This window comes from Planotetraspora silvatica (genome assembly GCF_016863315.1).
Lineage (GTDB): Bacteria > Actinomycetota > Actinomycetes > Streptosporangiales > Streptosporangiaceae > Planotetraspora > Planotetraspora silvatica.
The window spans coordinates 1-94,840 of record NZ_BOOQ01000054.1; the positions used below are offsets into that span (position 1 = coordinate 1).

Genomic DNA, 94,840 nt, shown 5'->3' on the forward strand with positions numbered 1-94,840 from the left:
ACCCAGACCCCTGACGCGTGCGAGACACGCATGCGCCCGCCCGGTGCCTCACGAGCGGACGAGGAGGCCTGGTGGGGGACTCGTGCGGTGGTGCTCATCACCCCGAGCAGCGCCTCCACCCCGACGCCGGGGTGGCCGACGTCGGAACACTCGACGTGGACCCGGCCGTGTGCTTCGCCTTCGACGTAGGCGCGCAGCTCGGCCAGCTGCGCGCGCACCTCGCACGATGGGGCCGGTGATGCGGGGCCAGGCACTGACGTGCAGGGCGTAGCGGGAGTAGTCGTCCAGCCAGGTGAGGATTTCGGTGTCGGTGTCGGTGCCGTCGGCGAGCCGGTAGTGGGTGAAGTCGACTTTCCTGTGCCGCTCGAAATTAGGGTCGGGTCCTTGACCTGGGAGTTTGCCGGTTGACCTATGCGGCCTCGTACTCGTTGATGAGGCCGCCGAGTACAGGTCTTCGTTTGATCCGCCGGTCGGTCAGGTCGACGATGGGCGTGGGCTTCGTCGGGTCTGAGTCTGGATGCCGCTGGTTCAGGGCCTGGTGGGGGCGATGTGCGTTGTAATGGACGGCGTACTCGGCGAGAACTCGTCGGAGATGGCCTGTTCCCAGTATCAAGATTCGATCCAGGAGCTCGCGCCGTAGCGTTCCCACCAAGCGTTCGCAGATCGCGTTCGCCCTGGGCGCTCGCGGCGGGGCGAGGATGACCCGCACGTCCTCGGCGTGGAAGACGGCATCGAACGCCTGCGTGTACTTGGCATCCCTGTCACGGATCACGAACCGCAACGTGTCCATCCTGGCGCCCAGGTCAATGGCCAGGTTGCGTGCCTGCTGAGCCACCCACGGACCTGTCGGAGTCGCCGTTACTCCGGCGACGTGCAGCCTCCTGGTTCGGTGCTCCATGAAGACCAGGACATACAGGCGTTGCAGCAGCACCGTATCGACGTGCAGGAAATCGCAGGAGATGATCCGGTGGGCCTGGGCGGACAGAAACTCACCCCAGGTCGGGCCGTGCCGCCGGGGCGCGGAATCGATGCCGGCCTTCTTCAAGATCTCCCACACGGTCGAATGGGCGATCTTGTGGCCCAGCCGAGCGAGTTCGCCCTGGATCCGCCGGTGTCCCCACCCAGGATTCTCCTGGCCATCGCCACCACCAACCTCGTGATCGATGCCCTGGTCTGCGGCCGTCCCGCACGCGCACGGGACGGATAGGTCCACCTACGGGCGGCCAATCGGCGGTGCCATCGCAACAGGGTGTCCGGGGTGACACCGAACACCTGAGCCCAACGGCGCCTGGGGATCATCCGGGCCAGCGCGGCCAGCCACATCCGGTCAGCAGGTTCGTACCGCGCGCGTTTGATCTGGCGGCGCAGCACCGCGTTCTCATGGCGAAGAACAAGCAAATCGACGTCCTTGGACACATCACCGCGAACCACAACCACCACCGCAGCGAGCATGAACCTGACGATCATGTAAGCCACGTGAGAGGCATCCCGGGAGGATCCCAGCCACAGCAGCCGCCCGCAAGCGAACCTCCAGGTCAAAACCCTGGCCGAGTTTTCGAGCGTCACAGGGTGCCAAATACTGTGTCACCTCATGCGACCTGGGTGTATTCGTGGAGGAGTCCGCCGAGCCGGTCTAGTCGGATGACCTTGATCTCGGCATCAGCGGGATCGGGTAGCGCTCGGAGCGGGCTGGCCTGATTCAGGGCCCGGTGGGGACGATGCTCGTTGAAATAGGTCTCGTACTCGGCGAGGACGGTCCGCATATGGCGTTCGTTCATGATGAGAATCCGGTCGAGAAGTTCGCGGTGTACGCTGCCCACCCATCGTTCCATGATCGCGTTCATCCGTGGAGCCTGCGGTGCAGTGAGCACCACGCGGATGCCCTCGGCTGTGAACACCTCGTCGAACAGTGCAGTGAACTTGCTGTCTCGGTCTCTGATCAAGAATCGGAAGTCGCCGGTCCGATCGCCTAGGTCGAGCATGAGGTTGCGGGCTTGCTGGGTCACCCAGGCGGCGGTCGGGTTTGCCGTGACACCCAGCACATGGACCCGCCGGGCGGCATGCTCGACCACGGCGAAGCAGTACAGTCGCGCGAGCGTGATCGTCTCGACATGAAAGAAGTCGCAGGCCAAGAACCCGGATGCCTGGGCCTTGAGGAACTGGGCCCAGGTCGGGCCGCTGCGCCGGGGTGCTGGATCGAAGCCGGCCTTCTTCACGATCGTCCACACGGTGGCCGGGGAGACCTTCCGGCCCAGGCTGGCGATCTGTCCGGCGATGCGCTGGTATCCCCAGGTCGGGTTCTCGGCGGCCAACCGAAGCACCAAGGCCCGGATCGTGGGCCGCGTCGGTGGTCGTCCCGGCCCGCGCTTGGGGAATGTCCAGCGTCGCTTCACCAGCTCTGCGTGCCAGCGCAGGAGTGTCCGTGGTGTGACGAACAGGTGCCGGCGGCGGCTTTGGGGGAGTAGTCGCGTCAGCGCGGAAAGGATCGCCCGGTCCGCCCACGATGACCGAGGAGTGGCGACCTGGCGGCGGAGCACAGCGAGTTGATGCCGCAATGCCAGGATCTCCGCGTCTTTCGATGTCTGCGATCGGGCGAGCAGCGCGATCCAGCCGAACACCCGCAAGGCGATCAAGTACAGCAGCCGCAGAGCCATCCCGCGATCCTGCCGGAGCCGAGCTGCTGAGCACAGCAAAGCCCCAGATCAAACCCTGTGACACGATATTCGGCACCCACAGGCATTACGCCGTGCTCGCGACGTTGGAGGAGTCCGGCTCGGCAAGCCAGGCGGAGCTGAGCCGCCGTACCGGCATCTACCGCAGCGACGTGGTCGCCGTCATCAACGAGCTAGCCGATCGCGGCCTAGTGGAACACGCGCACGACCCCGCCGCCCGCCGCCGCAACGTCATCACGATGACCCAGCAGGGCCGCAGCCAACTGCAGAGGCTCGACAAGCTGCTCGCAGCCATCGAGGACGAGGTGCTCGCGCCTCTCGCCCGGCGGGAACACGACCAGTTCACCGAGCTGCTCACCCGCCTCGTGGACCATCACGCGAGGTCCCACAGCCGCGGCTCCTGAGCGGTCTTGTCCCGCCACACCACGGGGACGCAATCGATCGCATTCCGGCAAGATGCAGGCTGATGGCTGCTGAAGTGGGCACTCGATCTGGCGGATAGTCCCCAAGATCATCCCGTACATATTCCGTGAACGGTGATTCAGGGCTGCTCTCGGTGACCTGCGGCTGCGCGCGGGCGCAAGCCGCTCCGGGACCGGGGTGTCATGTCAACGTCTCGAAGGGACACCCGCTCATCGCAACGAGGCCGCGGCGGTCGCGTGGTGGTCGGCATCTGGTCGCGGAGTCTTCGCATCCGTTGATCGTTTGCGGTCGCCCTGATGCGATGTCGCTTGCTGAACGCAGGTTAACCCCGGAGGCAAGGATGCGCGTACCGCGCCTGCTTCGACGAATGTCGATCATATTTCTGTCCCTCAGCCTCGTCCTCGTCACCGGGGACCCGGCGTCCGCGCGAACGGGCCCGGGGCCACTACCCTCGCGGCCTTCCGCGTCCAACGGGGGCGCGGCGGCGCCGGGTGCGGATGCGGCCGAACCCCGGGACGAGCCGTCCGCCCTCGCCCGCGCCCGCGCCACGCATCGGCGCGTCGAGGTGGCTGGGGCCCGCTCGGCCACCGGTTCGGTGTACGCGAACCCGGATGGAACGCTGACCGCCGAGGAGTTCGGCCACCCGATCCGGGTGCGCCGGAGCGGTGGCTGGGTGCCCGTCGACCCGACGCTGCGGCGCGCCGCGGACGGCTCGGTGACGACCGTCGCCACTACATCCCAGGTGGCATTCTCCTCAGGCGGGTCGCAGCCGCTGGCCACGATGGGCGGCGACGGGTGGAAGCTCACCCTGACCTGGCCGGGGCCGTTGCCCGCGCCGATGCTCAACGGCGCCGTCGCGACCTACCGGCAGGTGCTGCCCGGCGTGGATCTGGTGATGGCGGCCGACGACACCGGGTTCGCCGAGCGGCTGGTCGTCCGCTCGCGCGCGGCGGCGGCCAACCCGGCGTTTCGCGAGATCCGGTTCGGGTTCCGGCTGACCGGCGCCTCCATGTCGGTGCAGCCAGACGGCGGCCTGGTCGCACGCGACGCCCGTGGCCGGACGGTGTTCGGCTCCCCGCCGGCACGCATGTGGGACGCGGGCACCGGTGCGGGCTCGTCGCCGGCGCAGGCCCCGGTCGGGGTCACCCTGCGGGACGGGGTGATGCTGCTGCGCCCCGACCAGGCCATGCTGGCGGATCCCGGCACGCGGTTCCCCGTCACGATCGATCCGTCCTACAACGCCGGCAGGCTCGCCTGGACCAGCACCTTGGAACAGAGCCCGTCCACCTCGTTCTGGAACGGCGCGAACCTCGCCGACGACCCCAACGGCAAGGTGATGGTCGGGCTGGACCCGTGGTACAAGACGAGGGCGCGGTCGTTCTTCCGCATGAACACCTCGGCGGTCAACGGCAAGCATATCTTGAAGGCGACGTTCCGGATCACCGAGAAATGGACGTACTCGTGCAGTGCGAGTGTCGTGCAGTTGTGGTGGGCGGGCGCCATCGGTTCGGGGACGACCTGGTACAACGAGCCGAGCTGGAACCGGAAGGTGGCCGAGGCGAACGTCGCCAAGGGCAACGAGGCCTACGGTTGCGGTGACGGCTCGGTGGAGTTCGACCTGACCGGCCTCGTGCACGACGCCGCGGCCGCCAAGTGGGCGGACATGACGCTGGGCCTGCGGGCGGCCGACGAGACCAACTACTCCGGGTGGAAGCGGTTCGACACCGACGCCTCGATCGCCATCGACTACAACTCGGTTCCCGCGGTGCCGAGCGGGCTGACCATCGATGGTAAGAGTTGCGGCACCGGCACCTGGGTCGGGTCGCTGACCCCGACCATGAGTGCCGCCGTGTCCGACCCCGACGCCGGCCAGATGCTCAGCGTCAGCATGTACTGGGCGGCGAGCGGCGCCGCCGTCTCCGAGACCAGCAAGGTCGTGCAGTCCAACGTCGCCTCGGGCAGCCGCGCCATCGCTCCGGTGCCGGCCGGGAAGCTCGCCAACGGCGGCTCCTACTACTGGCAAGCGAAGGCCGGTGACGGCACCGACACCTCGGGCCTGTCCGGCCAGTGTGCCTTCAACGTCGACACCGTCCCACCGTCCGCGCAGCCGACGGTCACCTCCACGGACTACCCGGACGACGGCAACTTCCACGGCGGCCAGGGGACGCCCGGAACGTTCAGTCTGGACGCGAGCGGCATCTCCGACGTGGTCGCCTACCGATACGGCTGGGCCGATCCGCCGACCACGGAAGTCGCCGCCTCCGCCATGGGCGGCGGCGCCACAATCACCGCCACGCCCGCCGCGAGGGGCATCAACTCGCTCTACGTACGGTCGGTGGACCGGGCCGGCAACCTGTCGCCGATGCACGTGTACGTCTTCTACGCCGCCGGCGGTAGTGCCCCCGAAGGGGTGTGGAAGACGAACGAGGGCAGCGGCTCGACTCTCGGCGACGCTTCCGGCCATGGCCACGCGGCGACCGTGACGGGTGGCGTTTCCTGGACCTCCGACAGGACGATGGCGCCGGGCTCGGCGATCTCCCTGAACGGGTCCACCGGGTACGCGGCGACCGGCGGGCCCGTGGTGGCCGACACCAGCGCCAGCTTCGCGGTCTCCGCGTGGGTGCGTCTCACCTCCACCGCGGGGTGGGCGACGGTGGTGTCCCAGGAGGGCACCACGGCGAGCGGGATGATTCTGCAGTTCGACCGGGGTTCGGGGCACTGGGCGATCGGCACGCAGAACAGCGACACCACCAACCCTCCGGCCACCCGTGCCACGGCGGCGGACGCGCCGCGCGTCGGGACCTGGACCCACCTCGCCGGCACCTACGACTCCGGCACCGGCACACTCACCCTCTACGTGAACGGCCAGAAGGCCGGCACCGCGAGCACCCACATCTCGTGGAACGCCGGCGGGCGTCTGCTCATCGGCGCCGAGAAGTTCGACGGGAACGTGATCAGCTACTTCCCCGGAGATATCGCCGACGTCCGGGTGTGGGACCGGCTGGTCTACCCCGACGAGATCCAGGCCATCGCCGGCACGCCGATGCTCGCGGCCGCCTGGGACCTGTCCGCCGACGGCAGTGACTCCTCCGGGCGGAACCACCCCGTCACGGCGAGCGGCGGCGTCACGTTCGACCCCGCCGGAGGCCACAACAGCACAGGTTCCGCGCACCTGGACGGCACCGGCGTCCTGACCGCCTCCGGGCCGGTGGTCCTCACCGACCAGAGCTTCACGGTGTCGGCCTGGGTGCGCCTGTCCGACACCAACGCCTACCACACCGCCGTCTGCCAGCAGGGCACCCGCACCTGCGCGTTCTTCCTGCAGTACGACAACACGGACAAGCGGTGGTCGTTCACGCTGCACGCCCAGGACATCGACGGCCCCACCATCACCTATGTCACCTCGTCGTCGCCACCCACCCTGAACACCTGGACCCACCTGGTCGGCGTGTACGACGCCGGCAAGAGTGAGGGGCGGCTGTACGTCAACGGCCAGCTCGTCGGCACCAAGACCGGGGTGGCCCCCTTCAACGCCACCGGCCCGGTGACCATCGGCCGCGCCCGCTACAACGGCGGCACCGTCGACCCCTGGACCGGGGACATCGACCACGTGCGCGTCTACCTCGGCGCGCTCCAGGACGGCCAGATCGTCGACCTCTTCAACCAGTAACCGGCTCCCCGCCGACGATATCCGTGCAGCCCTCCCGGGAGGTCCGTCCATGTACCTGCGGCGCGCGCCGATACGCCGGCGCCCGGCCCTGACCCGCCTGATGACCTTCGCCGGCGTGGCCGGCGTGCTGCTGGCCATGCTGGGGGAGCCCCCGGCGCTGGCCGAGCAGACCGATCCCTTCCACCGGTTGACCGTGCAGGACGAGCGCGTCGTCACCGGCGCCGCGGGCACGGTGCGGGCGTACGGGGCCGACCAGGCCGCCGCGAAGGCGCTGCGAGGGACGCCCGCCACGCCCACCTGGCCCGCGGCGGACATCGCCGTGGCCGACCTCGGACCGGCGAGCGGCGGCGTGTCCGCGTCCGGCGCGGCACAACCGCGCGTGGCCGCCCCGGACCGGGTCCGCGCGGGCACGCTGCCGGTGGTGGTGAGCCCGGCCACCACCGCCGTCCCAAATGTGATCACCACGGGCTCCGGCGCCACCCGCATCGGCCCGGCGGGCCCTCCGGCCGCGGCTTCCGCGCCGGGCAGCGCGCCGGGGAAGGTGTCGGTGCGGGTGCTCGACCACCGTCAGACCTCGGTCGCCCGTCCCGACGCCCTGCTGCTGCGGGTGGCCAGGGCCGACGGCGTGGCGGCACCCGGCCAGGTGTACGTCGAGGTCGACTACAGCGGGTTCCGCACCGCTTTCGGCGCCGACTGGGGGCAACGGTTGCACATCGAGACCCTCCCGGAGTGCGCGCTGACCGATCCGGCCGGTCACGGCTGCCAGGGCAGCCCGCTGGCGTCACGCAACAACGCGAGCACGGTCGGGGCGGTCGTGCCCGCGGCGGCCGGGGCGGGCACGTTGCTCGCGGTCACCGCCGGCGCCTCCGGCAGCACCGGTAGCTTCGCGGCCACCTCGCTGTCGCCGTCGGGCTCCTGGGAGGCGGGCGGCTCGTCCGGCGACTTCTCCTGGTCCTACCCGCTGCACGTGCCGCCGTCGCTCGGCGGCCCCTCGCCGAAGCTCGCGCTGACCTATTCGTCCCAGAGCGTGGATGGCCGGCACGCCGCCTCCAACAACCAGCCCTCGTGGATCGGCGAGGGATTCGAGATGGGGTCGGGGTACGTCGAGCGGCGCTACAAGAGCTGCGCCGACGACATGGACAGCGGCGCGAACAACACCACCAAGACCGGCGACCAGTGCTGGGGGACCGACAACGCCACGATGTCGCTGGGCGGCAAGACCACCGAACTGATCAAGGACGACGCGACCGGGGCATGGCATCCGAAGAACGATGACGGCTCGAAGGTCGAGCACCTGACCGGCGGCTCGAACGGCGACAACGACGGCGAGTACTGGAAGGTCACCACCGCCGACGGCACGCAGTACTTCTTCGGCCGCAACCGGCTGCCCGGCTGGTCCACCGGCAAGCCGGAGACCAACTCGACCTGGACGGTGCCCATCTTCGGCAACCACGCCGGCGAGCAGTGCCACCAGACGACCTTCGACGCCTCGTGGTGCACCCAGGCGTGGCGCTGGAACCTCGACCACGTCGTCGATCTCCACGGCAACTCGCTGTCCTACTGGTACTCCACGGAGACCAACAAGTACGCCCGCGACCTCGACTCCACCAAGGTGTCCGGCTACACCCGCGGCGGCTACCTCACCGAGATCGACTACGGCACGCGCGCCTCTGCGGAGTTCGGCACGGCGCCGGCGCGGGTGCTGTTCACCGTCGCCGATCGCTGCCTGCCGGGCACCACCTGCGATTCGGCGCACCCGGCGAGCTGGCCCGACGTGCCGTGGGACCAGAACTGCACGGGGACGACCTGCACCCAGTACGGGCCGACGTTCTGGACGACCAAGCGGCTGTCGTCGGTCAAGACGCAGGTGTGGGGCGGTACGGCGTACCGCGACGTGGAGTCGTGGACGCTGAAGCACAGCTTCCCCGATCCCGGTGACAGCACCCGGGCCGGGCTGTGGCTGACCGGGATCGGGCACTCCGGACTCGTCGGCGGCACCGCCTCGGTCCCCGACATCACCTTCACCGGCGTGCAGATGCCCAACCGGGTCGACACCATCGACCACTCCCCTGCGATGAACTGGTGGCGGATCGCGTCCATCCGCACCGAGACCGGCGGCGAGATCTCCGTCGGGTACTCCGGGCAGGACTGCGTGGCGGGCAGCAGGATGCCGTCGGCGCCGGAGTCCAACACCCTGCGGTGCTACCCGGTGGTCTGGACGCCGCAGGGGTACACCAGCCCGGTCACCGACTATTTCCACAAGTACGTCGTCACCGTCGTCAGCGAAACCGACCACACCGGCGGAGCACCCCGGGTGAGCACCACCTACGCCTACAAGGGCAGCCCCGCCTGGCACTACACCGACGACGACGGTCTCATCCCGGCCTCGCAGAAGACCTGGTCACAGTGGCGGGGGTACGAGACCGTCGCCGTCACCAAGGGCGACCCAGGCGAGCAGTCCTACGGCGAGACCCACTACTTCCGCGGCATGGACGGCGACCACCTGCCCAGCGGCACCCGGAAGGCGACCGTCACGGACTCCCGCGGCGGCACGGCCACCGACTCGGCGGCATTCTCCGGCCGGCCGCGCGAGCGGATCACCTTCAACGGGCCGGGCGGCGCGGAGGTCAGTTCGGTCCTCACCGACATGTGGCAGTCCGCGCCCACCGCCACCCACACCGCGAACGGCGTCACGACCACCGCCCGGTACGTCAACACCGCCGTCAGCTCGCAGCGGGTCGCTCTCGACGGCGGGCGCGGGTTCCGCGAGACCAGGACCGCCACGACGTACGACTCCTACGGACTGGCCACCCAGGTCGACGACCAGGGGGACGTGGCCGACCCCGGCGACGACCAGTGCACGACGACCACCTACGTGCGCAACACGGCCGCGTGGCTGATGACCGCGATCTCGCGGAAGCAGGTGTACGCCCTCGGCTGCGGCAAGACACCCACCTCCGCGGCCCAGGTCGTCGCCGACACCAGGATGTCCTTCGACGGGCAGGCGTTCGGCGCCGCCCCCACGAAGGGTGACGTGACCCTCAGCGAGGAGCTGAAGGACTGGTCGAACGGCACCACGGCGTACGTGACGACCCAGCGGTCGCAGTACGACGCGAACGGGCGGGTGACCGACGTGTGGGACACCGACGGTAACCACACCGCGACCGCGTACACCCCGGCGACGGGCGGGCCGGTCACCAGGCAGACGGTCACCAACCCGCTCGGCTTCGTGACCACGACCGATCTGGAACCGGCGTGGGGGGCCACCACAGGCGTCACCGATCCCAACGGCAGGCGTACCGACGTCGGCTACGATCCGCTCGGACGAACCACCAGCGTGTGGAAGCCCGGACGCGCCAAGGGCGTGCAGTCCGCCAACACCACCTTCGGCTACCTCGTGCGCACCGACGGCCCGGCCGCCGTCACCACCAACACGCTCGGCCCGAACGGGGCGTACATCACCACCTACACCCTCTACGACGGGCTGCTGCGGGCCCGCCAGACGCAGTCCGCCGCGGTGGGGCCGGCGGGCGGCAGCGTCATCACCGACACCTTTTACGACACCGCGGGGCGCACGGCCAAGACGAACGCCACGTACGTGACCGACACCGCGCCCGGCACCACCCTGTTCGTGGCGGCGGGGGACAACCAGATCGCCGCGCAGACCGTGACGCTGTTCGACGGCGCCGACCGGCCGACCGCGTCGGTGCTGCGCTCGTTCGGCGCCGAGAAGTGGCGCACCAGCACCTACTACGGCGGTGACCACACCGACATCACCCCACCGGCGGGTGGAGTGGCGACCGCCACCTACACCGACGGGCGTGGCCGTACCGTCGAGCAGCGCCGCTACCACGGCTCCGTCCCGGCCGGTGGCCACGACTCCATCGTCAGCACCTACACCCCGAAGAACGCGCCGGCGAGCGTCACCGACCAGGCAGGCAACGCCTGGACGTACGGCTACGACGTGCGCGGCCGGCAGACCAGGATGACCGACCCGGACCGGGGCACCCAGACGTCCGCCTACGACGACGCGGGACACCTGCTGAGCACGACCGACGGGCGCGGCCGCACCCTCGCGTACACCTACGACGCGCTGGGCCGCAAGACCGCCGAGTACGACGGCTCGACCAGCGGTACGAAGCTGGCCGAGTGGACCTACGACACCCTCGCCAAGGGGCAGGCCACCTCGTCGACCCGCTACGACGGCGGCAACGCCTACGTCTCCGCGGTCACCGGCTACGACGCCGGGTACCGGCCGACCGGCACGAAGATCACGATCCCGGGGAGCGAAGGGGCCCTGGCGGGCATCTACCAGTTCGCCACCACCTACAAGCCGGACGGCAGCGTCTCCACCACCACCCTGCCGGCGGCCGGTGGGCTGGCCCAGGAGGTCCTCGGCTACACCTACACCTACCAGGGGAAGCCCGCCACGCTCGGCGGCCTCGACACCTACGTGACCGCCGCCGAGTACACCCGGCTCGGCGAGACATCCGTGCTCACCATGTCCACCGGCGGCCCGATCGCCCAAAGCGGCCTGTACTACGACGAGGCGACCCGCAGGCTCACGCGCATCCTCGACGTGCGCGAGACGGCGCCGTCGACGATCGCCGACCTCCACCTGGCCTGGAACCCGGCCGGCGACGTCACCGCCATCGCCGACACGCCGACCGGCGGCACCGCGGACACCCAGTGCTTCGGCTACGAAGGGCTGCGCCGGCTGGCCGAGGCGTGGACGCCGGGAGACGGAAACTGCTCGGTCCCGCCGTCGACGGCCGGGCTGGGCGGCCCGGCGCCCTACTGGCAGTCCTACACCTACGACGCGGCCGGCAACCGCGGCAGCAGGGTCGAGCACACCGCCGCCGGGGACACGACCACCACCTACACCTACCCGGCGGCCGGGGCGGCCCGGCCGCACGCCGTGACCTCCTCCACCACGGCCGGCCAGGCCGGCAGCCGTACCTCGGCGTACACCTACGACACGGCCGGGAACACGCTGACGCGCCCCGGTGGGACCGCCGGCCAGACGCTGACCTGGGACGCCGAGAACCGTCTCGCCTCGGTGGCCGATGGCGGTGACAAGTCCGGCTACGTCTACGACACCACCGGCGCACGGCTCATCCGCCGCGACGCCACCGGATCCACCCTGTACCTGCCCGGCACGGAGGTACGGGCCACCAGCGCCGGGCAGACCTCGGCCACCCGCTACTACACCTTCGGCTCGGCCACCGTCGCCCAGCGCACCTCCGGCGGAGTGAGCTGGCTGATGTCCGACCACCAGGGCACCCCGCAGATCTCGGTGGCGGCCACCGCCACTCAGCCGGTCACCCGGCGCCGGCAGAAGCCGTTCGGCGAGAGCAGGGGCACGCCGGTGACCTGGCCGGGCGAGCGCGGCTTCGTCGGCGGTGTCAACGACCCGACGGGCCTGGTGCACCTCGGCGCGCGGGAGTACGACGCCGGCAGCGGACGGTTCATCTCGCCCGACCCGGTCTTCGACGGCACCGACCCCGGCCAGATGATCGGCTACGGCTACGCGGCCAACAGCCCGGTCACCGCCAGCGATCCGTCCGGCCTGCGCTACGTCATGGAGGACGGCGGCGGCGGCGGAGACTCCGGTACGAGCAGTCCCCCTCCCAGCTCGACGCCCGCACCCACGCAATCACAAACCCCGCCGCCGCCGTGCGACTGGCTGTGCTCGGGCTGGCAGTGGATCAGCAGTACGCCCGCGTCGCCGGGCCACAACCCCAAGCAGTGGTCTGAGCTCTTCGGTCAACTCCTGTTCGTCCCGCACGACACCGTTGATCACTTCACCGATGGCGACCCTTTCGCCGAGAGCCTGAAGAACAGCCCGAGAATGAAAGAAATCATCCAGAAGAAGATCAAGGACTGCGCCGCTTCCAGTGGAGCGAATTTCCAGAGTTGCGGCGGATCCGACAGCTTCGGGCTCGGCGGGAAGGAGGGTACGGGGATATACGTGAAGGACATCATCAATATGGGGATGGAGCTTATGCACCTGCTCGATCCCGTTGTTCTGGGGGCGGATCTCAACCCGACCTTCCTCGGCTCGTTCGACTACGAATATACGATCACCAGAAGTTCGCAGGACAACTTGACGGTGAGCATGCACGTCACGAACACCACGAGCTGGGAGTCGTTCCTACGGCCACCGGTTTGGGGTTATAAAACGGAGCCGACGAAGATCGACCTGCCGTTCATCGGGCCCGTCGTCATTCCCCCTTGGCATGAGTTGGCAAAATCCCTTCCGCAACAGCAGCAGCAACAGGACATCACTTTCACGACGACAAACTGAGATGCCAGGAGTGGATGGGCCGCCGAAGGGCGTTCACGCCCCGAGAAGGTCCCGGACCTGGGCGGCCTGGCGGTCGTCTCCGATCTCTTCGAACAGCGCCAGCGCGAGGCGGCGGCACTCGTCCGCCGCCTCGTGGCCGGCGATGTCCTCGTGGACGTCGCCGAGGCGGGTCAGCAGCACCGCCTCCTCGTAGCGGTCGCCGAGGGAACGGAACAGCGCCAGCGCCTCGCTTCCGTACCGCAGGGCGTCGTCGGACTCTCCGAGCCGGGACAGCGCGGCGCACAGGTTGCTCACCGCCCGGCCCTCCCCGTGCGGGTCGGGGATGGCGCGGGAGATGGCCAGCGCCTCACGGTGCTGCTCGGCGGCCTCGGCGAACCGCTGCTGCCGGAAGTGCATCTCGCCCATGTTCGTCACGGTCAGGGCCTCGCCGTACCGGTCACCGATGTCCCGGAAGATGGCGAGGGACAGCCGGTGGGCGTCGGCGGCCTCGTCCCAGCGGCCGAGCGGGTCGTACGTGCTGCCGAGGTTGCCCAGCACCTTCGCCTCCCCCTGCCGGTACCCGACCTCCCGGAAGATGGCGAGCGACTTGTGGTAGGCCGAGAGCGCGTCGTCGAGGCGGTGCATCGGCAGGTAGGCGTTGCCGATGTTGCACAGGATGCGGCCCTCGGCCTCCCGGTCGCCGACGTGGCGGGCGCAGCGCAGCGCCGTCTCGTGGGTGCCTACCCACTCGGCGTAGTACTTGCGCAGGTCGAAGAAGCCGTACAGGGCGGTCGGCAGCTGCCACGCGACGCGGTACAGGCCGGCCGACTCGGCCGCCGCGGTGGCCGCGACGAGGTTGGGCAGCTCGGCCTCGAACCAGGCGAGCGCCTCGGCGTGGCCGGCGAACGACATCGGGGTGACCGCGAGCTCGACCGGCTCCGGGCGCATGGGAGGCAGGCCAGGGCTCAGGGCGACGCGGGCGGCGCAGGCGCTGTGCAGGTACCAGCCGCTTAGCCGGCGCGTCGCGGCGCGGCGCAGGTCCTCGGTGTCCTCGGCGAGCGCCCGCTCGCGGGCGTAGAGGCGCAGCAGGTCGTGCGGCCGGTAGCGACGAGGAGCGCTTTCCTGGAGGAGGTGCGCCCCGGTGAGCAGGGCGAGGAGCTGCTCGGCGCGCCGGCCCGAGGTGCCGGCCAGCGCTGCCGCGGCTGGGCCGCTGATGTCCGGACCGTCGTGCAGGCCGATCCGCCGGAACAGCTCCCGCGCCGCGTCCGGCAGCGCGTCGTAGGACCAGCTGAAGACCGCGCGCACCGCGGAGGTCTCGTCTCCGTCGGGGATCAGGACGTCGAGCCGCCCCCGCCGGTCCTCCAGCTCGGACACCGTGTCGGCGAGGGGCCGGCCGTGGGCGCCCACCCGCTCGGCCGCGACCCGCAGGGCGAGCGGGTGGTAGGCGCAGCGCTGGGCGAGGGCGGCGGCGGCCCGGGGCTCGGCCTCGACGCGGGCCCTGCCGATGCTCCGGCCGAGCAGCTCCGCCGACTCCTCGGCGGTGAGCAGGTCGAGCACGATACGGTGCGCCCCCTCCCGCGCCGCCAGGCCGGCCAGCCGGCTGCGGCTGGTGACGAGCACGACGCAGCCGCCGGAGCCGGGCAGCAGCGGGCGCACCTGCTCGACGGTGCGGGCATTGTCGAGCAGCACCAGCATGGACCGGTCGGCCAGCAGGGTCCGGTAGAGGGCGGCCTGCTCCTCCATCGTCGCGGGCATCCGGTCGCGGGCCACGCCGAGCGCGCCGAGGAACATGCCGAGCACGTCGTCGGGGGCGAGCGGGCTGCCGGTCGGGTGGTAGCCGCGCAGGTCGGCGTACAGGTCGCCGTCGGGGAACCGGTCGCGGACGCGGTGCGCCCAGTGAACGGCGAGGCTGGTCTTGCCGATGCCGGCCATGCCGCCGATGGCGGAGATCACTGCGGCGGCGGGCGCCGAGGTCTCCTCCAGCATCGCGTCCAGCCGCGCGAGATCCCGGACACGGCCCGTGAACAGGGTCGTCCCGATCGGGAGCTGCCGGGGGACGGCGCCGCGCCGCGCGCCCCCGGGTGGGCGCGTCGCCTCGGAGGACCGGGGGACGGCCTCCGGCTCGGCACGGCCCCCGGCCCGAGCGGGCCGCCCCTCCGCGTCGGCGTCCGCCAGCGCGGCGCGGGCCTCGGCGTCCGCGCGCTCCGTCACCGCCCGCTCGCGCAGGCGCAGCAGTTCGCCCGGCTGCAGGGAGAAGTAGCGCTCGTAGGCGGTGACGATGTCCGCCGGCGGCATCCGCCGGCCCGACTCGTAGTCGGCGATCGCGCTGTGCGAGGCCAGGTGCAGCGGCCTGACCAGCTCACGTTGCGAGAGCCCGCGCTGGCGGCGCAGCCGGCGCAGAGCGACGCGCAACGCCAGATGGGCGGCCGTGCCACCGGTACCACCGCCGGCTTCCGCAGGTGGCATGGTCTCTCCCGAGAGGGTCGTTCACCTGAGCGACGCCGTCGATCTTCACCTACGCGGCGTGCGCGGTCAACACTGGGAGGGCCTGCCGGGCGGCAGAGCTCGATTCGGCAGCTCACTCGGGGCAGGCGGTCGTCCGGCCCTTAAACGAGGCTCGCGTAGGCGACAAGGCGACCGGCGCCGCCGGTGCGACCAGGTTGAAAACCCGCGTCGCGGCCTCGTACGCGGGCTCGCCGGGGAGGGCGATGCCCGTACAAGACATGGCTTGAGCCGCGGGATCCGGAGCTCCAGCGTTCAGAGCCGTCACGGCCCGGTGACTATCAAACGCTGGCTGAGGCGAGATTGCCCTCGCTGATGACCGACGCGGCATAGGCGAAGCGTTGGTGTCCCAAGGGCTCATCGCGGGCTGATGGCGTCGTGGCACGTCCCTGCAGCACCAGGTGGAACGCGGCATAAGAATCAGCGGAGTCGCGGATGAATCGTCCGACGCAGTACGTGCGATCGCCGCGTGACATCGAATGGAATGGGCGCACTCTGGCTCTCAATCGTTGGTCGGCCCTGCCCTTGCGGCTTACCGCCGAGAGCGTGATCGGGTTCGGGCCAGGGCGTCGAGGGCGGTGTCGTCGGCGTCGGGGAGGGTGTGGAGGTATTTCTCGGTGGTGGAGATGCTGCCGTGGCCGAGTCGTTCCTTGACGACCTGGAGATCTGCGCCGCCAGCGAGGAGCCAGGAGGCGTGGGCGTGGCGGAGGTCGTGCATCTTGACCTTGAACTCCAGGCCTGACGCGGCGAGGGCTGGCCGCCAAACCTGGTCGCGAAACCAACGGCGGGGGATGTGGCCGTCGGTGTCCCAGCGACGGGGCGGGCGAGGGTTGTCCTTGCCAGAGCTTCGGCGCTCGGCGCGGTAGGTGGCGTAGGCGTTTTTGCAGTGCTGGCAGCGGCACTTGCCCGCGGTGTAGGCGCTGAGCGTGCCGTGCCTGTAGCGGCGCCCGGCAGCGTTCGGTTCGGTCACGCCCAGGTGCTCGGTCGGCTGCGCTCGTCGTTGTGCTGCGGGCTCCTCGCGCCGGTAGACGAAGAGCAGGTCATCACGCTCGAGCTTGGTTTCCTCGATGTATGCCTTGAGCTTCGCGACGATCTGCGGACTCAGTCTGAACCGGCGGTACTCCTTGTCCTTCGGGTACTCCTTGATCAGGAACCGCTTGCCCTCTGGGTGGTGCGTGGTGTTGATCTCAACGACCGTCCGACTCACCGTGACAATCCGGCTGAGCAACTCGAGATCCTTGACACGGAGTTCGATGAGCTCGCCCCAGCGCATGCCGCTCTCGATGGCGGTTTCGGCCAGGAGTCGCGTCTGCTCAGTCGGCAGCGCGACGTAGAGCCGGTCGAATTCCTCCGGGGACACAATCCGCAGAGGTTTCTTGGGCATCGTAGGAGTCTTTACGCCCTTACACGGATGAAGCGCGGTGACCTGGTCGTTCAGGGCGGTCGTGAAGATTCCACTGAGAATTGCCTTGTTGAGCTTGATGGTGGCGGGGGAGAGTCTTCGATTCTGCTGCTCCTTCACCCAGGCGCGTACGTCGCTGGGCAGGATCTCCGCCATGCGCATCGGTCCGAACCGGTCCATGATGTGCGCGTAGATCGAGTAGGTATAGCCCTCGCGCGTCGTGGCCTCCATCACGTGATGCGGTAGCCACTCCTCCTCGACGTAGCGGCGGAAGGTCTGCTTGCCTCGAGCGGGATTTGCGGCCCGACCCTCGTCGAGCTTGGCCTCGGCCTTCTGCCAGGCCTTGTCCGCCTCACGCTTGCTTCCATAGGTGCCGGCTGAGCGCTGCTCACCGCGAAGATCGCGATAGAGGGCGATGTACCGCACCTTGCCCTTGCTGTCGGTCCTCTTGCGCGAGAAGCCCATCCCCGACCTCCTGGTCCCGTGTCATCCATGTGTCACCGGACCCGACGTCAGTAGGTGTCATCTTCTGGTACGGCGCGACACAGTGATCATGCCTCTGAGCTGCAGTCTAATGGACGGTGACGGTTCCTGCCTGAGTTGATTTGAACGGGAAAACGCGACTGGGGGTCAAGGGGTCGCAGGTTCAAATCCTGTCGTCCCGACCAGGTTTTGGCTGGTCGGATAGGGTGTCACGTGATCACGTGGCACCTTTTTCATGTGCTGAGTGTCTATCTGAGTGACAACGGATCCGATCTCGGTGTGGCTTCCGGAAGGACTCATGGGATGACCGCGACGCGAGCGGCCTCCATCGGGAGGTCCATTGGTGCGGCGGCGCTCTACGCGGTGGCTGCTTTCTGGGTGCTCTGCAGTTTTGTTGCGACGGTGGAGGCGGATAATCCGGAGGCCTTTCCCGGCATCCTGGACAAGGACGAGGCCTTCGGCGCGTTTTTCAGCGTGAGTCTGGCGGTGCTCTTCGCGGCGGCGGCCGTGGCCCTGTGCAGGCGGCCCCTTGTCTCCAAGGCTGCCTGTACCTTGATCGTCTTGGTGTGCGTCTATCGGGCGATCAGCGTCTACGGGCAGTTCTACGGGACCTGATTACGCGAAGATCTGGTCCATGGATTCGGTCCCGCCGAGCAGCACCTGGCGGATCTGTTTGCGGTAGACGGCTTCGGTGACGGCGGTGCCGCTGTGGCCGACGAGGCGGGCGATGTCTTCGAGGGGGACGCCGGAGTCGGAGAGCAGTAAAACGAAGCTATGCCGCATCTCTCGTGGCGTGCGCTCGTCAGCCGGTAGCGCAGAATCTCCTTCGCATTGCGCTGTACGGTCGGCGCATGCACATGACCGAGCAGCCCGATCTCGACGAGATCGAGGAGCGCTTCGTCGCGATTCTTGAGGGACGGCTGAGCCGTGACGAAGCGGACCGGTGGGCCATGCGCTGGGTTGCCGATGGTGATCTCGCCTGGGAAGCCCTGGAATGGTGGGCGCTGAACCTCTTGGCCGGCATCGATCTCCCGGCAGGGCCAGCCGGAGACTACCTGCACGATGACGAGCAGGTGCGCGCATGGCTTCAAGAGCTTCAGCAACGGAGGCCAGGGTGACGTTCACGGGGATCAAACTCGTGCCCCCCGACGTGCCAGTCAGTACGGAGTTCAGGGGAAGACACGGGGACTCAGGGGACAGGCACATGCCCCCTGTGGCTGACAGTCGCGGCAACACGGAGGTGCACCTTGATGCGGTATCGAGCCGAGGCGTATTACCGGAAGGAGCATGCCGAGAAGCGGCCGGTCCTCTCTACTCCTGAGGAAGTTGACACGCTGATCGACTCTCTCCTCGCGGGTCCGGCGTTTCACAACATGGCTGAACTGCATTCCTTGGACCGAGCGCTGTTGCCTTCCGGATTTCCTGACCACGAGCTCCTGGTGGGGGTCGACCGAAAGCTCCAGGTCGGCGTCCTAGAGTTCATGGACGATGGCAATGTGGTGACGCTCGGCTCTTCGGAAGGCCGGGGCGAGGTTTCCTATTTCATCGTTGGGAACCCGACCGAGTTTCCGGATCGCTCCGAAATTCCCATCGACCTTGTGCGTCGGGCCGTCAAAGAATTTCTGGTATCTGGAGGACAGCGTCCGACGTGTGTCCAATGGCAGGTGCCGGAGTTCTGGTGATTTCGTCCAGCGGCTCGACCGTTCATGATCGTAGGCTTCGGCCGCGGATGACTGGTTCGATTGCCGATGAGAGCTGGTCGCCTCGGGCTAGTCAGGGAGTGTGGCGACGTGTACGAGCGTGAGGTCGTTCTGAACGAGTTGGCGCAGGGCTTGCGGCCCATGTCATGGGGCGTCGAATGGTTCGAGGGACTGACCGCTGAGGAGCAATCCGTCGCTCTGTGGGATCTATCCGGGTACTGCATGCAGGCTGGCGCGACCGTTGAGGACGGGCCGGCGAGCGTGCGTCTGGCGGGCTTACGGCCCACCCATACACCTGCGGTGTTGATCACACGTGGCCGGCTGATGATGGAGCAGCTGGTGAAGATCATCAATTTGCCGCAGGACGAGCGGGTCAAGGCGTTTCGGCTGCTGGTCGCTCTACTGGCTATCGCGGACCAGCGCCGACGTGAGCGCCATTGCGCCGACGGTTGCAGTCACGCGTGGCATCAGCTGGGGACAGCGAAGTGACCGAACCTATGAATCTTGATGCAAGGGCGCTCTTGCTGCGGGAAGCCGGGCTGATCGTCATAGACGCGGCCTGGTCAGGACGGGCGCCGGCACCCATGGAGGCGTGGCGTTTGATCATCGGTGGGGAAGTGACTCCTACGGCGATGGTTCCGACCCTTGACGGTATTGATCAATGGGACGAGGTGGAGGCCGTGTGGGACTCGGTCGCCAGGGATTCGGGGATTTTCGGTGGCCGAAACGAGTTCCTCATCAGTGTGGCGGGACCCGGTGCTGCTGACGCCCCCTGGGCTCATGTCCGACGCGACTCGCGTCCGAAGTTGGCTCACCACTCCTTCTCACCAGTCGGAGAGCCAGAATTCGTGACCACGTCGCTCGACGGCCGTTGCGTGTGTGGGGTGACCACGGAGGAGTACGCCGTTTGGGTTGTGGCTCGATCCTTCGAATGATCGCTCCGTAGCTCCGGGCAGTTTCTAACGGACTGATCACGTGAAGATCCGGTCCATGGCTTCGGCTCCGCCGAGTAGGACCGGGCGGATCTGTTTGCGGTGGACGGCTTCGGTGACGGCGGTGCCGCTGGACCGTGGCTCACGTGCGGAGATTACCGCCCGTGGGTTGCTTCTAAGCAAACATAACGAGCGGCCACGACAATTCCGCGGGCGGTCAATCACATAAACGAGAGCTTCTGCGTCCGTCGCAGGCTCGTCGGCTTGAGGCCTGGTGGTCGGAACCGGGGGTCAGAACCCGGAGCAGGATATTCGTAATGTCCCATTACCTCTGAATCCGGCGGGATCCAGAGGGGGACATAGTTGATCAGAACCACCCACTTCCGCAGATAGCGCGGGGGTGGGTTCTGATCAACAAGGACCGGGCGCGGTCATCGGGGGAGCGGTCGAGGCATGTCCGATCAGGGAGTGGAAGCAGGGTCCAGGCAGGTACGGCAGCGGCGGCGGGAGCGGCAGGCCGTACCGAGGCCGTACGTGGTGAAGTTCGTGCTGACCGAGCAGGAGTACGCGGACTTCCGAGCGGCGGCGGAGCGGCTTGGGTTGGCGCAGGGAGCGTATGCGGCTGTGGCGTCTTTGGCGGCGGCGCGGATGGCGAACCCGCCTATGCCGGACCCGTTGCGGAAAGCGCTGATCGAGTTGATGCAGGCGTCGGGGCAGGTGCGTCGCATCGGGGTGAATCTGAATCAGGCGGTCGCTGCGCTGAACGCCACGGGGGCTGATCCTGGGAATCTTCTTCCGTACGCGTTTGCCGGCGCGGCCTCGCGCTCCCGCGCCGCCGCGCCCTACGCCCCTCGCCGTCCGGTCGGAGAAGCGGCCAAGTCTGGATCGCGCGACTCGCCATCCGCCGACATGATCGACTCGGTGGCGTCCTCAGGGGATACTGACATGCGGCTTGACCTGGACGGACGATTAATCGGCACTTGCGTCGCGAAGTCATGCGGTAGCCGCTGTCCACATGTCAATAACATATTGGACCGCCATGATCCCGACTTCCGTCAAGCCGTTGACCTCCCAGCCGTCCGTAACGCGATCACAGATCAGCGCGGCGTTGGCCAGGAGACTATCTCGCGCGCATAGAACGGGACCCGTCATCGTCGTCAGGACGTCCCAATGCTTACGCGTTGGATGAGAAACACCCAGGGAAAAGGACGTGAGCGTGGCTGGCGGCACGTCGCCCGGCACTTCGCGCTCGGGGCGCCATCGTGGCCGGATCGGCCATCCCGCTGGCCAAGCAAGAGGTCCGCGACTTCGCCTACGTGACCAACTTTGGCGGGACCGTGGTGTCGGTCGTCGACACACTCCAACAACCCGCATCTACCGCCGGAGCAGGAGCGAACACCGTCGACGTGGCCCCTGCCCTTGTCTACGGATTAAAAGCAATTCTGTCCGCCATTGTCCTCGCCAAACTGCCGGATGGTGACGCTGCGTGGCGTGCCGTACCGCATACACCCGAGCAATCGTGCGCCCTTTGTCGCCGAGCGCCATTCCCCCACAACCCCCGGCGGGCTGAATCCAAGATCACCTGGCTCCTCGGCGGCGGTCCGGTGCTGCGGCTTGGCGCAGTGGAAGGTAAGACAGCGAGGACACCAACAGTGCATGACCATATTTGCGACCGGCGTCAGCCGCGGTATCGGCCAGGCAGCGGCGCTCGAGCTTGCTCACGCGGGCGTGAGTGTCGGCCTCGTCGCCCGCTTTCACGATGTGTCGTGCAGTTCGGAAGGTGTCAGGCGTCCCGGGCCGTGCTGTAGTCCACGTATTCGCTGGTCAGGCCACCGACGAAGGATATCTGCAGTATCTGCGTGAACCACCGTCCGCGCAGGTCGGCCGAACTGAGCAGGTCCTCGAAAGCGGCGGCAAGCGCTCACACCGGCAGCGTCGCTACCTTGAGGATATCGATCACGAAGGAGATGATCTCTTCATGGATTACGTCGCCGCCCTGTTCGAGCAGAATGAATTGTTTGGTGAGCTCATCCGCAAGGCTGGTCCGTCGACGCCGGTTCCGACCTGTCCGGGATGGACGATCCAGCAACTGTTCCGGCACGTCGGCCGGGGTCACCGCTGGGCAGCCCAGATTGTGCGCGACCGGGTAACGGATTACCTCGATCCACGCGTGGTGCGCGACGGTAAGCCACCGAGCGATCTCGACGGAGCCATCGAGTGGCTGCACGGTGGCGCTCGCGCTCTCGTGGAGGCGATTGCGGATGTCGGCGAAGACACTCCGGTGTGGACGTTCCTCGGCCCGCGACCGGCGGCCTGGTGGGTGCGGCGAAGGTTGCATGAGGCGACGGTCCACCGGGCAGACGCCGCACTGGCTCTGGGAGTGCCGTACGACTTGGCCGCCCCGCTGGCGGCGGACGGCATCACCGAATGGCTCGACCGGCTCGCCGCAGCCCAGAGGAACGGGGATCCGGCCCCGCTCGACACCGATGCCGTCTTGCACCTGCACGCCACCGACGGCCTCGGCCCGGCCGGTGAATGGATGATTCGAGCTGACAAAGACGGCATGTCGTGGGAACACGAGCACGGAGAGGGCACGACCGCGGTCCGTGGCCGCGCAGCGGATCTGCTCTTGGCGCTGCTTCGCCGGCGCTCGGCCGCCGATGTCAGCGTGCAGATTCTCGGCGCTCAGGAGGTCTGGACAAACTGGCTGAACCGCACTCCGCTCTGAACGCCGCGCCCAAACCCGGCAAGCCCACCCCGAACGCCCACCAGGATCCAAGAGTTACAGACTGGCGCACATCACGACGCCGGGAAGACCGTCAAACGGACCTCGCCATGACTACGCGACGGCAAATCACAGGTTAAAAATCGAGCTAAGAGTTCCGTCGACCGAGGCGTGCAGTCGTGTAATGACGACGCCATAGGCTCAGACGTCGGATATGCACGCCGCGCCGGCGCCACTCACTGCGAACCGATGCATGATCTGTGTAGGCGCAAAGTGCCGCTTCTCGCGCACGGCCACGTACCTGACGGTGGCCGTGGCGGTCGCTTTCCCATCGCCTTGCCGATGAGGGTCCTAGCAGGTCATCGCCGACCTTGCTGAGGTGCGGTAAGCCGGCTTTCCTTTTGTCTGTCAACCTTTTGCCGCACCATGGGGAAATTGCCTTTCTGATGCCTTGAAGCGTGCCTGGCCGGCGATAGCCAAAGGCATCCGTCATGGGTTCGTAAGGGTTCGCGAAGTCCGGTCGCCGTACAGTTGCATCATGGCCATCGGTCGGCGCCTCGGACAATCCATCCGAATTTCTTCGTGACCATTACGTCATCGAATGAATATTGTTCGGCCCGGGGAATCGCACTGTTTCGCGAGGGCCAGAGATCGACACCACTCTCATGAGGGCTCCTGAGGGGGGAAGCGTGAGCAAGGAAAGCTTGGCCCCGCACGCAGGTGTCTTCGACGCCGTGCTCCGTATGCGGCCTGACGCGATGCCGGGCGACGGCCTCGGCACCGACCCGAACGTCGTGCCGCAACGCCTTCAGGGATTGCCTATACGGAGCGGCGCGATAGTCGCCGGACTGTCCATCCCCAGGTCGGGGAGCAAGGCGGGGGACTTACGTGTGCCTCTGGCCGAGCGGGCGGAAGACCGGTCGGTGCCGGCAATCGTCTCCGTCGATGGCAACGGCCTATTGGCCTGGGGCTACGGATCGCTCCCCTTCGGGCATCAGTTGGAGGCTGGGCGATGGTTCTCGAATCCGCGGTGACCGATGCCCAAGTGAGAGGGGCGCCTGGTGGGGCGGTCATCACGCTCGTGCAGGGTGTCTCCGGGCGCTTCACGAGCCGGCTGCACTCCGAGCGCGTCGCCGTTCAGCTCGGCGTCTGGCTCGGTGTCAGCTTCACCGTCGCGTTCGTGACGGGTCTGATCAGTCACTTCATGCAGCATCCGCCGGCTTGGATGTTGTGGCCCTCGCGACCGGTCAACCTGTATCGCGTCACGCAGGGAGTGCACGTCATCGGCGGGCCGGCCACGATCCCGCTGCTGTTCGGCAAGCTGTGGACCGTCTATCCCAAGCTGTGGCAATGGCCGCCGTTCCGCTGGACGTCGTACGTGCTCTACGGCGCCCTGGTCATCCACGTCACCAACGAGTGGGCCAAGGTCCGCAGGAACCTGTGGACCGCGGAGTGTGTCGAGACGCAGGAGGAGCCCCGATCTCGTCGGCGATTCCTCGGCACGGTCGCCGCCGCCTCCGGGCTGACGGTCCTGGTCACGGTGGGAGAGACGTTCGCGCCGCTGTCGAAGCTGGCGGTCTTGGCGCCGCGGGCTCCCGGCGTGGGGCCGCAAGGCGTCCCGGTGAACAGGACCGCGGTCGCGGCGGGCGTGAGCCAGATGATCCGCCGTCCGGACTTCCGGCTCGTCGTGACCGGTGCGGTGCGCTCGGAGTTGTCCTTGACGCTTACCGAGCTGTCGGGGATGCCGCAGCACACGGTCCGGCTGCCGATCTCGTGTGTGGAGGGGTGGAGCGCCGAGGCCGGGTGGACGGGGGTGCGGCTGCGCGACCTTGCCGAGCGTGCGGGCGTCGTCCCGGACGCCGTAATGGTGGTCGAGTCGCTGGAAAGGTCCAGCATCTACAGATCGAGCGAGGTGCGGGCTCCGCACTGGAACGACCCTCTCACCTTCCTGGCCCTCCGGATCAACGGGAGCGTGCTGGATCCCGACCATGGTTACCCCGTGCGGTTGATCGCTCCCGACCGCCCGGGAGTTCTGCAGACGAAGTGGGTCACCCGGGTGATGGTGTCATGAGTGCGAAGATCCGCCGCTGGGCCGGGTATGGTGCGGGCGGTGCGCTGATCATCACAGGGCTCGCGGGCTTGCTGGTGGATGCGGCTCGCACTCACCCATTTGGCTGGGCCCTGTGGTTCGGCGGTCTGATCGTGGCGCATGACGCGCTGGTCGTACCGGTCGTTCTGGCGGTCGGTGCGGCGTTCGCCGTGCTGCGCGAGCCCTTCCGGTCTCCCGCACGTGCGGGGCTGGTCGTCGCGGCCGTGGTGTGTCTCGTGGCCCTTCCCATGGTTCTCGGGATCGGCAGGAGGGCCGACAACCCCTCGCTGCTGCCCCTGGACTACGGCCGCAACCTGATCGCGGTCCTGACCGTGATCGCGCTCGCAGCCGCTTCAGCGATGGCCGTGTCTCACCTGCGGACCCGGCCGGAGGCCAGGACGCGGGTGCTGCTCGGCGCAGCCGCGGGGCTGACCGGCGGTCTGCTCGTCAGCTCCCTGATGGCCGTGCAGGGCATGCTGGACGCGACCGGCTGGGCGTTGTCTCTAGTGAACGCGGTGATTATGGGTGCCGTGCTGGGAGCGGTCGCCGGGCGGCGAGCACGCGATCTCGCCACCGCGTTCTCCTGCGGCGTGCTCGTCGGCCTACTCGACTGGGCCTCATGGCAGCTGACGCTGCGTCCTCTCCTCGACGGTGCGGTTCCCACCTGGTCGATCGGCTTCGCCGGCCGGTACTTCCGCGACCTGGTGGGGGACGTTCTCCTCGGCGGTATCGCCGGCGTGCTCCTGTACGCGGGATTGACCGCGCGCCAGGCCGCCGCGGCGCGATCCGCACCCGCCGTGTCCGCCGCGCCGGCCGCTCCGCCCCGGATCGTCATCATCGGCGGCGGCTTCGGTGGTGTGAGCACTGCCCGGCGGTTGGACCGCCACGCCGCCCGTGGCCTACGCGCCGAGGTCACCCTGATCAGCGACACCAACGCTCTGCTGTTCACCCCGATGCTCGCCGGTGTGGCTTCCAGCTCGCTGGAGCCGCGGCACGTGAGCGCGCCGGTGCGCGCCGCCCTGTCGCATACGGCGTTCCTGCACGGGCATGTGGACGCGATCGACACGGCACGCCGGGTGGTGCACGTGGCGACGGGGGAGCAGGGCATGGCTGCCGTGCCGTACGACCTTCTCGTCCTGGCCGTCGGCTCGGTTCCGCACTATTTCGACCTGCCCGGCCTGGCCGAGCACGCTTTCGCCTTGAAGACGATCGGAGACGCGACCCGTCTGCGCAACCACGTGCTGGGCATGCTGGAACGCGCCGACCTCGAGACCGGCAGCATCCGCGCGGAATTGCTGACTTTCGTCGTCGCCGGGGGAGGCTTCGCCGGGACGGAGTTGATCGCCGAGCTGTTCGACCTGGTGCACGGAGTGCTGCACCAGTACCCGAACGTGCGCGACGTCGAGCCCAGGTTCGTGCTCGTGCACGCCGGTGAGCGTATCTTGCCGGAGCTGTCCGCCGAGCTCGGCGAATACGCGCTGGAGCGGCTGCGCCGCCGGGGCATCGAGTTCCGTTTGAAGACCGTGGTCGCCGAGTCGCGCCCCGGCGCCGTACGGCTGGGCGACGGGGAGACGATCCCCACTCGCACGCTCGCGTGGACGGCGGGCAACCATCCGCACCCGCTCGCCGCGGCGCTGCCCGCTGAACACGGCCGGGGCGGATCCGTCGTCGTGGATTCGTTCCTGCGGGTCGCGGGAGTCGAGGGCGTCTGGGCGGTCGGCGACTGCGCGTTGATCCCCGGCGCTGATGGGCGGCCCTACCCTCCCACGGCGCAGCACGCGCTGCGCGAAGGACGGACGGTCGCCGACAACATCGCCGCCCTGCTCACGGGCCGTTCGCTCACCGAATTCCGCTTCCGGGGCATCGGCGTCCTGGTGGCGCTGGGCCACCGCACCGCCGTGGCCGAGATTCGCGGTCACCGGCTGTCCGGGCTGTTCGCCTGGCTGCTGTGGCGGGCGGTCTACCTGGCAAAGCTTCCTGGAGGGGAGAGGAAGGCGCGTGTCCTGGCTGATTGGTTGATCGAGTTGGCCTTCCCCCGGGACATCGCCCTCACGCCCTCCCCGTCACGACCGGCTCCAGAACCGAGGCCGTCCACCCCCGGCGCACCCATGAGCAACGGAACGACCGCCTCCTCCGCCCGTGGAGCGCGACATGAGTGAGCCGACGCGCGTCAGCAGAGGAGTCTTGGCCGGGGCCGTGTCCGGATTGGCCGGCGGGCTGGTGTTCGGCGTCATCATGGCGTTGATCGGCTTCCTCCCCACGGTCGCCGCCATCGTCAGGACCGACTCGATCCCGCTGGCCTTCGCCGTGCACATGCTGTTTGCGGCCATCATCGGAGCCGGCTTCGGGGTGCTCGTCGTCCGGCAGCGGGCACAGGCCAGGGAGTTGTTGTTCTGGGGACTCGTCTACGGCGCTCTGTGGTGGTTCCTCGGTCCGCTCACCCTGCTGCCGATCCTGCTCGGCAGGCCGGTCACCTGGGACGTCGCCAGTGGCCAGGCGCTGCTTCCGAGCCTCATCGGCCACCTTGTCTACGGCGCCGTCACCGCCGCCGCGTTCGCCTTCCTGAGACGCTCTCGAACGCCCGGGACGAGGCGGCTCCGGGTCGTGAGCGTGATGCGGGGCATGACCGCGGGGGTCCTCGCCGCGGTGGTGCTGGTCGCCGCACTGCGGGTCATGGCCGAGCAGGTGCCGTATGGCCTGCTCGTCACGGGCCTTCTCGCCGGCGCGGGATACGCGCTGCTTTTCGGCGACAGGCCGGAAGGGACCGGTCCCGCGCTGATCCGCGGCATGGCCTACGGCTTCGCGTGGTGGATCCTCGTGGCACTGACCGTTCCCTCCCTGGTCTCGGAAGGGACGCTGCGGTGGTCGGTCGCCGACGTGCGGGCCGCGGTGCCCCAGTTGCCCGCCCACCTGCTCCTGGGTTCGGGGATCGCCGCCACCTTCACCTGGCTCGGCGGCCTCGGACGTGCCCTGTTCGAAGACGACGTCCGGCGACTGCACCCCGGTGAGTCAGGGCCCGGCAGAGCGCGCGCCGCGGGATACGGCGCCGTGGCCGGCCTGGCCGGCGGCCTGGTGTTCGCCCTGGTGCTGTACCCGAGCGGCCTGCTGCCCACCGTGGCACGCCTGGCGCGCGCCACCACCGTCGGCCCCGGCCTGCTGGTCCATCTGGTGATCGCGCTGACCGTCGGCATCTCTTACGCGATCTTCTTCCGTGGTAGGAGCTTCGACCTGACGTCCGGGCTCGGCTGGGGTGTTTCCTACGGCTTCCTGTGGTGGATCCTCGGTGCCCTCACGCTGGCACCTGTCCTGCTCGGCGGGACTCCGAGATGGACCGCGGCCGACCTGGCGGCGGCCTTCCCCGCCCTGATCGGCCACCTGGCCTACGGCGCCACCCTCGGTGCGGTCTACCAGCGGCTCGAACAGCGGGCCAGTCCCTGGTGGCTCACCCGCGGTCAAGCCGAGGCCGAACGCAGAACCTCCATGCGCGAGCAGACACTCGGCTCAGCCCCCGCACTCTGGACCCTGGTCCTGCTCATGGCACTGACCATCCCCATCCTGATCACGAACTGACCGGCTCGAAGGACCACACGATTGCCGTACTCATTTCAGGACGCCACACCTCTACCGCCGGGAGCCGCACGGAGCGCCGCCCGTAAAAGACCCATTCAGCAGCTACTTGTAAGGTCGAGAGTGGTGAGCCGGGAAGTCTGGTCGGCAAATAGTCCGGCTGGACGATGACTGGAGCACCATGACCAAAGTGTCACGCGGGTGTGCCGTGCCAGAACTCGTGCGGGGTGGTTGACCTGGACGTCTACCCTCGGCGGTCGTGTCCTCCTGACTCCTGTATTTGATCTTCCTTCGTCTGATCGGCTGGTTCGTGTTGCTCGCTCGGAGCGAGGCGTCCAAGGATCTGGAAATCTTGGTGCTGCGTCATGAGGTCTCCCTGCTGCGGCGTCAGATCTGTCGGCCGCGACCGGACTGGGCTGACCGGGCGATCTTGTCCGCGCTCACGCGCGTCCTGCCGCCCCGGCTGCGGAGCCATCGGATCGTGACGCCGGGCACGTTGCTGGCCTGGCACCGCCGGCTGATCAAACGGCACTGGACCTACCCGACCACGAGCGGGCGCCCTCCGATCAGCGAGGAGATCCGCGATCTGGTCCTACGGCTGGCGCGGGAAAGCCTCGCTGGGGTCACCGGCGAATCCAAGGCGAACTCGCCGGACTCGGGCACCAGGTCGGTGAAGGCACCATCCGCCGGATCCTGGCTGCGGCCGGGTTGGGTCCTGCGCCCCGCCGGGCCTCGCCAACCTGGCGGCAGTTCCTGACCTCCCAGGCCACCGGGTTGCTGGCGTGCGATTTTCTGCACGTTGACACCGTGTTCCTCACGCGCCTGTACGTGTTCTTCGTCATGGAGATCGAGACACGGCGCATCCACGTCCTCGGCGTTACTGCCAACCCGACCGGGGCCTGGACCGCTCAGCAGGCGAGGAATCTTCTCCTGGACCTGGGTGAACGTGTCGATCAGTTCAGATTCCTCATCAAAGACCGTGACGGCAAGTTCTCAAAAGTGTTCGACGAGATGTTCACCAGCAGCGGCGTACGGATCATCAAGACCCCGCCGCGATCGCCCCGCGCGAACTGCTACGCCGAGAGATTCGTCGGCACATTGCGGCGCGAGTGCCTCGACCACCTGCTGATCTACGGGCGGCGGCACCTGCGGCGGGTGCTGGCCGAGTATGAACAGCACTACAACACCCATCGGGCTCACCAGTCCCGCGACCAAAGACCACCGCTGCACGATCCCGACCAGCCGATCGACCTCACGGCCGTGATCAAGCGCCGCACTACCGTCGCGGGCCTGATCCACGAGTATCGAAGAGCTGCCTAACGATCACGCGTAAGCCCAGGTGAGAGGGCGACGATGAGTTCTGGCACGGCACAGGCCTACGAGACTGCGAAGGGTCCCGGATGGCTTCCGGGACCCTGTAGATGTCGCTCTTGTCCAGGGCGTCATCAATCCTCCGGCTGGCGACCTCCTTGTTGACCGACCTTCCAGGCAACGCCCAGCGTCCAGCAAGTGCGGCGGTCAGGAGGCGGGGACGGAGAGGCCCGCGGCCAGGTGGTCGAACGCTTGGTCGATGAGCGCTTGCAGGCCCTTGATCCCCGTTTCCGGGGCCCAGGTGGTGAAGGCCGCGCGGAAAACCGAGATCGTGGTTCCTGCGAGCAGCCGCGGATAAAGGCTGCCCGCCGGGCACCCGATGCGATCGGTGAGGGTGTCGACGAGCCTGGTCTCGACGCGAAAGACTGCGTGCAAGATCTTCGTCCTCAGTTCGGGACATGCGCTGAATAGCTTCTTGCGTTCATCCCAGCCGGTCTGTGCGGCGAAGCTGGGCAGGGTGTCGTCCATCGCTCGGCGCAGGGCTATGAGCGGTGGTTCGCGCGACGGCCGCGCGGCGAGTTTGGACACGAGTTCGTCGGTGAGGCGCTGGTCCCAGGCAAAGAGTGCTGTCTCCTTGCTCTCGAAGTAGTTGAAGAAGGTCCGGCGGGAGACTCCGGCGGCTTCGCAGATGTCGTCCACGGTGACCGTCGAGGCGCCATGCTCAAGGAAGAGCTGGATCGCCGCAGCGCGCAGAGCCTCGCGAGTCTCGACCTTCTTGCGTTCACGCAGCCCTGGAACCGCACCCTGCATGTTGATCAAGTCCTCTCGCCACAGGAAAGGCCAGCGTACTCAGGTAGATGTGTGCACCCGTGCAGTATTGCACGCGTGCAAGTTCGCTATGCTGCGCCACATGGCATCTGCGCACGCAAAGACGACACGTCCTGGCGAGATCATGCGGACACTCGTGATGGGGCTCTGGCTCCCCGCGCTCTTCCTGGCCGGATTGCTCTACTCCTTCCTGCCGGCCTTCCATCATCCGACGCCGCGCGACATCGAGGTCGCAGTCGCCGCTCCGCCTGCCAAGACAGCGCAGCTGCAACAGCAACTCGACACCGCCTTCCCGGGCGGCTTCTCCCTGCAGCCGGTCGGCTCCGCAGCCGAGGCACGCTCTGCCGTCCTGGACAACGACGCAGTGGCGGCATTCGCGCCGGCTCCGCACCATCCGCAGCTCTACGGCGCCCAGGCGAACGGCGCTGCCATGGAGTCGATCATTCGCCAGGTCTTCACCAGTGCGGGCCAGAACGCCGGCACTACCCTCGACTTCCACGAACTGGTCCCGACCTGGCCCGGAGACACCCTGGGCACCAGCCCGTTCTACCTGCTGATGGCCTGTACTCTTCCCGCCTACTTCCTGGTGGTCGCCATGCAGCGCGCGGTCGGTTTCAGCCGTCGAGCACATGTGGCCACGATCGTCGGAGGCGGCGCCGTCACCGCCCTCGCCTCTTACCTCACAGCCGCCTACCTGATGGATGCGATCCCGCAGCATCCACTTGTCCTGCTGTACCTGTTCCTGCTGACGCAGTCCGTGTCACTGACCTCTTACGGACTTGTGTCCTTTCTCGGCCCGCTCTTCCCCGGGGCCGCCGTCACGCTGTTCATCATGCTCAGCGTGCCCTCCAGCGGCGTCACCGTTCCCATCGACCTGATCCCGACATTTTTCCGCTACCTCCACCCCGTCCTGCCGATGGGCAATGCCGCTGACGCCCTGCGCAACGTCGACTACTTCAACGCCCAGCAACTGGGGCGACCCACCGCGGTGCTCTGCGCCTGGGTCGCGCTCGGCGCCGCTCTCATCGTGCTCGGGTACCTCAAGCACCTACGACAACTCGTACGCGAGGGACTGGCTGGCATAACCGGATATGTCCCCGCGCCCCCCGCGGAAGATCCCACCGCAGAGCTCCCCGAGCCGGTCGCCCTCCACCCGCATCGGCACCATTTCGGCGAACAGCCGCCGATGCTGACCGGGAGAGTCAGCGGCCCTGCCGGACAACCACTGCCTGGCGTCACGATCACAGTCACGGACCCGCACGGCCGCCAACTTCTCCATACGCGCACAGACCACTACGGCGAGTACGCAGCCACGGGGTTCCATGAAGGTCTCGGCATCGTTGTCGCCAGTGCCCCCGGCCAGCAGCCGGTCGCCACACGCTTACCACTCAGCACGGCCACACCTCTGAACCAGGATTTCATCCTCGTGCCTCGCTAACAGGCCGTTCCAGCACATACGAGAGGCCACCGAGCTACCACGATCGCCCATGATCACGCAGCCGCTGATCCACACCGTGACTTCCCTGACCGATGGCACGGACGTGCCGCCAAACGAGGTCGGCCGCTCTCCTGCAGCGTCGACGCATACGAGGTCTTTTTGCCAGCCTGAAGCGATTCTCCGCGTCCCGATAACCTGGTCTATTGGTGGCCCCAGACCGCGAGGAAGGGGACTCGCACATGTCGAACATGACCAACGTGATGGACGACCTGGTCAATGGGCTGAACGCGCATGACCTGGAGGCCGCTCTGCTGTGTACACCGACGGAGCCGTCCACGTGTCGCCGGCCGGCGTGGGCGAGGGTCGCGGCGAGATCGCCTCGTTCCTGGGCGCGTTCCTCACGGGCTTCCCCGACATTCACTGGACGCCTTGGAGCAGGGCCGTCGTCTGCGGCAACCTCGTGGTCACGCAGTGGGCCGTCACCTGTACTCACGGCGGCCCGTTCCTGATGCCGAACGGCGAGATCATCGAGGCCACCGGCCGGTGCGTCAACGTACGCGGGTGCTCGTTGCGCACCATGGACGGCGATCGCATCGCCGCCCACTGCGTCTTCTACGACCAGCTCGAGCTGTACGCCCAGCTCGGCGCCGAACTCGTTGTCCAACGCCCCTGATCACCGCGCGTGCCGGGCCTTGCCTCGGGCCGAGGGTACATTCAGGGCCCTGACTCTGTGATCAGCCGCGAAATGCCGAGAACCATCGAGACGGCCCTTGCAGGTCATCCCGGTGGTTCAGGGTTTTGTCGCCCTGCGCTGCCTTGGCCGACCCCTGAGGCGACGGATCATCTGTCGCAGCGGTCGCGCCGCGGTGGGCACGGATGAGTGCGATCACAGTGTCGGCGGTGCGGTCGAGGTAGCTGCGGCCATCGGGCAGCTGCGCCTCCGGGCTGATGTAGCTGCGCCGCCCCATGTGGGTGGCCGGGTCAAGCCGGTGCACGGTGATCTTTCCCAGGCGGGCGGCCCGATTCCATCCACTACGGCGGAACAGCCGCCAACGCTGAGGGAACATCCAGGTGCCGACCCGCTCAATCCAGTCGCTAGCACTGGTGAGTCGATGCAGATGATGGGCGTGGGTGAGATCGTTGGCGCCGTTGTGGAACCCACCGAGAGTGATCAGCAGAAGCGGGGTGCGCAGTTGGGCGCGCAGTTCTTCAACCGCGCCGGTGGCGACCTGGGCGCCACCGCTGTAGCTGAGCAGCACCACGGGTATGCCACTGTCGGGCTGGTAACCGGCGAGCCGCAGGTGGTTGGCGACCTGAGTGCCTACGGCGCGGTTGTACAGGGGACGGTACCGGTGGTCGGCGGCGACAAAGATCTGCATGACGTTGTGCAGGAACAGCAAGAGCCCGATGTGGTGCCGGAGCCACTCCCACGCAGGCCGATTGACGAGCGGGTCGGCCAGCGGGGAGTAGGGCTGCACCTGACCCAGCACCCGTAGCTCAGGCGCTCCGGCGATCAGGGCCTTGACCAGCTGCCCCCCGTCTCGGGTGTCGCGGAAGCGGCGTTTCCCGATGCCGTCCAGATAGACCAGGTAGGCGTCCGGAGGCCGATCGGGGTCCGCACCCCGGGCGTAGGGCATGCCCTCTGGGAGCTCGGTGGTAGGAGTCCGCCAGCCGACGGTGTAGGTCATCACCTCGTGGCGGGCGAGCAGAGCTTCTGCGAGCAGGATCGGACCAAGCACCAGGACAAGGAGTGGGAAATCGATTATGTGATCAGCTCCTGTGCACCGGTGACGCCAACCTTCGCGACCAGGCGCCGAACAGCATCGATGGCGGCGGCCAGCCCGACTCCGGCGATGGCCACGCAGCCTGCGGCAGCCCACCAGCCCAGCCCCGTCGTCGCGGCGAGCGGGGCGACGAGACCGACCCCGACCCCTCCGAGGAGCAGCAGGTGCAGTAGGGGCCCGAGCAGCGGGAACGCGAGAACGGCGGCGAGAAGCAGCGGGGCAACCAGGCCGGGTGTCCAGGTTAACGCGACGCCTGAGGGTGGAGCGGACAGCATCAGCTGGGCAACGGTCCATGCGGTCAGTGGCCACAGCGCGAACACAGCGCCTTCGACCACGGCGCCGATCAGCAGGAATTCGGCGGCAACGGGCCGCGACACGCTGGGCCGGCGAGCCACCAGAGGCAGGAGCCGCCCGAGGGCCTCGGACAGTCCGGCGAACAGCAGCACGACGACGACCATGGGTGACATCGCTCAGCGCTCCCGCGGCGAATCCGCCGGGGCCGGCCGGCTGAACCGGCCAGCCCGGTGCAGGTAGCGCTCGAGTTCGTCGGCGGCCCGCAGATATCCGCCGGCCTCGCGCTGGGCGACCCGCAAGCCTTCCGCCGCGGCCCGGAAGCCTGGCTCGTCGAGCAGGCGCCGGGCGAGCGCGTTCACGCGTCCCGCGTCGGCGTCCTGGGTGCGGATCGACAGGCCGGCGCCGAGCTCGACGACTCGCCGGGCCACCAGCGGCTGATCCGCGCCCTGTGGCACAACCAGCATCGGAACCCCCGCGTGCAGGGCTTCGTTGGCGCTGTTCATCCCACCGTGAGTGACGAACAGCGCAGCACGGGCCAGCACCTCTGGTTGCGGCACGAACCGGCGGGCGAGCACGTTGACCGGCAGCGGGTCCAGCGCGGCCGGATCGGTGTGTCCGGTGGCGACGATCACGGTGCCGCCCAGTGGCGCGAGCGCGGTGGCGAAGGCGCACAGCAGTCGCGGGCCGGCGTCGAACACCGTGCCCAGCGAGGCGTACAGCACCGGGGCCTGCAGGCGGTCGGCCGGGAACGACGGGACGGGTGGACGGGCACCGATGCTGGGGCCGACGAACTGGTACGACTGGTCGAAGTCGTCGGCGCCGGGCTGGAACGCGCGTGAGGTGAAGACCAGGTTGAGCGGCTGACGCACGTTCAACAAGTCGAGCAGGGGCAACCCATGGGTGTCGTAGTGCCGGTACAACCCCCACCGAGAACGCAGGTAACCCTGAACATCGCGGGGCCGGGTCGCCGCCGCTGCCAGCAGTTCCCATGTGGCGCGGGTGGGGCTGGGCACATGCCGGTTGAACGCGAACATGGTGAATAACGACGCCGCTGGCACGTCGAGTTCGCGGGGGGCGACCGCGCCCCAGGGGCAGGCGGAGCCGTGGACGATCAGGTCAGGCCGGACCTCACGCAGATCAGAGAGCACAGCAGGCAGCAGACCGACGGCGGCCCGCGCGAGCCCTTCCAGCAACGTGACCGGCATCGGCGGATCGGGGAGCGGTGGGTCACCCCCCGGGTAGAGGTACACGGTCGCACCGGTGGCCTCGATCTCCTTCGAGAACGCGGGCGAGGTGTGGTAAGTGACGGTGTGGCCACGACGAACAAGCTCGGCTACGACCGGCAGCGTCGGATTGATGTGCCCGTGCATGGTGATGTTGAGGAACGCGATAGTGCTCACCGGCCGACCCCCGATACGGAGGCAGCCCGTGCCTTGCCCAGGTCGGCCGATGTCGCAGGAGGACCGTCGACCCGATACAGGCCGGGCCCACTGATGCGCAGCTCGTCGAGAAAGCGCCCCGCCGCGAGGGAGGCAGTATTGATCAGCCGCTGGGAGTGGCCGAAGTCCCACGGGGCGGGCCAGGTCTCGATGCCGGTCGGCAGCACGACGGTCGGAATCTGTTTGGATACCTCGTGCAGGTCGCGCTCGATCTGATGGTGCCACAGCAGCAGCCGTGCCCTGGCGGCGACCGCGCCGGCCCGCCGGGGCGGGATGGTCGGGCGAAGCGGCCAGCTCTCCGGCCCGGTCATCAGCACCACCACGCTGGCCGCCCCTGCCTGCTGGGCCGCCAGTACCGGGACATAGGCGATCACCCCGCCGTCTACGAGCGTCCGGCCTTCCCGATCCACCGGGGGTAGGACCCCCGGAATGGCGGCGCTGGCCAGCAGCGCGGACTCGAGATCTCCGTGGTCGAGCAGCACCTGAGCGCCGGTGGCCAGATCCATGGCGACCGCCGTGAAGGGGACCTCCAGCTGTTCGATCCGCGACGGCAGCACGGCCCGAGTGATCAGCATGCGCAGGCCGCGATCGGTGCAGATGCTGGCCCGCGAGGGCAGGTAGCCGAGTGGAAACACCTCACGGCGACGCAGGTGGGTCCACACGCGATCCAGCCATGGTGCGGCCTCACCGGGGTGGGCGGCCGCGACTGCTCCGTTGAGGGCGCCCACCGAGGTTCCGATGATCAGGTCCGGGACGAATTCTCGCTGTTCCAACGCGTGCCCGATTCCGACATGCGCAGCCCCGAGCACTCCTCCGCCCCCTACCACCACCGCCACGGGACGGGGAAGGGCACGCAGGCCCGCCGAATTCGAGCCGTTGTCCGCCCGGCTCGGTAACGAGGAACGCGTCCCCTCGTCGCCCCTCATTGGTTGACGCTTCTCATAGCCGTGACCACCCGGCCGGTCGCCCTCGCGCCACTGAGAGCCGAGGAGGCCGATCTCCAGCGATATGTAACCCTCATGATCCGCCCTCTCTCACCACGGCGGATGCTCGCGGCGGCTGCGGCAGGTTGGCGAGGTCCTCCTCGGTGAGGGTGATCGACCGGGCGGTCAGGTTCTCCTCCAGGTGGGCCACGGAACCAGTACCAGGGATGGCCAGGGCGACCGGGGACAGGGCCAGCAGCCAGGCCAGGGCGACCTGATGAACGGTGGCGCCGTGCCGTTCGGCGACCTTGGCCAGGCGGGGATCGTTGATATCGGCTCTGCCGCCGCCGAGGGGGAAGAAGGGGACGAAGGCGATGCCGGCTTGCGTGCAGGCGTCCAGGACGGCCATCTCGTCACGATCGGCGATGTGGAAGTTGTTCTGGACGGCCGCGACAGGAGCGATCGTGCGGGCCTCCGCGAGATGGCCGGCATCGACGTTGCTGATGCCCAGATGGCGGATCAGGCCCTCCTCGCGCAGTGCGGCGAGCACCTCGAAGCGTTCGGCGAGCGACTCTCCGTGCGGGGGTTCGGCCATGCCGATGCGCAGATAGACCAGGTCAAGGCGATCCATGCCCAGGCTTTCGAGGTTGGCTTCGACTTGTGGCCGAAGATCGGCGGCGGTGCCCTGGCCGGGACCATCGGGCCCGAAGACCGGGCCGACCTTGGTGGCGATGACCAGGGCGTCCTGGTACGGGGACAGGGCTTCGCGGATCAGAGCGTTGGCACGTACCGAGCCATCCTCGCTGCGATAGAAGTGGGCGGTGTCGATGTGGTTGACACCGAGCTCAACGGCGCGGCGCAGGACGGCGCGGGCGGACTCGGGGTCGCGGGCGGGTTTGCCCGGGGCGCCCTGGAGCAGGCGCATGGCGCCGAAGCCGAGCCGGTCGACCGTAAGGTCGCCGCCGAGGCGGAACTGATCGGTCATGTCTCTCCTTTTGATGTGTTGCTTGCGAGAAGACGGGTTCGGGAGGCGCCGAAGCAGGACTCTTCTGAACCAGAAATTCCACTTCTTCAGGCACTGGAGGAAGTCGACGTGCCGAGCGTCGTCATTCGGTGATCACGGCAGCACTGCGTTGGACGACTCGCGGCCGTGTGCCGCCTGGACATGAAGGCGGCGACGTCCGCTCGGCTGATCGTCGGGTTGCCTTTCATCGGCGGCCGCTCACCCGTGCTGTGTGTGCCCTTCGCGGGGCCATGGGTCAGCTTGGTCGGGTAAGACCACTGTCCAGTCCAGCCCGCTGGAGCGATGCGCTCCTGCGCGATCTCCTTGTCGCCTTGATCGACCGCAGCGGCGTGCGGTGGATCAGCTTCTGCGTGATGCTCGTCCAGTCGTAGGTGTGGCTGACATCGAAACGACGACAGCCACACCAGGCGGGAGACGGCCTCGTCACGCCGCGTGTGATCGCAGTGCTGCACCCTCGACGAACGTGACCGTCTCCTCGAGCGGGGCCCGGCCCGTACGGGCGTAACCCACCGTGACGTCCTCGAACCCGATCGACATGCCGCAGAAGAGGATCAGCCCGTCCGGGGGCGACAGGACCTCCGCTACGGTTCTGCGATACACCGACCACGCCATCTGCGGGCAACTGTGCAGCCCCTCGGCGCGGAGCAACAGCATGACGGTCTGCAGATACATGCCGACGTCGGCCCATTGGGGCCGGCCCAGGTCGCGGTCGATGTAGCAGAACAGGGCGGCGGGCGCGCCGAAACAGTCCCAGTTCGCGGCGGCGGCTCTCTGGCGCGCCGCCCAGTCCTCGCGCGAAATACCGAGTTCGCCGTAGCGTTCCTTGCCGAAGGCGAATCGGCGCTCGCGGTAGGGGGACTTCAGCGCGGGCGGGTACGTCTCGTACTCCCGCTCGTCCCCGGGGTCGCCTGCGGCCACGCGCTCGAGGGCGCGCTTCTTGAGCTCGGCCAGCGGCGCACCGGTCAGCACGTAGGCGTGCCACGGCTGGAGGTTCGATCCGGACGGCGACCAAGCTGCGGCGGACAGCACGCGCTCCAGCGCCTCCCGCGGGACATGCCGATCGGTGAATCCGCGCACCGCCCGTCGGCTTTTGACTGCCTCATAGACGTCCAAGATCACCTACCTCCTCATCCCCTCAACGTGTCCGACTCTGTTACGTTCGCGACGGTATCATCAATGATGGTATCATTCAATACCATTTGGTGGGTATATGAGCCTCGCAACATCGCGAGGAAGATGACTCGCACGGGAACCGACCGCGAACGTTGCCGTCGCCTACTACTCCGCTACAGGAACAATCTTCACGCTGGCCGACGAGGTACGCGCCGGAGCCGAGGCACGCCTCGGAACGTCCAGGAGATCGCGCCTGTACAAGCGGTCACCCGTGGCAACGCCTGGGCGGAGAAGTCTGACCGTGGCCTGAATCAGGGCGACGCGGCGACGCTGGTCGCAGCTCTCAAGGCCGGGTCCGTCGGGAAAGCCGCCTGAGACGGAGCGTGCCCAAGCGGCAGGCAACCGGGCTTACGCCTCATCGCCTGGGGGATAGGCGAACCGGGTCAACAGATCCCTCAGTTGCTCGGGCTCGCCGGGCCCCAGTTGGGCGACCAGACGCTCAGCCAGCGGCTCCGCCGCCACATGGGCTGCATCGAAAAGCTCGACGCCCTGAGGCGTGATCTCCACTGCCCGCACCCGCCGGTCCCCCGGAACGGTCTTGCGTACGGCCAGCCCCCTACGCTCCAGATCGTCTACAACCCGCATGATTCCCGCCTTGTCCGACCCCGTCGCCGCCGCCAGGTCCCGCTGCATCGTGGCTCCACGGTCGACTAGCACGATCAGCACGGCAAAATGCCGCAACTCGATGCCGAGCGGCCGAAGCGCCTCCGTCATCACCGCGGCCGCGCGCCAGTGCGCCTGGCGCAGCAGCAAGCCGAGAGCGAAAGGCGAGGCGTCCCCAGGGCGATCGGTCGCACGCAAAGGGGTGGTTCTGTGAGGAGTGTCACCGGTCATGAGGACATATTACCCGATACCCTTTCATTTGATATGGTATCATTTGATATTAAATGCCGTGCTGTTGATGACGGACGGGGAGAGCGTCCCGTCGATTCTCCCCGTGGAGCGCCGACGGACCGGGCCTCGGCGGGTTCGCTCGAGGTGGTGATCGGGGAAGTTCGCCGCCGACCTCGAGTGGCGGCAGAAGGTCGGTTCGAGCATCTCGTCGGCTCCGTCGCCGGCCCATGCGACCTGGGATCGGCGATGACGGCCTGAGGGGGCAGTGAAATGAATGTGTTCGCTGACACGGCAGACATAGGGCAGACGCTCGGGCCGATCCAGCTCCTGCGCGCGCAACTGGCCGCGATCAACGTCAGCGACCTGAGCACCCGCATCCCGCAACCGCCCGGCCGCGGCGAGATCGCCCAGCTGGTGCGCACCATCAACCACACGCTCGGACGTCTGGAGCAGGCCAAAGCCTCGACCGAACGAGCGCTGCAGCGGCAACGCCAGTTCGCCTCCGACGCCTCCCACGAGCTGCGCACCCCGCTGGCCGGCCTGCGCGTGCGACTGGAGGAGGCCCAGATGCATCCCTGCGTCACCGACCTGCCCGACCTGATCGGGCACGCGCTGGAGGACCTGGATCGGGTTCAGGACATCATGACCGACCTGCTCCTGCTCGCCCGGCTGGGCGCCACCGTCCCCCAGGCCACTCAGCACGTCGATCTGACCAACCTGATCCGCACCGAGATCAGCCGGCGTACCGATCTCCACCCGGCAGTCTTGAACCTGGCCGACAGGGTCGTCGTCGATGCCGTGCCGGGGCAGATCGCAAGGGTGCTGACCAACCTGCTGGACAACGCGCAGCGGCACGCCACCAGCCAGGTACGGGTACGGCTTCGCCACTCGGCAACGCACGCCGAGCTGGCGGTGAGCGACGACGGCGACGGCGTGCCCCCGGCCGACCGAGAACGGATCTTCCAGCGGTTCGTCCGCCTCGACGCCGCCCGCAGCCGTGACCGCGGAGGCACCGGCCTGGGCCTGGCCATCGCCCGGGACATCGCCACCGCCCACCACGGCACCCTGCACGTCCACCAAGCCGCGATCGGCGGGGCCAGCTTCATCCTGCGCCTGCCCCTGAGCGCCCCCGCCTAGTGATCCTCAACCCATGGTCCGGCCCGCTACAGGGAGCCGAGGAGTATCCGCGCGCTTCAAACGCTGACGCCCGGGCGTCAGCGTTGACGTGGTGGAGCGGGTGTAGCTCGGCCACCGGCCTCCTCGGCAGTACTGGCGTCGCAGCTGTCTCCACTTGACGCGGCGGTGTCTGCGCCGGATCCACCGCAGGGCCGTTGACGCTTGCCTCTTTCTCGATCTTCTGACGCTCCCGTGTGACAGGCGGAAGCCCGTCGTTGGCGCTGTGCCTCCTTCGGGTGTTTTAGAAGTCGGTGATCCAGGTCGCAAGGCCACCGACATTTTCTGGTGGCCCTGTCGGCCCACGCCCCGGGCAGCGGAATAGGACGCCTCCCCACGCCAGGGAAGCGGCACTGGGGACGCCGGTCAGGCGGCGCGCTGATACATGTTGATCTCGTCCACGGTGGTCAGCTTCTCGAAGGACTCGTCATCGGCCTTCTCGTTGCCGGCGCGTTGGTCCGGGGTGGCGGCCAGTTCGCTCAGCACGTCTGGCTTGTCGGTGATGATGCCGTCTACGCCGTAGGAGGTCATGCGGCTCATGTCGTCGGGATCGTTCACGGTCCAGGTGAAGATCTTCATGCCGTTGTCGTGTACGCACTTGACGTAGGAGGGGGTGACGTCGGCGTACGGCGGGTTGATCTCGTCGGCGAATTTGGCGAGGTCGTCGAGATCCGCGGTCCTCGGTGTCCCGAGCAGGCCGATGGGCACCTGGGGCAGCTCCTTGTTGAAGGTACGCAGGGAGTCCCTGTCGAACGACTGGATGACGAGCCGGTTCTCGCTGAGCCACGAGGAGTTGCGGCGCAGCGTGCCGGCGATGCGGCCCTCGATGCCCGGGTAGAGGTGCGGGGACTTGATCTCCAGCCGCAGGTCGAGCCCGCTTCCCCGCATCGCGCCCAGCGCCTCGCCGAGAGTGCCGGCTGATCGTGGCAGCCGTATGCGTGGCCATCGGATTGCCTCTCGGGCTGATCCTCGGATTCACGGCAATGGGCGGCTCGCCGGGCTGCGGCCGCGGCCGGCCGGAGGGCATCCCGCCTGACTACCTGCGCCTGTATCGGCAGGCAGCGGACGCATACGGCATCCCGTGGGCGGTACTGGCAGGGGTAGGGAAGGCCGAGAGCGACCACGGGCGTGGCGTCGCTACGGGAATCCGCGCGGGCGCCAACGCCGCTGGTGCGATGGGGCCGATGCAGTTCCTCGGCTCGACCTGGCAGGCCTACGGCGTGGACGGTAATGGCGACGGCCGAGCGAATGTCTACGACCCGGCTGACGCGATCCCCTCGGCGGCGCGATACCTGAAGGCGAGCGGCGCACCCGCCGACCTGTATCGCGCGATCTGGCGCTACAACCACGCGGACTGGTACGTGCGTCGTGTGCTTGAGTTCGCCCGCAAATACTCCTCCGAGCCTGTGGGGGAGGAGTTCTGCTCGTTGCCTGTCGCACCTAGTGCCGCCGCGGGGCGGGTCATCGCGTATGCGCGGATGCAGCTCGGCAAGCCGTACGCGTGGGGCGCTGAAGGGGCCAGGCTCATTCGATTGCTCGGGCCTGACGATGCGTGCCTATCAGTACGCCGGGATCGCGATTCCGCCCGTGGCCGCTGATCAGTGGCGGCGTGGTCCGGTGGTTGCTCGCGGCCAGGAGCAGGCAGGCGACCTTGTGTTCATGCATCCGCAGTCTGCTGGGCCGGGGCATGTCGGTGTGGTGGTCGGGCCAGGTCAGATGATTCACGCGCCGCGTACCGGCGATGTGGTGCGATACGCGTCCTATTCCGCTCGTTCTGACGTGGTCGGGTTCACCCGGCCGGCTAGCTACTTGGAGAAGAGATGAAGGTCCTAACGCTGGCGGAGCTGCAGCACCTACCGGCCACCATCGACCTGCTTACGGCCGCGCGGGCCCTTGGCATTGGCAGGACCAAGGCGTACGAGCTGGCCAAGAAGGGCGAATTCCCGTGCCGAATCATCCGCGTAGGCGTGGCCTACCTGGTCCCAACGGCAGAGTTGCTGAAGCTACTCGGGATTGACCTGCCGATGTCGACCTCGTTGTAGCGACCGGTCCGCCGCGCTCGGCCCTGGCCCGGGCGATGGCCACGACACACGGCCGCGTCCCGTCCCGGCCGCGACAGCGGGCGTCGTTCGCGCAGGATGGGGCGGCTCCAACCGCACCAGCTCCGCCGCCGGGCGGCTCGGTGACTCGGCTGGACAGGTCGTCGACGTCGATGGCGGCCAGTTCGGTGCGGATGGCCGCGATCCCCTTCGCCGCGGGATGTTCTGCCCAGAGGTTGCGTACGCGGCTGACGGATGGCCGACCGACGCCCGGCGCCATCCGCCGCCTCATCCGTCCGGCTGTGCGTTCTCAAGACACGGGTAAGAAGGAGAGCCCTTCCCGGTACCAACGTTTAGTTGAACGCGCAAGCGGGCTCTGACTGCACCAACTCGACGCCTGGCTACGGCCCGTCGCCTCCGCCGGTGGTCTCGACTTGGAGAGGCCATCGAGGGGTGCGGGGTGGGTGCTTCCTGGGGCTCGCTCGGCCAGTCACGAGGGCGAATGTGGCCAGCCAAAGGATCGATGAGGGGAAACGGAATGAAGGCAGTGGTTGGGGAGACCGTCGTGGCCGAGGCTGCGAACGAGGCGGTAGTCAGGATGGAGGGGAATGCCTACTTCCCGCCGGACTCAGTTGTGGCCGGCGTGCTCCTCGACAGCCCAACGCCCTACACCTGTCCCTGGAAGGGGAGGGCGCAGTATCACGACGTCCTGGTCGGCGAGACGGTGCTCAGGGACGGGGCTTGGTCCTATCCGGACATCAAGGAGTCGGCGGCGGTCCGTGTTGGCCGCGACTTCAGTGGCTATGTCGCTTTCGATGTGCGCCAGGTTCGGATCGAGAGCTGACCAATCAAGCCGATCATCCAACAACAGATGCGACGGACGAACCTCCAAGATCTCGCCCAGGAGATCCTCGCGCCGCCTGCGAAGGCCGCGATCTTCTTGACCGTGGTGGTCAGCCGTGGGCGCGAACCTGGTCCGCCGGCTCATGCGGGACGGCCATCGGTGTGTCGGGTACGCTCGCACTGAGAGCACCGTGCAGCAGCTTGCCGGTGAGGGTATGGTCGGCGCGGCCTCGCTGGCGGATCTGGTGGCGAAACTTGACAGGCCGCGCGTGGTCTGGTTGATGGTGCCAGCCGCGGCCGTGCAGCCCACGCTTGACCAGCTCGTTGGGCTGCTCGACCCGGACGATGTGGTGATCGACGGCGGAAACTCCTACTACCGGGACGACATCGCCCGCGCCGAGCAACTCGCCACGCACCAGATCCACAAGGTGAGCATGGTCGGGCGCACCGAGTCCCGGGCCCGCGCCGACGGTGTTACCGTCCGTATCGTGGAGTACGACATCGGCAAGGCCATGGTCCGCCGCGTCGGCTACACCGGCCGGGCGAACCTTGTCGTCGACGCCGGCCGCCGGGCACTCCTCGGGGCCACCTGCGTCGACTCAGACGTGGCTGACCTGCAGCACTCGGCCACCATCGCGGTGAACGCCGAGGTCCCCCTCGACCGGCTGTGGCACGCCGTTCCGCCGTTCCCGACCGTCAGTGAATTCTGGCTACGCCTGCTGGAGCAGTACGGCCTGTGAGGCTCGCGCGCCACCCACCGCAGCGCGTTGGCCGACCAGCCCGCCACCCGTCCCGATCCTCGTCCACGGTGGCTGGGGCGATCGGGTGAGGCGCTGGGTGGTCAGCCGGCCACCGTGCGGCGTTTGTCGTGCGCTCGGATGGGGAGGTGCGGACCGTGTCGATGGTGTTCGGATCCCTGCACGACCTGTGGTGGGTCGTGGCCAAGAGCCTGCTGCTATACGCCACTGCCGTGGTCTGCTTCCGCATCGGTGAACGTCGGACGCTGGCCGAGATGTCGGCGTTCGACTTCGTCGCGGCCGTTGCCGCCGGAGCTATCGTCGGTCGGGTGCCTAATGCGCATGATGCCGGTTACCTGGCCGGCGCGGCGACCCTGGTAACGATCCTCCTCGCCCACCGGCTCACCGCCCGGCTGCGCTTCCGGCCGTTGTTCGCCAAGCTGATCGACCACCCGCCGCGACTGCTGGTCGCCGACGGCAAGGTGCTGGACGCCGAGCTTCGCCGCAGCGGCCTGACCCGCCATGACCTGTACGGCCTGTTGCGCCAGCACGGCGTTGACGAGCTCGCCTCCGTGCGGTTCGTGGTATTCGAACAACGGGGCCAGGTGTCGGTCGTGCGGCGCGGCGCTGCCCCCACCGACACAGAACTCCTGCGCGACCTGTCATGAGTCGGCCAGGAACACCAGCTCCATGCGCTGCCACACACCCGGGCCAGCCCTGCCGGTCATAGTGATGGGCAACGCCAGCATGGAGGTACGGCGCGTCGCGCACCGGATCACCACCAGCAACGACGACGAGGGCTTCGCCAACGCGGTCCAGCGGTACGTGCTGCCCCGTGGTTGAGCTGGAAGACCGGCGGAGCACGCCCGGGCCGACGGCCCGGCTGGACAACCGGGCGCCGCACCGTCGAACGTGCGGGCCTCCTCGCTGCGGTAGAACGCGGCCCGTAAGCGCGGTGAGCGCTTCAACCCTCCGCGTCCGGGCTTGCGGATGGGCCCGCCCGGTGTGTCCGGGCCGCCTGAGCCACCACTGTGGCCCCGCTGGTCAGGGCGCGCCGCCATGGCGGTACCCCGTCGATCTCGATCTGGAGGGAGAAGCTGAGGAACGTCCTGATCAAGACGATCAACCCGAGGACCGTCACGCTCTGGAGCGTCGGCGAGATCGTCACGGTACGGATCAGGTCGGCCGCAACCAGGATTTCCACGCCCAGCAACAGCACGCCACCGAACGTCTCACGCAATGCCTGGTATCCACGGCGGCCGCCCGCGGCGCGCCAGATCCGTGCCGCAACGATGACCGACCACACCAGGCCCAGGATCAGGACACCGACGCCGAACGCCTCGAAGCTCTGCGCCACGTGTTTCATCACGTCCGTGAAAGCCATTGCTGAAGCCCCCGTGGTGCTTTCCTCAACCGTGTCGTTCCACGCGATCAGCGCGTACTCGGAACTCGGTCCGCCCGTCCCCGCTGGCGGGGCCGTCGGGCCGCCACGACGAGGACCTGACCGGCCGTCGCCATTGGCTGGCGTTGCAGTGCACCCAGACTAATACGTGAATGGACCCCAGCCCAGGTAGGCGGCAGCGGACCCAGGCCGTTGATCGTGGGCGAGGGTCACGTCAGGCGTGCAGGTCAGGCGGCCAGTTCCAGGTGACCGTATGGCCCAGGGCTTCGAGCTTGGCGCTCTCACCTGGCCGGATGACATTCTCGGCAAGCGCACGGCTCGCGCTACCGCCTGAACTGGATCACTTCGGAACGTGTGCGTGTCGATCTGAGCGCGCAGACTCTTCAGCCATTCCAGGTCGCGTATGAACGCCTCCGTATCCGGTCCGAGTGCCCGCCGTTCCCACCGGTCACAGCCGCTCTCCCAGCACTGACAGGAAGCGGCGGGACAGCGACCGGGAGTCCGCCTGGTCCAGCTTCGGCCGCGCTGTCAACTCGGTTCCGAAGGCGTAGTTCTCCAACATGCACGAGAAAGGAACGACGTCGACCCGCAACTTCCGCTTGCCGACCTGGCTGGTGAGCGCCTCGAGCACGTTGGCGAACTGGTCCGACAACTCGGCGACCTCCGGGTCGGGGCGTCTCGTCGCTTCCGTACCCCTGTACGCGACCTTCCCGGCATGGCAAGGCCGCAGCTGAGCCAGCGACTGATATACACGTGCCCGCGTACGGGAGGATGATGCGCCCGTTATGTGCTGCTTGAGGAACGTGTGATCTTCGCGCCGGGCGGGCGGAGCGCTCCATTTTCATGCCTTTGCCGTGATTTTCCCGGCTCGTGCGTAACATCGTCGCCTTCCCCGGGTATCGACAGCGCGGGAACACTGATGAGCACTACGCCCATCGCCGACCTAGCGTTGGTGTCCGATCGCCATTCCGCCGGCCTGATCGGCCGGGACGGATCGGCCGAGTGGTTGTGCTTTCCCCGGTTCGACGGGCCGTCCGTCTTCGCCCGCCTGCTGGACGACGAGGCCGGGCACTGGGCGATCCGCCCGGCCGTCCCGTACGAGACGACGCGCCGCTACCTACCGCAGACGATGGTGCTGGAGACAACCTTCCGCACCGGGAGCGGCACGGTCGTTCTCACCGACGCCCTGCTCACCGGCCCGGACGACGGCGGACACCGGCTCGGCGTCGGTGTGCCGCACCTGCTCGCCCGACGGGTGTCCGGCGTCGGCGGCGAGGTGCCGATGGAAATCGAGTACCGGCCCCGGCCTGAGTACGGCCTGATCTACCCGATCCTGTCCGTCGTCGACGGCGGCGTGACCGCCCGCGGCGGCGCCGAGTGGCTTGTGCTGACCACGCCGGTCGCCCTCGGCATCGGTGACTGCACCGGATACGGCGTGTTCACGGCGCGCGCGGGCGAGACATGGCTGTTCGGGATGCATCGCTCGACGTTGGAGGAGACTCCCGCGCGGGTGTGGGACCAGGAGGAACTGGCGGCCCGGCTGGATGGCACGATCGTCGCCTGGCAGTCGTGGTCCAACCTCCACCAGGCCTACGACGGCCCGTGGCGCGACCTGGTGCACCACAGCGGGCGGGTGCTGCAGGCGCTGTCCTTCCAGCCCAGCGGCGCGATCGTCGCGGCCGCCACGACATCGCTGCCCGAATGGACCGGCGGCGAGCGCAACTGGGACTACCGGTACACGTGGGTACGGGACGCGTCACTGACGATCGGCGCCCTGTGGGTCGCAGCCTGCCCCGACGAGGCGAGCGACTTCTTCGCCTTCCTCACCACCGCCGCCCCGTCGCTGGGCAAGGACCGCGCGCTGCAGATCATGTTCAGCGTCCGCGGCGAGCACGACCTTAGCGAGCGCACCCTGCCGCACCTGCGCGGCTGGCGCGCCAGCCGACCGGTACGCATCGGAAACGGCGCGTGGAACCAGCGGCAGATCGACGTGTACGGCGAGCTGCTCGATGCGGCCGTGCGCCTCGAACGGCAGATCGGCGACATCGACGACGACGTCCGGCGCTTCCTCGTCACCTGTGCCGACACCGCGGCCGAGCGCTGGATGGAAAAGGACCAGGGCATCTGGGAGATACGCGGGGAGCCGCAGCACTTCGTGTACTCCAAGCTCATGTGCTGGGTGGCGCTGGACCGCGGCATCGCCCTCGCCGGCCTCCTACGGGCGCAGAACCGTGTCGAGTCCTGGCGACGGACCCGTGCCGAGATCCGCGAAACCCTGCTGCGCGAGGGCTGGAACAACCGCGTTGGGGCGTTCACGCAGGCCTTCGGCTCCGACGAGCTGGACGCCAGCGCCCTCATGGTGCCGATCGTCGGCTTCCTACCCGCCAGCGACCCGCGGGTACTGTCCACAATCGACGCCGTCGCGGACCGGCTCACCAACGACCAGGGCCTGGTCTACCGCTACCGCACCGCGGACGGCATCGACGGCCTCGCCGGCGAGGAGGGCACCTTCCTGCTGTGCTCGTTCTGGCTGGCGCAGGCGCTCGCCATGTCCGGGCAGGCCAGCCGGGCCAGGCAGGCATTCGAGCGAGCCGCCGCGTACACCAACGACGTGGGCCTGCTGTCGGAGGAGATCGACCCGGACAACGGTGAGCTGCTCGGCAACTTCCCACAGGCGTTCAGCCACATCGGACTCATCAACGCCGCCTGGGCCATCGACGAAGCCGAACGAACCGCACGGGGCGGCGGGGCGGCCGGCGCGGGCCGCGGGAACGGCGAGGGCCGGATGGCGTGAGATCACCGCCGAGCTCGCCGGCAAGGCGCTCCTGCTGCTGATCGCCATCAGCGCGATCGTCGTGGACTTCGCGGCCGGCTCGCCGATCGTCCGGGCTCTGTCGAACGTGGACCTGCAGCGGCTTATGACGGGTGCACTGATCGCGACCGCGGCGGCGGGGATCGTCTACTCACCGCTGGGCCGCATCAGCGGCGGCCACCCGAACCCCGCGGTCCGATACCCGGCGCGCTCGCCGCCGCGCTGCTGCACCGACACCGCCGGGGAACCGTGGCCTGCGGGAAGCTCCTCCACGACGACGCCTACCGCTGGCGGTTTCTCAGCCGGCCACGACCAGTCGGCCGTCAAACCGCTCACGGAGGGAGCACCGAAAATGAAAGCAATCCCCGTATATCCGGGAAAGGTGGACAGCGCCCGCATCACGGACGTACCCAGGCCGACCGTCACCGACGTCCCGGACGGCCGCGGCGTCCTCGGCCGGGTTCTGCGCGTCGGCCTGGACGGCACCGACAAGGAAATCAACGCCCCACCGGACGGCTCGGCATGCTGCTGTCCAACAGAGCACGCCGCGAAGCTGTCCGGCCCCAGCGGCATCCACCGGGACGCGCTCGCGGGCCTGGACTGGGTCGGCTTCCCACGCTAGTCCAGCCCCGCCTGGTACGACGAACTCACCACCATCCTGCGCAGCCACGGCCTGGACCTCGGCCCCGCCGCGCCTGAAGGACAGGAACTGATCGCCGAGGTCAAACTCGCCGCCGTCGGCGCCGGCCACGCATTCGCCCTGGCCCCACCCCACTGGTCCCGCCGATGCCCGAGTCCATCACCTGGCGGCGACGCCGATGAGTCCTCGCCCTCTTCGCCGACGCCGGCGTCGATGTCGCCGCCCGGCGAACAAGCTGCAACGCGACGGCGCGAAGGCGTTCGTGACGTCCTGGAACGATCTCATGACCTGTGTTTCCGCCCAGAGCGCCTCGCTCGTCTGATCGACCGGGAGGAGACCGCGCCGATGCCCACCATCCCACTGCGTGACCGCCCGGCCTGGCAGGCACTCCGGCGGCATCACGGCCAGATCGAGGGGCGCCACTTGCGTGAGCTGTTCGCGGACGACCCCGGACGCGGCGAGCGCATGTGCGCGCAGGCCGCCGGCCTCTATCTGGACTATTCCAAGAACCGGATCACCGACGAGACGTTGCAGTACCCATCGGTGACATGGATACTGCTCGCCTCTACGCGGTCCTCCTGCCGCTGAAGGTCTGAGCGCAGAGGTGGCCGATCCTGGCGGGTGTTAGATAGTTCTGATGATGCGCCGGGAAGTCTGGTCGGCACTGGTTTCACGTCGGTCATCTGGAGGAGTACATGCCATCACCACGTCACGGTCCGTGCCCGCTGTGAGCGTCGACCAGTGGTCATTGGCCTCCTTCCGCTGGCTTCGAGTCGCGTTGTGCGGGAGCGTGATCGCCGCCTGGGCGGTGGGACAGGTGATCCACACGGCGGCTTCGGATCAGGCCGCGCTGGAGAAGGCGGGCAGAGCGGTCGTCCACGCCGAGTTGCTCGAACCGATTGCCGCCACGTCAACCAGTGGAGGGCCGTCCTTCTCTTCTTCCGCGCCCTTCCACGCGCGATGGATCACACCCGGCGGGATGGCGCGCACGGGCCGGGTCGACGCTCCTGTCGACGCCGAGGCCGGCACCACCGTCCGGATCTGGGTGGATCGGCGCAGCGGCGAGATCACCATGTCGCCTCTGTCGCGCGAGGAGGTGCTCACCCGGACAAGCCTCGTCGTCCTGCTGACCATACTCGGCTGTGCGTCGATCATCGCTGGGGTGAGATTTGTGACGTTGCGCCGGACCAGTCGCAGGCAGGCGCGCACACTCGAGGGAGAGTGGCGCCGCATCGCTGCCGAGTGGCGGCGCCGCCACCTGTGAGGACGATCTGACCTGGTCTGAGCGGGCAGCGGCCGGTGGTCTAGGGTCTTGGCACGTGTGTCGGATCCATGGGCGTCCTGAGTTGTCGCCGACGCCCGCGGAGGGCTGAGCGTGACCGCGATCGTGGCCGTAGTGATCTTCGTCGTCTCCTACGTCCTCATCGCCACCGAGAAGATCCACCGCACGGCCGCCGCCCTGGGCGGCGCAGGGCTGATCTTGATGATCCACGCCACCGACGGCAAGGCGGCCTTCTTCTCGGAGTCGACCGGCGTCGACTGGAACGTCATCTTCCTGTTGCTCGGCATGATGGTGATCGTCGGCGTGCTCAAGCAGACCGGGGTCTTCGAATACCTGGCGATCTGGGCGGCCAAACGAGCACGCGGCAAGCCGTTTCGGCTGATGGTGCTGCTGGTCGTCATCACTGCGGTCGCCTCGGCACTGCTGGACAATGTCACCACCGTGCTGCTCATCGCGCCGGTGACGTTCCTGGTATGCGAACGCCTGATGCTGCCCGTGGCGCCGTTCCTGATCGCTGAGGCGATGGCGTCGAACATCGCTGGCACCTCAACCCTCGTCGGCGACCCACCCAACATCATCATCGCCAGCCGCGGCGGGCTGAGCTTCAACGACTTCCTCATCCATCTGGCACCGCTGATCGCGATCTTGGTGGTTGTCTTCCTGGGGCTGTGCCGCTGGCTGTTCCGTGCTGCCTTCACCTACGATCCCGAACGCGCAGCTGACGTCATGGCGCTGGATGAGCGGGAGGCGATCTCCGACCGTCGGCTGCTGTGGCAGAGCCTGGCCGTCCTCGGGTTGGTGATAGCGGCCTTCATGCTGCATCCGGTGCTGCACTACGAGCCCTCGGTGGTGGCGCTGCTCGGCGCGGGTGTACTGGTGGCAACCACCCGGGTCACTACCGAGCAGGCGATCCGTGAGGTGGAGTGGCCGACCCTGGTGTTCTTCATGGGCCTGTTCGTCATGGTCGGTGCCTTGGTGGAGACCGGCGTCATCGGGAAGGTGTCCCACGCCGCGGCGTCGATGACCGAGGGCAGGCTCGGCCTGGCCACGATGGTGCTGCTGTGGGGGTCGGCCGCCTTGTCCGGGATCGTGGACAACATCCCCTATGTCGCCACCATGAGCCCGATCGTCGCCGATCTGGCCCACACCTTCGGCCCTGCAGGGAAGGTGTTGTGGTGGGCGCTCGCCCTCGGTGCTGACCTGGGCGGGAACGCCACGGCCGTGGGCGCCTCAGCCAACGTGGTCGTCCTTGGACTCGCGGCGCGCAATGGCACCCGCATCGGCTTCTGGCAGTTCACGAAGTACGGGCTGATCGTCACTTGCGTCATGGTGGCCGTGGCGACTCCTTACCTGTGGCTGCGCTACCTCATCTGAGCGCAGATCGGCGGAGTTAGAGTGAGCGTGACAGCCGGTGTCTGTTCGTCTCATCCTCCGGAGGCCGGCGTGCGCGCACGCGATCTGGTCAGCGATTTTCCTACCGTCACGCTGGATACCCCCGCGCTGGAGGCGGCCCGGTTGCTGGCCGACCGTGACCTGCCAGGGCTGATCGTTGTCGACGACCGTAACCGTCCCCTGACCATCCTGCCCGGCACCCAGGTGCTGCGGCTGGCGGTGCCCCGCTACTGCCAGGATGACCCCGCGTTGGCCCGCGTGGTCGACGAGGCGCATGCCGATGCGTTCATGCGCGCGTTGGGAAGCAAGACGGTTCGAGAGTGCATGCCAGAACAGCCCCGCGAGTTGGCCATCGCCGGCTCCCACGCGACCGTCCTGGAAATGGCGGCGCTGATGGCCCGGATCCACAGCCCCCTAGTGGCTGTGGTCGACAGCGGCAGGCTGGTCGGCGCCGTCACCTTACGTGCGTTGCTGGACCACGTGCTGGCGGCCTGAGCCGCCAGCACGTGGTCCCCGGCCACGTCGCGTATGCCTCGCACCTGCGCCGCATAGGCGCTCTCGGCAGCGGATCTGTCAAGGCGGATTGTGGCCGGTAACGGGCCTTGTCGGCTCGGGTATGACAGAAGGTACGACGGCGGTGACCGTCACGGCACCTGCGCCGGTCTGTTGCAGGCACTGGACTCCTCTTCCCGCCGGTTGAAGGCGCTCGTGGCCGACTTGCCAGAAGAGGAGATGTCACAGCGGTCATTGGCGAGCGGATGGACCGTGGCGCAGGTGCTGTCCCATCTCGGCAGCGCTGCGGAGATCTGCACGATGTTGGTGAAACGAGCCATCGCCGGGGATACCTCCGGCCCCGCCATGGAGGACATGCGTCCGGTGTGGCAGCGGTGGGACGCCCTGGCGGGTCCGGCACAGCGCGACGCCTGGCAGGCCGCGAATACCAAGCACTACGACTGCTTTCATCGCTCAGCTTTGCCGAGAGTTTGGCTCTAATGCCTCACTTCAGCGGATTGCTCGGCATCGCCGACTATGCCGGACACCGGTTGTCCGAGTAGTCCGTGCCCGGCGGGGACATCGCCGTCGCGCTCGACCCTGCCTCGCGGATCCCGGCCGCCGAGTCGGGCTTGCGGTGGGAATGGGAACGCGTCGACCTCGTGGTCAGCAGGTTTCATGACCAGGATCGGCCCTGGGCAGATCGCAGTGGAACTGAGCGATCTCGACCGCACCCTGCGTCTCAGCCTCAACATCGAACTCCACCTCTACTCCGAGCCCCATGCAACCGAGCGCGACGGTCTCCGGGCAGGCAGAGGCGGTGTTGCGCCTCGTGTACGCCCGCAACCGGCCAAGCGATGGTGTTGGGGTGGCTGGGCTGCGCATCCCTCGACGACCTTCGCACTCTGTTTCCCCGGTTACTGACGGCGGATTGCGGGATCTCGACCCAAACCGACCATCGGTGATGACCGTCTGACCGCGTGTATTTCGTCCATTAGGCGGTTCCCCTCATGGGCGACGCCAGCTGTTCCGAACGCTTGATCGTGGCATCCAGAAAGATCACTGATCGCGCCGCCGATCGTCGCTGGCATCTCACGCGAGATGGGCGGCGAGATTGCGTTCGACCATGCCAGGTGGGCAAGGATCTTGTCGCCCGTCTGCTGGATCATCTGCTGCTGGCGGTGAGCCTGCCCAGCCTGGCCAGAGCCTCCTCGGACGGGCTGCCGGGATCGGCCTGGAAGACGATGAGTTTCTGGCTGGAGGCGCTGTCGATAGTGAGCACTTCCAAGGAAACGAACACGTCACCTATTTCGCGGTGACGCATGCCTATCGACTCATGGGTTCTGGCTCGTACGTCATAGCGAGCCCATATCTGACGAAAGTCTTCGCTTCCACGCGACAACTCCTCAACCAGCTCAAGAAGAGCAGGGTCGTCGCAGTCCGTCCCCGCCATGGCACGCAGATGGGCCACCCTGGAGCAGGCCTCCTGCCGCCAGTCCAGGTAGAACTCGTGAGCCGCAGGATTGAGAAACGTCAGCCGCATCATGTTGTCGCTGTGTTCCAACCCCGCGTAGAGAGCGGCCGCCCTCGCGTTTCGGGCCAGCACGTCCAACCGGCGGTTGATCACATATGCCGGTGCGTGATCCCAGCTCTCCATGAGCCGCAACACAATCGGGTTGACGTGGTCAACTCGATCGACGGACCTGCGCCTGCCTGCCCGGAGGTGGGCGAGCTCGTGAAGGTGCTCGGTGGCCTCGGCGTCGAGTTGGAGGACTCGGGCCAGGGCTTCGAGCACCTGATCCGATGGGTTGCGTTCTCTTCCTTGCTCCAGCCTGCTGTAGTAGTCGCTGCTGACGCCGGCCAGCATGGCCAGCTCTTCACGGCGTAACCCAGGCGTCCGCCGGCGCTCGCCAATGTGCGGCAGCCCCACCTGATCGACGGCCGCGAGCCGGCGCCGAGCGCGGAGGAACTCACCAAAATGGCACCCCATAACGAGCAGAGTAGGAAATCTCAGGTCAAGGCCATGCAAATGAGGTTTGAGACCTGGCGACCTAGCGGACGTGGCGGACCATGCGCCCTCACGCCGCCTATGCCTTCGGGAGGTGTCGCGGAGGGGTGGGTGGTCGACCGGCGCCCGCCCGGACGCTGAGGGCGTAGGTCACAGCCGATCCGGCGAAAAGGACGGCGGTCACCAGCAGCCAGTGCCCGAGGTAGGGGGTGGTGTCCAGGCCCACGGCCTTGCGGTACTCGTGCTGGGATCCGTGCAGGATGAGCGGGAACCATACGAGCAGGAGCAGCGCGGACAGGCCGGCCGGTACGCGCAGGTAGTTGATCCATGGCGGCCACCGCCCTGCGACGGGTATCCGGCGGTGACGCGAGGATGACCGTATGGCGACGTCGGCGAGGGCGTAGAGCGGGAACAGCACGAAGTCATGGAAGATCGCCGCGCCGACGAACCAGATGAGGAACCCGATCCAGATGCCCGCGGCGAAGACCCGACCGGCGGCGTATCCGGCCAGCGCGAAGCACGCGATTAGCGCGAGCAGTTGCAGGGGGTTCGCGCCGTAACGGGCGGCGGCCCGTTCGCGCAGCTCGCGCAGCCGGGGCGGCAAGCCGCTCATGCTGATTCCCGTAGGAACTCGAGGCGGCGCACCCATTTGGTGCAGTGCACGCCGGGTGCGTTCGGAACGATGATCCGCGCGGGGTAGCCGTGGTCGAGGGACAGGTCCGCGCCGTTGACGCGCAGGGCGAGCATCGATCGTGGGTCGGCTACCTGTTGGGCGCTAAGTGACACCCGGCTGAAGACCCCGCCCTTCTGCAGCGACCGGACGACGACCTCGACGGCGCCGGCGGCCCCGGCGAGCCGGGCCAGGTCGGTCAGGCGTACGCCGGTCCATTCCTGCTGGGTCGACCATCCTTCGACGCATGCGATCGGCAGCGCGTAGGTATGCAGCGGCATCGCCAGTAGGCCGGCCCGCGACAGCCGTACCGGCCGGGGTCCCTGCACTTCCAGTCGCCAGCCGTCGCCGGTCTCGGCGGGGGCGATGCCCATGGCGGCCGCGGTCTTGTTCACCTGGAAGTCGTTCGGCCCCGGCCCGTAGATCCGGCCGTGCGGGGCGAGCAGCGCAGTACGGCGCAGTGGGCCGTCGATGCTCTGGCCGACCGACAGGCCGAACAGTGCCAGTGAGCCTCCGCCGACGAACGCGAGCAGGCCGCGGCGGGACATGGTGGGCGTCGCGGGATCGGGACTCACCAAGCCCGTGTCGTCGGGCGGTTCGGGGCGGGTCTCGGCCAGGCTGGCCCCCAGGTCGTGGCGCACGCCGCGTGCTCGCAGCGTGCCGACCACCCGAGGCAGCTTGATAGCCGCGTGGACGACGAAGGCCGCGATGAAGATCCAGGCGCCGTACAGGTGCGCCGAGTAGAACGAGAACGGGAACACGTAGAACAGTTGGATGTTCAGGATGCCGGTGACGAACTCGAAGATCGCGCCTCCGACCAGCAGCAGCAGGCTCGCCCGTTCAAGCGCGTGGGCCAGGGAACGCGCGGGCGGCCAGGTGAAGAGCTTCGGAATGACCGACCACAGCTTCGCCAGGAGCACCGGAAGCAGGGTCAGCCCGAGGATGACGTGCGTGCCCTGGGTGAGGCGGTACAACCAGGACGGGCTGGTGGGCCAGTCGAAAAGGTAGAACCCGAGAAGTCCCTTGCCGGGCGTCAGGTCGTTGAGCGGCAGCCAGGGGTTGTAGGCGGCATACGACAAGAGGCCGGTAATCGCGACGACGGTGATCCCGCCGAGCAGCACCAGACCGAGCACCGAGGTCAGCCACGGGCCGCGCAGCGGGCTGCGCCAGAACTCCGGCCGGAACGGCCCAGGCGGCGGATTGTCCGGAATCCGGATGGCGGGGACGCGTCGGCGTCGCGCCTTCGAAGGTTGACGGGGTTCGCCGTCATCATGTGTGCTCTCGCGTGATTCGGACATCGTTCACCCCCGCGCCGATGTCTTGGAAATACCACCCAAATGCCCGATAAAAGCATCTTGCATCTCATTTATCCTCTTTTGTGAAGTTTAGAGCGGCGCAAGCGCATCCGCGAGGCCGATGTGGACTACCTGCCCCGGACGGGCCGTTCGAAGGTGACCGGCACCGTCCGAGGAACCCTTCGGGCGGTAGGCGACATGCGCCGCGTGATGGGGGACCTGGCCGGAGCGGTCTCGGAGCGGTCGTGAGAGGGCCGCACCAGTGGCAGCGGCTCTCGAGGTCTTACGGCCTACGAACGGACGCGCGGAGGTGCCGTCGCGACAGCGCACGGGCGGCTTACGCTCTGCGAGTGAAGGTGCTGCTCACCGGCTCGGCCGGGTTCATCGGAAGTCACGTCGCCGAAGCGTTGAAGGAGGCCGGTCACGAGGTGGCCGGCCTCGACGTGCGCATGGACGGCGACGTACGCGACCCCGCCGCGGTCGACCGCCTCTTGCCCGGTTCGGACGCCGTGGTGCACCAGGCCGCCAAGGTCGGGCTGGGTGTGGACGTGGCCGACCTACCCGACTATGCCTCGATCAACGTGTACGGCATGGCCGTGGTGCTGGCCGCGATGGCCAGGCACGGTGTCGGCCGCCTGGTGCTGGCGTCCTCGATGGTGATCTACGGCGAGGGCGCCTATGAGTGCCCGGACCACGGCCAGGTCCGCCCGGGCCCCCGCGAGCCCGCCGACCTGACGCGAGGGATCTTCGAACCGCGCTGTCCCACCTGCCGGTCGGCACTCTCACCGGCCACGATCGGCGAGGACGCTCCCGCCGACCCACGCAACGCCTACGCCACCACCAAGCTCGCACAGGAGCACCTGGCGGCCAATTGGGCCAGGGAGGCCGGAGGGATCGCCGTCGCCCTGCGCTACCACAACGTCTACGGCCCCCGGATGCCCAAGGACACGCCCTACTCGGGCGTCGCGGCGATCTTCCGGTCCGCGCTGGAAGCCGGGCGGCCCCCGCGGGTCTTCGAGGACGGCGGCCAGCGGCGCGACTTCATCCACGTCCGCGACGTGGCACAGGCCAACGTGGCGGCCCTCGGCGGCGGACGGCCGGGAACGCTGGCCGCCTACAACATCGCCAGCGGCCGTCCCCACACGGTCGGCGAGATGGCCGCCGCCCTGGCTGCCGAGCGGGGCGGCCCCGAGCCCGTCGTCACCGGCGAATACCGCCTGGGCGACGTCCGGCACATCGTGGCCTCTCCCGGCAAAGCCGCGGCGGAGCTCGGTTTCCGCGCCAGGGTCGGCTTCATCGAGGGGATGAAGGAGTTCGCCACCGCGCCGCTCGGCTGAACCACGCGCAAACCGGCCGAGCTCCCACGCGCCGCAGAGACGCCGGGATCAGGTCACCAGGGTGAGGCGACCAGTCCCTGCAGGAGCAGGCCGGTGACCACTTGCGCCACCAGCCAGCGGCGGCCGCCCGCGAAGCCTCCGGCGACGGAGATCCACAGCGCGAAGGGCGCCCAGATCCGCTCCACCTCGCCCCTGGTCACGCCGCTCACATCCAGTGCCAGCACCGCGACCAGGGCCGCGGCGATGACGGTCCGTACCGTCGCGGGCATGCGCCCCGCCAGCCCCGCCGCGGTGGCGGGGCCCGTCACCAGGGCCAGCACGCCGAGGTTAGCGATCAGGAAGTAGAGGTACGGCCGTGCCGCGCCCGGATCGGCGGCCCACTGCGCGTGCGTGGCAAGCACGCCTGCGGGCCAGAGGAAGCCGGCGGCGGCGAACGCGCCGCTCACCGCGGCGGCCCCGGCCAGGACCGCCATGAGGACCACCCGTGGCGGCCGCACGATCACCGCGACGACGGCAGGGAGGAGCAGGTAGGGGACCAGCCCATAGCTGAGGTACGGCAGGGCGCCTAGCAGGACCCCGGACGCTGCTCCGCAGGCGGGCCGCCCCCAGCGCCCGCCGCCCAGCACGAGCAGGGCGACACCCCAGGCGCCGACGCCGGCGAAGAAGGCGTCCATGCTGGTGGCGATCCAGACCGAGGCGGGTGCCAGGGCCAGGTACGGCAGGGCCCGGCGGGCCATGTCCTCCCCGGCCAGCCGCCGGATGGTCACTGCTATGGCCACGGTCGCCGAGCAACCCACCAGCACCACCAGCACGGCGGCCCACAGCGCCCCGGGCAGCCCGACGGCCTTGAGCGCCCACAGCACGAGAACCGGCAGCGGAGGATGCCCGCGCACATGGGTCGGGTACTGCGGCAGATGCTCGGTGAAACCGGCCAGCCAGCCCAGCGGGTCGCTCCCGACGGCGGGCAGCACCGCCAGGTACTCCTCCTTGTGGGTGAACGGCGCGGCCAGCCCGTCGCCCGAGACGGCCAGCAGGACGGTCCAGACGAGCGCGCAGCCGTACCCGAGCGCTAGCGCGCGCCCGAAGCCGGACCGGGCGAGGAGCCCCGGCAGCAGCAGGACGGCGGCCGCTCCGAAGGCGGCGGCCGGCAGCAGAGTGACGGTCAGCACGCGGAAGTGCGCGTGAAGGGGGGGAAGGTGATCGATCCGGAGCACGCCGAGCCCGTGCAGGACCCCGCCGGTCGCGAACGACACGATGATGAGCAGTGCCCATCCGTATAGCACCTGCCGGCGTATGCGGAGGCGGCGGGCGGAGGCGTCGAGCGTCTCGCCCGCGGGTGGGTCCGAGCCGTCCCCGGTTGTCCGGTATCGGGTGATCACGCTTCCCACACTAGGCTTGAAGTGGGGCTTTGCTGGGTTCACATCAGCACTTCGTAAGGTTTTCCCTGCGGGCGCGCACCTAGTGTCGGAGCCATGAAGATCGTGACATCGAGCGCTCCCATGCCCGCCGGGCAGGCCGGAAAAGGCGGGGCCGGCATGATCGACGCGCAGATCGTGGTCATCGCGAAGGAGCCGGTGGCGGGCCGGGTCAAGACCCGGCTGACCCCGCCGTTCACCCCCGGTCAGGCCGCCCATCTGGCCGCCGCCGCTCTCGAGGACACCCTCCGCACCGTCGCCGCGGCCGGTACCCGCCACCGGCTGCTCGCCCTCGACGGGCTGCCCGGCTCCTGGCTCCCTGCGGGGTTCGTGGTCGTCCCTCAGCGCGGCGCGGGGCTGGACGAGCGGATCGCGTTCGCGATGACCGATGCGCATCGGTTGCACGCGATGCCTGTGGTGCTCATCGGCATGGACACCCCGCAGGTCACGCCTGAGCTGCTGCGATACGCCGTCGGTGCGCTGGCCGACCACGACGCGGTGTACGGCCCGGCTGCCGATGGCGGGTTCTGGCTGCTGGGCCTGCGCACACCGGAGGTGGCGCCGCTGCTCGGTCTGCCGATGTCCCGGCCGGACACCGGGGCGGTGCTGTTGCGGCGCCTGCGCGACGAGGGGCGGAGCGTCGTGCTCCTGCCGGAACTCGTCGACGTCGACACGGCCGCCGACGCCGCCCGAGTGGCGGCCGACGCGCCGGGCTCCGGGTTCGCCGCCTCTCTTGCGGCCATGGCCGGCATGGCGGAGACGAGCGCGGCGCGATGATGGGGGAGCTCTACGCCGAGTCGCTGACGGGAGCGGCCATCGAAATCGAGCATGTCGACGGGACTCGCATGCCGCTGGAGGCCGCCCGATGGCTCGAGCCGATCGACGGAGACACGGCACTGCTCGCCCGGTGCTCCGCGCCCACGCTGGACGTCGGATCAGGACCCGGCCGGCTCACGGCCGCGCTGACCCGCGGCGGAGTGCCCGCCCTGGGCATCGACATCACGCCCCACGCCGTTCATCTGACCCGCAGGGCGGGAGGCTTCGCGTTGGTCCGGGACGTCTTCGACGATGTGCCGGGGAACGGTCGATGGGCGACCGTGCTGTTGGCTGACGGCAACATCGGCATCGGCGGCCATCCGCTGGCACTTCTCGGCCGTGCCAGGGAGCTGTTACGGCCGGGTGGTGAGGTGCTGGCCGAGGTCGACCCGCCCGGCATGGCGAGCAGGGTCGAGCGGGTACGGCTCCGCCGCGGTGGTGAGGTGGGGGAGTGGTTCGGCTGGGCCACCGTGTCGGCCTCTGACATCACGCGCATCGGGCAGGCCGCCGGCTTCCCGAGGGCGGGATGCTGGACCGAGGCGGGGCGATGGTTCGCATTACTGCGGTGACCGATGTCTCTGAGAAGAGGACGGCTCGTGGGGCGGTCATCAGGCTTGCACAGGGCGTTTCCGGGCGCTTCACGAGCCGGCTGCACTCCGAGCGTGTGGCCGCCCATCTCGGCGTATGGCTCGGTGCCAGCTTACCGTCGCGTTCGTGACAGGTCTGATCAGCCACTTCATGCAACATCCGCCGACATGGGTGTTGTGGCCCTCACGGCCAATCAACTTGTATCGCGTCACGCAAGGAGTGCACGTCATCGGCGGGCTGGCCACGATCCCGTTGTTGTTCGCCAAACTGTGGACCGTTTATCCCAAGCTGTGGCAGTGGCCGCCCTTCCGCTCTGTCCCCCATGCCGTGGAGCGGGCGCTCGTGCTCCTGCTCGTCGGCGGTGCGCTGTTCCAGCTTGTCACCGGGCCGCTGAACGTCTCCTACGCCTACTTGTCGCCGATGACGATGAGCCGCTCGCACCGGGGACAGGTACCACATCGTGACGATGGAATTCACCGATGGCGCCGCAGCGAACTACTTTCGCCCGGGTGATCGTTTCGGCATATGGTTTGGGCACGGGATCGGGCGTGGCATCGTGTCTCGCCGGGTGGCGGCCCGACGCCGGCACTGAGTAGGCGAGCCGTTCATGTGGACGGAGAAAGTGATTCCCGGACGGCGGCCCTCCACGTGTGCCAGGGGTCCGTGAACGGTGCATTGTGTGAAGACTTCAACGCATTGATTCCTTAGGACGAGGAAGGCGCCTCGGGCCAGCCGAGAGGAAACGAGGTCTGTGCGGGTTGCTCGCCGCCAGCCTTGTTGAAGGCCTTCATCGCCCCGATAAGGGCCCGTCGTTGGGTCGGCGACATTCGCGCGAGGATCTCTGCGATCTCAGTTCGGCGGCGGGCGGTCACCTCATCGACTATTCGGCGCCCTTCGTCGGTGAGCCGTAGCACCGTCTCGCGACGGTTGTGCGGATTGACCTCCCGGCTGATCAGACCCGATGTGGATAGCCGGTCAACCATCCGCAGGGCCGTAGAAGGATTCACACTGAGTCGTTCTGCCAATGCGACCAGTTTGGTCGCGCCTTGTCCGACGACCAGCAACATGCGGAACTGAGGCAAGGTGACCTTGTCTTCGGCGGACGCAAGGGATCGCGCGGAGATGGCCACCAACAGACGTGAGGCCGTCAATACCGCGGAGGTGACCGCTTCAAGGTCGTCGCCGACGGACTCATGTTCCACGTGATCAGCCATAGGCACCGTTTCTACACGGTCCTCTCTAGGGGGCACAGTTAAGGCGGCACGCCGACCGCCTTCACCTGTTGGGAGGAGCGAGTGGATCAGGGGTCGATCAGGGCGGTGGACCGCCTTATCGCATGAGGGCGTCGATCGCTTCGTCGATTGAGGAGTAGACCTGGAACCTGTTCTCCAGTCCGGCAATCGCCAGGAGCCGGGCGAAGCGGCCTTTGACGCCGCTGAGCGCCAGAGATCCCCCGGCTGCCAGCGCCAGGTGCCGCGCTCGCAGAAGCACCGCCAGTCCTGTGGAGTCGCAAAAGGTCATGTCCGCAGCGTCGACGACAATGCGGGGCAGCGCTTTGATCGTCACCGCCTCCGCCAGGGATGAACGAAGTGACGGGGCAGAGAGCATGTCCAGCTCGCCCGCTATCCGGACGACGACCACGTCGCCATGCAGGCCCGTGTCGGCGGAGAAGGTGTTGATCTCGCTCCAGTCGGCTTCATCCACTCGCGCGTTACCCCCATTGAGTACTACGGCCAGACGCCTTCGCCAGCCTGACCGGATCACGTCGATCCTGCATCCGTAAGCTCCCGTAGCCAAAGAATTATTGCATTATGCAAGCGATTGGGTGGGTCGTGATCCACCGCTGGTGCTGTGGGTGGGGTGGTCAGGCCGCGGTTGAAGTGGTCGGCCTCCCAGGAAGTTAGCCAGGTACGCACGGTACTTGTCACCGGGTCTGTGGCGGACTCGACCAGGTGCTGGCGGCGTGAGCCGCCAGCACGTGGTCCCCGGCGATGTCGCGTATGCTCCGCACCTGCGCCGCTGGAGGTCAGGACCGCCAGGGCGCTGACGAGGTCGCACTCACCTATGCGGCACAAACCGCCTGAGCCCGGCCACCTCCAGTCGGCTTGGGCGCGACCTGATGACGCCATCGTCGTCTTGTCGGTGAAGCGGTACTCATGTCAGCGACTCCAGTACCTTTACCGCGGTGCTCACGCCGTCCTCGGCGCGGATTGTCTGCCCGAGTCGTTTGGCGCGCTCGGCCATGGCGTGGTCGGTGACGGCCTGACGGATGGCCTCGGCCAGGCTTTCGGGTGTCAGGCGGCGTTGCGGTTGCGGGGCTGGCGCCACGCCTTCGGCATGCATTCGGGCGGCCCAGAACGGCTGGTCGGCGACGAACGGGCAGAGGACCTGCGGGCGACCGGATGCGAGGGCCGCGGCCGTGGTGCCGCTGCCGCCGTGGTGGGTGACGGCGGCCATACGCGGGAAAAGCCAGTCGTGCGGGGCCTGGTCGATCAGGAGCACATTGTCGGGCAGGTCGGTGATCTGGAGGCCGCCCCAGCCCGCTGCCAGCACCGCGCGTACTTTGGCCAGCCGGATCGCCTCGGCGACGACGCGTCCGACGCGCCCGGGGTCGGTGCCGGCCATGCTGCCGAACCCCACATAGACCGGCGGCTCACCGGCGGACAGGAAGTCGGTGAGTTCGGTCGGCGCCGCCCAGTTGGAGGCGGCGGGCAGGAACCAGAAGCCGGTGGTGTGCACGTGGGCGGGGTAGTCGAGGCGGGGCGGCAGCACGTGGTGGCTGAAGGCCTGCAGCACGGTGGCCGGCCCACCGTCGGGGCGGCGCAAAACGTCGTGACGTCCGCCCCTGCGGCGCAGGTGCAGCCGGTCCTTGCGAAGGGTGTCGGTTATGCCGGAGAACGAGCGCAGCATCAGCTTGATCGGCAGGTAGGAAGCGCGGTTGAACGCGCGAGGCAGCGGGACAGGCAGCATCGGGTTGCGGAAAGTGGCGGTGGGCACCCAGACCGGTTGCAGTCCGACGGGTACGGCGGGCACGCCGAGGGCCTCGGCGATGTGCTGGCCGGGGATGCCGGCAGCGTGCACGACCATGTCGGCACCACCATCGGCGGCCGTGACCATGTCCGCAAGAACCTGCGACATGAGCGGCTTGCTGCGGCGCATCACCTCCAGGGCGATCTTCTTGCCGCGCAGGCCCCGGTAGTTGGTCTCGATCGCCGAGCGGATCTGCGGGTCGTCGATCAGCTTGTTCGGGCCGTCGTCGACCGGAACGAAGCGCAGGCCGTACGGCTCGGCCAGGGAGGCCGAGGCGGCCGGCGCGGCCAGCACCGCCTCGTGACCGGCCAGGTCGAGCGCCCTGGCCAGGGCGGCGTAGGGCTGGACGTCGCCGCGCGTGCCGTGGGTGAGGATCAGCACCCTCATCGCGAGCCTCTCTCTCTCTCTTGACCGCGTCCCAAGCGCCCAGTGCGCGCTCGTCGGCGAACACGCCGTGGGTGAACATCTCCAGCGCTGCCCGCGAGTAGCGCAGCGTCGCGTCCATCCCGTGCAGGTCGTCCACGCCCAGGACGCGCGACAGGTGCTCGTCGAAGGTCAGCGGTGCCAGCAGCCAGGTCACATACAGCGCCGCGCGCGCCCGCGGATCCTGCGACGGGCGGGCCCAGCCCTCGCGCCCTCCTTCGGCCAGCCAGCGCGCGGTGAGCTCCACGATCTCGTCGAACAGTGCGGCGGCCTGCGGCGAGCCGTCCAGGAAGGCCCGCGCCAAGTAGCGTCGCACCGGTGTGCCCGCCTCCAGCATCGTGGCCAGCCCTGCGGTGTCTTCCAGCAGATCATCGTCAGAGCTGCGCATCATCGACACCACGTAGGCATCGCACGCCTCGCGGAGGCCGTCCTTGGATCCGAAGTGGTGCAGGACCAGGGCGGGTGAGACGCCCGCGTCAGCGGCGATCGCCCGCACGCTGACCCGGTCGACCCCCTCGGCGCCGAAACGAGCCAGCGCGGCGTCCCGGATTCGGGCCTTCGCGGTGAGGTCACTGTTTGAACGCATACACAGGATACTAAACAAACGTTCAGCCACTGGGAATGGGCAAGGGCGTCGAACGCGTGAGAATCTCGGTGGATTCGGCCAGCCGCAGGACCTGGGCGCCGGGCAGGTGCGGGAAGTGATCCAGTCGGCCGGCGCCCGCCTCATCACTCGTCGTGCTCTCCCCGAACGCGGTCACGCAGGCGGCGGGCGACCCCGTGCCAGGCGGGGAGGTCTCGCTCGTCATCGAACCAGCGAGCCACGATGATGTCGGTGGAGGAGTGCAGCAGGATCGAGGCCACGATGGTGACCGCGACCAGTTGGAAGACCTCCTGGGAGGCGGCGATGCCGGAGGCGAGCACGATGAGCGCGTACACCACCGAGGCGAAACCCTTGGGGCCGAACCAGGCCACCGCCGCCTGCTCACGCACCGTCAGTCTGGAGCCCAGGAAGGAGATCCAGATGGCGAGCGGCCTGGCCAACATCAAGGCCAAGATCGCGAACAGCCATCCGGTCCAGCCGACCGAACCCAGCAACGGCAGAGTAATGAGCGCGCCGAAGACCAGCAGCGCGGCCAGCTTGAACAGCTCCGCGATCAGCTCGCCGAAGTGCTCGAACGATTCGCGTTGCTGATCGCCGAAGGTGGCCACTGTAATGCCCGCTGAGAAGGCGGCCAGGAACAGGTTGCCGTGCGTGGCCTTGCCCAGCGCGAGCACCAGCAGGCCGATGGCCAGGGCGTTGAGTGGCTCGTAGGCAGTGGAGGCCGAAAACCAGCGGGTGCGCTCGAGTTTGATCGCCAGCCACGGCACGGCGATGCCGATGAGCACGCCGACGCCGAGTTCCAGGCCGAGTTCGCCCAGGTGCAGGTTCTTTGATCCGGCGGCGATGGCCAGGAACAGCATCACGAACGGCAACGCCAGACCGTCGTTGACGCCGGATTCGACGTTGAGGAGTTGCCGCAGCCGGGGCGGCACCTTCTCGTTGCCGACCAGGGCGGCGGCGAACACCGGGTCGGTGGGAGCCAGGATCGCGCCGATCAGCAGTGACTCGATCCACCCCAGTCCGATCAGGTAGTGCGCGCCCAGCGCGGTGATCACCAAGGTGAGCGGCAGGCCCCAGCCGAGCGCCCTTCCGGGTAGTCGCCAGGCGGTGCGCAGGTCCTTCCAGCCGACTCGCATGCCGTCGGTGAACAGCACCGCGAACAGCGCGAGTTCGGCGAGCGTGCCGACGATCTCGTCGTCGGGGGCAAGGGAGACCACGCCCAGCGCCCCGTCGCCCAGCACGAACCCGGCGACCAGGAACAGCGCGGCCGTGGACAGGATCGTGCGATTGGCCAGGCTGGACAGGAGCACGGCCAGCAGCAGCACGCCCGCGAACGCCAGCAGCAGGGCGCCCGTCAAAGGGACCTCCTCAAGGAACGACCCGCCACCGACGCCTCCGCCTGAGTCAATGCGAATGGACACGGCCGACAAGACTTCCCGACGCTCCGCGCCTTGCCGTCCAGCAGAGGGCCAAGCCCGGGGACATATGAGTTCTTGATGGAGATCATGCGTACGTTGACGATTTCTTGACGTCAGAGGGCATAGCGAAGCCACAGGTAGGGCGTCACCAGCGCCACCGTGACGAAGGTGACGATGAGCCCGTATCTGGTGAACTCCCAGAAGCTGATCGGCGTGCGGTTCCGGGCCGCGATGCCGATGATGACGACGTTGGCAGCGGCACCAACGGCGGTGGCGTTGCCGCCGAGGTCGGCGCCGAAGGCGAGCGCCCACCACAGCACCCTCCCGGGCCCGTTCCCGCCGTTGGCCTGCACCAAATCGGCGACGATGGGGCTCATGGTGGCGACGTAGGGGATGTTGTCCACGATCGCCGACAGGGCGGCCGAGGCCCACAGCAGCACCATTGTGGTCAGCCCGAGCTGTCCCTGAGTCGCCTCCACCGCCAGCCGCGAGACCTGGCCGATGACTCCGGTCTCCACCAGGGCGCCGACCATGACGAACAGGCCCATGAAGAACACCAGCGTCGGCCATTCCACCTCGGCGATCGCCTGCTCGGTGGTGACCTTGGTGGCGGCCACCAGGATCCCGGCGCCAAGGATGGCCACGATCGACGGCTCGTAGTGCAGCACCGGGTGCAGCACGAAGGCGGCCATCACCAGGGCGAGCACGGCCAGACTTTGCCACAGCAGCCGCCGGTCGGCGATCGCCTCGCGTTCGTCGAGCCGCATGATCTCGGCAGCGCGTTCGGGATCGTAGACGAACGACCGGCGGAACATGATCCGGCACAGGCCGATGAACACCACGATCAAGATGACGATCATCGGTGCCATGTGGATGAGGAAGTCGTTGAAGCTGAGGCCGCCGCGACTGGCGATGATGATGTTGGGCGGGTCGCCGACCAGGGTTGCGGCGCCACCGATGTTGGAGGCCATCGCCTCAGCGATCAGGAACGGCACGACCGGCAGGGCCAGGCGTTCGCACACCAGGAACGTCACCGGCGCGATGAGCAGCACGGTGGTGACGTTGTCCAGCAAGGCCGAGGCGACCGCGGTGATGACGACCAGCAACACCATCAGCCGAAACGGCTTGCCGCGTGCCCGTTTGGCCGCCCAGATCGCCAGGTATTCGAAGACGCCGGTCTGCTTGAGCACGCCGACGATCACCATCATGCCGAGCAGCAGGAAGATGACGTTCCAGTCGACGCCTGTCTCCTTGGAGAAGAACGCCGCACCGGCGTCGCTGGCATGGATCAGCAACATGATCCCGGCCCCGCCCAGCGCGGCGGCGACCCGGTGGATCTTCTCAGTGGCGATCAGCGCGTACGCGCCGAGGAAGACCGCCACCGATAGCCATGCGAGCGTCGTCATGAGGTCAGCACCCGATCCATGAGCGCCTGCAAGGTGACCGCGCCCAGCAATCCCTCCTCGCTCACCACCGCCACCAGCGGGCTCCGGGTACGCGCCATCAAAGCGGCGATCTCCAGAACGGTGGCGTCGGGATCCGTGACCGGCAGCTCGCGCCGATCGGAGGGCAGGGCTTCGCCTACGGTCCGCCCGGCCAGCGAGGTGAGGAAGGCGTCGGCGTGTTTCTCATCCACCACACGTGCCAGCGCCGGATCGTCTTGGCAGTAGCCGGGTACGGCCAGCCGCAGCACCTGAGTGCCCGGCAGGATGCTGATGGGCAGCCCGTCATCGTCGACGACGATCAGCCCTGGCAGGTCATGGCCGGCGAGCAGCCGGGCGGCCTCGATCACCGGAGCGTCCACGGTGACCGAAGGGAAGGCGATGAGCAGGTCGCGCGCGCGCATGAGCGGCCTTTCAAGATCGACAAATCGATTGCCGACCAGACTTCCCGGCGCACCTGTGGCCAACCTATCAATGATCGCGGATCTGGGAGAAAGTGGACGAGTGCCCACGATCGACGCCACCGGCCTGACCAAGCGCTATGGCGACGTCCTCGCAGTCAACGACGTGTCATTCCAGGTCGAGCCGGGAGAGATCTACGCCCTGCTGGGTCTCAACGGCGCGGGTAAGACGACGCTCATCCGCATGCTGCTCGGCATGATCGCTCCCACCGGCGGTTCGGTTAGCGTCCTGGGCGCTGCGGTCTCCCTCGGCGAGCGCTCGGCCTGGGCCACGACCGGCTACCTGGTGGAGGCGCCTGCCGCCTATCCCGAACTGACCGTGCGGGAGAACCTGGAGGTGGTCAGGCGGCTGCGTCGTCTGCCTGGCTCCGCCGACGAGGTCATCGACCGCCTCGCTCTCACCCCGTACGCCGACCGCCGCGCCCGCGCCCTGTCGATGGGCAACCTGCAGCGCCTGGCCCTGGCCAAAGCCCTCATTCACCGGCCCGACCTGCTCGTCCTGGACGAGCCCGTCAACGGCCTGGACCCGGCAGGCGTCGTGGAGATCCGCACCCTGCTGGGCGGGCTGGCCAGCGAGCACGGAACCACGGTGTTCCTGTCCAGCCACCTGCTGGCCGAGGTCGCCCGTCTGGCCACTCGAGTCGGCATCATTCATCAGGGCCGCCTCATCCAGGAACTCGACGCCGGCGGGCTGGACGAGCGTGTGCGGCGCCGCCTGACCGTGGCCACCGGCGATGACGCCAAGGCCCGTGAGGTCCTCGAAGCCGGCGGATACAACCCCGGCCCGGGACTCATCCTCACCGAGGAGCGCGCCATCGCCCGGCCGGACGAGGTGGCCACCCTGCTCGTCCACGCAGACGTTCCGCCCATCAAGCTGATCGTCGAGGAAGAGGACCTGGAGAGCTATTTCCTGCGCATGGTCGGAGCCGGCAATGCGTGAGGCGCTGTGGGCCGAGTTGCTCAAGGTACGGCGCAGCCGACTGCCGTGGCTCACAGCCCTGGCCTTCACCATCGTCGCCGTGGTCTGCGGGCTGTTCATGTTCATCCTCCAAGACCCACCGCGCGCCAGGGCGCTCGGCCTGCTTGGCGGCAAGGCCCAGCTCAGCGGCGCCAGCGCGGACTGGCCCGGCTTCCTCGGCCTGCTCGCCCAGGCCGTCGGCGTGGGTGGCTTCCTCGTCTTCGGGATGACCGCCATCTGGCTGTTCGGCCGTGAGTTCAGCGACCACACCGCCAAGGACCTTCTTGCTCTGCCCACCTCCCGTACGGCGATCGTCGGAGCGAAGTTCATCATCGCGGCAGGTTGGGCGCTGGTGCTGGCCGTCCAGGTCGTCATGCTCGGATTGCTCGTCGGTGCGCTCCTCGGCCTGCCCGGCTGGTCGGCGCCTACCGCACTGAGCGGGATCGGCCGGATCCTGGTCACCGCAGCGCTGACCGCCCTACTCACCGCCCCGTTATCGCTGGCCGCCAGTGTCGGACGCGGCTACCTGGCCGCCGTGGGCGCGATGTTCGTCGTGGTGTTCTGCGCCCAGGTCATCGCCGCTCTCGGATTCGGCGCATACTTCCCCTGGTCAGTCCCCGGGTTGTACGCCGGAATCGCCGGACCGGACCAGGATCCGCCCGGCGCGCCCGGCTTCCTCCTCGTGCTGGCCACCAGCACGGCGGGCATACTCGCGACCGCAATCTGGTGGCGCAGAGCCGACCATAACCGCTGATCGGGCATGCCCCGGCATGCGTAGGCGGCTGCTCTGGAGGTCTCATTACCAGTCGATCCTGGGAGGCCAATCTTGTACGCAACAGGCTCGAGACGGTCGTCGACGGCTCTGTGCACGAGGAGGCGGTACGCCAAGCCCGCAACATCTCGCAGAGGATCAGGACGTGCGGACGGTCCGCTGTGGGGTCTGCTCGTGTCCCGGCACATAGACCGGGAGTGGCGGTCGGGACCGTCTGGGTATCAGGTGGTGTTCCGCGCGACGCCGAGCACGTGGCTTGCCCCGTGGGAAGAGAACCGGGACACGTGGTCGATCATGAAGCCGGCGGTTTCGATGGCGGCCACCGTGTCGCGGTCCGGGTGACAGCCGCCGTATATCTGTGACCAAAGGGGTGTTACGAGGCTTTCGGCCGCTGCGGTGAGAGGGTTGGTCGACCGCACGTGCTCGTAGAAGCGCAGCTCGCCGTCTGGCCTGAGCATCCGCTTGAGCTCCGCAAGGGATCGGCCGAGGTCAGGTGCGGTGCACAGGACCAGAGAACAGACGACAGCATCAAACGCGACCTCTGGCGCAGGGAGGTGAGTGAGGTCGCCGGCGAATGGATATACCGGGATCCGCCCACCCTGACAGGCCAACTGGACCGTCTTGAGGAGAAAGGGATCGGTTTCCGCAACGGCTATTTGGCGGACTGTGTCCGGATAGCACGTGAACTTGACCCCGTCGCCAGCGCCGACCTCCAGGACTGACCCGCTGAGGCGCTCCATCAGCCGCCGCCGCTCTGCTGTGGGCCGGACAGACGATCCGTGGCCGATGCAGGCGGAACGTGGATGATGAAACTGTTCCATTCCGCGACCGTGCCGTTGCCGGGCATTGTTGGCTCGCCACGAGGAAGTTACCGTCACGGTCCAAATATGCTTTGGTCGTTGGTAGAGCGCCGAGTCCTTGATTCGATCCTGACGGCTGCTCCCTAGATTGCTACGCGTTGTTGACGTCGTCCGGCTGGCTTTGGTGAACCGCGCCGTGTTTCGTGGAGACTCCAGCAATCCCGGCGCGGTTCACGGTCCCTATGTCTCGCCGTGGGCCGAAAACAAAGACAGGCGCGCTGGCCGACAGCGCCAGGGTGTCGCTCGGCGCAGGGCGATGAGCGGTGACTACGGATCAGAAGGTCAGGGGTTCGAGTCCTCTCGGCCGTGCGCAGCAGAAGCGCTCGCTACCAGGAGACCTGGAGCGGCCGCGCTCCGGGCGTACGCCCATGCAATGCGGCGGAGCCTCAGCGGCGGACCTGAGATGCAACGTTCAGTTACATTTCCCAATCCTCAATATCTGGACTATCCACTTGTTGGACCACCCAGACCTGCGATTACGCAGAGCTACTTGCCCCTCATGACGGTAACCCGAGCGCCGGGCCGAGTTCGGCGCGCGAGCTGACTTGCAGCTTCCGGTATGTCGCGTACAAGTGGGCGCCGACTGTGCGTGGCGAGAGGAAGAGCCGTTGGGCGATCTCGCGGTTGGTCAGGCCCTCGACCACGAGCGTCGCGATCCGTTCTTCCTGTGGTGTGAGGGTCGCCCCGGGGTCCGGCTTGCGGCGTGGGCTGCTTTCCCCGGTCGCGCTCAGTTCGGCGCGGGCGAGGTCGGCCCACGGCCGGGAGTGCATTCGGTCGAACTCGTCACGGGCCTGCCGGAGTTCGTGGCGGGCCTCCTTGATTCGCCGCTGCCGGCGCAGACGTTCGCCGTTCGCGAGCTGGGCGCGAGCGCGCCAGAACGGGAGGGGATTGTGAGTGGGCGCTGTCGCCGACGCGTACGCGTCGTCTGCATCGTCGCCATCGGCCAGCAAGGCTCGGGCGAGCACCAGGTACCCGCGGTGCAACGGCGTCGCGGTGAGGCCGGGAAGTGCCTCAAGCCGCTGCAGCGCCCCGAGCGCGTCGTCTCGGTGTCCGGATCGTACGGCCGCGTCGATGAACCAGGGGAAGGCTTCCTTGAGGCTCCATCCCCAGTGATAGATCGGGCTCGTCGGGTCCGTCGCGCGTTTCAGCTGCTCGAAGGCGGCCTGGTGACGGCCGTGGGAGGCATCGGCAATGCCTTGAGTCAGCGCTTCGATCACGAGGAACGGGTTGTGATCGAGCGCTATCGCGGCCGCTGGGAAGGCGTCGCGTATGGAACTGAGGTCGATGTCCTCGCCCAGGACGGCCTGGGCCGTGAGCATGCAGAAGTGGGCCGCCATGGCCACGAAGGGCTCGTTGGCCTCCTCGGCGAGGCGCTGCGACTCGTCGGAGAGGTCGAGCATCTGCCGGAATCGTCCGTGACGATAAAGATCGAACGCGGAACTCTGCATGGTGAGCGCCAGGATGGACAGTCGCCCGTCCCGGCGTAGGCCGTTCATGGCCGGCTGCAGGAACGACTCGACCCGTTCGAGCTCGCCCACATTGGTGAGAGCCAGACCGAGTAGCCGCAGGTGCTCACTATCGTCGATCAGTGACGGGTCGATCCCGTTCACAATCTTGCGGACGTGTTGCGAATTCTCCTCGGGCGTGCCGAATGCCTTTAGGCACAGCAGCCGGGGGTCGGCCGGGTCGGCCCCGTACGCCTCGGCTCGCTCGATCATGGTGGACCAGATCGGGCCTTCGGGCATGGACCCCCAAAGATGGAGGCTCATCGTGGTGAGAATGTTGATGGCCTGGTCTGAGTTCCCGGATGTGTGGAGTTCGTCGGCGATCGTGATGGCGGTGTGCAAATCGCCTCGCTGCATGGCTCCGCCCGGGAACAGCTCCAGCAGCCACGCGACACGGGCCAGGAGTGCCCGGTCGGTCGTTTGTCGGCTTACCTGGTCGGCGAGCTGCTTGCCCTCGGTGACTTGCCCAGCGGCCAGCGCGGCTTCGGCGCCGAGGTAGTTGCGGTAGGCCCGGTCCTCCAGTTCTGGGCTGAGCTCCGCCGCCCTGCGAAATGCCTCCATCGCGGTCGTCATGTCACCGGCGCTGTGCGCGCGGGTGGCGCTGTGTTCCAGCGCTTGGGCCAGCTCGTCATCGGGTCGTTCCGCGGCTACGGCGAGGTGCCAGAGCCTGCGGTCGGTGCCGGGCGGCAGCAGCTCGGCCACGGCGAGGTGGGCTCGGGTCCGCTCGTCGGGCGTCGCGGTCTGGATGACGGCTGACCGCACGAGCGGGTGCCGGAACCGGAATTCGCCGGCCGTCTGCTTCAACAGACCGGCCCGGACGAGCCCGTCGACCGCGGTGCTGCCGACCTCGTCGCCGTGCAGGCGTGATGCGGCGGCGACCAGATCCGGCTGCCGGCCGTTGGCGCCGACCGCCGCGGTCAGGATCACGGCACGTTCGGCGGCGGTCAGCGGCGTGAGCCGATGGGCGAACGCGTTCTCCAGCCGCTTGGTCAGCGGCAAGGGGCCCGGCAGAGGCCAGTCGCCGCGGCGCACCGCCACGCTCAGCTCGATCAGCGCCAGCGGATTGCCGAGTGCCTCGCGCAGCACCAGGTCGCGGGCGGCGGGTGACAGTGGCGGGTCCTGTCCGTCCAGTAACTGCCGTGACGCAGTGTCGGACAGGGGGTCGAGTGTCAGTCGGTGTTGCTCGAGGGTGGCGTCGAGCTGGTCGGCCGCTTCGTCCGACCGCGAGGTGATCAGCATCACGATCGGTTCGGAGCTGATTCGGCGGACAAGGAAGCCGATGGCCGCCCGGGTCGCGTGGTCCGCCCAGTGCAGATCCTCGATCACGACCAACAGTCCGGCGGCGGTGGCGCGCTCGGACAGCAGAGTCAGCGTGGCCAGGCCGGTCAGGAACAGGCTGGGCTGTGGACCTTCGCTCTCGCCGAACGCGACCTGTAGGGCGTTGCGCTGAGGCGCCGGAAGGTCGGCGACCCGGTCGCGAAGAGCATGGACCAGCTGGTGGAGGGTCGCCCAGGGGACGTCCTTTTCCGCTTCCACCCCGTAAGCCCGGAGTACGTCGATTCCTCGCCAGCGCGCGTAGTCCACCGCCGCGTCGGCCAGGGCTGTCTTCCCCACCCCGGCCTCACCGCAGACAACGATCGTGGCGCCGTGATCGGTGACGTCGGCGAGGAGCGCGCGGATGGACTCGATCTCGGGTGCGCGGCCGACAAGCCCGCCTTCAACCTCTCTCACTGGGCCATCCTGGCACCCCTGCTTATGGCCCTGTCCTGGTGCCCCTGCCGATAGCCACCCCATCCTGGCCTGCTGTGCGTAGATCCCCTGGTGCCTGGCTAGGTATGGCGCGGCGGCAAGCTAGGTCACTGTGACCGATGGCGGGCCGGCCCCGGATTCGTAGCGTTGAAGTCAGCGATCTCGCCTGAGAGGAATGGTCCGTCATGACTGAAACGCCGACTATCGTCCTGGTGCACGGTGCCTTCGCCGACGCCGCCAGTTGGGCACCCGTCACCCGTCTGCTGCTCGACCGGGGATACGCCGTGCTGGTCCCGCCGGTGTTCAACCGGAGCCTGTCCGGCGATGCCGCCTACCTCCGCTCGTTCGTCGAGCAGATCAGCGGCCCTGTCCTGCTGGCCGGCCACTCATACGGCGGCGCCGTGATCACCGTGGCCGGCATGGCCGACAACGTGGTGGGTCTGGTTTACGTCTCCGGGTACGCCCTCGAGGAGGGGGAAAGCCTCGGACAGCTGCAGGGCGGTTTCCCGGACTCCGACCTCGCCGCCAACCTCGTCTACACCCCCTACCCAACCGGCGGCTCCGAGCCCGGCACCGACGTGTCGGTGAAGATTGACGCATTCCCGGCAGTGTTCGCCGCCGGCGTCCCCCTGGAGACCGCGCAGGTCCTGGCCGTGTCCCAGCGGCCGCTGTCGGCCGTCGCGTTCGGCGAGCCGGCCTCGGCGGCGGCTTGGAAGACTAAGCCGGCCTGGGGGATCGTCTCGTCCGCCGACCGCACCATCAACCCGGACGTCGAGCGGTTCGGCTACCAGCGTGCCGGGCTGCGCCGGATCGTCGAGATCGACGCCCCGCACCTGGTCATGCAGACCCACCCGGCCGAAGTCGCGGCCGTCATCACCGATGCCAGCGTCGAACTTGCCTGACCGGAAGAAATGACCGGTCAACCCGCACGAGCTCTCTCGGGACGGCCGCGCAGTTGGTGGTCAACGCGGCGGCCGACACCGGTCTCAGTGATCCGATCACGTCCAGAGCCCGCTCATCGGGATCACCACCGCCATCGAGAAGCGGCAGTGGACGTTCGGCGCCCAAGCTCTGACCACACCCATCATCCGAACACCCTCGACGACCGGTTCGCCCGGCTCGCTCGGAAAAGCACCTGCTAGGAGAATCGCATGTCTGGCAACCCGAAGAACATCGCCCTGGAGCCGGCCGCCCAGGAGTTCGTCGACGCCACTTCCACCCCGCCCTTCCTCTACCAACTGGCTCCGGAGGATGGCCGCAAGGCGGTCGACGGCGTCCAGGACACCCCGATCTTCAAGCCCGAGATCGACGAAGAGTGGATCGACGTCCAGGGCGGACCGACCGGCACGGTCAAAATCCGGATCGTCAAGCCGAAGGGCGCTGCCGGCACTCTTCCGGTGATCCTTTACGTGCACGGCGCCGGCTGGGTGTTCGGCGACGCGCACACCCACGACCGCCTTGTGCGCGACCTCGTTGTCGGCACCGGTGCCGCCGTCGTCTTTCCCGAATACGATCACTCTCCCGAGGTCGGCTACCCCGTCGCGATCGAGCAGAGCTACACGGCCGCCCAGTGGATCATCACACGGGGAGAGGAGAAGAACCTCGACCCGACCCGTGTGGCGGTCTGCGGTGACTCCGTCGGCGGCAACATGGCGATCGCCCTCTCGCTACTCGCCAAGCAGCGCGGGGATGTCACGTTCGTCAAGCAGGTGCTCTTCTACCCCGTCACGAATGCCGGCTTCGACACCGACTCCTACCACGAGTTCGCGGAGGGCTACTTCCTCACTCGGGACGGCATGAAGTGGTTCTGGAACCAGTACACGACGGACGAGAGCGAGCGGGCGAGGATCACCGCCTCGCCGCTGCGCGCCAGCCTGGACGAGCTCTCCGGTCTGCCGGACACGCTGATCATCACGGCTGAGGCCGACGTGCTGCGTGATGAGGGCGAGGCCTTCGCCGCCAAACTGCGCCAGGCCGGCGTGAAGGCGACCAACGCGCGCTTCGGTGGCATCGTCCACGACTTCGTGATGGTGAACTCCCTCCACGACACCGAGGCGGCCAAGCACGCCGTGCTGCTCGCGGTGGGGTCGCTGAAAGCGGCGCTGGCCACCAATAGCTGACCCCGACACGCTCTCCCGCATTCCGTGGAACATCCACCGCGCGACACCCCTCCGACTTCTTCGAGCAGGGCGCGCGCGGTGCTATCCCCGACAACGAACAAGATGACACAGACGGCCAGTACAGGAGCAATTCCCGTGCTGTCGGCCGGCCCACGCCACCCGGTTGCGACCTGGTCCGTCACGGTGGCACTGACCAGGGACGTGCGCACCGCTTGACGTGGGAGATGACGGCTCGTCCAGGGGAGACGGTGACCGGCATCCTGCGCATTACCTGGTGGCCCACAGTTGAGCCCCCTACAGCGCAGCGTCTCCGTCGACGCCTTTAGCAACCGGCCCCGCCTGCGGTGGGGCCATGACGTGGAGGGCGCTGCCTCTCAGTGCCCTCCCGGGACAGGCCGTTCCCTTCTACCGGCCTGGCCGTACTCGATCCCATACCCGCGCCGAAGTCGCATCGGCGCTCGGTGACCTTACTCACATGGCCCATTACAGGGCCGCCGAAAGGACCTTCATCATGCGATTCCGAGGAACACGACTGCGTAAGTCTCGTGTGCTGGCCGCCGCATGCGCCCTGGCCTTCGCCGGGGTGGCGGTGTCGGCCACCCAGGTGGTCGCGCAGGCAACCACCGCGAAAGACCACGGTCCCAAGCCGACGATCGTGCTCGTACACGGCGCGTGGGCGGACGCGTCGAGCTGGAACCCGGTGATCAGCCGCCTCCAGCATGACGGCTACACCGTCGCCGCCCCGCCCAACCCGCTGCGCGGAGTCGACTACGACGCGCAGACCCTGAAGAACTATCTGGCCACCATTCAGGGCCCGGTCGTCCTGGTGGGTCACTCCTACGGCGGCATGGTCATCACCAACGCCGCCGCGGGCAATCCCAATGTCAAGGCCTTGGTCTACGACGACGCCTACATCCCCGCCAAGGGCGAGACCGTATTCCAGATCAACGCCGCCAAGCCCGGTTCATGCGTCACCGCCGACCCATCGACGTTCCTGAGCCTGGTGCAGTACCCCGGCTCTCCCCAGGGCGACTACGATGCCTACCTCAAGATCGCACCCAACGGCGCCTACCAGGGATTCGCGGACTGCTTCGCCAACGGTGTCCCCAGCGCCCAAGCCCGTCTCCTGGCGGCCGGCCAGCGCCCCTTCGCCGTCAGCGCCGGATCCGAACCTTCCGGTACACCCGCATGGCAGACCATCCCCTCCTGGGCCGTCGTCGGAACCGCCGACCACGTCATCCCCCCAGCCGAGCAGTCGGCCATGGCCACCCGTGCAGGTGCTCACATCACCAAGGTCAACGCCGGCCACCTATCCCTCATCACCCGGCCCGGCGTGGTGACCGACGTCATCCTCGACGCCGCCCGAGCGGCCGTCCGCTCCTGACACGGTCCCCTCTGACCTGCATGACGCAGCCGCCGGGGGCGCCTACACGCTGCTCCCACGTTTCGGGGCCGGGGCGCCCGGACCAGCCTCTGGCCCCGAATGGGTCTATCCGGTGAACGGCCCTGGCGTGAATTCGGTGGTTACGGTCGGTGATCTATAGCCGACGGACGGGCAGTCGAGCTCCGCACCGTCTGGATTGATCGGGGTACCTGGCCGGACCACGAGCACTTTTTGATCTCTCTTGACGGCAACGTCCTCACATGCTGATTTCAGCGGGCGAGCCGCAGCCAGACGGGGCGTCCTGTCAGGATCACGCGCCGTATGGTTTCGCTGAGCTTCTCGCCGAGGAGGTGGGTGGTCTCTGCCAGGTCGGTTGCACGTTGAGCTAGCTGATCGTCTTGAGGGGCCTTGGCCCACATGCTGTAGGCCTCTCCCCACGTCAGGTAAGCGTCGTAGTGCTCTGTAGCGGCCGTACGGACTTGACTAGAGTTGAACACCATTATCAGCCGTAGACGTCCGTCCGCCGCTCCCATATCCGATCTTGCAATGCTCGGTTTCGTTGATGGCGCAGCGTGGCGAGGGTGATGATCACATTCGAGACCAGCGCGATTAAAGCGGCCCGCCTACGGCGGGCCGCACGCGCGCCGGTCGGGCTGTGGCTCTTCGGCCGGTCCCGGCCGGCGCCGCGCACGCGCTCACGCCCTCCAGGGCGAGACTCACCAGTCGAGCGAAGATCGCGACGATCGGGACGTAGACGGCGACACGGTCTAACGCGTCGAAGTCCCGGAGGAGCAAGAACCCGCAAGGGGCTCCGCCCCCTGCACCCCCGGCCCTCCTCGGAGATGACCCACCATGCGTCGCGTTGACGGGATCTTGATCCCGCCCGAACGAGGTGCGAGAAGCAGAACATCGCGTCGCCGAAGTCGACGCCGCCGGAGAACGTCGCGCCGATGAAGTGGACCTGACCGGACCTCCTGTACGTGGGCCCGATCACCTCCTCCTGCCGGCGCTTTCGACGTTTGAGCTCGATCAGTCCTTGTTCAGACGCGGTTGCCGCGTAGGCCAGCGTCTGCGCAGGGCCATGGTCCACGGTCAAGGTCGCTGAGGCCGGTTCCGGAGAGCAGGAAACCATGACCTTTTACCTCACCACCACCAAGATCTACGGAACAGCTCCTAGTGGGCCACAGCGACGCTCTGGGGTCCGGCGTACTGCAGTGCGATCCGCTGGAAGACCTCGGCCTGTGTCGGGTAGCAGTGCACCGTGTTGGCCAGCGCCTCCAGCGGCACCTGGTTCGTGATCGCCAGCGTGAGCTCGCTGATCATCTCACCGGCGTGCGCCGCCACAAGCGTCGCTCCTGCGATCTCGCCGCTGCCGCTGCGCGTGTAGATCGCCCCGAACCCCTCCTCTTCGCCGTCGATGAACGCCCGCTCCACCTTCGCTAGCTCGAGCCGGTAAGCGTCGATCGCGACACCTTCGTCGCGGGCTCGGCGCGGAGTCAGGCCCACCTCGGCCACCTCGGGATCGGTGTAGGTGCAGTGAGGAATGACGAGCTCTCGTGCCGGGCGATGCGCTCCATCCAGCGCGTTCGCGATACAGAGCCGCGCTGTCGCCATGGCCGCGTGCGTGAACTTCTGTGGGAAGGTGGCATCGCCAACGGCATAGACGTCAGGGTTGCTGGTGCACAGGTATTCATCTACCTCCACGCCATCCCTGGCGACGTGCACCCCTGCCGCGCCCAGGTCCAGGTGCTCCACGTTCGCCTTGCGGCCCGTGGCGATCAGCAGCGCATCATAAGGCAGCTCGCGCGTCCCGTCGGGGCCCTGCACCAGCAAACGGCCGGCGCCCGCCCGTACTGCTGTGAACCCCAGATGGAGCCTTAGCCCCTCCTGCTCGAACCGGCGACCGATCAGCTCACCGACCTCCGGCTCATCATTGGGCAGCAGGGTCCTGGAGTGGCTGACCAGGTCCACCTCGCTGCCGAGACGGCGGAAGGCCTGGGCCAGCTCGCATCCCAGCGGACCGCTGCCGATGACGACCAGCCTGGCTGGCAGCTCTGTGAGTGAGAAGACGGTCTCGTTGGTCAGGTACTCGCCGGTCCGCAGTCCCTCGATGGGGGGCATCACGGGGTCCGATCCGGTGGCGATCACAGCCTTGCGAAATCGCAGCAGCCGGCCCTCGACCTCCACGGTATTCGGTGCGGTGAAGCGCGTGTGCCCGAGGTAGACCTCCGCCCCCGCTTGCTCGACCACCTCGACCGCATCGCCTGAGCTGCTCAGGGAACGCATCCTGCGGACCCGATCCATGACCGAGCCGAAATCAGTTTGTGGTGGGGCGTCGAGTCGAAAGCCGAACTCGACCCCGCGGCTCGCATCGTGCACCGCGCGTGCGCAGCGAATCAGAGCCTTGCTCGGCGTGCAGCCGAAGTTGACACAGGTGCCGCCGGTCAGTCGCTGCTCCGTCATAGCGACGCGGTGCCCGCCTGCGGCAGCAGTCATGGCGGCGACGAGGCCGCCCGGTCCGCCGCCGAGCACCACCAGGTCGTAGTCACCACCTTCGCGGTTGACCCAGTCAGATGGGTGGCCCTGGCGGATCGTCCGCTGGTTGTGAACGTCGTCGGGGTACAGCTCGATGGTCGTCATGGCGCATCCTCTGTAGGCCAGGTTGGTCTGCTTAAACAGCAGCGAGCCGACCGGCGGGAGTTGTGGTCGACTTCACGCGTCGAGCCTCTTGTGCGACATACGACAGTCAGTTCCCGGGTGCATGGTCCGAAAACCTAGGGCCTCACGTCCCCACGTCCAGGGCCGTCGGTCGTTGCGGTGGCGCGCCCACGCGTCGTACTCACACTGGATGGCCTTCGCACACCTCGCTGACGGTGTGGCCAAGATCCGTGCCTTTGGTACTCCAGCGACACATTGAGATCATGGTTGGGATCTGCGCTGATAGTGGCATCGCCGGCCGGTGGCCTGATGGCGGTGCGATCCGCCTCAGCAGGTCGTTGAGGGTGCCGATCCAGCGGTCAGGGTCTACCCTGTCGGCCACGGCCATCACGCGATCTTCAGATGCCTTCACAAACTCCGAATGATCACGTGGTGGCCGCTCCCATGCCACCTGAACGGCGAAGATCGCGAAGTTTCACTCGAGTGCTAGGCGGTGCGCCGACGATGGGAGTCGGCGGACCGCATAAGCCAGATGAGCTTGATTACCTCGTCGCGAATATGCGTGTAATGATCTTGACGTCGGAAGCCCCGCGGAAGGGCTGCGCCAGAGGTCAGGGGCAAGGAAGAACCAGGAAAGGTCACCCGCTGTAAAACCGCCGGCAGTTTCACCCGGTGTCATAGGCGTGCCAGTGCGGAAGGTGGCGAGCCACCCCTCCGCCGACTCAGGCGCCCCCGCGCAAGTGCGGAATCGTCCAGCTCCGACGTGCAGGTGGTCCCGGCCGAGGCTCCCCGCCGCCTTCGCCTGCGCTCGGGGATCGTGTCTCAGAAGAGCCATGTGGGTCAGCGGCTGGAGAGTGATCGCATGTGGGGAGGCGCAGGACGAAGCGTGCTCCTCCTTCGCTGTCCTGGATGGTCAAGGTGCCCTCGTGTGCTTCGGCGATCTCCCGTGCGATCGCCAGCCCCAACCCCGTCCCTCCCGCGTCCCGGTCGCGTGAGGCGTCCAGCCGGGTGAAGCGGTCGAAGATTATCTCCCGGTGTTCGGCGGCGATTCCGGCACCGTCGTCGAGGACCTCCAGGGTCGCCGTTTGTCCGTCGGCTCTCACGCTGACGGTGATCTCTGAGGTGGCGTGACGTTCGGCGTTGTCGAGCAGGTTGACCAGCACCCGGGTGATCCGCAGCCGGTCACAGTCGATGAAGACGTTCTGCCGTAGATCCTTGACGATCGCCGTCCGGTAGGTCCGGCGGTCGAGCTCATCGTCGACCAGCTGGCCCAGATCGGTCGGATGGCGGTTGAGGGGCGCGCGCGCGTCCAGTCGGGCGAGGGTCAGGAGGTCGGTCACGATCGCCTGGAGCCGGTCCACCCCGGCGAGCACCCCCGCGGTCATCTTCGGCCACCGGGTGTCCTGCGGGAACATGAGCGCCTCCTCGAGCTGAGCCCTGATGGCGGTGATCGGGCTGCGCAGGTCGTGGGAGGCGTCCGAGGTGAAGCGCCGTAGCTGCTGGTAGGCGCCCTCAAGGCGGTCCAGGGTGTCGTTCACCGTTTCAGCCAGTGACTTGAACTCTTTGTACTTCCTGGGTACGGGGACCCGACGATCGAGGCCGGTGGCGGTGATCTCCGCCAGTTCCGCCCGGATGGCGTTCACCGGAGCCATGACCTTAGTCAGATCACGGAATATCCAGGCGGTCATCATCGTGGTCACCAGCAGGGACACGCTGATGGCCAGGAACACCGCTGTGCTGTCCCCGTACCAGGGGACGACCGGGACCGCCGCATAGAGCAGCCAGACCCCGTCCGGCTGGTAGACCTTCCACGCGAAGACCCTCATGCAGCCCTTCAACCCGGCCGGAGGGCACAGCACCCGTGTGGTACGCACGATGCTGCTGGTCGACCGGAAGGTGGCCATCGGCGGCTTGCCCACGAGTTGTGGGGTCGCCGCCACCACCCGGCCTTGTGCGTTCAGGACCTGGATCGCTTCGACCCTGCCACTCCGCAATACAGGCGGGAGGGGGCCCTGCGTGATGAGGGGCACCATACGGTTCCAGGTCCCGATGCTCCGCTCCAGGGCGCTGTCGGCCGCCTTGGTGCCCGCGAACAGGAGGAAGAGCACGCTGACCCCGACACACACCAGTGCCGCGAGGGCGCCGGTCACCGCTGTCCTACGAACCCGTAGTGATAGTCGATACCAATTCAGCATCTGCTCCCCGAACGTAAGGCCCCCTTGCCGCGCATTTCAGCAGCTCCGAGTGCTTGACATCCAGACTTGACAAACTCGGACAACCGTAGCTTGAGTGGACGGTATCGTCCAATATGGCCACTTCGGCGACTGCTCGATCAGGCGGGAGGTCGGGAGGTCGGGGCCCTGCCGGGTGTGGCCGCCAACATGGTCGGGCTGGCCTACATCGCCGCCGCTCAGGACCGGCGGGCGGACGCGCTCGCGACACTCGACGAGGCGCACTCCATCGCACACTCGCACGGCGCCCATGCCATCGTGCGGCAGATCGAGCAGGCGAGAACGGAGATCTAAGCGCGCGCGATCACGCCAGGCGCCTCGATCACCAAGGCGAGCCGATCCTGGCCGTCGATGTAGGACGTATCCAAGTCGCTATATCGCTTAGCTGTCACCGGCCCAGTTCGAGAACCATGAGCATGCGCGATGCGACGTACTCCGTGGTTTCGCCCATGCCTCCGGTTGCGACTGCAGTGATCCGTTCGGCGTTTTCGGCCAGTCGGCCAGGGCGGAAGATCCGCCCGCGGTGGCCCACGTCAGGCTGGAACAGACCATGTCACGGCGTCCGACAGGGCCGGCGGGTCGGTCACCCAGACGATCGAGCGGGCCGTCCAGCCGTAGCGCGCGTGGTTCTGATGGCTCGAGGAGGAGTTCCCGACCCTGCCGTGGCGACCGTGCCCGCGCTGCAGCGAGCCGATCGTCGTCGAGGCCAAACTCGCCGAGCGGCCCGGGCAAGCTCGTGCCTTGCCCAGTCGACGACATCCTGCTGCTGCCCGCGATGTGGCCCGTACGGCTGTCAGCGACAGCTGGCGCTCTTTCCATCACGCCGACCACCGCCGAACGGCGGCGGCCACGTTCGCTCCACGTAACAAGACCATGCACCCTCGCATAGGCCATCGACGTTCATTCGCCCCAGAACACGTGGGTGATCAGCGGAGATCGCGATATGCCTCCGAACCTATTCACTCGGCAGCAGGTACCGCCACGACAGTACGAACACGCCCGACTGCGTCTTGAAGATCGGGAGCCCGCCGTCCGGGATCGGCGGCGCGGCCTTGACCAGCGCCGAGACCTCCGCGCCCGATAGGTCCTTCTGCCATACGGGGTCGACCTGCCCCGAGGGCTCCGGCACGCCCGCCGGCCAGGGCGTCGTCTTGCCCTCGGCGGTCGGCACCGACTCGACGGCCAGGCGGACTCGGTCTGCGGTGTACTTCTCGTTCTCCTTGGTCGCCTTGACCGCCAGATCGTCGAGCAGCTTCTTGGCGGCTACGAGTTCCTGGGGGTAGAAGTCGGCGACCTGTTCGAGTGCCTCGGCGCGGACCTCGATCATCTTGCCGTCGTCACCGGCCACGCTTAGCACGGTCGCCGGGATGTCGGTTACCATCGGCGCGCCCGGCTTCGGCGAAGCGGTGGGCGGCTGGCCGGTCAGAAACTTCTTCATCGCGTCGACGGTCTGCGTGACCTCGGTCTCGGTGATGGTCATCTGGTACGCCGCGTCGGCGATCACCAAGCCGTCGCTGTACACGACGACCCGCGGGGCGCGTAGCACGTTCATGCTGGCGGTGACGAACCCGCCTTCGGCCCGGAGGACCGCGACCGGCGTGGCCGCGGCGTTCTGCTCCGGTTCAGCCGTCGTCGCGGTCGCCTCGCCGCGGCCACAGGCCGTGGCCAGTGACAACAGGGCCACCAGCAGGGTGGTTCTCAGTCTCATGCCCCAGAGACGTAGGGCCGGTCGCGATGGTTCAGGAAGGGGCTGACGTCGCAGGATTCAGGTCTGATCACGGACACGGCCCGGGCGTGCCCGAGCCGATAAAGCGCAGGAATCCGCTGTGCCATGCGAGCAGGATAGGAATCCAAGACGCGATGGGGGCCTGCGGGAAGCCCGAAAGTCGCGGGAGCCGGCCTGATATCGCTCACGCAGTTTGCATTGCTTTGACGCCCTATTTCTTACCCTTCGGGGTATGGGCAGTCACTTAGGTGAGTTTCTTCGCGCTCGGCGCCAACTCACGACTCCTGACCAGGTGGGGTTGATGCAGGTCGACGACCGGCGCCGAACACCAGGGTTGCGCCGACATGAGGTTGCGATCATGGCGGCCGTGAGCGTCGACTACTACGTCAGGCTCGAACAGGGCCGGGAGCTTCGGCCGTCGAGTCAGGTGCTTGACGCGCTGGCCAAGGTCTTTCAATTGGATCCCGAGGCTACTGAGCATCTTCACCATCTCGCGCACATGGGAACAGGTGGGCGTGGATGTCCTGAGCCGACAGAGCGGGTTCATCCGAACGTGTTGCGGCTCCTGAACAGCTGGGGCGATAAGCCGGCGTTGGTGATGAATCACCTCATGGATGTTCTCGCTCAGAACTCGTTGTACGCCGCCCTCCACGAGGGTTTGGAGCACACCGACAACATCATGCGCCTTGCCTTCCTCGACCCTGCAGTGCGTGAGTTATGGGTCGACTGGGAAGCACAAGCCAGACTCAGGGTGGCCCATCTGCGCGCCGCGTCAGGAGTGAATTGCCCAGAATTGCTCGATCTGGTGGACGAACTATCGGGTGTAAGTGAGGACTTTCGACGAATGTGGGCCCATTGCGACGTCCATACGGATGGTGATGATTCCATACGTGTCCACCATCCCACGGTGGGAGACCTGACCCTGCGCTACCAGGGGTTAAGCCTCGAGTGCGCTCCCGGCCAGAGACTTGTCGTGTTCCAAGCCGATCCTGACAGCCCGTCGGAACGGGCGCTGGGCAGGCTGCGTTACGCGATGCCGGGTGACTGGTCCAGTGAGCGGATCGCCTGCGGTGCTCTTCGCGGCCCCCAGGGTTAGCTGGAAGTCGGCACCGGCCTGGACGAGGACGTAGATCACGATGATGACGACCGCGATCACGCCACCCTGGCGAACACGGCCATTAGGCCTGGGATTCGGGCAACTAACAAAGGAACCTCCAAGGTTCAACGCGAAATGGCCGCCGAACTTGCTGCAGGAGAGCGGTGAACAGGGCTCCGAGGTCGCCGCAGAGGGCCTCGCCCTCGAGGTGGTCGCAGCGCTGCAGGGCGGATATCTGCTCGCCGAGACCAGGCAGGACGAACAGCCCTTCGCGCTCGCCCTCGACATGGCGCTGGGCTGGGTCAAGGCTCACGCGAGGGCGGACCGCTAGAAACGATCAGCGACAGGTCGTCCGGGTCAAGGGAATCCCGATGTCTTCGCGGCGCGATGAGATCGACCCGCTCTTCTCGACGGCCGCGTTATGACGGCCCACGTCCAGCCTGTCGGACAGTCAGTCGACCAGCGGGTGATCCTCCACCTCATGCTCGCGGTGCTCTGGAGTCGGGTGCCCGAGGCGACCCTGTCTCACGAGACCGCAATGGACGCCTACGGCATCAGCGACGTCAACCCCAACCGCATCCAGGTCACCGTCGGCAGGCAGCGACGGTTCCGACGTACTGGCGGCGACGACTATGTCATCCACCACGAAGACCTCGAACCAGCCCAGATCGGATGGTGCAGGAGATCCCAACCGTCACCCCGGCCACGGCGATCACCCAGTGCCTCGCCTACGGCACCTCGACCTGCCTGCTGCGCCAGGCCATCGAGCGCGGTCACGCACAGGGCTAACTGAAGACCGCCGAGCACTCGGCGCTCCTCGACCGCACAGGTCTGAGACGGCCCCGTTGGACTCGCCGTCATGGGTCGCCCGTTACGCCAGGGCCGCTCGCACGCACTGACGTAGCTGGGGGAGGACCTCTGCCTCATACCAGGGGTTCTTCGCCAGCCATCGAAAGTTGAGCGGGGACGGATGCACCAACGGCAGGACTGCCGGGAGATAGTCCGGGAACCGTCGAACTGTCGCCGTGAGCGACTCGCGAGTGCCTAGGTAGTGCCGTTGCGCATAGCTGCCGATGAGCAATGTCAGCTGAATGTGGGGCATCGCCTGGAGGATCCGCGGATGCCATCGGGCTGCGAAGCCCCGGCGGGGAGGAAGGTCACCGTGTGACCCCTTGCCGGGGTAGTAGAAATCCATCGGCAGGAGAGCGAAGCGTGATGCGTCGCGGAACGTTGTCTCGTCGACTCCGAGCCAGTCGATGAGACGGGCTCCACTTGCGTCGTTCCACGGGATGCCCGACTCCTGTGCCTTGCGTCCAGGCGCCTGTCCCACAATCGCTATGCGTGCCGCGGCGTCGGCAACGTATATCGGCTGGTAGTTCGCCGCTGCAGCCCAGGCATTGTCGGGGTCCGCGGTGATCTCGGAGCGAATACGCTCAAGGTCGGATGCTGTTCCCGACATGTTCCTCCTCGGGTCGGATGGTGCTCTGCTCGCTCAGACGATCTGCATCTGGAGAGCAAGGCCCGGTGCGTGTGGCTGCGCTCTTGACGGGAGGGCGCCGCCCCCGGCGTCGCCGCCAGATGGGCTCTCTTGGCTCACCGGGGCGCACCCTGCGCCGTCGACTCGGCACCGTGCAGGTACTCGTCGAGACGGCCACGGACGTGGTTCCGGGCGCGTGCCAAGGCGGCTGTTGCCGAGAGCTCGTCGAGTCCGAGTGCCTGCGCTGCGCCGGCCAGAGCGTAGCCCTGTAGATCGACGAGCGCGAGAAGCTCTCCGAGTGGCTCGGGCAGTTCGCCGAGTGCCTTGTCGAGCAGGTCATATATCTCTCCGGTCTCGTCGACTTCCTCCGGGCCCAGGATCTGTGCGCCGCCGCGCCACTGGTTCGGGCTATCGACCCACCCGTCGATCCTGTCTTCGTCTGGGTAGAGATCTGGGTAGAAGAGTTCGGGCTCATCGGCATCGCTGTTGAGGTCTTGGAGCGAGTCCGCTCGGGCTCGGGCAGCCGCGGTGACGTCGACGGCGGGCGTTGTACGGCCGTCCAGCCGCATTTGGGCATCACTGAGTGTGTGCATGATTTTGGTCAGCTCGACGATCCCTCGTGGGCGGGAATCTCTGCGTTGCAGAGCAAGGCCCACTTCTAGCGATCGCTGGGTGAGGTCCTCGGCGTTTGCGGGGTCAAGCAGTTCGGCACGCGTGAGGAGAGCACTTCGCAAGGCCTCGGCGCCCGTCGCCGGGGACGCTCCTGCCACGGGCATCGCGTCGTTGGCCAGGTCGTTCTGGACGCCGCCGGGACCAGAGTGCCGTCCAAGGAGCTCGCGGGTCGTAGCGATCTGTGAGACATACGACACGCAGGCCGGGCAGTCAGCCAGATGGGCGGACAACGAATCCTGAAGGTGTTCAGGTGCCAGTCCGAGATCGCCGCCGAATCGCACCACGTCGGAACATCTGCCATCAGCCATGGAGGTCACCTTCTCGGTTCGCCTGGTCGCACCACGACAGGGCCGGCCAGGGCGTTGATCGACGGCCCGTTGCTCTCGGCCACCTCGTCGGAGTCTGGTCTATATAGTCCAATTTTCGCAATCCAACACGCTCGTAACGGCCCCTCTCATGGTTGATCGGGGCGAGAGACTGCGACTGCAGTCACACACCTGCGAACGCAGTGTCCTGGTGAGTAATAAGGTCGGCTGATCAACTACAAGGCCTACCGCGCCGCGCAGGATGATGTTCAGTAGCTCCCAGAGAGAGCGGTGTGCGCGACGGACTGCTGCGCGTTGACACCGGTAACGGCGGAACCCTACGTTGGACGAAATGGTCCACTGAAAGGTTGCTGCCGCCATCGACCCGACCGTGAGACGCGCACCACTAGAGACCGTTGGGTCTGGAAGAGAGCACAGGGTGACAATCTCGCGTGGCTTCTTCGGCCATCACGACCCGCGTGCCGTCGATCTGCCGCCCGGCCAGCATCTGACCCACGGATTCCCTGTGTTGACGGCTGGGCCAACGCAGCTGATCTCGACGGAGGAATGGAGCTTCACAATCACGCCTGAGAGCGGCAAGCCGAGGCGGTGGGGTTGGGGCGAGATGATGGCCTTGCCCTCCGAGGAGATCAACGTCGATATCCACTGCGTGACCCGGTGGACGAAACTCGGGACCCAGTGGCGGGGCGTCGCGCTCGACACCTTCTTCGAGGACATCGAGACCTACGACGAATACGCGATGGTGCATTCGTACGGGGGCTACACCACGAATCTCCCCTTGGAGGACCTGGTTGGGGGCAAGGCCTGGATCGTGTACGAGTACGAGGGAGAGCCGCTTCACGTCGAGCACGGTGGTCCGGCCAGGCTACTGGTGCCGCATCTCTACTTCTGGAAGTCCGCGAAGTGGGTGAACGGCATCACGATGCAGCGCTTCGACGAGCCGGGCTTCTGGGAAAGCTTCGGCTATCACAACTACGGGGACCCGTGGCGCGAGGAGCGGCACGCCGGTGACTGACACGAACACGACCGAGGGCCCGGCCGACGGCTCCGTAGAAGTCACTCCGTCAGTAGGGAATCACTGGCGCAAGGCAACGCTCATCGGTCTGCACTCGCAGTCCTGGCATTCCCGGACACTTGCTCTATGCGTTCCCGGCTGGACCGGACATCTGCCCGGTCAGCACGTAGACGTACGTCTCACAGCCGCGGACGGCTACTCGGCCCAACGGAGTTACTCGTTGGCTGAGCCTGCCACGCCCGACTGCGTCGCGGTCACCGTCGACCTCCTACCCCACGGCGAGGTCTCGCCGTACCTGGCGGAGATCATGGAGATCGGTGACGAGCTCGACCTGCGCGGGCCCATCGGTGGATGGTTCGTCTGGGAGCCGGGGGACCCATCCATCGGGGACGGCCCGGTACTCCTGATCGCCGGCGGATCAGGGGTGGTGCCGCTGGTCACCATGCTGCGAGCCCGGAAGCGAGCGGGGGACTCGACGCCGACGATGCTCGTGTATTCGCTTCGCGGCCCTCGCGACCTCATGTACGGGCCAGAACTGGAAGAGATGTCGGCCGATCTGTCCGCGCCAGGGTCCGCCGAAGTGCGCCTCATCTACACGCGCAAGGTCCCCGACGGGCACCCCCGTCCCGCCTCACACCTCGCGGTCGAGGACATCCAACCTCCGTCCGCGTGGCCGGAGCCTTTGGCGGCCAGGGTCTACGTGTGCGGCTCCTCTGGCTTCGTTGACCACGCCACAGGCCTGCTCCGCAAGGCGGGATACCCCGACGATCGCATACGCACGGAACGATTTGGACCAACAGGAGTTGATCGATGACCTCGGATCTCTCGACCCCGGCCGCGCCCGACGGCGGCACCGAGTCAGGCGCGGTCTTGGACGGCAACGCCGCTGCCGGCGAGTTTGCCGGGATCCTCGCAAACGACCCGACCACCGTCACTGTCCGCTGCGGTAGCTGCGGCGCCACACAAGCATTCGGACAGCTGCAGGCCTACCTGGGCGGACCGGGAACTGTGCTGCGCTGTCGCGAGTGTGAGGCGATGGTCGCCCGTGTGGCCCGGACACCACGGGGCACGTGGCTCGACATCTCGGGCTCCAGTTCGTGGTTGTTTCTGCCAACCCCAGGTCCCGCCTAACCGCGACCGTCGGATGGCCAACGCGAGGAGGTCACTCCTCATCCGTCCGGCTGCGCGTTCTCAAGACACGGGTAAGAAGGAGAGCCCTTCCCGATACCAACGTCTATCTGACTGCACCAACTCGATCGCCCGGCTACGGCCCGTCGCCTCCGCCGGTGGTCTCGACTTGGAGAGGCCATCGAGGGGCGTGGGGTGGGTGCTTCCTGGTGCCCACGCGGCCAGTCACGAGGGCGAATGTGGCCAGCCAAAGGATCGATCAGGGGAAACGGAATGAAGGCAGTGGTTGGGGAGACCGTCGTGGCCGAGACCGCGAACGAGGCGGTAGTCAGGATCGAGGGGAATGCCTACTTCCCGCCGGACTCAGTTGTGGCCGGCGTGCTCCTCGACAGCCCAACGCCCTACACCTGTCCCTGGAAGGGGAGGGCGCAATATCACGACGTCGTGGTCGGCGGAACCGTGCTCAGGGACGGGGCTTGGTCCTATCCGGACATCAAGGAGTCGGCGGCGGCCCGTGTCGGCCGCGACTTCAGCGGCTATGTCGCTTTCGATGGGCGCCAGGTTCGGATCGAGAGCTGACCAATCAAGCCGACCATCCAACAACAGATGCGACGGACGAACCTCCAAGATCACGCCCAGGAGATCCTCGCGCCGCCTGCGAAGGCCGCGTTCTTCTAGATCGTGACGGTCATCGGTGGCTGCGAAGGAAACCGCCGCAGGTCGAAAGACCGTCCAAGCCCGCAGTACCAACTAGGCGTGTGACGCGGATCCCGGCTCCACGCTCGAACGGCAGGTGTCGTCTCTGCGAGACCCGGCCGGGTAGAGGTTCTGCGCACCGCAGATTTCCAAGGCCAAAACGGAGGCGAGACCAAGATGGAAACTCAGGCGATCACGGTGACCGACGACTCATTCAAGACGTTGGTGCTGGCGGCAGATTCCCCTGTCGTCGTCGACTTCTGGGCTGTGTGGTGCGGTCCGTGCCGGATGGTCTCGCCGATTCTCGATGAGATCGCTGCGGAGCATGCGGACAAACTCACCGTCGCCAAGCTCAACGTCGACGAGAACCCCAAGACCGCGGAACGCTACAAGGTCATGGCCATCCCGACCATCGCCGTATTCCACAATGGCAGCCTCGCGAAGACAATCGTCGGCGCCCACCCAAAGGCCGAGCTCGAGCGGCAACTCGCCGACTACATCAGCGGCTCCTAGATGTACTTGGCCGGCGGGTTGATGACACGCCGCAGTTGATGGTTGGTCAATAAGAAGACCTTCGGATTTGGTGGAGATGCCGTCTTCACCGAACCGGAGGTCTTCATGGCCCACGCTAACGCTCGTCTGAGCATGCACGGGCGGATCCTGCTGGTGCGGCGCGTCCGCGTCGAGAGCCGGCCGGTCGCGCATGTCGCCAAGGAACCGGGCATCTCCCGCCAATGCGCGCACCGGTGGGTGCGCCGTTATGACGAGCAGGGCTGGCTGGGTCTGCGCGAGCGTTCCTCACGCCCGCATCGGGTGGCCAACCGCACTCCCGCCCCCGTCGAGGCCCGCGTGCCGGCCTCGACCTGCGTGGTAAGACGTCAAGATCTGGAGCCACCAACACCGGTGAACCGGAAATGTCATGCAGGCGAGGGGATACAGGTAGGTGCCGGATGAGGGCGATTGTGGTGACGGACCGGGCCGCGGGGACGGCGGGGATGAAGCTGGTGGAGCGGCCCGATCCGGATGCGCCGAGGCTCGCCAGCCTTGAGGGCGCGAACTACGGCGATGTCGTCGTGGAGGTTCATGCGTCGGGATTTACCGGGAACGAGCTGGAGTGGCCCTCGACCTGGATCGATCGCCTTGGCCGTGACCGGACGCCTTCGATCCCCGGACACGAGCTGGCCGGGGTGGTCACCGCCCTCAGCTACGGAGCAACGGGGCTGTCTGTGGGACAGCGGGTGTTCGGCCTCACGGACTGGACTCGCGATGGCACGCTCGCGGAGTATGTCGTCGTCGAGGCACGCAACCTCGCGCCGCTGCCGGGCGACGTTGACTTCACAGTGGGCGCGGGTGTCGCGATGACAGGCCTGACCGCGTGGCAGGGCTTGTTCGAGCACGGCCGCCTCCGGGCCGGGCAGAGTGTCCTCGTGCACGGTGCGGCCGGCGCAGTCGGTTCGATGGCGACGCAGCTCGCACGTGAGGCCGGCGCCTACGTCATCGGTACCGGACGCGCCGCTCACCGTCAGACGGCGTTCGACTTCGGGACGCAGGAGTTCGTCGACCTCGAGAACGGCGCCCTGGAAGGCGTCGGCGGAGTCGATCTGGTTTTCGATGTCTTCGGCGGCGACATCGGAAGGCGGTCCGCGGGTCTTGTTCGAGCCGGAGGAACGCTGGTGACCGTCGCCGGCCCGCCCGAGGCGCGGCCGGCCGACGGCCTGGCGGTCGACTTCGTTGTCGTGTCCGATCGTGACCAATTGGGGGAGATCGCCAAGCGGGTGCGTGACGGACGGCTGCGGACGAACATCGGCCAAGTCGCGACCCTCGATGATGCCGTCGCCGCCTTCAACCCGACCGGGCGGATCCAGGGAAAGACGGTCATCCGCGTTCGTCCGTGAGGTCGCCGCGGTGACCTCCCAGGAAGCTGCGGAGGAACTCCAGTCGCGCGACCATGTCGTGAGGCCGCGATTGGGCTCTTCTGAGGGATCTCCTGATGGCTGCGTGGTCTCAGCTACGGGCCTTCGTGCGCCGACTCGGCGGACGCATGATCGGAGTAGCCGGGGTGTCGGGCTCGATCAGATCGGCGTAGGTGGTCGTTTGCGAGAGGTAGTCGACTACAAAGGGGCAGATTGCGGTGATCGTGCCCTCGCGGGCGCGGATCTCGTCGAGTACTCGCCGTCACAGCGAGCCAGTGACAGCAGACGAAAGAGATGTGGCCTCCCGGGCACTAATCGAAAGAGTGCCAGGGGCACACATGATCTGGGCCAGTCGACAGCAAGGCGCAGAGCGGTCGAGCACTACGTCGGAGGTGAGGGCGAGGCCGATGAGCGCGGTACCGCACACGTGGTGTCGAACGCCCCCGCAAGATCGGCCAGCTGAGGTCTCGCCGCCGACGCTGATCACCAATCGTCACCACCAGGGAGTTTCAGATGGACCCAGCCCGCGCACATGAGTTGATCGAGGGTGAACGTGAACGCATCAAGGAACTTCTCACGTACTCAGCCGCTGAGCGGGCGGCTGACCTGGAGGCGGCCGCTGATGCGAGGACCTCGGTCTCCGATTCAGCGAGCCCGCTCGCCCAAGAGCTTCTTGACGATGCTGTAGCCGAGCAACTCAGCGCACGGTTGGCTGCACTCGATCGGGCCGGCGAGCGCCTGCGGGCCGGTACCTACGGAGTTTCGTTGCACAGCGGTCGGCCGATCCCCGACGAGCGGCTTGAGGCTGACCCTGCGGCGGAGCTTCTCGTTGATGAGGTCGGGTAGCTCAGCATCGCTGAGAGGTGCCGGTCTTGACCTCGTGCAGTGCAATCCACCAACCGCCCCCACGCTGCTCAGCGTAGGGCTCGTGAAAGGAGCGCATCTATGCCTGAGACACTTCAAGAACTACGGGTCGGCAACGACGAGGTCGTTGACGCTGATCACACGTCCGCTGCACTGACTGCCGGGACGCTTGTGTTCGGCGACGGTGCAACCCAGGTCTTCACCTCGGACGGACACACTACCTACACGGATCGTGGCCGACCGAGTCAGGGCGATTCGTGGGTGCTTGGCGACGGGAAGTTCGTGTCTTTCTGGCCACCGGACTACCAGGCAACCTACGTGGTGCGCTGGGTTGTGACGGAGGGCGCGATCACAGGGCTGACCTTCACGGAGACAGAACGCGGTGCTCGCTTCGAGGGGCACTATCTGTGAGCCATTGTTGCTGTGCGTCGGAGGTAGTTCCTCGGTGATCGCCGTTGGGGGCGGACGCCGCCTGGCATTGGCGGCGGAACGGGGTGCGGGCGCGCTCATCGCTTCAGCGGTGAACGCGCCCTCGGTGTAGCGCGGTCAGCTAGAGGTCGCAGCGCGCCTGGGCAGCACCCAGTCTGGGCGCGGGAAGTGGCACGTGTAGCCGTTCGGGTACGTGATGAGGTAGTCCTGGTGCTCGGGCTCGGCCTCCCAGAACGGTCCGGCCGGCTCGATCGTCGTCACTGCCTTGCCCGGCCACAGCCCCGACGCATCGACGTCCGCGATCGTGTCCCGTGCGACTTGCTGCTGCTCGGGCGTCAAGGGGAAGATCGCCGAGCGGTAGCTCGTGCCGCGGTCGTTGCCCTGACGGTTCAACGTCGACGGGTCGTGGATCTGGAAGAAGAACGCCAGGATGTCACGGTAGGTCGTCTGCGTCGGGTCGAAGACGACCTCGACGGCCTCGGCGTGGCCGGGGTGGTTGCGGTACGTGGCGTGATCGTTCTCGCCACCGGTGTATCCGACCCGCGTGTCCAGCACGCCGGGCTGTCGGCGGATGAGGTCCTCCATGCCCCAGAAGCACCCGCCGGCCAGGACGGCAGTTTCGGTGCCGGGGGTGCGGGTGAGCTGTCCGGTGTCGTGGATCCCGCTGGTCATGATGTGTGCTCCTCTGTGCTGGTGGTGTCGGTCGTCTCGAACAGGGAGCGGTACGCGGCGTAACCCTGCGCCTCGAGCTCGGAGACCGGGATGAAGCGCAGCGCGGCCGAGTTCATGCAGTACCGCTGGCCGCCAGCATCGGCGGGGCCATCGCCGAACACGTGCCCGAGGTGACTGTCGGCCCCGGTGGACCGCACCTCCGTGCGGGTCATCCGGAGCTTCCGGTCGATCTCAGTGCGTACGGCGCCGGCCACAATCGGCCTGGTGAAGCTGGGCCATCCGGTGCCGCTGTCGTACTTGTCGGTCGACGAGAACAGGGGCTGGCCGGAGACCACGTCCACGTAGATGCCGGCATCGTGGTTGTTCCAGTACTCGTTGCGGAACGCCGGCTCCGTCCCGTCCTCCTGAGTGACGCGGAACTGGCTGTCGGTGAGGCGGCTCAGCGCCTGCGGGGTCTTGCTGTAGTCGTGCGACACGATTTCTCCTCCTTCGGCACCGCTGGCTGCGGCGCCACCGGAGACAACACCGCACAGAACCGATTTGGTCCCGGGGTTCATGACGGTGCGTTGTGGCGGCGATCTCAGGTGATGATCGTGGGGGATCAAAGCCACCGATCGGGGGCGTTGGCTGGCTTGGATGGGTCGGGCCAGAGCTCGTATGGGCCGCAAAACGAGAGCGGCTCGTTATCGGGCTCGTTCCTCGACGCCCGCGCGTGCAACGCGATCAGAGTGGTAGGACGCCGAAGTCTGGTGACACTAACGCGGAAGCGGA

90 protein-coding genes and 2 pseudogenes are annotated in these 94,840 nt (G+C 67.6%); 53 read left to right on the plus strand and 39 right to left on the minus strand.

The window, feature by feature from the left end; genetic code table 11:
* Positions 1-218: hypothetical protein (locus Psi02_RS34670; RefSeq protein ID WP_203980091.1), on the minus strand; the 218-nt coding region annotated here is incomplete at its 3' end.
* Between the two features lie 191 nt (positions 219-409).
* Positions 410-1,045: an integrase core domain-containing protein gene (locus Psi02_RS34675; RefSeq protein WP_203980092.1), complete on the minus strand. Its 636-nt coding sequence runs from the start codon at positions 1,043-1,045 to the stop codon at positions 410-412.
* An 18-nt stretch (positions 1,046-1,063) separates the two neighbouring features.
* Here Psi02_RS34675 and Psi02_RS34680 point away from each other — a divergent pair, with 18 nt between their 5' ends.
* Positions 1,064-1,207 (plus strand): hypothetical protein, encoded by a 144-nt coding sequence (locus Psi02_RS34680; RefSeq protein WP_203980093.1) that lies wholly within the window; start codon positions 1,064-1,066, stop codon positions 1,205-1,207.
* Positions 1,208-1,589: 382 nt separating this feature from the next.
* Here the strand turns inward: Psi02_RS34680 and Psi02_RS34685 are convergent, their stop codons facing one another.
* Positions 1,590-2,312: an integrase core domain-containing protein gene (locus Psi02_RS34685; protein ID WP_203980094.1), complete on the minus strand. Its 723-nt coding sequence runs from the start codon at positions 2,310-2,312 to the stop codon at positions 1,590-1,592.
* Positions 2,313-2,578: 266 nt separating this feature from the next.
* Between Psi02_RS34685 and Psi02_RS40460 the strand changes: the two genes are divergently transcribed.
* The 3 genes from Psi02_RS40460 (at position 2,579) to Psi02_RS34700 (ending at position 13,072) form a co-directional block, all read left to right on the plus strand.
* A complete protein-coding gene (locus Psi02_RS40460; RefSeq protein ID WP_275415323.1) occupies positions 2,579-3,076 on the plus strand; it encodes a MarR family winged helix-turn-helix transcriptional regulator in 498 nt (165 codons plus the stop codon).
* A 386-nt stretch (positions 3,077-3,462) separates the two neighbouring features.
* Positions 3,463-6,765 (plus strand): LamG-like jellyroll fold domain-containing protein, encoded by a 3,303-nt coding sequence (locus tag Psi02_RS34695; RefSeq protein WP_203980095.1) that lies wholly within the window; start codon positions 3,463-3,465, stop codon positions 6,763-6,765.
* A gap of 49 nt (positions 6,766-6,814) precedes the next feature.
* Positions 6,815-13,072 (plus strand): RHS repeat-associated core domain-containing protein, encoded by a 6,258-nt coding sequence (locus Psi02_RS34700; protein ID WP_203980096.1) that lies wholly within the window; start codon positions 6,815-6,817, stop codon positions 13,070-13,072.
* A 33-nt stretch (positions 13,073-13,105) separates the two neighbouring features.
* Here the strand turns inward: Psi02_RS34700 and Psi02_RS34705 are convergent, their stop codons facing one another.
* Both Psi02_RS34705 and Psi02_RS34710 read right to left on the minus strand, forming a co-directional pair.
* Entirely contained in the window at positions 13,106-15,517 is a 2,412-nt protein-coding gene (locus Psi02_RS34705) for an ATP-binding protein (RefSeq protein WP_203980097.1), read from the minus strand.
* A gap of 568 nt (positions 15,518-16,085) precedes the next feature.
* Complete coding sequence (locus tag Psi02_RS34710) at positions 16,086-17,420, minus strand: tyrosine-type recombinase/integrase (protein WP_203980098.1); 1,335 nt, start codon at positions 17,418-17,420, stop codon at positions 16,086-16,088.
* A gap of 321 nt (positions 17,421-17,741) precedes the next feature.
* Here Psi02_RS34710 and Psi02_RS34720 point away from each other — a divergent pair, with 321 nt between their 5' ends.
* Positions 17,742-18,053 (plus strand): hypothetical protein, encoded by a 312-nt coding sequence (locus Psi02_RS34720; RefSeq protein WP_203980099.1) that lies wholly within the window; start codon positions 17,742-17,744, stop codon positions 18,051-18,053.
* Here Psi02_RS34720 and Psi02_RS34725 read toward each other — a convergent pair whose 3' ends face one another.
* Positions 18,054-18,221, minus strand: coding sequence for a site-specific integrase (locus Psi02_RS34725; protein WP_203980100.1), 168 nt, complete (start codon positions 18,219-18,221; stop codon positions 18,054-18,056).
* Positions 18,222-18,289: 68 nt separating this feature from the next.
* Here Psi02_RS34725 and Psi02_RS34730 point away from each other — a divergent pair, with 68 nt between their 5' ends.
* The 11 genes from Psi02_RS34730 to Psi02_RS34780 all read left to right on the plus strand — a co-directional run bounded on the left by Psi02_RS34730 (position 18,290) and on the right by Psi02_RS34780 (position 29,771).
* A complete protein-coding gene (locus tag Psi02_RS34730; protein WP_203980101.1) occupies positions 18,290-18,556 on the plus strand; it encodes a YxzC family protein in 267 nt (88 codons plus the stop codon).
* A gap of 132 nt (positions 18,557-18,688) precedes the next feature.
* A complete protein-coding gene (locus tag Psi02_RS34735; protein ID WP_203980102.1) occupies positions 18,689-19,120 on the plus strand; it encodes an Imm1 family immunity protein in 432 nt (143 codons plus the stop codon).
* A gap of 108 nt (positions 19,121-19,228) precedes the next feature.
* Positions 19,229-19,627, plus strand: a complete 399-nt coding sequence (locus Psi02_RS34740) for a DUF5958 family protein (protein ID WP_203980103.1) — start codon at positions 19,229-19,231, stop codon at positions 19,625-19,627.
* A gap of 977 nt (positions 19,628-20,604) precedes the next feature.
* Complete coding sequence (locus Psi02_RS34745; RefSeq protein ID WP_203980104.1) at positions 20,605-21,207, plus strand: hypothetical protein; 603 nt, start codon at positions 20,605-20,607, stop codon at positions 21,205-21,207.
* Between the two features lie 643 nt (positions 21,208-21,850).
* Entirely contained in the window at positions 21,851-22,798 is a 948-nt protein-coding gene (locus Psi02_RS34750; RefSeq protein WP_239095417.1) for a maleylpyruvate isomerase family mycothiol-dependent enzyme, read from the plus strand.
* A gap of 686 nt (positions 22,799-23,484) precedes the next feature.
* Positions 23,485-23,829: a hypothetical protein gene (locus tag Psi02_RS34755; protein ID WP_203980105.1), complete on the plus strand. Its 345-nt coding sequence runs from the start codon at positions 23,485-23,487 to the stop codon at positions 23,827-23,829.
* Positions 23,808-24,866, plus strand: coding sequence for a molybdopterin-dependent oxidoreductase (locus Psi02_RS34760; protein ID WP_203980106.1), 1,059 nt, complete (start codon positions 23,808-23,810; stop codon positions 24,864-24,866). Before Psi02_RS34755 ends, Psi02_RS34760 begins: the two co-directional genes overlap by 22 nt.
* Positions 24,863-27,043 carry an NAD(P)/FAD-dependent oxidoreductase gene (locus Psi02_RS34765; RefSeq protein ID WP_203980107.1) on the plus strand — a complete coding sequence of 727 codons (2,181 nt, stop codon included), beginning with the start codon at positions 24,863-24,865 and terminating at the stop codon, positions 27,041-27,043. The genes Psi02_RS34760 and Psi02_RS34765 overlap by 4 nt, the downstream gene beginning before the upstream one ends.
* Positions 27,036-28,454, plus strand: a complete 1,419-nt coding sequence (locus Psi02_RS34770) for a hypothetical protein (protein ID WP_203980108.1) — start codon at positions 27,036-27,038, stop codon at positions 28,452-28,454. Before Psi02_RS34765 ends, Psi02_RS34770 begins: the two co-directional genes overlap by 8 nt.
* A gap of 277 nt (positions 28,455-28,731) precedes the next feature.
* Complete coding sequence (locus tag Psi02_RS34775; RefSeq protein ID WP_203980109.1) at positions 28,732-29,208, plus strand: hypothetical protein; 477 nt, start codon at positions 28,732-28,734, stop codon at positions 29,206-29,208.
* A gap of 50 nt (positions 29,209-29,258) precedes the next feature.
* Entirely contained in the window at positions 29,259-29,771 is a 513-nt protein-coding gene (locus Psi02_RS34780; RefSeq protein WP_203980110.1) for an integrase core domain-containing protein, read from the plus strand.
* Positions 29,772-29,969: 198 nt separating this feature from the next.
* Here the strand turns inward: Psi02_RS34780 and Psi02_RS34785 are convergent, their stop codons facing one another.
* Entirely contained in the window at positions 29,970-30,572 is a 603-nt protein-coding gene (locus Psi02_RS34785; protein WP_239095425.1) for a TetR/AcrR family transcriptional regulator, read from the minus strand.
* A 100-nt stretch (positions 30,573-30,672) separates the two neighbouring features.
* Between Psi02_RS34785 and Psi02_RS34790 the strand changes: the two genes are divergently transcribed.
* Positions 30,673-32,028, plus strand: a complete 1,356-nt coding sequence (locus Psi02_RS34790; RefSeq protein WP_203980112.1) for a carboxypeptidase regulatory-like domain-containing protein — start codon at positions 30,673-30,675, stop codon at positions 32,026-32,028.
* Between the two features lie 313 nt (positions 32,029-32,341).
* On the plus strand, positions 32,342-32,701 hold the full coding sequence (locus Psi02_RS34795) for an ester cyclase (protein ID WP_203980113.1): 360 nt from the start codon (positions 32,342-32,344) through the stop codon (positions 32,699-32,701).
* 61 nt (positions 32,702-32,762) lie between these two features.
* Here the strand turns inward: Psi02_RS34795 and Psi02_RS34800 are convergent, their stop codons facing one another.
* From Psi02_RS34800 to Psi02_RS34830, 7 genes are all read right to left on the minus strand, one after another.
* Positions 32,763-33,767, minus strand: a complete 1,005-nt coding sequence (locus Psi02_RS34800; RefSeq protein WP_203980114.1) for a hypothetical protein — start codon at positions 33,765-33,767, stop codon at positions 32,763-32,765.
* A gap of 23 nt (positions 33,768-33,790) precedes the next feature.
* Positions 33,791-34,270 carry a hypothetical protein gene (locus tag Psi02_RS34805; RefSeq protein WP_203980115.1) on the minus strand — a complete coding sequence of 160 codons (480 nt, stop codon included), beginning with the start codon at positions 34,268-34,270 and terminating at the stop codon, positions 33,791-33,793.
* A gap of 12 nt (positions 34,271-34,282) precedes the next feature.
* Entirely contained in the window at positions 34,283-35,506 is a 1,224-nt protein-coding gene (locus Psi02_RS34810; protein WP_203980116.1) for a macrolide family glycosyltransferase, read from the minus strand.
* On the minus strand, positions 35,503-36,471 hold the full coding sequence (locus Psi02_RS34815) for a patatin-like phospholipase family protein (protein ID WP_203980117.1): 969 nt from the start codon (positions 36,469-36,471) through the stop codon (positions 35,503-35,505). Before Psi02_RS34815 ends, Psi02_RS34810 begins: the two co-directional genes overlap by 4 nt.
* 91 nt (positions 36,472-36,562) lie before the next feature.
* Complete coding sequence (locus Psi02_RS34820) at positions 36,563-37,453, minus strand: aldo/keto reductase (RefSeq protein ID WP_203980118.1); 891 nt, start codon at positions 37,451-37,453, stop codon at positions 36,563-36,565.
* A 462-nt stretch (positions 37,454-37,915) separates the two neighbouring features.
* Complete coding sequence (locus tag Psi02_RS34825) at positions 37,916-38,605, minus strand: nitroreductase (RefSeq protein WP_203980119.1); 690 nt, start codon at positions 38,603-38,605, stop codon at positions 37,916-37,918.
* 408 nt (positions 38,606-39,013) lie between these two features.
* The gene (locus tag Psi02_RS34830) at positions 39,014-39,418 is read right to left on the minus strand and encodes a MarR family winged helix-turn-helix transcriptional regulator (protein ID WP_203980120.1); all 405 of its coding nucleotides are present in this window, start codon (positions 39,416-39,418) and stop codon (positions 39,014-39,016) included.
* Between the two features lie 351 nt (positions 39,419-39,769).
* Between Psi02_RS34830 and Psi02_RS34835 the strand changes: the two genes are divergently transcribed.
* The gene (locus Psi02_RS34835) at positions 39,770-40,636 is read left to right on the plus strand and encodes a sensor histidine kinase (RefSeq protein ID WP_203980121.1); all 867 of its coding nucleotides are present in this window, start codon (positions 39,770-39,772) and stop codon (positions 40,634-40,636) included.
* A 402-nt stretch (positions 40,637-41,038) separates the two neighbouring features.
* Here the strand turns inward: Psi02_RS34835 and Psi02_RS34840 are convergent, their stop codons facing one another.
* Complete coding sequence (locus Psi02_RS34840) at positions 41,039-41,647, minus strand: glycerophosphodiester phosphodiesterase (protein WP_373317736.1); 609 nt, start codon at positions 41,645-41,647, stop codon at positions 41,039-41,041.
* On the opposite strand from Psi02_RS34840, the gene Psi02_RS34845 reads away from it, so the two are divergent.
* The 6 genes from Psi02_RS34845 (at position 41,611) to Psi02_RS34870 (ending at position 44,959) form a co-directional block, all read left to right on the plus strand.
* Positions 41,611-42,270: a lytic transglycosylase domain-containing protein gene (locus Psi02_RS34845; protein ID WP_203980123.1), complete on the plus strand. Its 660-nt coding sequence runs from the start codon at positions 41,611-41,613 to the stop codon at positions 42,268-42,270. The two genes, Psi02_RS34840 and Psi02_RS34845, sit on opposite strands and share 37 nt — an antisense overlap.
* On the plus strand, positions 42,221-42,496 hold the full coding sequence (locus tag Psi02_RS41205) for an NlpC/P60 family protein (protein WP_203980124.1): 276 nt from the start codon (positions 42,221-42,223) through the stop codon (positions 42,494-42,496). Before Psi02_RS34845 ends, Psi02_RS41205 begins: the two co-directional genes overlap by 50 nt.
* Positions 42,493-42,714, plus strand: coding sequence for a helix-turn-helix domain-containing protein (locus Psi02_RS34855; protein WP_203980125.1), 222 nt, complete (start codon positions 42,493-42,495; stop codon positions 42,712-42,714). Before Psi02_RS41205 ends, Psi02_RS34855 begins: the two co-directional genes overlap by 4 nt.
* A gap of 535 nt (positions 42,715-43,249) precedes the next feature.
* Positions 43,250-43,555: a DUF427 domain-containing protein gene (locus Psi02_RS34860; protein ID WP_203980126.1), complete on the plus strand. Its 306-nt coding sequence runs from the start codon at positions 43,250-43,252 to the stop codon at positions 43,553-43,555.
* A 115-nt stretch (positions 43,556-43,670) separates the two neighbouring features.
* Positions 43,671-44,294: an NAD(P)-binding domain-containing protein gene (locus Psi02_RS34865; RefSeq protein ID WP_275415324.1), complete on the plus strand. Its 624-nt coding sequence runs from the start codon at positions 43,671-43,673 to the stop codon at positions 44,292-44,294.
* 161 nt (positions 44,295-44,455) lie between these two features.
* Entirely contained in the window at positions 44,456-44,959 is a 504-nt protein-coding gene (locus Psi02_RS34870; protein WP_239095426.1) for a DUF421 domain-containing protein, read from the plus strand.
* Between the two features lie 296 nt (positions 44,960-45,255).
* On the opposite strand, the gene Psi02_RS34875 is transcribed toward Psi02_RS34870, so the two are convergent.
* Together Psi02_RS34875 and Psi02_RS34880 are read right to left on the minus strand one after the other, a co-directional pair.
* Positions 45,256-45,675 carry a DUF1622 domain-containing protein gene (locus Psi02_RS34875; protein WP_203980128.1) on the minus strand — a complete coding sequence of 140 codons (420 nt, stop codon included), beginning with the start codon at positions 45,673-45,675 and terminating at the stop codon, positions 45,256-45,258.
* A gap of 466 nt (positions 45,676-46,141) precedes the next feature.
* Entirely contained in the window at positions 46,142-46,345 is a 204-nt protein-coding gene (locus tag Psi02_RS34880) for a hypothetical protein (RefSeq protein ID WP_203980129.1), read from the minus strand.
* Between the two features lie 267 nt (positions 46,346-46,612).
* On the opposite strand from Psi02_RS34880, the gene Psi02_RS34885 reads away from it, so the two are divergent.
* On the plus strand, positions 46,613-48,487 hold the full coding sequence (locus Psi02_RS34885) for a glycoside hydrolase family 15 protein (RefSeq protein WP_203980130.1): 1,875 nt from the start codon (positions 46,613-46,615) through the stop codon (positions 48,485-48,487).
* A gap of 165 nt (positions 48,488-48,652) precedes the next feature.
* On the opposite strand, the gene Psi02_RS34890 is transcribed toward Psi02_RS34885, so the two are convergent.
* Positions 48,653-48,841, minus strand: a complete 189-nt coding sequence (locus tag Psi02_RS34890) for a hypothetical protein (protein WP_203980131.1) — start codon at positions 48,839-48,841, stop codon at positions 48,653-48,655.
* Between the two features lie 16 nt (positions 48,842-48,857).
* Here Psi02_RS34890 and Psi02_RS34895 point away from each other — a divergent pair, with 16 nt between their 5' ends.
* The 6 genes from Psi02_RS34895 (at position 48,858) to Psi02_RS41210 (ending at position 52,812) form a co-directional block, all read left to right on the plus strand.
* Positions 48,858-49,127, plus strand: coding sequence for a hypothetical protein (locus tag Psi02_RS34895; RefSeq protein WP_203980132.1), 270 nt, complete (start codon positions 48,858-48,860; stop codon positions 49,125-49,127).
* 363 nt (positions 49,128-49,490) lie between these two features.
* Positions 49,491-49,733, plus strand: coding sequence for a hypothetical protein (locus tag Psi02_RS34900; protein ID WP_203980133.1), 243 nt, complete (start codon positions 49,491-49,493; stop codon positions 49,731-49,733).
* A gap of 130 nt (positions 49,734-49,863) precedes the next feature.
* Positions 49,864-50,409, plus strand: coding sequence for an Rv1733c family protein (locus Psi02_RS34905; RefSeq protein ID WP_203980134.1), 546 nt, complete (start codon positions 49,864-49,866; stop codon positions 50,407-50,409).
* Positions 50,410-50,541: 132 nt separating this feature from the next.
* Entirely contained in the window at positions 50,542-51,801 is a 1,260-nt protein-coding gene (locus Psi02_RS34910; protein ID WP_444544197.1) for an ArsB/NhaD family transporter, read from the plus strand.
* 69 nt (positions 51,802-51,870) lie between these two features.
* Positions 51,871-52,314 (plus strand): CBS domain-containing protein, encoded by a 444-nt coding sequence (locus Psi02_RS34915; RefSeq protein ID WP_203980136.1) that lies wholly within the window; start codon positions 51,871-51,873, stop codon positions 52,312-52,314.
* 237 nt (positions 52,315-52,551) lie between these two features.
* Positions 52,552-52,812, plus strand: coding sequence for a maleylpyruvate isomerase N-terminal domain-containing protein (locus tag Psi02_RS41210; RefSeq protein ID WP_373317737.1), 261 nt, complete (start codon positions 52,552-52,554; stop codon positions 52,810-52,812).
* A 664-nt stretch (positions 52,813-53,476) separates the two neighbouring features.
* Here Psi02_RS41210 and Psi02_RS34925 read toward each other — a convergent pair.
* The 3 genes from Psi02_RS34925 to Psi02_RS34935 all read right to left on the minus strand — a co-directional run bounded on the left by Psi02_RS34925 (position 53,477) and on the right by Psi02_RS34935 (position 56,287).
* Complete coding sequence (locus tag Psi02_RS34925; RefSeq protein WP_203980138.1) at positions 53,477-54,301, minus strand: helix-turn-helix domain-containing protein; 825 nt, start codon at positions 54,299-54,301, stop codon at positions 53,477-53,479.
* Positions 54,302-54,398: 97 nt separating this feature from the next.
* Positions 54,399-54,932, minus strand: a complete 534-nt coding sequence (locus Psi02_RS34930; protein WP_203980139.1) for a hypothetical protein — start codon at positions 54,930-54,932, stop codon at positions 54,399-54,401.
* Positions 54,929-56,287 (minus strand): molybdopterin-dependent oxidoreductase, encoded by a 1,359-nt coding sequence (locus Psi02_RS34935; protein ID WP_203980140.1) that lies wholly within the window; start codon positions 56,285-56,287, stop codon positions 54,929-54,931. The genes Psi02_RS34930 and Psi02_RS34935 overlap by 4 nt, the downstream gene beginning before the upstream one ends.
* A gap of 347 nt (positions 56,288-56,634) precedes the next feature.
* Between Psi02_RS34935 and Psi02_RS34940 the strand changes: the two genes are divergently transcribed.
* On the plus strand, positions 56,635-57,621 hold the full coding sequence (locus tag Psi02_RS34940; RefSeq protein ID WP_203980141.1) for an NAD-dependent epimerase/dehydratase family protein: 987 nt from the start codon (positions 56,635-56,637) through the stop codon (positions 57,619-57,621).
* Positions 57,622-57,674: 53 nt separating this feature from the next.
* On the opposite strand, the gene Psi02_RS34945 is transcribed toward Psi02_RS34940, so the two are convergent.
* Positions 57,675-59,000 carry a hypothetical protein gene (locus Psi02_RS34945; protein ID WP_203980142.1) on the minus strand — a complete coding sequence of 442 codons (1,326 nt, stop codon included), beginning with the start codon at positions 58,998-59,000 and terminating at the stop codon, positions 57,675-57,677.
* A gap of 93 nt (positions 59,001-59,093) precedes the next feature.
* Between Psi02_RS34945 and Psi02_RS34950 the strand changes: the two genes are divergently transcribed.
* From Psi02_RS34950 to Psi02_RS34960, 3 genes are all read left to right on the plus strand, one after another.
* Complete coding sequence (locus Psi02_RS34950; protein WP_239095419.1) at positions 59,094-59,813, plus strand: TIGR04282 family arsenosugar biosynthesis glycosyltransferase; 720 nt, start codon at positions 59,094-59,096, stop codon at positions 59,811-59,813.
* Positions 59,810-60,421, plus strand: coding sequence for a class I SAM-dependent methyltransferase (locus Psi02_RS34955; protein WP_203980143.1), 612 nt, complete (start codon positions 59,810-59,812; stop codon positions 60,419-60,421). Before Psi02_RS34950 ends, Psi02_RS34955 begins: the two co-directional genes overlap by 4 nt.
* Positions 60,422-60,566: 145 nt before the next feature.
* On the plus strand, positions 60,567-60,953 hold the full coding sequence (locus Psi02_RS34960; RefSeq protein WP_203980144.1) for a hypothetical protein: 387 nt from the start codon (positions 60,567-60,569) through the stop codon (positions 60,951-60,953).
* A 191-nt stretch (positions 60,954-61,144) separates the two neighbouring features.
* Here the strand turns inward: Psi02_RS34960 and Psi02_RS34965 are convergent, their stop codons facing one another.
* The 7 genes and pseudogenes from Psi02_RS34965 to Psi02_RS35000 all read right to left on the minus strand — a co-directional run bounded on the left by Psi02_RS34965 (position 61,145) and on the right by Psi02_RS35000 (position 67,881).
* Positions 61,145-61,654: a MarR family winged helix-turn-helix transcriptional regulator gene (locus Psi02_RS34965; protein ID WP_203980145.1), complete on the minus strand. Its 510-nt coding sequence runs from the start codon at positions 61,652-61,654 to the stop codon at positions 61,145-61,147.
* A gap of 115 nt (positions 61,655-61,769) precedes the next feature.
* Complete coding sequence (locus Psi02_RS34970) at positions 61,770-62,144, minus strand: STAS domain-containing protein (protein ID WP_203980146.1); 375 nt, start codon at positions 62,142-62,144, stop codon at positions 61,770-61,772.
* A 450-nt stretch (positions 62,145-62,594) separates the two neighbouring features.
* Positions 62,595-63,857 (minus strand): glycosyltransferase, encoded by a 1,263-nt coding sequence (locus tag Psi02_RS34975; RefSeq protein WP_203980147.1) that lies wholly within the window; start codon positions 63,855-63,857, stop codon positions 62,595-62,597.
* Between the two features lie 67 nt (positions 63,858-63,924).
* Positions 63,925-64,623: pseudogene (locus tag Psi02_RS41215) on the minus strand (TetR/AcrR family transcriptional regulator); the annotation flags it as partial.
* Positions 64,623-65,855, minus strand: coding sequence for a cation:proton antiporter (locus Psi02_RS34990; protein WP_239095420.1), 1,233 nt, complete (start codon positions 65,853-65,855; stop codon positions 64,623-64,625). The pseudogene Psi02_RS41215 and the gene Psi02_RS34990, both read right to left, overlap by 1 nt.
* Positions 65,856-66,028: 173 nt before the next feature.
* A complete protein-coding gene (locus tag Psi02_RS34995) occupies positions 66,029-67,321 on the minus strand; it encodes an ArsB/NhaD family transporter (protein WP_203980148.1) in 1,293 nt (430 codons plus the stop codon).
* Positions 67,318-67,881, minus strand: a complete 564-nt coding sequence (locus tag Psi02_RS35000; protein WP_239095421.1) for a CBS domain-containing protein — start codon at positions 67,879-67,881, stop codon at positions 67,318-67,320. Before Psi02_RS35000 ends, Psi02_RS34995 begins: the two co-directional genes overlap by 4 nt.
* Here Psi02_RS35000 and Psi02_RS35005 point away from each other — a divergent pair.
* Together Psi02_RS35005 and Psi02_RS35010 are read left to right on the plus strand one after the other, a co-directional pair.
* Positions 67,862-68,758, plus strand: coding sequence for an ABC transporter ATP-binding protein (locus tag Psi02_RS35005; protein ID WP_203980149.1), 897 nt, complete (start codon positions 67,862-67,864; stop codon positions 68,756-68,758). The two genes, Psi02_RS35000 and Psi02_RS35005, sit on opposite strands and share 20 nt — an antisense overlap.
* On the plus strand, positions 68,751-69,530 hold the full coding sequence (locus Psi02_RS35010) for an ABC transporter permease (protein WP_203980150.1): 780 nt from the start codon (positions 68,751-68,753) through the stop codon (positions 69,528-69,530). The genes Psi02_RS35005 and Psi02_RS35010 overlap by 8 nt, the downstream gene beginning before the upstream one ends.
* A 239-nt stretch (positions 69,531-69,769) precedes the next feature.
* Here the strand turns inward: Psi02_RS35010 and Psi02_RS35015 are convergent, their stop codons facing one another.
* The gene (locus Psi02_RS35015) at positions 69,770-70,288 is read right to left on the minus strand and encodes a class I SAM-dependent methyltransferase (RefSeq protein ID WP_203980151.1); all 519 of its coding nucleotides are present in this window, start codon (positions 70,286-70,288) and stop codon (positions 69,770-69,772) included.
* Between the two features lie 617 nt (positions 70,289-70,905).
* Positions 70,906-73,644, minus strand: a complete 2,739-nt coding sequence (locus Psi02_RS35020; RefSeq protein WP_203980152.1) for an ATP-binding protein — start codon at positions 73,642-73,644, stop codon at positions 70,906-70,908.
* A gap of 203 nt (positions 73,645-73,847) precedes the next feature.
* Between Psi02_RS35020 and Psi02_RS35025 the strand changes: the two genes are divergently transcribed.
* From Psi02_RS35025 to Psi02_RS35035, 3 genes are all read left to right on the plus strand, one after another.
* Positions 73,848-74,564: an alpha/beta fold hydrolase gene (locus tag Psi02_RS35025; RefSeq protein WP_203980153.1), complete on the plus strand. Its 717-nt coding sequence runs from the start codon at positions 73,848-73,850 to the stop codon at positions 74,562-74,564.
* 249 nt (positions 74,565-74,813) lie between these two features.
* Complete coding sequence (locus Psi02_RS35030; protein ID WP_203980154.1) at positions 74,814-75,782, plus strand: alpha/beta hydrolase; 969 nt, start codon at positions 74,814-74,816, stop codon at positions 75,780-75,782.
* A 511-nt stretch (positions 75,783-76,293) separates the two neighbouring features.
* Entirely contained in the window at positions 76,294-77,166 is an 873-nt protein-coding gene (locus Psi02_RS35035; protein WP_203980155.1) for an alpha/beta fold hydrolase, read from the plus strand.
* Positions 77,167-77,435: 269 nt separating this feature from the next.
* Here Psi02_RS35035 and Psi02_RS35040 read toward each other — a convergent pair whose 3' ends face one another.
* From Psi02_RS35040 to Psi02_RS35050, 3 genes are all read right to left on the minus strand, one after another.
* Positions 77,436-77,585 carry a hypothetical protein gene (locus Psi02_RS35040; protein WP_203980156.1) on the minus strand — a complete coding sequence of 50 codons (150 nt, stop codon included), beginning with the start codon at positions 77,583-77,585 and terminating at the stop codon, positions 77,436-77,438.
* Between the two features lie 754 nt (positions 77,586-78,339).
* Entirely contained in the window at positions 78,340-79,806 is a 1,467-nt protein-coding gene (locus Psi02_RS35045; protein WP_203980157.1) for an FAD-dependent oxidoreductase, read from the minus strand.
* A gap of 740 nt (positions 79,807-80,546) precedes the next feature.
* On the minus strand, positions 80,547-81,974 hold the full coding sequence (locus Psi02_RS35050; RefSeq protein WP_239095422.1) for a sensor histidine kinase: 1,428 nt from the start codon (positions 81,972-81,974) through the stop codon (positions 80,547-80,549).
* 219 nt (positions 81,975-82,193) lie between these two features.
* Here Psi02_RS35050 and Psi02_RS35055 point away from each other — a divergent pair, with 219 nt between their 5' ends.
* Entirely contained in the window at positions 82,194-82,349 is a 156-nt protein-coding gene (locus tag Psi02_RS35055) for a hypothetical protein (RefSeq protein WP_203980159.1), read from the plus strand.
* A gap of 661 nt (positions 82,350-83,010) precedes the next feature.
* Here Psi02_RS35055 and Psi02_RS35060 read toward each other — a convergent pair.
* The gene (locus Psi02_RS35060; protein ID WP_203980160.1) at positions 83,011-83,763 is read right to left on the minus strand and encodes a hypothetical protein; all 753 of its coding nucleotides are present in this window, start codon (positions 83,761-83,763) and stop codon (positions 83,011-83,013) included.
* A gap of 250 nt (positions 83,764-84,013) precedes the next feature.
* Here Psi02_RS35060 and Psi02_RS35065 point away from each other — a divergent pair, with 250 nt between their 5' ends.
* Both Psi02_RS35065 and Psi02_RS35070 read left to right on the plus strand, forming a co-directional pair.
* Positions 84,014-84,877 carry a helix-turn-helix transcriptional regulator gene (locus tag Psi02_RS35065; protein WP_203980161.1) on the plus strand — a complete coding sequence of 288 codons (864 nt, stop codon included), beginning with the start codon at positions 84,014-84,016 and terminating at the stop codon, positions 84,875-84,877.
* 148 nt (positions 84,878-85,025) lie between these two features.
* On the plus strand, positions 85,026-85,208 hold the full coding sequence (locus Psi02_RS35070) for a hypothetical protein (RefSeq protein WP_203980162.1): 183 nt from the start codon (positions 85,026-85,028) through the stop codon (positions 85,206-85,208).
* 540 nt (positions 85,209-85,748) lie between these two features.
* Here Psi02_RS35070 and Psi02_RS35075 read toward each other — a convergent pair.
* Both Psi02_RS35075 and Psi02_RS35080 read right to left on the minus strand, forming a co-directional pair.
* On the minus strand, positions 85,749-86,336 hold the full coding sequence (locus Psi02_RS35075) for a uracil-DNA glycosylase family protein (RefSeq protein ID WP_203980163.1): 588 nt from the start codon (positions 86,334-86,336) through the stop codon (positions 85,749-85,751).
* A 134-nt stretch (positions 86,337-86,470) separates the two neighbouring features.
* Positions 86,471-87,334: a hypothetical protein gene (locus tag Psi02_RS35080; RefSeq protein WP_203980164.1), complete on the minus strand. Its 864-nt coding sequence runs from the start codon at positions 87,332-87,334 to the stop codon at positions 86,471-86,473.
* 388 nt (positions 87,335-87,722) lie between these two features.
* Here Psi02_RS35080 and Psi02_RS35085 point away from each other — a divergent pair, with 388 nt between their 5' ends.
* The 9 genes and pseudogenes from Psi02_RS35085 to Psi02_RS35120 all read left to right on the plus strand — a co-directional run bounded on the left by Psi02_RS35085 (position 87,723) and on the right by Psi02_RS35120 (position 93,379).
* Positions 87,723-88,367 (plus strand): molybdopterin-dependent oxidoreductase, encoded by a 645-nt coding sequence (locus Psi02_RS35085; RefSeq protein ID WP_373317734.1) that lies wholly within the window; start codon positions 87,723-87,725, stop codon positions 88,365-88,367.
* The gene (locus Psi02_RS35090; protein ID WP_203980165.1) at positions 88,360-89,181 is read left to right on the plus strand and encodes an FAD-binding oxidoreductase; all 822 of its coding nucleotides are present in this window, start codon (positions 88,360-88,362) and stop codon (positions 89,179-89,181) included. Before Psi02_RS35085 ends, Psi02_RS35090 begins: the two co-directional genes overlap by 8 nt.
* The gene (locus Psi02_RS41220; RefSeq protein ID WP_373317735.1) at positions 89,178-89,498 is read left to right on the plus strand and encodes a DUF6510 family protein; all 321 of its coding nucleotides are present in this window, start codon (positions 89,178-89,180) and stop codon (positions 89,496-89,498) included. The genes Psi02_RS35090 and Psi02_RS41220 overlap by 4 nt, the downstream gene beginning before the upstream one ends.
* A gap of 270 nt (positions 89,499-89,768) precedes the next feature.
* Positions 89,769-90,074 (plus strand): DUF427 domain-containing protein, encoded by a 306-nt coding sequence (locus Psi02_RS35095; protein WP_203980166.1) that lies wholly within the window; start codon positions 89,769-89,771, stop codon positions 90,072-90,074.
* A 294-nt stretch (positions 90,075-90,368) separates the two neighbouring features.
* Positions 90,369-90,704, plus strand: coding sequence for a thioredoxin (trxA, locus tag Psi02_RS35100; RefSeq protein ID WP_203980167.1), 336 nt, complete (start codon positions 90,369-90,371; stop codon positions 90,702-90,704).
* 105 nt (positions 90,705-90,809) lie between these two features.
* Positions 90,810-91,043, plus strand: a pseudogene (locus tag Psi02_RS40470) (leucine zipper domain-containing protein); the annotation flags it as partial.
* 98 nt (positions 91,044-91,141) lie between these two features.
* Positions 91,142-92,086, plus strand: coding sequence for an NADP-dependent oxidoreductase (locus Psi02_RS35110; RefSeq protein WP_203980169.1), 945 nt, complete (start codon positions 91,142-91,144; stop codon positions 92,084-92,086).
* A gap of 531 nt (positions 92,087-92,617) precedes the next feature.
* Positions 92,618-92,950, plus strand: a complete 333-nt coding sequence (locus tag Psi02_RS35115) for a TraR/DksA family transcriptional regulator (protein ID WP_203980170.1) — start codon at positions 92,618-92,620, stop codon at positions 92,948-92,950.
* A gap of 99 nt (positions 92,951-93,049) precedes the next feature.
* Positions 93,050-93,379, plus strand: a complete 330-nt coding sequence (locus Psi02_RS35120; protein WP_203980171.1) for a hypothetical protein — start codon at positions 93,050-93,052, stop codon at positions 93,377-93,379.
* A gap of 135 nt (positions 93,380-93,514) precedes the next feature.
* Here Psi02_RS35120 and msrA read toward each other — a convergent pair whose 3' ends face one another.
* Together msrA and msrB are read right to left on the minus strand one after the other, a co-directional pair.
* Positions 93,515-94,069 carry a peptide-methionine (S)-S-oxide reductase MsrA gene (msrA, locus tag Psi02_RS35125; protein WP_203980172.1) on the minus strand — a complete coding sequence of 185 codons (555 nt, stop codon included), beginning with the start codon at positions 94,067-94,069 and terminating at the stop codon, positions 93,515-93,517.
* Entirely contained in the window at positions 94,066-94,545 is a 480-nt protein-coding gene (gene msrB / locus Psi02_RS35130; RefSeq protein WP_239095424.1) for a peptide-methionine (R)-S-oxide reductase MsrB, read from the minus strand. The genes msrA and msrB overlap by 4 nt, the downstream gene beginning before the upstream one ends.
* Between the last annotated feature and the right edge of the window lie 295 nt (positions 94,546-94,840).

Coding starts and splice junctions, on each gene's coding strand:
- Psi02_RS34680 (WP_203980093.1), top strand. CDS start 1,064: ATGGGCGATCTTGTGGCCCAGCCGAGCGAGTTCGCCCTGGATCCGCCG.
- Psi02_RS40460 (WP_275415323.1), top strand. CDS start 2,579: ATGTCTGCGATCGGGCGAGCAGCGCGATCCAGCCGAACACCCGCAAGG.
- Psi02_RS34695 (WP_203980095.1), top strand. CDS start 3,463: ATGTCGATCATATTTCTGTCCCTCAGCCTCGTCCTCGTCACCGGGGAC.
- Psi02_RS34700 (WP_203980096.1), top strand. CDS start 6,815: ATGTACCTGCGGCGCGCGCCGATACGCCGGCGCCCGGCCCTGACCCGC.
- Psi02_RS34705 (WP_203980097.1), bottom strand. CDS start 15,517: ATGCCACCTGCGGAAGCCGGCGGTGGTACCGGTGGCACGGCCGCCCAT.
- Psi02_RS34710 (WP_203980098.1), bottom strand. CDS start 17,420: ATGGGCTTCTCGCGCAAGAGGACCGACAGCAAGGGCAAGGTGCGGTAC.
- Psi02_RS34720 (WP_203980099.1), top strand. CDS start 17,742: ATGACCGCGACGCGAGCGGCCTCCATCGGGAGGTCCATTGGTGCGGCG.
- Psi02_RS34725 (WP_203980100.1), bottom strand. CDS start 18,221: ATGCGGCATAGCTTCGTTTTACTGCTCTCCGACTCCGGCGTCCCCCTC.
- Psi02_RS34730 (WP_203980101.1), top strand. CDS start 18,290: ATGCACATGACCGAGCAGCCCGATCTCGACGAGATCGAGGAGCGCTTC.
- Psi02_RS34735 (WP_203980102.1), top strand. CDS start 18,689: ATGCGGTATCGAGCCGAGGCGTATTACCGGAAGGAGCATGCCGAGAAG.
- Psi02_RS34760 (WP_203980106.1), top strand. CDS start 23,808: ATGGTTCTCGAATCCGCGGTGACCGATGCCCAAGTGAGAGGGGCGCCT.
- Psi02_RS34765 (WP_203980107.1), top strand. CDS start 24,863: ATGAGTGCGAAGATCCGCCGCTGGGCCGGGTATGGTGCGGGCGGTGCG.
- Psi02_RS34770 (WP_203980108.1), top strand. CDS start 27,036: ATGAGTGAGCCGACGCGCGTCAGCAGAGGAGTCTTGGCCGGGGCCGTG.
- Psi02_RS34785 (WP_239095425.1), bottom strand. CDS start 30,572: ATGCAGGGTGCGGTTCCAGGGCTGCGTGAACGCAAGAAGGTCGAGACT.
- Psi02_RS34790 (WP_203980112.1), top strand. CDS start 30,673: ATGGCATCTGCGCACGCAAAGACGACACGTCCTGGCGAGATCATGCGG.
- Psi02_RS34805 (WP_203980115.1), bottom strand. CDS start 34,270: ATGGTCGTCGTCGTGCTGCTGTTCGCCGGACTGTCCGAGGCCCTCGGG.
- Psi02_RS34815 (WP_203980117.1), bottom strand. CDS start 36,471: ATGAGGGGCGACGAGGGGACGCGTTCCTCGTTACCGAGCCGGGCGGAC.
- Psi02_RS34820 (WP_203980118.1), bottom strand. CDS start 37,453: ATGACCGATCAGTTCCGCCTCGGCGGCGACCTTACGGTCGACCGGCTC.
- Psi02_RS34835 (WP_203980121.1), top strand. CDS start 39,770: ATGAATGTGTTCGCTGACACGGCAGACATAGGGCAGACGCTCGGGCCG.
- Psi02_RS41205 (WP_203980124.1), top strand. CDS start 42,221: ATGCGTGCCTATCAGTACGCCGGGATCGCGATTCCGCCCGTGGCCGCT.
- Psi02_RS34855 (WP_203980125.1), top strand. CDS start 42,493: ATGAAGGTCCTAACGCTGGCGGAGCTGCAGCACCTACCGGCCACCATC.
- Psi02_RS34860 (WP_203980126.1), top strand. CDS start 43,250: ATGAAGGCAGTGGTTGGGGAGACCGTCGTGGCCGAGGCTGCGAACGAG.
- Psi02_RS34870 (WP_239095426.1), top strand. CDS start 44,456: ATGGTGTTCGGATCCCTGCACGACCTGTGGTGGGTCGTGGCCAAGAGC.
- Psi02_RS34875 (WP_203980128.1), bottom strand. CDS start 45,675: ATGGCTTTCACGGACGTGATGAAACACGTGGCGCAGAGCTTCGAGGCG.
- Psi02_RS34885 (WP_203980130.1), top strand. CDS start 46,613: ATGAGCACTACGCCCATCGCCGACCTAGCGTTGGTGTCCGATCGCCAT.
- Psi02_RS34895 (WP_203980132.1), top strand. CDS start 48,858: ATGAAAGCAATCCCCGTATATCCGGGAAAGGTGGACAGCGCCCGCATC.
- Psi02_RS34900 (WP_203980133.1), top strand. CDS start 49,491: ATGCCCACCATCCCACTGCGTGACCGCCCGGCCTGGCAGGCACTCCGG.
- Psi02_RS41210 (WP_373317737.1), top strand. CDS start 52,552: ATGTCACAGCGGTCATTGGCGAGCGGATGGACCGTGGCGCAGGTGCTG.
- Psi02_RS34925 (WP_203980138.1), bottom strand. CDS start 54,301: ATGGGGTGCCATTTTGGTGAGTTCCTCCGCGCTCGGCGCCGGCTCGCG.
- Psi02_RS34930 (WP_203980139.1), bottom strand. CDS start 54,932: ATGAGCGGCTTGCCGCCCCGGCTGCGCGAGCTGCGCGAACGGGCCGCC.
- Psi02_RS34935 (WP_203980140.1), bottom strand. CDS start 56,287: ATGTCCGAATCACGCGAGAGCACACATGATGACGGCGAACCCCGTCAA.
- Psi02_RS34950 (WP_239095419.1), top strand. CDS start 59,094: ATGAAGATCGTGACATCGAGCGCTCCCATGCCCGCCGGGCAGGCCGGA.
- Psi02_RS34955 (WP_203980143.1), top strand. CDS start 59,810: ATGATGGGGGAGCTCTACGCCGAGTCGCTGACGGGAGCGGCCATCGAA.
- Psi02_RS34965 (WP_203980145.1), bottom strand. CDS start 61,654: ATGGCTGATCACGTGGAACATGAGTCCGTCGGCGACGACCTTGAAGCG.
- Psi02_RS34975 (WP_203980147.1), bottom strand. CDS start 63,857: ATGAGGGTGCTGATCCTCACCCACGGCACGCGCGGCGACGTCCAGCCC.
- Psi02_RS34995 (WP_203980148.1), bottom strand. CDS start 67,321: ATGACGACGCTCGCATGGCTATCGGTGGCGGTCTTCCTCGGCGCGTAC.
- Psi02_RS35010 (WP_203980150.1), top strand. CDS start 68,751: ATGCGTGAGGCGCTGTGGGCCGAGTTGCTCAAGGTACGGCGCAGCCGA.
- Psi02_RS35015 (WP_203980151.1), bottom strand. CDS start 70,288: ATGGAGCGCCTCAGCGGGTCAGTCCTGGAGGTCGGCGCTGGCGACGGG.
- Psi02_RS35025 (WP_203980153.1), top strand. CDS start 73,848: ATGACTGAAACGCCGACTATCGTCCTGGTGCACGGTGCCTTCGCCGAC.
- Psi02_RS35030 (WP_203980154.1), top strand. CDS start 74,814: ATGTCTGGCAACCCGAAGAACATCGCCCTGGAGCCGGCCGCCCAGGAG.
- Psi02_RS35035 (WP_203980155.1), top strand. CDS start 76,294: ATGCGATTCCGAGGAACACGACTGCGTAAGTCTCGTGTGCTGGCCGCC.
- Psi02_RS35040 (WP_203980156.1), bottom strand. CDS start 77,585: ATGTGGGCCAAGGCCCCTCAAGACGATCAGCTAGCTCAACGTGCAACC.
- Psi02_RS35045 (WP_203980157.1), bottom strand. CDS start 79,806: ATGACGACCATCGAGCTGTACCCCGACGACGTTCACAACCAGCGGACG.
- Psi02_RS35060 (WP_203980160.1), bottom strand. CDS start 83,763: ATGAGACTGAGAACCACCCTGCTGGTGGCCCTGTTGTCACTGGCCACG.
- Psi02_RS35065 (WP_203980161.1), top strand. CDS start 84,014: ATGGGCAGTCACTTAGGTGAGTTTCTTCGCGCTCGGCGCCAACTCACG.
- Psi02_RS35075 (WP_203980163.1), bottom strand. CDS start 86,336: ATGTCGGGAACAGCATCCGACCTTGAGCGTATTCGCTCCGAGATCACC.
- Psi02_RS35080 (WP_203980164.1), bottom strand. CDS start 87,334: ATGGCTGATGGCAGATGTTCCGACGTGGTGCGATTCGGCGGCGATCTC.
- Psi02_RS41220 (WP_373317735.1), top strand. CDS start 89,178: ATGACCTCGGATCTCTCGACCCCGGCCGCGCCCGACGGCGGCACCGAG.
- Psi02_RS35095 (WP_203980166.1), top strand. CDS start 89,769: ATGAAGGCAGTGGTTGGGGAGACCGTCGTGGCCGAGACCGCGAACGAG.
- trxA (WP_203980167.1), top strand. CDS start 90,369: ATGGAAACTCAGGCGATCACGGTGACCGACGACTCATTCAAGACGTTG.
- Psi02_RS35110 (WP_203980169.1), top strand. CDS start 91,142: ATGAGGGCGATTGTGGTGACGGACCGGGCCGCGGGGACGGCGGGGATG.
- Psi02_RS35115 (WP_203980170.1), top strand. CDS start 92,618: ATGGACCCAGCCCGCGCACATGAGTTGATCGAGGGTGAACGTGAACGC.
- Psi02_RS35120 (WP_203980171.1), top strand. CDS start 93,050: ATGCCTGAGACACTTCAAGAACTACGGGTCGGCAACGACGAGGTCGTT.
- msrA (WP_203980172.1), bottom strand. CDS start 94,069: ATGACCAGCGGGATCCACGACACCGGACAGCTCACCCGCACCCCCGGC.